At 51.6% G+C, this 114,970-nt stretch carries 111 protein-coding genes, 1 tRNA gene and 1 pseudogene (2 of these 113 only partly in view); 52 read left to right on the top strand and 61 right to left on the bottom strand.

The window, feature by feature from the left end; genetic code table 11:
• On the top strand, positions 1-156 hold the 3' end of the coding sequence (locus H3L98_RS06460) for a 3'-5' exonuclease (RefSeq protein ID WP_051531964.1). Its footprint begins 1,209 nt before the window's first position; the window shows 156 of its 1,365 coding nt (coding positions 1,210-1,365); its start codon lies off the left edge, out of view; its stop codon occupies positions 154-156.
• Positions 157-168: 12 nt separating this feature from the next.
• Entirely contained in the window at positions 169-795 is a 627-nt protein-coding gene (locus tag H3L98_RS06455; RefSeq protein ID WP_027021277.1) for a phosphoribosylanthranilate isomerase, read from the top strand.
• Here the strand turns inward: H3L98_RS06455 and yhbY are convergent.
• Positions 792-1,091, bottom strand: a complete 300-nt coding sequence (gene yhbY / locus H3L98_RS06450) for a ribosome assembly RNA-binding protein YhbY (RefSeq protein ID WP_027021276.1) — start codon at positions 1,089-1,091, stop codon at positions 792-794. The two genes, H3L98_RS06455 and yhbY, sit on opposite strands and share 4 nt — an antisense overlap.
• Before the next feature lie 163 nt (positions 1,092-1,254).
• Here yhbY and H3L98_RS06445 point away from each other — a divergent pair.
• Positions 1,255-1,330 (top strand) — tRNA-Arg (locus H3L98_RS06445).
• Positions 1,331-1,421: 91 nt separating this feature from the next.
• Here H3L98_RS06445 and H3L98_RS06440 read toward each other — a convergent pair.
• The 3 genes from H3L98_RS06440 to H3L98_RS06430 form a co-directional block, all read right to left on the bottom strand.
• Positions 1,422-1,907: a hypothetical protein gene (locus tag H3L98_RS06440; protein ID WP_156932200.1), complete on the bottom strand. Its 486-nt coding sequence runs from the start codon at positions 1,905-1,907 to the stop codon at positions 1,422-1,424.
• Positions 1,894-2,664: an exodeoxyribonuclease III gene (locus tag H3L98_RS06435; protein ID WP_034332997.1), complete on the bottom strand. Its 771-nt coding sequence runs from the start codon at positions 2,662-2,664 to the stop codon at positions 1,894-1,896. Before H3L98_RS06435 ends, H3L98_RS06440 begins: the two co-directional genes overlap by 14 nt.
• Before the next feature lie 105 nt (positions 2,665-2,769).
• Positions 2,770-4,263, bottom strand: coding sequence for an AmpG family muropeptide MFS transporter (locus tag H3L98_RS06430; protein ID WP_034333315.1), 1,494 nt, complete (start codon positions 4,261-4,263; stop codon positions 2,770-2,772).
• Between the two features lie 323 nt (positions 4,264-4,586).
• Between H3L98_RS06430 and H3L98_RS06425 the strand changes: the two genes are divergently transcribed.
• The gene (locus H3L98_RS06425; RefSeq protein WP_027021272.1) at positions 4,587-5,810 is read left to right on the top strand and encodes an aromatic amino acid transporter; all 1,224 of its coding nucleotides are present in this window, start codon (positions 4,587-4,589) and stop codon (positions 5,808-5,810) included.
• 142 nt (positions 5,811-5,952) lie between these two features.
• On the opposite strand, the gene H3L98_RS06420 is transcribed toward H3L98_RS06425, so the two are convergent.
• A complete protein-coding gene (locus H3L98_RS06420) occupies positions 5,953-6,759 on the bottom strand; it encodes an RNA methyltransferase (protein WP_027021271.1) in 807 nt (268 codons plus the stop codon).
• A 262-nt stretch (positions 6,760-7,021) separates the two neighbouring features.
• Between H3L98_RS06420 and ettA the strand changes: the two genes are divergently transcribed.
• On the top strand, positions 7,022-8,692 hold the full coding sequence (gene ettA / locus H3L98_RS06415; RefSeq protein ID WP_027021270.1) for an energy-dependent translational throttle protein EttA: 1,671 nt from the start codon (positions 7,022-7,024) through the stop codon (positions 8,690-8,692).
• 131 nt (positions 8,693-8,823) lie between these two features.
• Positions 8,824-10,494, top strand: coding sequence for a bifunctional UDP-sugar hydrolase/5'-nucleotidase UshA (gene ushA, locus H3L98_RS06410; protein WP_051531963.1), 1,671 nt, complete (start codon positions 8,824-8,826; stop codon positions 10,492-10,494).
• 100 nt (positions 10,495-10,594) lie between these two features.
• Here ushA and H3L98_RS06405 read toward each other — a convergent pair whose 3' ends face one another.
• Both H3L98_RS06405 and rsmG read right to left on the bottom strand, forming a co-directional pair.
• Complete coding sequence (locus H3L98_RS06405; protein WP_027021269.1) at positions 10,595-11,404, bottom strand: ParA family protein; 810 nt, start codon at positions 11,402-11,404, stop codon at positions 10,595-10,597.
• Positions 11,404-12,042 (bottom strand): 16S rRNA (guanine(527)-N(7))-methyltransferase RsmG, encoded by a 639-nt coding sequence (gene rsmG, locus H3L98_RS06400; protein WP_034333310.1) that lies wholly within the window; start codon positions 12,040-12,042, stop codon positions 11,404-11,406. The genes H3L98_RS06405 and rsmG overlap by 1 nt, the downstream gene beginning before the upstream one ends.
• Before the next feature lie 141 nt (positions 12,043-12,183).
• Between rsmG and H3L98_RS06395 the strand changes: the two genes are divergently transcribed.
• From H3L98_RS06395 to H3L98_RS06330, 14 genes are all read left to right on the top strand, one after another.
• Positions 12,184-13,431, top strand: coding sequence for a lipoprotein-releasing ABC transporter permease subunit (locus H3L98_RS06395; RefSeq protein ID WP_027021267.1), 1,248 nt, complete (start codon positions 12,184-12,186; stop codon positions 13,429-13,431).
• On the top strand, positions 13,424-14,104 hold the full coding sequence (lolD, locus tag H3L98_RS06390) for a lipoprotein-releasing ABC transporter ATP-binding protein LolD (protein ID WP_027021266.1): 681 nt from the start codon (positions 13,424-13,426) through the stop codon (positions 14,102-14,104). Before H3L98_RS06395 ends, lolD begins: the two co-directional genes overlap by 8 nt.
• A 118-nt stretch (positions 14,105-14,222) precedes the next feature.
• Positions 14,223-15,350, top strand: coding sequence for a polysaccharide export protein (locus tag H3L98_RS06385; RefSeq protein ID WP_027021265.1), 1,128 nt, complete (start codon positions 14,223-14,225; stop codon positions 15,348-15,350).
• A gap of 12 nt (positions 15,351-15,362) precedes the next feature.
• Complete coding sequence (locus tag H3L98_RS06380; RefSeq protein WP_027021264.1) at positions 15,363-15,806, top strand: arsenate reductase/protein-tyrosine-phosphatase family protein; 444 nt, start codon at positions 15,363-15,365, stop codon at positions 15,804-15,806.
• Between the two features lie 37 nt (positions 15,807-15,843).
• Positions 15,844-18,000 carry a polysaccharide biosynthesis tyrosine autokinase gene (locus tag H3L98_RS06375; RefSeq protein ID WP_051531962.1) on the top strand — a complete coding sequence of 719 codons (2,157 nt, stop codon included), beginning with the start codon at positions 15,844-15,846 and terminating at the stop codon, positions 17,998-18,000.
• Between the two features lie 108 nt (positions 18,001-18,108).
• Positions 18,109-18,420, top strand: a complete 312-nt coding sequence (locus tag H3L98_RS06370; RefSeq protein ID WP_027021262.1) for a hypothetical protein — start codon at positions 18,109-18,111, stop codon at positions 18,418-18,420.
• Positions 18,421-18,444: 24 nt separating this feature from the next.
• The gene (gene dut / locus H3L98_RS06365; protein WP_027021261.1) at positions 18,445-18,918 is read left to right on the top strand and encodes a dUTP diphosphatase; all 474 of its coding nucleotides are present in this window, start codon (positions 18,445-18,447) and stop codon (positions 18,916-18,918) included.
• A 113-nt stretch (positions 18,919-19,031) separates the two neighbouring features.
• Positions 19,032-20,465 carry a replicative DNA helicase gene (gene dnaB, locus H3L98_RS06360; protein WP_156932266.1) on the top strand — a complete coding sequence of 478 codons (1,434 nt, stop codon included), beginning with the start codon at positions 19,032-19,034 and terminating at the stop codon, positions 20,463-20,465.
• Positions 20,466-20,475: 10 nt separating this feature from the next.
• Positions 20,476-21,123, top strand: a complete 648-nt coding sequence (locus H3L98_RS10930) for a GspH/FimT family pseudopilin (protein ID WP_051531960.1) — start codon at positions 20,476-20,478, stop codon at positions 21,121-21,123.
• A gap of 36 nt (positions 21,124-21,159) precedes the next feature.
• Positions 21,160-21,795, top strand: a complete 636-nt coding sequence (pilV, locus tag H3L98_RS06350) for a type IV pilus modification protein PilV (RefSeq protein WP_051531959.1) — start codon at positions 21,160-21,162, stop codon at positions 21,793-21,795.
• Positions 21,796-21,861: 66 nt separating this feature from the next.
• Positions 21,862-23,001, top strand: coding sequence for a PilW family protein (locus H3L98_RS06345; RefSeq protein ID WP_027021259.1), 1,140 nt, complete (start codon positions 21,862-21,864; stop codon positions 22,999-23,001).
• A 23-nt stretch (positions 23,002-23,024) separates the two neighbouring features.
• Entirely contained in the window at positions 23,025-23,603 is a 579-nt protein-coding gene (locus H3L98_RS06340; RefSeq protein ID WP_027021258.1) for a pilus assembly PilX family protein, read from the top strand.
• Positions 23,600-24,064, top strand: coding sequence for a type IV pilin protein (locus H3L98_RS06335; RefSeq protein ID WP_034332994.1), 465 nt, complete (start codon positions 23,600-23,602; stop codon positions 24,062-24,064). The genes H3L98_RS06340 and H3L98_RS06335 overlap by 4 nt, the downstream gene beginning before the upstream one ends.
• 189 nt (positions 24,065-24,253) lie before the next feature.
• Positions 24,254-25,324, top strand: coding sequence for a zinc-dependent alcohol dehydrogenase family protein (locus tag H3L98_RS06330; RefSeq protein ID WP_027021257.1), 1,071 nt, complete (start codon positions 24,254-24,256; stop codon positions 25,322-25,324).
• Between the two features lie 74 nt (positions 25,325-25,398).
• Here H3L98_RS06330 and H3L98_RS06325 read toward each other — a convergent pair whose 3' ends face one another.
• Positions 25,399-27,213, bottom strand: a complete 1,815-nt coding sequence (locus H3L98_RS06325; protein ID WP_027021256.1) for an L-lactate permease — start codon at positions 27,211-27,213, stop codon at positions 25,399-25,401.
• Between the two features lie 534 nt (positions 27,214-27,747).
• On the bottom strand, positions 27,748-28,782 hold the full coding sequence (locus H3L98_RS06320) for an NAD(P)H-dependent flavin oxidoreductase (protein WP_027021255.1): 1,035 nt from the start codon (positions 28,780-28,782) through the stop codon (positions 27,748-27,750).
• A gap of 235 nt (positions 28,783-29,017) precedes the next feature.
• Between H3L98_RS06320 and H3L98_RS06315 the strand changes: the two genes are divergently transcribed.
• From H3L98_RS06315 to hpf, 6 genes are all read left to right on the top strand, one after another.
• Positions 29,018-29,557 carry a KdsC family phosphatase gene (locus tag H3L98_RS06315; protein WP_027021254.1) on the top strand — a complete coding sequence of 180 codons (540 nt, stop codon included), beginning with the start codon at positions 29,018-29,020 and terminating at the stop codon, positions 29,555-29,557.
• Entirely contained in the window at positions 29,554-30,129 is a 576-nt protein-coding gene (gene lptC / locus H3L98_RS06310; RefSeq protein WP_027021253.1) for an LPS export ABC transporter periplasmic protein LptC, read from the top strand. The genes H3L98_RS06315 and lptC overlap by 4 nt, the downstream gene beginning before the upstream one ends.
• Positions 30,119-30,658, top strand: a complete 540-nt coding sequence (lptA, locus tag H3L98_RS06305) for a lipopolysaccharide transport periplasmic protein LptA (RefSeq protein WP_246327794.1) — start codon at positions 30,119-30,121, stop codon at positions 30,656-30,658. Before lptC ends, lptA begins: the two co-directional genes overlap by 11 nt.
• A 21-nt stretch (positions 30,659-30,679) precedes the next feature.
• Positions 30,680-31,405, top strand: a complete 726-nt coding sequence (lptB, locus tag H3L98_RS06300; protein ID WP_027021251.1) for an LPS export ABC transporter ATP-binding protein — start codon at positions 30,680-30,682, stop codon at positions 31,403-31,405.
• An 8-nt stretch (positions 31,406-31,413) separates the two neighbouring features.
• Entirely contained in the window at positions 31,414-32,769 is a 1,356-nt protein-coding gene (gene rpoN, locus H3L98_RS06295) for an RNA polymerase factor sigma-54 (RefSeq protein WP_027021250.1), read from the top strand.
• 69 nt (positions 32,770-32,838) lie between these two features.
• Entirely contained in the window at positions 32,839-33,132 is a 294-nt protein-coding gene (gene hpf, locus H3L98_RS06290; RefSeq protein WP_027021249.1) for a ribosome hibernation-promoting factor, HPF/YfiA family, read from the top strand.
• A 67-nt stretch (positions 33,133-33,199) separates the two neighbouring features.
• Here the strand turns inward: hpf and H3L98_RS06285 are convergent, their stop codons facing one another.
• The 13 genes and pseudogenes from H3L98_RS06285 to H3L98_RS06225 form a co-directional block, all read right to left on the bottom strand.
• Positions 33,200-34,492, bottom strand: a complete 1,293-nt coding sequence (locus H3L98_RS06285) for a M23 family metallopeptidase (protein WP_027021248.1) — start codon at positions 34,490-34,492, stop codon at positions 33,200-33,202.
• Between the two features lie 226 nt (positions 34,493-34,718).
• The gene (locus tag H3L98_RS06280; RefSeq protein ID WP_027021247.1) at positions 34,719-35,606 is read right to left on the bottom strand and encodes an NAD(+)/NADH kinase; all 888 of its coding nucleotides are present in this window, start codon (positions 35,604-35,606) and stop codon (positions 34,719-34,721) included.
• A gap of 28 nt (positions 35,607-35,634) precedes the next feature.
• Complete coding sequence (locus tag H3L98_RS06275; protein WP_027021246.1) at positions 35,635-36,009, bottom strand: SirB2 family protein; 375 nt, start codon at positions 36,007-36,009, stop codon at positions 35,635-35,637.
• Between the two features lie 9 nt (positions 36,010-36,018).
• Positions 36,019-36,594, bottom strand: a complete 576-nt coding sequence (mnmM, locus tag H3L98_RS06270; RefSeq protein WP_027021245.1) for a tRNA 5-(aminomethyl)-2-thiouridylate-methyltransferase MnmM — start codon at positions 36,592-36,594, stop codon at positions 36,019-36,021.
• A gap of 9 nt (positions 36,595-36,603) precedes the next feature.
• Positions 36,604-37,062 (bottom strand): dihydroneopterin triphosphate diphosphatase, encoded by a 459-nt coding sequence (gene nudB / locus H3L98_RS06265; RefSeq protein WP_034332992.1) that lies wholly within the window; start codon positions 37,060-37,062, stop codon positions 36,604-36,606.
• A gap of 113 nt (positions 37,063-37,175) precedes the next feature.
• Positions 37,176-37,826 (bottom strand): thiamine phosphate synthase, encoded by a 651-nt coding sequence (gene thiE, locus H3L98_RS06260; RefSeq protein WP_027021243.1) that lies wholly within the window; start codon positions 37,824-37,826, stop codon positions 37,176-37,178.
• Between the two features lie 9 nt (positions 37,827-37,835).
• Positions 37,836-38,639, bottom strand: coding sequence for a bifunctional hydroxymethylpyrimidine kinase/phosphomethylpyrimidine kinase (thiD, locus tag H3L98_RS06255; RefSeq protein ID WP_027021242.1), 804 nt, complete (start codon positions 38,637-38,639; stop codon positions 37,836-37,838).
• On the bottom strand, positions 38,627-39,025 hold the full coding sequence (locus H3L98_RS06250) for a diacylglycerol kinase (protein WP_169733461.1): 399 nt from the start codon (positions 39,023-39,025) through the stop codon (positions 38,627-38,629). Before H3L98_RS06250 ends, thiD begins: the two co-directional genes overlap by 13 nt.
• A gap of 27 nt (positions 39,026-39,052) precedes the next feature.
• A pseudogene (locus H3L98_RS06245) lies at positions 39,053-40,144 on the bottom strand (anhydro-N-acetylmuramic acid kinase); the annotation flags it as partial.
• A 56-nt stretch (positions 40,145-40,200) separates the two neighbouring features.
• Positions 40,201-40,887, bottom strand: coding sequence for a DedA family protein (locus H3L98_RS06240; RefSeq protein WP_027021241.1), 687 nt, complete (start codon positions 40,885-40,887; stop codon positions 40,201-40,203).
• 50 nt (positions 40,888-40,937) lie between these two features.
• Positions 40,938-42,272: a phosphoglucosamine mutase gene (glmM, locus tag H3L98_RS06235; RefSeq protein WP_027021240.1), complete on the bottom strand. Its 1,335-nt coding sequence runs from the start codon at positions 42,270-42,272 to the stop codon at positions 40,938-40,940.
• 155 nt (positions 42,273-42,427) lie between these two features.
• Positions 42,428-44,113: a cation acetate symporter gene (locus tag H3L98_RS06230; protein WP_027021239.1), complete on the bottom strand. Its 1,686-nt coding sequence runs from the start codon at positions 44,111-44,113 to the stop codon at positions 42,428-42,430.
• Positions 44,114-44,119: 6 nt separating this feature from the next.
• A complete protein-coding gene (locus H3L98_RS06225) occupies positions 44,120-44,482 on the bottom strand; it encodes a DUF485 domain-containing protein (RefSeq protein WP_051531957.1) in 363 nt (120 codons plus the stop codon).
• 265 nt (positions 44,483-44,747) lie between these two features.
• Between H3L98_RS06225 and H3L98_RS06220 the strand changes: the two genes are divergently transcribed.
• The 3 genes from H3L98_RS06220 to H3L98_RS06210 are packed head-to-tail and all read left to right on the top strand — an operon-like array spanning position 44,748 to position 46,873.
• Entirely contained in the window at positions 44,748-45,629 is an 882-nt protein-coding gene (locus tag H3L98_RS06220; RefSeq protein WP_027021237.1) for a LysR family transcriptional regulator, read from the top strand.
• Between the two features lie 51 nt (positions 45,630-45,680).
• Positions 45,681-46,160, top strand: a complete 480-nt coding sequence (locus tag H3L98_RS06215; RefSeq protein WP_027021236.1) for an S-ribosylhomocysteine lyase — start codon at positions 45,681-45,683, stop codon at positions 46,158-46,160.
• Positions 46,157-46,873, top strand: coding sequence for a 5'-methylthioadenosine/adenosylhomocysteine nucleosidase (locus H3L98_RS06210; RefSeq protein WP_027021235.1), 717 nt, complete (start codon positions 46,157-46,159; stop codon positions 46,871-46,873). Before H3L98_RS06215 ends, H3L98_RS06210 begins: the two co-directional genes overlap by 4 nt.
• A 13-nt stretch (positions 46,874-46,886) precedes the next feature.
• Here H3L98_RS06210 and ribD read toward each other — a convergent pair whose 3' ends face one another.
• From ribD to prmA, 11 genes are all read right to left on the bottom strand, one after another.
• Complete coding sequence (ribD, locus tag H3L98_RS06205; protein WP_027021234.1) at positions 46,887-48,005, bottom strand: bifunctional diaminohydroxyphosphoribosylaminopyrimidine deaminase/5-amino-6-(5-phosphoribosylamino)uracil reductase RibD; 1,119 nt, start codon at positions 48,003-48,005, stop codon at positions 46,887-46,889.
• Between the two features lie 71 nt (positions 48,006-48,076).
• Positions 48,077-48,721, bottom strand: coding sequence for a hypothetical protein (locus H3L98_RS06200; protein WP_027021233.1), 645 nt, complete (start codon positions 48,719-48,721; stop codon positions 48,077-48,079).
• A 231-nt stretch (positions 48,722-48,952) separates the two neighbouring features.
• A complete protein-coding gene (locus H3L98_RS06195) occupies positions 48,953-49,408 on the bottom strand; it encodes a chemotaxis protein CheX (protein ID WP_027021232.1) in 456 nt (151 codons plus the stop codon).
• A gap of 14 nt (positions 49,409-49,422) precedes the next feature.
• Positions 49,423-49,785, bottom strand: coding sequence for a response regulator (locus H3L98_RS06190; protein WP_027021231.1), 363 nt, complete (start codon positions 49,783-49,785; stop codon positions 49,423-49,425).
• Positions 49,786-49,805: 20 nt separating this feature from the next.
• A complete protein-coding gene (locus tag H3L98_RS06185; protein WP_027021230.1) occupies positions 49,806-51,911 on the bottom strand; it encodes an ATP-binding protein in 2,106 nt (701 codons plus the stop codon).
• 223 nt (positions 51,912-52,134) lie between these two features.
• Entirely contained in the window at positions 52,135-53,544 is a 1,410-nt protein-coding gene (gene thrC, locus H3L98_RS06180) for a threonine synthase (RefSeq protein ID WP_027021229.1), read from the bottom strand.
• A gap of 25 nt (positions 53,545-53,569) precedes the next feature.
• Complete coding sequence (locus tag H3L98_RS06175; RefSeq protein ID WP_027021228.1) at positions 53,570-53,938, bottom strand: hypothetical protein; 369 nt, start codon at positions 53,936-53,938, stop codon at positions 53,570-53,572.
• 79 nt (positions 53,939-54,017) lie between these two features.
• Positions 54,018-54,857, bottom strand: coding sequence for a pantoate--beta-alanine ligase (gene panC, locus H3L98_RS06170; RefSeq protein ID WP_027021227.1), 840 nt, complete (start codon positions 54,855-54,857; stop codon positions 54,018-54,020).
• Positions 54,858-54,876: 19 nt separating this feature from the next.
• Positions 54,877-56,712 (bottom strand): SurA N-terminal domain-containing protein, encoded by a 1,836-nt coding sequence (locus tag H3L98_RS06165; protein ID WP_027021226.1) that lies wholly within the window; start codon positions 56,710-56,712, stop codon positions 54,877-54,879.
• A 180-nt stretch (positions 56,713-56,892) separates the two neighbouring features.
• Positions 56,893-57,654, bottom strand: coding sequence for a zinc ribbon domain-containing protein (locus H3L98_RS06160; RefSeq protein WP_027021225.1), 762 nt, complete (start codon positions 57,652-57,654; stop codon positions 56,893-56,895).
• Between the two features lie 20 nt (positions 57,655-57,674).
• Positions 57,675-58,565, bottom strand: coding sequence for a 50S ribosomal protein L11 methyltransferase (prmA, locus tag H3L98_RS06155; RefSeq protein ID WP_027021224.1), 891 nt, complete (start codon positions 58,563-58,565; stop codon positions 57,675-57,677).
• 196 nt (positions 58,566-58,761) lie between these two features.
• Here prmA and rpsT point away from each other — a divergent pair, with 196 nt between their 5' ends.
• Positions 58,762-59,025, top strand: coding sequence for a 30S ribosomal protein S20 (gene rpsT / locus H3L98_RS06150; RefSeq protein ID WP_027021223.1), 264 nt, complete (start codon positions 58,762-58,764; stop codon positions 59,023-59,025).
• Positions 59,026-59,075: 50 nt separating this feature from the next.
• On the opposite strand, the gene H3L98_RS06145 is transcribed toward rpsT, so the two are convergent.
• The 6 genes from H3L98_RS06145 to H3L98_RS06120 form a co-directional block, all read right to left on the bottom strand.
• Positions 59,076-59,903: an undecaprenyl-diphosphate phosphatase gene (locus H3L98_RS06145; RefSeq protein WP_027021222.1), complete on the bottom strand. Its 828-nt coding sequence runs from the start codon at positions 59,901-59,903 to the stop codon at positions 59,076-59,078.
• Between the two features lie 75 nt (positions 59,904-59,978).
• On the bottom strand, positions 59,979-60,686 hold the full coding sequence (locus tag H3L98_RS06140; protein ID WP_034332985.1) for a thiol:disulfide interchange protein DsbA/DsbL: 708 nt from the start codon (positions 60,684-60,686) through the stop codon (positions 59,979-59,981).
• Positions 60,687-60,812: 126 nt separating this feature from the next.
• The gene (locus H3L98_RS06135) at positions 60,813-61,949 is read right to left on the bottom strand and encodes an SPOR domain-containing protein (RefSeq protein ID WP_027021220.1); all 1,137 of its coding nucleotides are present in this window, start codon (positions 61,947-61,949) and stop codon (positions 60,813-60,815) included.
• 137 nt (positions 61,950-62,086) lie between these two features.
• Positions 62,087-63,580, bottom strand: a complete 1,494-nt coding sequence (locus H3L98_RS06130) for a YifB family Mg chelatase-like AAA ATPase (RefSeq protein WP_027021219.1) — start codon at positions 63,578-63,580, stop codon at positions 62,087-62,089.
• Positions 63,581-63,585: 5 nt separating this feature from the next.
• Positions 63,586-63,987 (bottom strand): accessory factor UbiK family protein, encoded by a 402-nt coding sequence (locus H3L98_RS06125; protein WP_051531955.1) that lies wholly within the window; start codon positions 63,985-63,987, stop codon positions 63,586-63,588.
• A gap of 108 nt (positions 63,988-64,095) precedes the next feature.
• Complete coding sequence (locus H3L98_RS06120) at positions 64,096-64,920, bottom strand: DsbC family protein (RefSeq protein ID WP_027021218.1); 825 nt, start codon at positions 64,918-64,920, stop codon at positions 64,096-64,098.
• A 186-nt stretch (positions 64,921-65,106) separates the two neighbouring features.
• Between H3L98_RS06120 and H3L98_RS06115 the strand changes: the two genes are divergently transcribed.
• On the top strand, positions 65,107-65,904 hold the full coding sequence (locus H3L98_RS06115; RefSeq protein WP_027021217.1) for a 3'-5' exonuclease: 798 nt from the start codon (positions 65,107-65,109) through the stop codon (positions 65,902-65,904).
• A gap of 53 nt (positions 65,905-65,957) precedes the next feature.
• Here the strand turns inward: H3L98_RS06115 and H3L98_RS06110 are convergent, their stop codons facing one another.
• From H3L98_RS06110 to mnmC1, 3 genes are read right to left on the bottom strand one after another with little or no spacing between them, the layout of a single operon-like run.
• Positions 65,958-68,486, bottom strand: a complete 2,529-nt coding sequence (locus H3L98_RS06110; RefSeq protein WP_169733445.1) for a DUF4132 domain-containing protein — start codon at positions 68,484-68,486, stop codon at positions 65,958-65,960.
• A gap of 19 nt (positions 68,487-68,505) precedes the next feature.
• Positions 68,506-69,357, bottom strand: a complete 852-nt coding sequence (gene folP / locus H3L98_RS06105) for a dihydropteroate synthase (RefSeq protein WP_034332983.1) — start codon at positions 69,355-69,357, stop codon at positions 68,506-68,508.
• Positions 69,358-69,381: 24 nt separating this feature from the next.
• The gene (mnmC1, locus tag H3L98_RS06100) at positions 69,382-70,953 is read right to left on the bottom strand and encodes an FAD-dependent 5-carboxymethylaminomethyl-2-thiouridine(34) oxidoreductase MnmC1 (protein ID WP_420838893.1); all 1,572 of its coding nucleotides are present in this window, start codon (positions 70,951-70,953) and stop codon (positions 69,382-69,384) included.
• Between the two features lie 93 nt (positions 70,954-71,046).
• Between mnmC1 and aroQ the strand changes: the two genes are divergently transcribed.
• Positions 71,047-71,484 carry a type II 3-dehydroquinate dehydratase gene (aroQ, locus tag H3L98_RS06095; protein WP_027021214.1) on the top strand — a complete coding sequence of 146 codons (438 nt, stop codon included), beginning with the start codon at positions 71,047-71,049 and terminating at the stop codon, positions 71,482-71,484.
• Between the two features lie 68 nt (positions 71,485-71,552).
• On the opposite strand, the gene ubiA is transcribed toward aroQ, so the two are convergent.
• On the bottom strand, positions 71,553-72,452 hold the full coding sequence (gene ubiA / locus H3L98_RS06090) for a 4-hydroxybenzoate octaprenyltransferase (protein WP_084481829.1): 900 nt from the start codon (positions 72,450-72,452) through the stop codon (positions 71,553-71,555).
• 143 nt (positions 72,453-72,595) lie between these two features.
• Here ubiA and pncB point away from each other — a divergent pair, with 143 nt between their 5' ends.
• The gene (pncB, locus tag H3L98_RS06085) at positions 72,596-73,789 is read left to right on the top strand and encodes a nicotinate phosphoribosyltransferase (protein ID WP_027021212.1); all 1,194 of its coding nucleotides are present in this window, start codon (positions 72,596-72,598) and stop codon (positions 73,787-73,789) included.
• Positions 73,790-73,846: 57 nt separating this feature from the next.
• Here pncB and icd read toward each other — a convergent pair whose 3' ends face one another.
• The 6 genes from icd to erpA form a co-directional block, all read right to left on the bottom strand.
• Positions 73,847-75,085, bottom strand: coding sequence for an NADP-dependent isocitrate dehydrogenase (gene icd / locus H3L98_RS06080; protein WP_027021211.1), 1,239 nt, complete (start codon positions 75,083-75,085; stop codon positions 73,847-73,849).
• Between the two features lie 212 nt (positions 75,086-75,297).
• Positions 75,298-76,278 (bottom strand): tetratricopeptide repeat protein, encoded by a 981-nt coding sequence (locus H3L98_RS06075; RefSeq protein ID WP_051531953.1) that lies wholly within the window; start codon positions 76,276-76,278, stop codon positions 75,298-75,300.
• A 157-nt stretch (positions 76,279-76,435) separates the two neighbouring features.
• On the bottom strand, positions 76,436-77,104 hold the full coding sequence (locus tag H3L98_RS06070) for a class I SAM-dependent methyltransferase (protein ID WP_027021210.1): 669 nt from the start codon (positions 77,102-77,104) through the stop codon (positions 76,436-76,438).
• 63 nt (positions 77,105-77,167) lie between these two features.
• Positions 77,168-77,353 carry a DUF3460 family protein gene (locus H3L98_RS06065; protein WP_027021209.1) on the bottom strand — a complete coding sequence of 62 codons (186 nt, stop codon included), beginning with the start codon at positions 77,351-77,353 and terminating at the stop codon, positions 77,168-77,170.
• A gap of 28 nt (positions 77,354-77,381) precedes the next feature.
• Positions 77,382-78,965, bottom strand: a complete 1,584-nt coding sequence (locus tag H3L98_RS06060; RefSeq protein WP_027021208.1) for a YdgA family protein — start codon at positions 78,963-78,965, stop codon at positions 77,382-77,384.
• 160 nt (positions 78,966-79,125) lie between these two features.
• Positions 79,126-79,464, bottom strand: a complete 339-nt coding sequence (gene erpA, locus H3L98_RS06055) for an iron-sulfur cluster insertion protein ErpA (protein ID WP_027021207.1) — start codon at positions 79,462-79,464, stop codon at positions 79,126-79,128.
• Between the two features lie 199 nt (positions 79,465-79,663).
• Here erpA and H3L98_RS06050 point away from each other — a divergent pair, with 199 nt between their 5' ends.
• Entirely contained in the window at positions 79,664-81,529 is a 1,866-nt protein-coding gene (locus H3L98_RS06050) for a tetratricopeptide repeat protein (protein WP_051531952.1), read from the top strand.
• A 64-nt stretch (positions 81,530-81,593) separates the two neighbouring features.
• On the opposite strand, the gene prmB is transcribed toward H3L98_RS06050, so the two are convergent.
• On the bottom strand, positions 81,594-82,544 hold the full coding sequence (gene prmB, locus H3L98_RS06045; protein WP_051531951.1) for a 50S ribosomal protein L3 N(5)-glutamine methyltransferase: 951 nt from the start codon (positions 82,542-82,544) through the stop codon (positions 81,594-81,596).
• Positions 82,545-82,667: 123 nt separating this feature from the next.
• Here prmB and H3L98_RS06040 point away from each other — a divergent pair, with 123 nt between their 5' ends.
• Positions 82,668-83,606, top strand: coding sequence for a BamJ family beta-barrel-assembly machinery protein (locus H3L98_RS06040; RefSeq protein ID WP_051531950.1), 939 nt, complete (start codon positions 82,668-82,670; stop codon positions 83,604-83,606).
• Between the two features lie 75 nt (positions 83,607-83,681).
• Positions 83,682-84,338 (top strand): adenylate kinase, encoded by a 657-nt coding sequence (gene adk / locus H3L98_RS06035; RefSeq protein ID WP_027021205.1) that lies wholly within the window; start codon positions 83,682-83,684, stop codon positions 84,336-84,338.
• Between the two features lie 41 nt (positions 84,339-84,379).
• Here the strand turns inward: adk and H3L98_RS06030 are convergent, their stop codons facing one another.
• On the bottom strand, positions 84,380-85,099 hold the full coding sequence (locus H3L98_RS06030; RefSeq protein ID WP_027021204.1) for a hypothetical protein: 720 nt from the start codon (positions 85,097-85,099) through the stop codon (positions 84,380-84,382).
• A 7-nt stretch (positions 85,100-85,106) separates the two neighbouring features.
• Complete coding sequence (locus H3L98_RS06025) at positions 85,107-86,381, bottom strand: hypothetical protein (protein WP_156932192.1); 1,275 nt, start codon at positions 86,379-86,381, stop codon at positions 85,107-85,109.
• A 132-nt stretch (positions 86,382-86,513) separates the two neighbouring features.
• On the opposite strand from H3L98_RS06025, the gene H3L98_RS06020 reads away from it, so the two are divergent.
• The gene (locus H3L98_RS06020) at positions 86,514-88,139 is read left to right on the top strand and encodes an ABC-F family ATPase (RefSeq protein ID WP_027021202.1); all 1,626 of its coding nucleotides are present in this window, start codon (positions 86,514-86,516) and stop codon (positions 88,137-88,139) included.
• An 82-nt stretch (positions 88,140-88,221) separates the two neighbouring features.
• The gene (gene nfsA, locus H3L98_RS06015) at positions 88,222-88,962 is read left to right on the top strand and encodes an oxygen-insensitive NADPH nitroreductase (RefSeq protein ID WP_027021201.1); all 741 of its coding nucleotides are present in this window, start codon (positions 88,222-88,224) and stop codon (positions 88,960-88,962) included.
• 58 nt (positions 88,963-89,020) lie between these two features.
• On the opposite strand, the gene H3L98_RS06010 is transcribed toward nfsA, so the two are convergent.
• Positions 89,021-89,812 carry an ADP-ribosylglycohydrolase family protein gene (locus H3L98_RS06010; RefSeq protein WP_246327793.1) on the bottom strand — a complete coding sequence of 264 codons (792 nt, stop codon included), beginning with the start codon at positions 89,810-89,812 and terminating at the stop codon, positions 89,021-89,023.
• Between the two features lie 123 nt (positions 89,813-89,935).
• Between H3L98_RS06010 and ccoG the strand changes: the two genes are divergently transcribed.
• The 3 genes from ccoG to recO are packed head-to-tail and all read left to right on the top strand — an operon-like array spanning position 89,936 to position 92,647.
• A complete protein-coding gene (gene ccoG, locus H3L98_RS06005) occupies positions 89,936-91,366 on the top strand; it encodes a cytochrome c oxidase accessory protein CcoG (RefSeq protein ID WP_027021199.1) in 1,431 nt (476 codons plus the stop codon).
• 3 nt (positions 91,367-91,369) lie between these two features.
• Positions 91,370-91,903, top strand: a complete 534-nt coding sequence (locus H3L98_RS06000) for a FixH family protein (RefSeq protein ID WP_027021198.1) — start codon at positions 91,370-91,372, stop codon at positions 91,901-91,903.
• 3 nt (positions 91,904-91,906) lie between these two features.
• Positions 91,907-92,647, top strand: a complete 741-nt coding sequence (gene recO, locus H3L98_RS05995; protein WP_027021197.1) for a DNA repair protein RecO — start codon at positions 91,907-91,909, stop codon at positions 92,645-92,647.
• Here the strand turns inward: recO and H3L98_RS05990 are convergent.
• The gene (locus tag H3L98_RS05990) at positions 92,616-93,341 is read right to left on the bottom strand and encodes a methyltransferase domain-containing protein (protein WP_051531949.1); all 726 of its coding nucleotides are present in this window, start codon (positions 93,339-93,341) and stop codon (positions 92,616-92,618) included. The genes recO and H3L98_RS05990 overlap by 32 nt on opposite strands.
• Before the next feature lie 179 nt (positions 93,342-93,520).
• On the opposite strand from H3L98_RS05990, the gene H3L98_RS05985 reads away from it, so the two are divergent.
• The gene (locus tag H3L98_RS05985) at positions 93,521-95,881 is read left to right on the top strand and encodes a LysM peptidoglycan-binding domain-containing protein (RefSeq protein WP_027021196.1); all 2,361 of its coding nucleotides are present in this window, start codon (positions 93,521-93,523) and stop codon (positions 95,879-95,881) included.
• A gap of 91 nt (positions 95,882-95,972) precedes the next feature.
• On the opposite strand, the gene rpoD is transcribed toward H3L98_RS05985, so the two are convergent.
• Positions 95,973-97,928 (bottom strand): RNA polymerase sigma factor RpoD, encoded by a 1,956-nt coding sequence (gene rpoD, locus H3L98_RS05980; RefSeq protein ID WP_027021195.1) that lies wholly within the window; start codon positions 97,926-97,928, stop codon positions 95,973-95,975.
• A 203-nt stretch (positions 97,929-98,131) separates the two neighbouring features.
• On the opposite strand from rpoD, the gene hemE reads away from it, so the two are divergent.
• The 10 genes from hemE (at position 98,132) to cysE (ending at position 106,065) form a co-directional block, all read left to right on the top strand.
• Positions 98,132-99,196: a uroporphyrinogen decarboxylase gene (hemE, locus tag H3L98_RS05975; protein WP_027021194.1), complete on the top strand. Its 1,065-nt coding sequence runs from the start codon at positions 98,132-98,134 to the stop codon at positions 99,194-99,196.
• Positions 99,197-99,226: 30 nt separating this feature from the next.
• On the top strand, positions 99,227-99,745 hold the full coding sequence (locus H3L98_RS05970; protein ID WP_027021193.1) for a hypothetical protein: 519 nt from the start codon (positions 99,227-99,229) through the stop codon (positions 99,743-99,745).
• A gap of 8 nt (positions 99,746-99,753) precedes the next feature.
• Entirely contained in the window at positions 99,754-100,323 is a 570-nt protein-coding gene (locus H3L98_RS05965; protein WP_027021192.1) for a hypothetical protein, read from the top strand.
• Positions 100,320-100,616: a hypothetical protein gene (locus H3L98_RS05960; protein ID WP_027021191.1), complete on the top strand. Its 297-nt coding sequence runs from the start codon at positions 100,320-100,322 to the stop codon at positions 100,614-100,616. Before H3L98_RS05965 ends, H3L98_RS05960 begins: the two co-directional genes overlap by 4 nt.
• 14 nt (positions 100,617-100,630) lie before the next feature.
• A complete protein-coding gene (locus H3L98_RS05955; RefSeq protein WP_027021190.1) occupies positions 100,631-100,858 on the top strand; it encodes a sulfurtransferase TusA family protein in 228 nt (75 codons plus the stop codon).
• A 40-nt stretch (positions 100,859-100,898) separates the two neighbouring features.
• Positions 100,899-101,939 carry a dihydroorotase gene (gene pyrC / locus H3L98_RS05950; RefSeq protein ID WP_027021189.1) on the top strand — a complete coding sequence of 347 codons (1,041 nt, stop codon included), beginning with the start codon at positions 100,899-100,901 and terminating at the stop codon, positions 101,937-101,939.
• Between the two features lie 7 nt (positions 101,940-101,946).
• Positions 101,947-102,555: a 5-formyltetrahydrofolate cyclo-ligase gene (locus H3L98_RS05945; protein ID WP_027021188.1), complete on the top strand. Its 609-nt coding sequence runs from the start codon at positions 101,947-101,949 to the stop codon at positions 102,553-102,555.
• 217 nt (positions 102,556-102,772) lie between these two features.
• Entirely contained in the window at positions 102,773-104,104 is a 1,332-nt protein-coding gene (ftsW, locus tag H3L98_RS05940) for a putative lipid II flippase FtsW (RefSeq protein ID WP_084481828.1), read from the top strand.
• Positions 104,101-105,180, top strand: a complete 1,080-nt coding sequence (gene murG / locus H3L98_RS05935) for an undecaprenyldiphospho-muramoylpentapeptide beta-N-acetylglucosaminyltransferase (protein ID WP_027021187.1) — start codon at positions 104,101-104,103, stop codon at positions 105,178-105,180. Before ftsW ends, murG begins: the two co-directional genes overlap by 4 nt.
• Before the next feature lie 84 nt (positions 105,181-105,264).
• On the top strand, positions 105,265-106,065 hold the full coding sequence (gene cysE, locus H3L98_RS05930; RefSeq protein ID WP_027021186.1) for a serine O-acetyltransferase: 801 nt from the start codon (positions 105,265-105,267) through the stop codon (positions 106,063-106,065).
• A 56-nt stretch (positions 106,066-106,121) separates the two neighbouring features.
• Here cysE and H3L98_RS05925 read toward each other — a convergent pair whose 3' ends face one another.
• The 6 genes from H3L98_RS05925 to H3L98_RS05900 form a co-directional block, all read right to left on the bottom strand.
• A complete protein-coding gene (locus H3L98_RS05925; RefSeq protein WP_027021185.1) occupies positions 106,122-111,368 on the bottom strand; it encodes a UvrD-helicase domain-containing protein in 5,247 nt (1,748 codons plus the stop codon).
• Between the two features lie 46 nt (positions 111,369-111,414).
• Positions 111,415-111,678, bottom strand: a complete 264-nt coding sequence (locus H3L98_RS05920) for a hypothetical protein (protein WP_211247089.1) — start codon at positions 111,676-111,678, stop codon at positions 111,415-111,417.
• Between the two features lie 20 nt (positions 111,679-111,698).
• A complete protein-coding gene (locus H3L98_RS05915) occupies positions 111,699-112,049 on the bottom strand; it encodes an SEL1-like repeat protein (protein ID WP_246327792.1) in 351 nt (116 codons plus the stop codon).
• Between the two features lie 73 nt (positions 112,050-112,122).
• A complete protein-coding gene (locus H3L98_RS05910) occupies positions 112,123-113,439 on the bottom strand; it encodes a valine--pyruvate transaminase (RefSeq protein ID WP_034332978.1) in 1,317 nt (438 codons plus the stop codon).
• A gap of 87 nt (positions 113,440-113,526) precedes the next feature.
• A complete protein-coding gene (locus H3L98_RS05905) occupies positions 113,527-114,072 on the bottom strand; it encodes a hypothetical protein (protein WP_027021182.1) in 546 nt (181 codons plus the stop codon).
• Positions 114,073-114,195: 123 nt separating this feature from the next.
• Positions 114,196-114,970, bottom strand: the end of a protein-coding gene (locus tag H3L98_RS05900) for a DUF3683 domain-containing protein (RefSeq protein ID WP_027021181.1). 3,053 nt of this gene lie beyond the right edge of the window; only the last 775 of its 3,828 coding nucleotides appear in the window; the start codon falls outside the window, past its right edge; its stop codon occupies positions 114,196-114,198.

The following is a 114,970-nucleotide window of genomic DNA, read 5'->3' as shown; positions in this document are numbered from 1 at the left end:
ATACAATTAGCAGATGAGTTGTGGTATGCTGATACGGCGGTGGCAGATGCGGTGCACGAGATGCAGAAACACGCTCCTCACCGTGTGCGCGAACGGCGTTATGTTTCGGCGTGGCAACAGGCTTTGGCAAGTGTGCCTAAAAAATCAAAATCTTAATTTTTTAATCAAATGAAAAAAGTACAAATCAAAATTTGCGGGATTACCCGTGCTGAAGATGCCCGTTTGGCAGCCGATTTGGGCGCAGATGCTTTGGGCTTGGTGTTTTTTCAAGGCAGTAAACGCCATGTTTCGCTGGAACAGGCGCAACAGATTGCCGCCGCTGTACCGCCATTTGTGCAACTGACGGGCTTGTTTGTGAACGCTCATGCCGATACCGTTTACGAGACATTGCAACAAGTGCCGTTAAATTTATTACAATTTCATGGCGATGAAACACCTGAATTCTGCCGACAGTTTCAGCGTCCTTATTTGAAAGCGGTGCGGGTGCGCACGGGCAGCGATATTGAACAGGCGTTTGCCGATTATGCCGATGCGCGGGGGATTTTGTTGGATGCGTGGGTGGAGGGTGCATACGGCGGCACAGGGCAAACCTTTGATTGGCAAGTGTTACCGCCGTCTCTGCGCGGGCATTGGATTTTAGCAGGCGGATTAAATCCCGACAACGTTGCCGCCGCGCTGGTGCAAACCAAGGCAAGGGCGGTAGATGTGTCGGGCGGGGTGGAAGCAGCGGCAGGCATCAAATGCCCGCACAAAATGGCGGATTTTATCGCTGCCTGCCGTGGCGTGACCGCTTAAACAGCTTCGTCTGTTTCAGGTTTTTCGCGGTACAACACCAGCAGTTTGCCGATGTGCTGCACCAATTGCGCATCGGTAGCGGCGCACAATTCGCGGCAAATCTGTTCGCGTTCATCGCGGTCATCGCCAAACACGCGCACTTTAATCAGCCCGTGGGCGCGTAATGCGGTATCGGTTTCCCGAATTACGGCATCGGTCAGCCCTTTCTGCCCCACCATCACCACGGGATTCAAACCGTGCGCCTGCGCCCGCAGTGCCACAATTTCCTGTTTGCTTAACAGCTTTTTATCAGCCATCGGATTCCTTCTTTCACGCCCACACTACCGTTGTGCGGAACACACACGGCATCAGGCAAAACATTTTAAAATAAAACACGGCATTATACCCAATCGCGCCCGCGCCGTGCCAAAAAATTTTGCCAAACTGCCTGTTTTCGGGTATCTTAACGCTCTTGCCCGCGTACCCGTAGCTCAGTTGGAAGAGCGTCAGTTTCCGAAGCTGAAGGTCGCCGGTTCGAACCCAGTCGGGTGCGCCACGGCAAGATTCTTCATTTTTATTCTCCTAAAAAGCTTTTGGCAGCCTCAACAGGCTGCCGTTTTTTTATTGAAACACCATTGCGATTTTAATCAACCATAGTCCAACATCTCTGCCAACAGCTGCATGCCCCAATGCCATTGCCCACGTGCTTGCGGTGCATCGGCAGGCGCGGGAATCAGTACACGCGCCCCTGCTGCTTCGGCATCGCTGCGCCATATTTCGGCATGGTCGGCACGACACACCCACGCCGTGCGGCAGGAAAAACGCACCGTTTGCAAACAGTGTTGATAATCATCAGGCGCACAAACAATCACGGCTTTTGTCCGCTGCTGGGTACGCCAATCTGCATTGTTCCACCAGCTGACAACTGCCGCCGCTGCCCCACCCTGCGCCACCACCGCTAAATCGCCGTGGCTTTTGGCACACGCTTCCTGCATACGCGCCAGCCCATCCGCCGCATCAACACACCCATACCATGTTTCGGGATACGCCCGCGCCCACAGCCGCATCCATTCCTGCGACTGCGCGGCATCGTCTAACAGCAATAAAGTCGCACCGTCATCAAACATCGGCATAATCCACCACCAAAGGCGCGTGGTCGGAAAATTTTTCTTCTTTATAAACGTGCGCCTGCTGCGCCCGCGCCGCCAAACCTGCAGTTGCCATCTGATAATCAATGCGCCAGCCCACGTCTTTGGCATAAGCCTGACCGCGGTTGCTCCACCAAGTATAACCCGCCACATCAGGATAAAGCTGCCGCCACACATCTGCCCATTTTAATTGATGAATCACTTTGCCAATCCATTCACGCTCTTCGGGTAGAAAGCCTGAATTTTTTAAATTGCCTTTCCAGTTTTTTAAATCAATGTTTTGATGGGCAATGTTCCAGTCGCCACACACCACCATATCGCGCCCTTCTGCTGCCATTTGTGCCAACATCGGATAAAACACGTCTAAAAAACGGAATTTTGCCTGCTGACGGGCTTCGGCACTGCTGCCCGAAGGCAGATACAGCGACACCACGCTCAAATTGCCGAAATCGGCGCGGACAAAACGTCCTTCGCGGTCAAATTCTTCCACGCCCATGCCGATTTGTACTGCATCGGGTTCGCGGCGGCTGTACACTGCCACGCCGCTGTAACCGCGTTTTTCGGCGCAATGCCACACGCCGTGCATACCGTGCGGGCGTTTCATTTCTTCCGACAAATCGGCTTCTTGTGCTTTTAATTCTTGCAGGCAGACAAAATCGGCATCAGCCCGCGCCAAATATTCATAAAAGCCTTTTTTATAGGCAGAACGGATGCCGTTTACATTGGCAGAAATCACGCGCATGGCGGTTGTTCCCAAAATCACAAAGCCGCGATTGTAACACGCAACACACCCGCAGCCGTTGCGGAAACGGTGCGGGTGTGTGTATGTTCAAGCCAATATTGAAACTTACTGTTTGGAAAAGATTTTTTTATTAACCAACCAAACCAGCAGCAGCACGGGCAAGGTTAATGCGGCGGTAAAGGCGAAAAAGCCTTCATAGCCCATGGCATCCACCATTCCGCCCGAATAACCACCCAATACTTTCGGGAACAAAGTCATCAGCGAACTGAACAGCGCGTATTGCACGGCACTGAAGCGGATATTGGTCAGCGCAGACAAAAACGCCACAAACACAGTAGAAGCCAAGCCTGCAGCAAAATTGTCAAAACCCACCACCCAATACAGCATCGCCACATTGCCGCCGTTTTGCGCCAGCAGGATAAACAGCAGATTGGTTGCCGCTGCCAGCACCGCGCCAAACATCATCATTTTCATTACGGGCAAACGTTGTGCCAACATACCGCCAGCCAATCCGCCCACAATAGACATAATCACGCCAAAACTTTTCACCGCTGCGCCAATCTGTTCTTTACTGAAACCCAAATCGGCATAAAACACCAGCGAAATCACGCCCGCAACAATATCGGAAATGCGGTACAAACCCACCAATGCCAACAGCAGCAAAGCGCGTTTGCCATAGCGTCTGAAAAAATCGGTTAGCGGGGTAATCCAAGTGCGTTTCGCCACTTGCGCAGGGACAATCCCCCAAGCCACGCCCGTATAACCCGCCACCACCGCAGCCGCAGCCGAAGCCGTTAAACGCAAGGCTTCCAAACCGAAGGCGGTTAACGCGTCTTTACTGGACGGCAGCCATGCGCCCATTTGACGGAACACCAGCACAAACGCCGTGACCGCCAAGGCAAACAACAGCACCAAACGCAGGTTGTCGCTGCCCTGATGGGCTTTTGTTTCTGCGCCTTGCGGACGTTCGGGCTCGCGCACGCACAAAGTGGTCAGCACGCCCACGCCCATCGCCGCCGCCATAATCATATAAGTGTATTGCCAAGCCGAATAAACGTATTCTTTGGCGGTTGAACCAAAATACGCCGCCAAAAACAGCGAACCGCCACCCGACAACACCATGCCCAAACGGTAGCCCGTTACATAGGTGGACGACATTACCGATTGCGCCGCCGCATCTGCGGGGGCACGTTCAATGCGGTAGGCATCAATCACAATATCCTGCGTAGCAGCCGAAAAACCCAACATCACCGCCGCCGCCGCCATCAGATTCAGCACCGCCGCATCAGCGGGGTTTAAAGACGACATCAGCAACAGCGCGGCAATCACCATGCTTTGCGCCAACAGCAGCCACGCCCGCCGCCGCCCCAACCATTTGGTCAGCACAGGCAAAGGCAGCGAATCAATCATTGGCGCCCAAATAAAGCGGAACGAATAACCCAAAGCCGCCCAACTAAACATGGTAACGGCTTTGCGTTCAATGCCCGCTTCGGTCAGCCACAGCGACAGCGTACCAAAAATCAATGCCAGCGGAATCCCCGAAGAAAAACCCAAAAACAGCATACTGACGGCACGGCGGTCGCCATAGGCGGACAACATTCGGGCAAACGCCGAAGCCTTATCCGCGTTGGGTTCGCGGGTGCGTGCAGCAGGTTTCGCGGGAAATGTGGTAACAGGCGTGGTAGTGGTGGAAGCGGAACGGGACATGATGCAATACCCATAAAATTTTAATCTCTGAATAGCGACAATTATAACGGCATTGTTGTGCCGTAATGCACCGCGCCCCAAGGGGCGCAGGTAAAAGTGTGGCATATTTGACGACAACTTTTGCAGGCTGTGCAAACAAATCTTGCCAAATGTGTTTTTATGTAAAAACAGGTTATAATACTTGTCTTTTGTTGCAAAATACAAACGGATTTTTTATGCAGAAACAGGCTTCTTTACTGGGTGGTGCGATGATTATCGCTGGCACCGTGATTGGCGCGGGCATGCTCGCCAACCCCACCGCCACATCAGGCGTGTGGTTTGTCGGCTCGCTGCTGGTGTTGGCATACACATGGTTTTCCATGCTCTCATCGGGGCTGATGATTTTGGAAGTAAACACCCATTACCCGCAGGGCGCGAATTTTGACACCATGGTAAACGACCTGCTCGGACGCGGTTGGAGTATTGTCAACGGTTTATCGGTGGCGTTTGTGCTGTATCTGCTCACTTATGCCTATATTTCTGCCGGCGGCGACCTGACCGCACAGGCTTTGGGCAATGCGCCGCTGCCTGTCGGGCAAATCGTGTTTTTCCTGATGTTTGCCGTGTGCGTGTGGTTGTCGGCGCGTTGGGTGGACAGGCTCACCACCGTGTTAATCGGCGGCATGGTCATTGCCTTTTTATGGGCGAACGGCGGTTTGCTGGCTTCTGCCAAACTGCCTGTTTTATTAGACAGCCACGCCCCTGCCGACAGCTCTTATTGGATTTATATAGGAACAGCTTTGCCCGTGTGTTTGGCATCGTTTGGTTTTCACGGCAATGTATCGGGCTTGTTCAAATATTTTGACGGCAATGCCCGCAAAGTGGCGCGCGCCCTGCAAATCGGCACACTGATTGCCTTGGCGGTGTATGTGCTGTGGCAAGCAGCGGTTCAGGGCAATTTGCCACGCTCGGCGTTTGCGCCCGTTATTGAGGCAGACGGCAACGTTAAAGTATTGGTACAGGAATTATCCAAATTTGCCAGCACAGGCAATATGGCGTGGATTTTAAATTTCTTTTCTTATATGGCGATTGCGTCGTCGTTTTTGGGCGTAACGCTTGGATTGTTTGACTACATCGCCGATTTGTTCGGTTTTGACGACAGCCGCAGTGGGCGCAGCAAAACCGCTGCCATTACCTTTCTACCGCCGTTAATTGCTTGCCTGTTGTTCCCTACAGGTTTTGTACACGCCATCAGCTATGTGGGCTTTGCCGCTACCGTGTGGACAGCATTAGTACCTGCCCTGCTGTTACGCGCATCACGCCAAAAATTTGGTGCGGGTACGCAATACCGCGTGTTTGGCGGCACTTGGCTGATGGTATGGGTGTTTGCCTTTGGCGTGATGAATATTTTGGCGCAATTATTAAGCAAGGGCGGTATTTTGCCTGTATTTACAGGTTAAACCTATAGTTGATAAAAATCGCAACGATACCGCGTTGCCAACGCCCTAATGTACTATGCGTACACGGCGGGCGTTGCCGCCTTGTCTCGTTTTTATGTTTATCAACTATATTTATTCCCACACAGTCCCGCACCCTGCGGGACTATTCTTTTTTTGCACCAATGCGGTTTTGCACAGTACGAAAAATCCCGCGTAATAAATCAATGTCTTCCGATTCGGGCGCGGCGCGTTGGAACAATACCTGCAAACGGCGCATCATGCGCTCTGCATTGCGCCGACCAAAAAAATCCATTTCCTGCAACATGGTTTCCAAATGCCCCACCATGCCCGCCACCTGTTCTGCTGTGGCAGGCGCGGCAGCAGGGGTCAAACGGCTTAAATCGGCATCGGTTTGACTGAACAGTTCGTAACACACCACCTGCACAGCCTGCGCCAAATTCAAGGAAAAATAATCGGGATTGCCGTTAATCGTTAATAAGCGGTTGCAGCAGCGCACTTCATCAATATCCAAACCAAAGGTTTCATTACCAAACACCAATGCCACCTGTTGCCCTGCCTGCGCTGCTGCCAATAATTCGGGAACCAATTGGCGCGGGGTATGCAAAGGCGCAGCCAATTCGCGGCGGCGGCTGGTTAAAGCGCATGCCAACGCCGTATCCGCCACCGCCGTTGCCACATCTGCCACAATCTGCGCCTGTTCCAATACATCTGCCGCGCCCGATGCCAAAGCAAAACTTTCTTCAGGCAAACGGAAAGCTTCGGGTTGCGCCGCATCAAAAACAGGCGGAACAGGCGTTTGCGGCGTTGCCATCAAATTGGGCGACACCAGCACCAAACGGCGCAAACCCATGGTTTTCATCGCCCGCGCCGCCGCGCCGATATTGGCGGGATGGCTGGTGCGCGACAGCACAATGCGGATATGGTCTAAATAAGCAGGAACGGCAGACATGGCAACACGCCTCAATCAAAAAAACCGCGTATTGTAACGCAAACAAGCGCATCGCAAAAATATGTTATCATTAAATACTTTATCAAGCACAATCCACACAAGCCGTGATAGCCGAAACCCCAATCGCTTATAGCGCATGGCGCAGCAGTGCGTTTGTCTTGCTTGACACAAGAATCGCGGCAAACCTTGTTACCAATGCATAAAGACGGTTAAAATGGGTAAATTTTAACCGCATTGTAACTTTTTTACCACAGGAAAGCCCATGTCCCAATACGTTTATTCCATGCTGCGCGTCAGCAAAACCGTTCCCCCGCAAAAAACCATTATTAAAGATATTTCCCTGTCGTTTTTCCCCGGTGCCAAAATCGGCTTGCTGGGCTTAAACGGCGCGGGCAAATCCACCGTATTACGCATTATGGCGGGCGTGGACAAAGAATTTGACGGCGAAGCCATACCGATGAGCGGCATTAAAATCGGCTACCTGCCGCAAGAACCCGAATTAGACCCCGAAAAAACCGTGCGCGAAGAAGTGGAAAGCGGTTTGGGCGAAGTGGTTGCCGCACAAAAACGCTTGGAAGAAGTGTATGCCGCCTACGCCGAACCCGATGCCGATTTTGATGCGTTGGCGGAAGAACAAGGACGTTTGGAAGCCATTATCGCCGCCGGTTCGTCCAGCGGCGGCGCGGAACACGAATTGGAAATCGCCGCCGATGCCTTGCGCCTGCCCGATTGGGACGCAAAAATCGCCCATTTGTCGGGTGGTGAAAAACGCCGCGTTGCCCTGTGCAAACTGCTGTTGTCCAAGCCCGATATGCTGCTGTTGGACGAACCCACCAACCACTTGGACGCGGAATCCGTTGAATGGTTGGAACAATTTTTGGTGCGTTTCCCCGGTACAGTGGTTGCCGTCACCCACGACCGCTATTTCTTGGACAACGCCGCCGAATGGATTTTAGAACTGGACCGCGGACACGGTATTCCGTGGAAAGGCAATTATTCGTCTTGGTTGGAACAAAAAGAACAGCGTTTAGCTAACGAAGCCAAATCCGAAGCGGCACGCATTAAAGCGATGAAACAAGAGCTGGAATGGGTACGCCAAAACGCCAAAGGTCGTCAAGCCAAATCCAAAGCGCGTTTGGCGCGTTTTGAGGAAATGTCCAATTACGAATACCAAAAACGCAATGAAACGCAGGAAATCTTTATTCCCGTTGCCGAGCGTTTAGGCAATGAAGTGATTGAATTTGTCAATGTTTCCAAATCGTTTGGCGACAAAGTGCTGATTGATGATTTGAGCTTTAAAGTGCCTGCGGGCGCGATTGTCGGCATTATCGGTCCGAATGGTGCGGGTAAATCCACGCTGTTTAAGATGATTGCGGGCAAAGAGCAGCCTGATTCGGGCGAAGTGAAAATCGGACAAACGGTAAAAATGAGCCTGATTGACCAAAGCCGCGAAGGTTTGGGCAACGACAAAACCGTGTTTGACGAGATTGCCGAAGGGCGCGATATTTTGCAGGTGGGGCAATTTGAGCTGCCTGCGCGTGCGTATTTGGGGCGTTTCAACTTTAAAGGCAGCGACCAAAGCAAGATTGTCGGCAAGCTGTCGGGCGGCGAGCGCGGACGTTTGCATTTGGCGAAAACCTTGATTGCAGGCGGAAATGTCTTGCTGTTGGACGAACCGTCTAATGATTTGGACGTGGAAACCTTACGCGCTTTGGAAGATGCCTTGCTGGAATTTGCTGGCAGCGTGATGGTAATTTCGCACGACCGCTGGTTCTTGGACCGCATCGCCACGCACATTTTGGCGTGTGAAGGCGATTCCAAATGGGTATTTTTTGACGGCAACTACCAAGAGTATGAAGCCGATAAAAAACGTCGTTTGGGCGAAGAAGGCGCGAAACCGAAACGGATTAAATACAAGCCTGTAACCCGTTAAAATTTTTGTTGTACTGGCGCATTTTCCGATTGGCGAGCAGTGCGCCGCTTGTTGTGCCATGTTGTAACGATGCTTTACCTTTCCTGCTTGACAAGCGTCAGGCGTTTATCCACTTAATCAGGAATAAAATAATGAAAAAATCCCCTAAAATCGGCATCTTTACCGCCGCTTTGCTGCTTAGTCAAGCGGCTTCGGCTTATACCCTTAACCAAACCTACCGTTTTACCGTATTGCACACCAACGACATTCACGGGCGTTTTTGGGCAAACGAACGCGGCGAATACGGCATGGCGGCGCACAAAACCGTTATCGACCGTGTAAAACAGGAAGTACAAGGACGCGGCGGATATGTTTTGGTATTGAACGCAGGCGACTACAATACCGGCGTACCCGAATCCGACATTCAAAACGCCCAACCCGATATTGAAGGCATGAACCTGCTCGGATACGAAGCACTGGCGCTGGGCAACCACGAATTTGACAAACCGCTGCATGTATTAAACACCCAGCAAAACCAAGCCCAATTTCCGTTTTTATCTGCCAATGTGTATGACAAAACAGGTCGTTACCTCGCCAAACCCTATACCCTTATCAATAAGGGCGGATTAAAAATCGCCGTGGTGGGGCTCACCACCGAAGACACCGCCAAACTCAGTGCCCAAACCGAAAACATTACCTTTGAACCCCCTGTAGAAGCTGCCCGCCGCGTATTGAAAGAACTGGGACAAACCCACCGTCCCGACGTACGCATCGCCCTCACCCACATGGGCTATTACCACAACGCCAAACACGGTTCCAACGCCCCCGGCGATGTTACCCTTGCCCGCAGCCTAGACAGCGACAAATTTGATTTGATTATCGGCGGACACTCGCACACCACCGTGTGCATCAATGCCGACGGCTCGTTTAACAGCCGCTTCAAACCGGGCGACGACTGCCGTCCCGACTACCAAAACGGCACATGGATTGTTCAGGCAGGCGAATGGGGCAAATACATCGGACGCGCCGATTTTGAATTCCGCAACGGCGTGACCAAGCTGGTGGGTTACCAACTGATTCCCATCAACCTGAAAGAAAAAATCAAAACTGCCGACGGCAAAACCACATACCGCTACTACACCGAAGCCATTCCCCAAGACCAAGAAGTATTGGCGCGCCTGAAACCCTATCAGGACAAAGGCGACCAATTATTGAGCGTCAAAATCGGACAGACACGCGGCGTGTTTGACGGCAGCCGCGACAACGTACGTTACCGTCCCACCAATCTCGGACGTTTGATTAACGAAGCGCAAAAAGCCCATCTGAAAGCCGATATCAGCCTGATTAACAGCGGCGGCATCCGCAATTCCCTGCCCGAAGGCGAACTGACCTACAAACACATCTTAAAAGTCCACCCCTTTGGCAACACCGTAGCGCAAATCCGCTTGAGCGGGCAAGAGCTGGAACAATACCTGAAAGCCGTTGCCCTGAAAAAACCGGGTTCGGGCGCATACGCCCAGTTTTCCGCCAATTTAAGCATGGATGTCAATCACGATGCCGGCACGGTAGACAACATCCGCATTGATAATCAGCCGATTGACCCCAATAGAACCTACACCATTGCCATGCCCAATTTTTGCGCCAACGGCGGCGACGGTTATCCCAAATTAAGCACCCACCCCAGCTATTTTGATTCGGGCTTTTTTGATGCACAAATCCTAAAAGACTTTATTGAATCCAAACAGGTGGTAGATGCTGCGGATTATGCCGTTGCGGGTACGGAAACGGCAGCCGAAGCCGCTTCTGCACCTGCCGCGCCCTAATGAATCCCCCACCCTAGCCCTCCCTTGCTTTAACGGGGGAGGGAATAATGTTCAGGTTGTCAAAAAAACCCGCTGCTTAAACAACAGCGGGTTTTATCAATTAAAACACCAACATACGTTTTAAATAACCCTGCATGGCAGGTTGTTCTTTCACTGCCAGCAATTCATCTGCCAATGCCAGATAGGCCTGTGTGCCTTTGGCTTTTTCGTCATAAGCCAGCGCAGGCATGCCGTGGCTGGGTGCTTCCGCCAAACGCACATTGCGCGGAATGGTGGTTTCCAACACCCGTTGTCCGAAATAATGGCGCAATTGGCTGCTTACTTCCAAAGACAAACGGTTTTGGCTGGTAAACATCACAAACACCACACCCGCAATATCCAGCTTGGGGTTAATGGTTTGACGGATACGGCGAATGGTTGCCAGCAAATCAGAAATGCCTTCCAAAGCATAGTATTCACACACCATCGGAATCAATACGCTGTCGGCAGCCGCCAAGCCGTTCAGCATCAGCAGCGACAAAGTCGGCGGACAGTCAATCAAAATATAATCGTATTGGTCTGCCACCGTTGCCAAGGCATTTTTCAAACACAATTCGCCTGCGGGAAAATCCATCAGCAGAATATCAATGCCCGTTAAATCGCGGTTGGATGCCAATACATCGTAATGCCCTGTTTCGCTGCGCAATATCGCGGTGCGGATGTCGCTTTCACCCAATAAAACATGGCGCGTGCCGGTGCGGAAAGTGTTTTTGTCCACGCCGCTGCCCATGGTGGCGTTGCCCTGCGGGTCCAAATCCACCAGTAAAACCCGTTTGCCACGGTGGGCGAACGATGCTGCCAAATTGACTGCGGTGGTGGTTTTGCCCACGCCGCCTTTTTGGTTACACACGGTAATGATTTTTTGTGTCATCAATTGCCCCTTTTCGGGCGCATCAGCACCATATGCCGTTCTGCTGCCAAACCGGGTACGTCCAAACGCTCAATTTGAAACACGTCCACATCGGCGGGAACATGCGCCAGTTCTTCATAAGGATACACGCCCTTCATTGCCGCCCAATAGCCGTTTTCGCCCAACAAGTGGCGCGTCAGCGCAATAAAGTCGTCCAACTGGGCAAAGGCGCGGCTGGTAACCACGTCCACTTTTTTGTCGTGCATGGTTTCCACTCGCCCCGATGCCACCGTTACATTGGGTAAACCCAATTCAATCACTGCCTGCTGCAAAAACGCGGTTTTTTTGGTATTGGAATCGAGCAGGGTAATGTGCAAGTCGGGACGACAAATGGCGGTAGGAATACCTGGCATACCGCCACCCGAACCCACGTCCATCAGCGTTTTTACCCCATTTATATAAGGCAGCAGCGTCAAGCTGTCGAGCAAATGGTGGTGTATCATCTGTTCGGGCGTGCGCAAAGCGGTTAAATTATAGGTGCTGTTCCACTTGGTCAGCAGCGCAACATATTCAAGCAGCAGCAATTGTTGCCCTGCATCAGGCGCAAGCCCCATTTGTTGCAAACCGTCTTTCAAACGGCTTTTCAAGTCTGCGTCCATACGCATTCCTTACCTACCAATCGTATCAATGGCGCAATGCTAACCAATTTGTCAAATCAGGTAAAGCCTTCTACTGTAAAACCAGTGCAGGCAAACTTTGATACAATAGCCCTTTACCCTGTTTTTCCCCTGCACAAACTTATGGCACATTTAGAAACTTGGATTGGTTTGCGCTACCTGCGCGCCAAAAAACGCAGCGGTTTCATGTCGTTTATCTCGATAATTTCCATACTGGGCATCGCCTTGGGCGTGATTGCGCTGATTTTGGTGTTGTCGGTGGTAAACGGTTTTCAAAAAGACATCCGCGGACAGCTGCTCAACATTGCCCCGCATGCCGAAGTGTTTTACACCGAAACAGGCAAAGGCACATGGCTAACCCTGCAAAAGCAGTTGGACGGACAAGCAGGCGTGGCAGCAACTGCGCCTTTTATCAGCAATCAAGCATTGCTTGCCAATTCAGGCGAAGTGCGCGGCGTGCAATTGCGCGGTATTTCGCCTGCCGATGAAAAAAAAGTGGTGGAATACGGCAACAATATGCCGCAGGGCTCGTTTGATACCCTAAAAGCAGACGAGTTCAATATTTTGCTGGGCGAAAAACTCGCCGAAGCCGTGGGCGCGGAAGCAGGCAATAAAGTCACCCTGATTACCCCCGAAGGCAATGTTACCCCCGCAGGCGTGGTACCGCGTTTGAAGCAGTTTAATGTAACGGGCATCATCAAAACAGGTTTTGACGAAGCCGATGCTTCACTGGCACTGATTCACTTGGCAGACGCGCAAAAACTCTATCGCGCCGATGAAAGCCAAATCGGTTTGCGCCTGCGCCTGAACGACCCGCAAAACGCCCCCGCCGTGATGGACAAACTGATTCCACAAAACCAGCGCGACGGTTTGGCGGTGCTCAATTGGACGGACAACAACCGCAGCTATTTTAATGCAGTGGAAATGGAAAAGCGTATGCTCACACTGTTGTTGACCTGTATTATCGTGGTGGCGGCGTTTAATTTGGTGTCGTCGCTGGTAATGGCGGTAACCGACAAACAAGCCGATATTGCCATTTTGCGGACTTTGGGGCTGTCGCCCAGCGGCGTGATGAAGATTTTTATCGTGCAAGGCATGGTGGCGGGTTTGTTGGGAACGTTTTTTGGTGTGCTGTTTGGCGTGCTGCTGGCGTGGAAAATCGGCGCGATTGTGGCGTTTGTGGAAGGATTGTTTGGTGTTAAATTGATTGCCGCACAAGTGTATTTCCTCAGCTATCTGCCCAGCGATATTCAATTAAGCGATGTGCTTGGCGTGGCACTGATTTCTTTGCTGTTATCTTTCCTTGCTACGCTCTACCCCAGCCTGAGTGCGGCACGTACCCAACCTGCGGAGGCTTTGCGTTATGAATAAATCCGTTTTATCCTGCCGCCAAGTCGGTAAAACCTATCAAGATGGCACACTGCATGTGGAAGTGTTGCGCGATTTGAATTTGGACATCGCCAGCGGACAAAGCGTCAGCATTATCGGCGCATCGGGCAGCGGCAAATCCACGCTGTTGCATATTTTGGGCGGATTGGATATGCCCAGCAGCGGCACGGTTACGCTGATGGGCGAAAATCTGCGCGCGCTCAGTCAAGCCAAATTGGGACAACTGCGTAATCAGTATTTGGGATTTGTCTATCAGTTTCATCATCTTTTGGGTGAATTCAGCGCCTTGGAAAACGTGATGATGCCGTTGTTGATTGGCAAAATGGCGCGACAGGAAGCCGAAGCCCAAGCCGCTGCCATGTTGGAAAAAGTGGGTTTGGGCCAACGCCTGCTGCACCGTCCCACCGAGCTTTCGGGTGGCGAACGCCAACGCGCCGCCATTGCCCGCGCCTTGGTTAAACGTCCGCAGTGCCTGCTGGCAGACGAACCCACGGGCAATCTTGACCGTAACAATGCTCGCAATATTTTGGACATGATGCTGGAACTCAAACAAGAATTGGGTACAGCTTTGATTGTCGTTACTCACGATGACGAGCTGGCACAGCGTTTTGAACGCACCCTGCACATGCGCGATGGCTGCTTATACGATTCCTGACAAAATGTAAGGTCTTTGCGCCCCCAGCCTTGAAAATGATACAATTGCGCCCCACAAGAACACTAACTATAAGGGGTTGCAAGCAACTGATGCTTTGAAATCCCGAAAAATAATGATTATGAAACAAAACTTCATCTTGCTTGGTTTAACCGTATGCGTTTTGAGCGCGTGCAGCCACCGCGGTTCGCTGATTCCAGGTAGCACCGTCAATACCCACAACAAAGACGTTGTTGTGGTAGGCAGTGCTGCCGAAGCCGATTTAAACCGTCAAACTGCTGTTTATCCCATCACTTTTGCGCTGCTGGAACAAATGCGCCAAAGCCGCGCCCGTCCCCGCAGCAATCCCGCTTTAGAAAACCTAAAAAAACAATATAGTTACAAAATCGGTAGCGGCGATGTATTGTCGGTAAAAGTATGGAACCAACCCGATTTAAACGCTTTCTCTGGCGGCAGTGCTTCAGGCAAACAAGCCACACAAGGCACTTGGGTAGATGAAAGCGGGCATATCTTTTACCCCTTGGCAGGCAAAATCCAAGTGCGCGGCAAAACCTTGGCACAAGTACGCCAATTGCTGACCGACAGACTGCAACGCTACATTAAAGAACCACAAGTTGATGTGAATATTGCCGAATTCCGTTCGCAAAATATTTCGGTAAGCGGCGCAGTGAAACAAAACGGCAATTTCCCGCTGACTAATGTGCCGCTGACTTTGGTTGATGCGGTGGCGCTGGCTGGCGGTTTTACCGACAAAGCCGACCCCGACCGCATTAAATGGACACATCGCGGGCGCGATTACACCGTTTCGCTGAACGATATTGTTGAACGCGGCGATTTGGCGCAAAACCGCCTGTTGGCAGACGGCGACATCATTCACGTTCCCACCCGCGACAATGTGCCTGTGTATGTAATGGGCGAGGTTGGCAAACAATCGGTGCTGACCATTGGCAGCAACGGTTTAAGCCTGACTGAAGCCTTGGCGCAATCTTCAGGCATGAACCAAAACATTGCCAATGCCACAGGCGTGTTTGTGATTCGCAATCAGCGCGGCGCGACAGACGGCAAAAATATTCACGTTTACCAATTAAATCTGCAAGATGCCACCGCTTACGCCATGGGTACGCAGTTTGCACTCAAACCGCAAGATGTGGTGTATGTCACCGCAGCGCCCGTTGCCCGCTGGAACCGCGTTTTGTCGCAAATTATACCTTCTGTAAACAGCGTGCTTTTGTTAAGAAATATTTTTTAAGGCATTCACAGCATGTTTAATAAGATTTTGGTGGTGTGTGTGGGCAATATCTGCCGTTCCCCTACAGGCGAATACCTGTTGAAAGCCCGTTTGCCCCATTTGGAGATTGCTTCGGCTGGCGTGGGTGCATTGGAAGATTATCCTGCCGATGCGCAAGCCGCTGCCGTTGCTGCCGCGCACGGTGTGGATTTGAGCCCCCACCGCGCCCGACAACTGACGGACGAACTGTGCCGCCAATACGACCTGATTTTGGCAATGGAACACAAACTGATTGATGCCGTAAGCGATATTTCCCCCAGCGCGCGCGGCAAAACCATGTTGTTCGGGCAATGGCTCGGCACAGGCAGCAAAGACATCGCCGACCCCTACCGCCAAAGCGACGATATGTTCCGCCTTATTTATCAGCAATTGGAACAAGCCGCCGATTTGTGGGCGAAAAAACTAAAAAAATCTTAAATTTCCACAATATCCCCTCCACAGCAAGAATAATATTATGTCCTCCACCAGCCATTCCGAACCGCAACGCCGTATTGAAGACGACGAAATTGACCTACGCGAATTATTCAGTGCCATTTGGTTTTACAAATGGCCCATTCTGCTGACAACCATTTTATTCGGCTTGGGCGGCGTGATTTACGCCCTTACCGCCACGCCCGTGTATCAGGCAGATGCCATGCTGGAAGTATCGGGCAATAAAAATCAGGTGTTGGGCGAACTTTCTGATTTATTGGCAGACAACCGCACCCCCGCCGATACCGAAATCGAACTTATCAAATCGCGTTTGGTGCTGGGTCAAACCATTAAGCAATTGGGCTTAAACATTCAAGTCAGCCCGAAAAATACCCTGCTTGACCGCATCATTCCCGGTGGCAGCAGCGGAACGGGGCGCGTGGAAATCGGCGAATTTACCCTGCAAGATGCCTGGCTAAACCGCAGCTTTACCCTGATTGCCCAAGGTCCGCACGAATATACCGTGATTACCCCCGAAGGCAGCCGTTACAGCGGACGAATCGGACAGCCTTTAACCGTCAATCATGCTTTTACCCTGCTGATTAAAAAAATAGAAGCCGATTTGGGACAAGAATTTTCCCTTACCCACTATTCCGACTTAAACGCCATTGAAAAACTGAAAAGCACCTTAAGCGTAGCCCCCAAAGGCAAAAACGTCCCCATTATCGGGCTGACCATTACCGGCACCCAGCCCACCCAAATGGTGCACACCCTTAACGGCATTATCGACAACTATTTGATACAAAACCGTGATAAAGACATTCAAGCCGCACGATACGGTTTGAAATTTATTGAAGAAGAACTGCCGCGCCTGCACACCGAACTGCAGGATGCCGAAGACAAACTCAACCAATACCGCACCCAAAACAAATCCTTGGACGTACCCAGTGAAGCCCGCGGCACTTTGGAAGGCTTGAATAAGCTGGAAATGCAGATTGTGGATTTAAAAACCGAAGAATCGGTATTGTCTGAAGTATATACCCCCGACCATCCCGCTTATAAAGCCTTGAAAGAAAAAATTCAAGTATTGGAAAACGCCAAAAAACGGCTGAACAAACAAATCACCGAAATGCCTGCCACCCAGCAGGAAATCGTGCGTTTAACCCGTAATGTTACCATCAGTCAAAACATTTACACCCAATTGCTGAACAAACAACAGGAATTGAGTATTTTGCAAGCCAGCTCGCAAGGCAGTGTGCGCGTGATTGACCGCGCTGCTGCAGCCGAACACCCCATCAAACCCAAAAAAGCCATTATTGTGGCATTGGCGACTATGGTCGGTTTGTTTTTGTCCGTGTTTGCCGCTTTGGTAAAAACCCTGTTAAAACAAGGTATTTCTTCACATGAAGACATTGAAGTATTGGGTATTGACGTGGTGGCAAACGTACCCCGTTCCATCTTGCAAAACCAAGCAGACGCAGCATTCAAAAAACTCAAAAAGAAGAGCAAAGATGCCCGTTCCAATTCACTGATTACCCTGAAAGACCCCACCGACCCCAGTGTGGAAGCCCTGCGGGCACTGCGTACCAACCTGTATTTCAGCACCATGGACAAATCCAATAAAACCATTATGATTTCCGGTTCAACCGAAGGGGTGGGCAAAACCTTTGTGGCTGCCAATCTGGCGGTGCTGATGGCGCAAACCAATCAAAAAGTGCTGATTATTGACGGTGATATGCGTAAAGGCTATGCCCATACCATTTTTGAAATGGAAAATGAAACGGGCTTTACCGATTTAATGACGGAAGCCCATACCAATTACAAAAAATTTATTCAATCCACCAAAACCAAAAATTTGAGCTTTATGCCGCGCGGCAGCGGCTCAAATGATGCGGCGGAATTGCTGCAATCGCCGCGTTTGCAGGAATTTTTGGTGTGGGCGCAAAAGCAGTATGATTACATCATCATTGATACGCCGCCGATTTTGGCGGTAACCGATGCTGCCATTATCGGACAACACATCGGCACATCACTGCTGGTTTGTCAATTCGGTAAAACGGAAATCAGCGATATGGAAGAAACCCTGTCGCGCTTCCGCCACAATAAAGTGGATATTCACGGCGTAGTACTGAACGGTATTGAGCGCACGGCAAAAAATGCCTACAAATATCAGTACGGAAAAAAATACGTTACCGAATAATCCACAGCCTGCCTGCCGTGCCGCCGTTTTCCAACGGCGGCATCGCGGTTTTTCCGTGTGCCGAATTAGGGCATATATGTTTATTTTTAGCCGATTGGAGCGGACACCATGCCCCAGCTTGACACCCTGTTGCGCGAGAAAATCGCCTTTGATGATTACAGCCGTTTGATTGCCCAACACAGCAGCCGTTTTTCCGCTGCCGAAACCGCTTTGCTGCAGGAAATTTTGCGCGACTTTACTTTTGATACCGCACAGGCACAGGCTTTGGCAAACGCCGTGTTGCAACAAAGCCGTTTTGACCCGAATGCCGCGCATATTTTTGATGATGATGAAGACTTTACCGGCGTTTGCCCCCATTGTCTGAATCCGCCCGTCCCGCCTTTGCGCGATTATCAAATGTGGCGCGAACAAAATGCTTAAACCATTTATTATTCAGGATAAAAAATGAATCCCGCTGTTGTTGAACTCAAAATCATCCGCCCCGAAGCCGCCGCTTACCTGCCCGCTTATGCAACCGAAGGTTCGGCAGGTTTGGATTTGCACGCCTGTATTGATGCACCGCTGACACTCGCCCCGCAGCAAACCGAGCTGATTCCCACCGGTTTGGCGGTACACCTGCGCGATGCGGGCTTGGCAGCCATGCTGCTGCCGCGTTCGGGATTGGGACATAAACACGGGATTGTATTGGGTAATTTGGTGGGTTTGATTGATTCCGATTATCAGGGCGAACTGATGGTGTCGCTGTGGAACAGAAGCCTTCAACCTTTTACCGTTCAACCGTTTGACCGCATTGCACAAATGATTATCGTGCCGGTGATACGGGCACAGTTTCGCCAAGTAGAACAGTTTGATGCCAGCAAACGCGGCAGCGGCGGTTTCGGCAGCACGGGCGTAAGCGGCGCAGCAACCGCTGCTTAACAAACACATACTTTTGCCGCTGTTTCACGCATTTACAACACAAAAACGCGCACAAGCCCGCAATCGCGCTTTGCCCGTTTGCACACGCCCGTCAAACCAGTAAAATAACCATGATGCCGCATTCCGAAGCCGTTTTAGCCGATTCCGAACCCCTAGCCGTGGGCGCACTACCCTATTCTGCCGAAGCCGAACAATCGGTTTTGGGCGGGCTGATACTTGACAATGCCTCGTGGGACAGAATCGCCGATGTGGTCAGCCACACCGATTTTTACCGGCACGAACACCGCCTGATTTTCCGCGCCGCCGCCACACTGATGAGCGACAACCTGCCTGCCGATGTGGTTACCGTGCAGGAATACCTGCAAAACCGTCAGGAACTGGAAGCGGCAGGCGGATTCAACTATCTGGTTACGCTGGTGCAGTCCACCCCGTCTGCCGCCAACATCCGCCGTTATGCCGAAATTGTGCGCGAACGTTCCGTTATCCGCCAATTGGCTGAAGTTGGAACGGAAATTGCTAGAAACGCCTACAACCCCCAAGGCAAAAGCGCCGACCAGCTTTTGGACGAAGCCGAAAATCAGGTTTTCCAAATCGCCGAAAGCACCGCCAAAGCCAAACGCGGATTTTTAGACATGGCAGAGCTGCTGCGCGAAACCGTCCAGCGCATTGATGTACTGTACCAGCGCGAAAACCCCAACGAAGTAACGGGTACAGCAACGGGTTTTGTGGATTTGGACCGCATGACTTCAGGCATGCAGCCGGGGGATTTGATTATTGTGGCGGGTCGTCCCTCTATGGGTAAAACCGCTTTCGCCATCAATATCGCCGAAAATGTGGCACTGGACAGCAAACTGCCTGTTGCGGTATTTTCTATGGAAATGGGCGGTTCGCAACTGGTGCTGCGTATGCTCAGCTCGGTGGGGCGGGTGGAACAAAACATTTTAAAAAACGGTAGCTTGAAAGACGAACATTGGGACAGGCTCAATGCGGCGGTGCTACAGCTTTCCGATGCACCCATTTTTATTGACGAAACACCGGGGCTAACCGCTTTGGAAGTCCGCGCCCGCTCGCGCAGGCTGGCACGCCGCTTTAACGGCAAACTCGGACTGATTGTGATTGACTACCTGCAATTGATGTCCGGCTCGGGGCGCAACGACAACCGCGCCGCCGAATTAGGGGAAATATCCCGTTCCATCAAAGCATTGGCAAAAGAATTACAAGTACCCATCATTGCCCTGTCGCAATTGTCGCGCACCGTGGAACAGCGCACCGACAAACGCCCGATGATGTCGGATTTGCGCGAATCGGGCGCAATCGAGCAAGATGCCGATTTGATTATGTTTATGTTCCGCGACGAATATTACACCAAAGAAAACAGCCAGTTTAAAGGCTTGGCCGAATGTATTATCGGCAAACACCGTAACGGCCCCACAGGGCGCGTGTTTTTAACCTTTTTAGGACAGTTTACCCGTTTTGAAAACGCCGCCAACGCCCCCGAACATGCGTTAGACGGCCCAGCACCTGCGGCAGGGTTGCCCGTTTTTTGAGAACACAATCATGAAAAATCCCAAATTCTCAGGCTTCACACTTATTGAATTATTGGTTACCGTTGCCATTATCGGCATTATGGCAGCCATAGCCTTTCCCAGCATGGCGGCACTGGTTAACAGCACCCGCATCAACAACCGCGCCGAGCAGGTTGCCAACCTGATGCGCTTTGCCAAAGCCGAAGCGGTGCGCCGCAATGTGCCGGTGGTGGTGTGCGGGGTGAAAATCCGCAGTGACGGCCGTCCGCTCAACCAATGCAATCCCAACGAGCTGGGCAGCGGCATGTTTGCTTTTGCCGACACCGACCGCGATGGACAATACAATGTAGGCAAAGGCGATATTGACCTGCGTACTGTCAATATCAACGGCAACAACAAATACCAAATTAATATGGGCGTTTCAGTGTTTGACCTGAACGGCGCACCCGTCAGCGGCAAAGACGCACAAAAAGCCTTTGTGTTTATGCCCGACGGCGCATTCGGTTTAAAAGTAAGCAGCGCTTTACACGATGCCGAATTAAGCCAATACTATATCCGTGTTGATGTGTCTGAAAACGAAAAATACAGCCGCAAAGTGGTGATGAATCCGGGCGGGAAAGTATCCATTTGCAGCCCCCAGCAAAAAGACGAATACGAATCGCCCAAAGTGTGCGCCTAATTTCCCCCACTGCCTGCCAACCCCAAAGGAACTGTGATGATGAAAGCCGTTTTTCCCCCCAGCCTGCCGCGCCAGCGCGGTTCTACTTTGATTGAAGTGATGGTGTCTGTGTTTTTGCTGACTTTCGGGGTTTTGGGGCTGATGGCCGCGCAAATCCGCTCGGTCGGCAGCATCAGCGAAGCCGAAAGCCGCAGCACCATTGCCCAAGCTGCTGAAAATCTGGCAGAAGCCATGCAAACCAATCCGCAAATCATCAAATCGGGCACCCGCGCCGTGCGTGCCTACAAACATTATTTAAGTGCCAACAACACCCCCAAAGAGCTGGATTTAAGTGCAGACCCTGGCACCATTCCCAATCCGCTGTGGGGCACTTGGGACGCCGCCGCCAAAGAAACCAAAAACAACATCAGCAAAGAAGCTCTTGCTGCTTCACAAATCCAGCTGTTTGAATACATGCTGCGGCAAACCCCCAATGCCCAAACCCTGTCGTATGTCATTTGTACCGATTCGGCATCGCCCAAAGAACCCACCATCAGCAGCGGCAGAATCAATTTCAATTGCGCCTCCAGCGGCTCTACCGTAATCAAAGTGGCATGGACCAACCGCCCTGCCGATGCCAAAACCCAATCCGAACCGGTTTATTACAGCTATCAGCTGCAGCTGGCAGAATAAGCCTGCGCCACACACCCACCTGTCGCGCCCGTATCGGCGGACGTTTGACCCCAAAAAGGAATTTTGATGAACAACCGTATCCGACACCTACCGTTTGCCGGCAAAAACCAAGGCTTTACGCTGATTGAATTTATTGTTGCCAGCGTATTGGCACTGATTGTGATTTTGGCGGCAGGCAGCACTTACTTCATCACCCGCAAACTTAACCAAGGCAGCTTGGAACGCTTGGATATTCAGCAAAACCTGCGCAGCGCCGCCGTTCACCTTACCCGCGATGCCCGTTTGGCAGGCACATTCGGCTGCTACAGCTTGGGCAACAACGTCAGCAATGTCAGCGGTTGGACAGCGCCTGATTTCACCACCCTGCCCAACACGCCCCAGCACGTTACCATCAACGTCAAACAAACCGACGGATTCGGCATCCGCGCCGACACCTACGACTACAACGGCAAAAAACTGCCTGCCCTGTTTTTCATTTATGGTCAGGGCGAAACCGGTTTTCGAGGAATCAATACCTTATCTGCCAAAGCCCCCAGCCAGATTACCCAAATTACCTTGGCAGACAACACCGCCGAAAGCACCAAATTAGATGTATTGCGTCAAACTCTGGCAAAAGGCGGACCGTTTGTATTAAGCAGCTGCCGTTCCGCCCTTGCCTTTGGCGGTATCCGCAGTCCCAACAACACCATCGCCCTCAATAGTCAAGTGCCTTTTGCCCTATCCGACAGCGGCGAACTGACCTTAAGCAAGCTGTATGCGGCAGCCTATATTTTTGACAAAGACAACAAACAACTGTTACGCAGCGATTTGGGACACGACGGCACATGGCAAAATCCCAAACTGGTCAGCCGCGGCATCAACGAAATGCAGTTCGGTTTCGGTTATACCAATAACTGTCCGCTGGGTTACACCCAACCTGCCGGCACGGCAGCCGCTGGTGGCGGCTCAGCAGGCGGCGGTGCAGCAGGCACAGCCCCCAGCGCGGGTGCGGTTGTAGATGCCCCCGAAACCTTTACTTTCAGCAACCGTTTAAGCGAATCCCAACTGCCCTCGCTGGTGCAAATCCGCTTAAACTATGATGTGGACGCACCTGCTATTGACGGTTCGGGCAAGCCTGTTGCCCCCACCACGCCCACCACTGCCGACTACATCATCAATGCCACCGTCCGCAGCGGCAACGCCTGCGCCAACCGCATGCCGCTCTAACCCCACACGGAGACAGTCAAACCATGATTCACCATCCCAAACAAAAGGGCTTTTCCCTGTTTATCGTCATGATTGTCATGCTGGTGATTGCCCTGTTGGTTGTGGTCAGCAGCCAGTCCAGCACCACCGAAATGCGCATCAGTGCCAACGAAGCCGACCGCAAATTCGCCTTATCGATGGCAGAAAGCGGTTTGCGCGATGCCGAATTAAAGATTCAGGATTTTTCCACCGCCGCAGTCGGTACTGTCTCGTTTGACTACAATTGCAGCAGCGGTTTGTGCCTGCCTGTTGAGCCCGTTAATATTGAAGACAAAAAACCCCGCTTTGTTGTAAAAGGTACTGTCGGACCCGAACCGAAGGAAGCATGGAAACGCGCTTCCGATAATGATGCCGACAAAAACCTGCTGGAAGACCCAAAAGCCAGAAACAGCATTGCCGGAAAAGCCGCCAACAGCAATGTGCGCTATATCATTGAATTTTTAGGAGAACGCAAAGATGGCAAACTCACCCGCTATCACTTCCGCGTAACCGCCCGCGCCAACGGACAAAACCCCAATACCGCCGTAACCCTTCAAAGCTATGTGGAGATGACCCCGCCATGAACACCCAAACTATCCGCCGCCAACACGGTTTTTCTTTAGTTGAAATGCTGGTCGTCCTGATTATTCTGGGCGTATTGGCAGCTTTTGCCCTACCCATGTATCAAGATTATGTAGAAAAAGGGAAATTGGCAGATGCCAAAACCGCTGCCATCAAACTGCGCCAAGAGTTTGAAGCCGCACGTTTGGCACGCCCCCGCGCCTTTGCCAGCCGCGCCCAATTCCAAACCGAATACAACAACGCCAAAACCGCTGCCGTTACCGGAAAAGTGAAAACCCAATACCGTTTTAGCGAAACCATTCTGCCTACAGGTCAAAATGCCCGTCCCAGCGGCTTCAGCATTGCCATTACCCCCATTAAATCAGGCAAATACGGTTTACGCATGAATATGGGCGGTGATGTATTGTTGTGCGATTATAAAAACAACAGCTTGGCAAACGAATCGTCCTGCAGCAAATTTTAACCATTTATTCCCACACACCAACCGTTCCGTTCGGAACGGTTTTTTATTGCACGTTATAACATAACATATTGACTTCTATTGGTAATTTGACTTAGTCCCAGCATTTCGGCATAATGGGAAAACCAACCCCAAGCCAAATCAAATCAGATTTCTTTTGGCATTTTCCACTTAACTATAAAGGACAATACTATGAAAGCAATGGTTTACCACGGTGAAGGCGACATCCGTTTTGAAGAAAAACCCAAACCTCAAATTATTGATGCCACCGATGCCGTTGTCCGCATTGTCAAAACCACCATTTGCGGTACCGATTTGGGTATTTGGAAAGGCAAAAACCCCGAAATTGAAGCCGTTGCCCGCGAAAAAACCGGCGAGTGGAACGGTCGTATTCTCGGACACGAAGGTGTCGGCATTGTAGAAAGTGTGGGCGATGCCGTGAAAAACATCAAAGTGGGCGACAAAGTGATTATTTCCTGCGTGAGCAAATGCTGTTCATGCGACAACTGCAAACAGCAGCTTTACTCTCACTGCCGCAACGGCGGTTGGATTTTGGGCTATATGATTGACGGCACCCAAGCCGAATTCGTCCGCACCCCGTTTGCCGATAACAGCCTGATTAAATTGCCTGAAAATGTAAATGATGAAGTGGCACTGCTGCTTTCTGACGCGCTGCCTACTTCACACGAAATCGGCGTACAATACGGCGATGTTTCCCCCGGCGACACCGTGTTTATCGCGGGCGCAGGTCCTGTGGGCATGGGTGCGCTGCTGACCGCGCAACTGTACAGCCCCGCCACCATTATCATGTGCGATATGGACGAAAACCGCCTGAAAATGGCAAAAGCCATGGGCGCAACCCACACCATCAACCCCGCTTCAGGCGATGTTGCCAAGCAAGTATTTGATATTGTGGGCGCAGACGGTGTGGATGTTGCCATTGAAGCCGTAGGCATTCCCGCCACTTGGGATATGTGCCAAAACATTGTAAAAGCAGGCGGCAATGTTGCCGTAGTGGGTGTACACGGTAAATCCGTTGATTTCAAACTGGAAAAACTGTGGATTAAAAACCTGAAAATCACCACTGGTTTGGTTAATACCAACACTACTGAAATGCTGTTGAAAGCCATTGCTTCCAGCCCCGTGGATTACACTCAAATGCTGACCCACCACTTTAAATTCAGCGAGTTAGAGCAAGCGTATGATGTGTTTAAACACGCAGCAGAAAACGGCGCGATGAAAGTGGTTTTGACAGCGGAATAAGCCATTTAAATCCATAAAAAACCAAAGCGGCATCTGTGTATCAGATGCCGCTTATCTTCTAATCATTCAAGCCATTACTGCTGTGTGGTTTTATCCGAAAATTTGGACATGGCAAAGAAGAATGCCACAGGTGCAGCAATCGCCACCGCCCACCAAATCACGCTGCCCGTAATCAGTGCCTGACCGATAAAACCAGCCTGAATCACATAATACAACATCGGAATCAGTGTTTTACGGATAATATCGCCTTCACGGTTTACCAAGCCTACCGCCGCAGCCGCAGCCACAATATTGTGTACGGAAATCATATTGCCTGCCGCACCACCTACCGCTTGCAAAGCAATCACCAGCGAAGCCGATTCAAAACCCAAACCGATTTGTTGCGCGGTAGAGAATTGGAAGAACGAAAACATCATATTAGAAATGGTGTTAGAACCCGCAATAAACGCACCCAAAGAACCAATCCACGGTGCCACATTGGGCCACATACCGCTAAAGGTGTCCGCCGCGCCCGCCGCCAATACTTTAGGCATAGACTGCAACGCACCCACTGCAGTCATATCGGCAGATTGGGAGTTAATAAACACCTGCACCATCGGAATGGACAACATCAGCGCAGGGGCAGCGGCAATCAGGGTTTTACCTGCATCCATCCAGCCACGGCGGAAGTTTTTCATGTCCATTTTAAAAATGGGAATACAAGCAATCGCCGCAATAATCAGCACCGTACCAGGTGAATACATGCCTTCAAATTTCAGGTTGATGCCCGAACCGAGCAGGTTTTGCCAAATAAAGGTATTCCAACCAAAAATAATTTGTGAGCCTTCTTCACCCCAACGCAATGCCAAATCGGGTTTGGCAATAAAGGATTTAATCGCGGGAATAGTGCGCGTGATAATCAGCAACGCAATCACAATCACATAGGGCGAAAATGCACGGAATACGGAAAAAGTAGGCGTGTTATTTTGATGTTCCTGCTGGGCAATCGAACCCATCCAGCTGGCGTCCCATTTGCTACGTTCGGGGAAATCAAAGATTTCTTTAGGCATCAAAAAGCCGCGTTTTGCCAAAGGCACGACAATCAGCAAGCCGACAAACGCGCCCACAATAGACGGGAATTCAGGTCCGAAAAAGTGTGCCGTCAAAGCATAAGGCAAGGTAAACGCCACGCCTGCAAACAGGGCAAACTTCCACACTTTCAAACCTTCGGCAAAAGAACGTTTTTCGCCAAAAAAGCGGGTCAGCAAGCCGCACAAAATCAAGGGAATCAGCGTACCGACAATACCGTGTACCAAGCCCACACTGGCGCCCACCTGATGCAGGTAGGCTTCAGTGGTTTGGAAAGAAGACGTGGCAACCATGTCGTTAAACACGGGGTTGTCCAAACCGGTTTTCACGCCCACCAAAATCGGCGTACCCACTGCGCCGTAAGATACTGGCGTGGATTGAATCACCAGCATGGACATCACCGCGCCCATGGCAGGGAAACCCAATGCCAACAGCAGCGGCGCACCCACCGCCGAGGGCGTACCCCAGCCGGAAGAGCCTTCAATCAAACAACCGAACAACCACGCTACAATAATCACTTGTACGCGGCGGTCGGGGGAAATATCCATAAAACCTTGACGAATAGAGCGAATCGCACCACTTTCTTTTAAGGTATTCAGCAGCAAAATTGCACCAAACACGATATACAGCACGGTTAGCGCGGTAAATACGCCGTTGGCAGCGGCAGCAGCCACCACATTGGGCGCGGTTTTCCAAACGGTAAGCGACAGCGCGGCGGTAACGGCAAGGGCAACGGCCATCGCCGCTTTTGCCGACCAGCGCAGCACCACCAGCAGTAAAAACACCACCAAAATCGGTGATAGGGCAAGCAGGGTGTACATGAAAAAACTCCGATAAGAGAATCAACTGGGTTTAAAAAATGATTTTAATTTTGATTAGCCAAAAACGGGCTACTGTACAAAACTTGCCATATTCGGTCAATAGCACCTTAAAAACAGGGATTTTGCGACTGTTTATGTAGTTTACATGTAATCTTTTGTTTTGATTTTTATAAAGAAAAATTAAAAATACCGCCATCAGGCAAGCTGATTGGTGCCATCATAAAATATGAGTACGCCCGCATCCGACAAAATTTCCCCAAGAACAGGAAATTGAATTATTATTCAAACCTATCAATTACTTAATCAAGACAATCACTCAAGATGGGATAAGCTTGATTTGTATCAATAAGCCGTTTTGCCAACACGCTATAATCGTGTGTAATAAAAGAAGCAAAAGGAATACAAACCCTTTTTAGATTGTTTAGCCAAACTCTATTTTAGATAAGCTTCTCATTCTCATTACAATAAAATTAAAAACTGCTTTCCTCTTGATGTGTGTGTGTTTGGGTGTGGATTTTTTCCACACCTCTTTTTTTATTGCTCCATCAAACGGGCAATAATGTGTGCAGCGCTGCCACTTTGTGCCAAACGGGCGTTTTGTCCTGCCCACATCGGCGTAAAATCAAAGTTTTCCTGCACTTCGGCAACACGGCGCAGGGCATTCACCGCTGCGGCAGCATGGGGAAACGGTGGCGCATCATCGTGCCACACGCCCAAGTCGCGCATCAGTCCATTTACGACACCACGCGCCCCACCGCCGCTCAATACATTGCTGACTGCCGTGTATTCGGCGGCGGAACTTTGTAAAGCGGCACGGTGCGCAGGAGAAGTTTGTGCTTCGTCTGCCAATAAAAATGCTGTACCTACCTGAACCGCACTCGCACCCAAGGCAAAGGCAGCGCGAACGGTTGCTGCATCGCTTATTCCACCCGCAGCCACCACAGGCACAGATACCGCACGGACGATATTCGGCAATAAAGCAAACGTACCACTTTGATGATGTGGATGTTTATCCAAAAACCAACCGCGATGTCCACCCGCTTCCCAACCTTGTGCAATCACCGCATCCACGCCGTTTTGCACCAAAAAACGTGCTTCCGCGACTGTGGTTGCCGTTGCCATAATTTTCGCGCCCGTTTCGCGCACCGCTGCCAACAAAGGCGCAGCAGGTACGCCAAAATGAAAGCTCACCACCGCAGGATGGTAACGGCGCAACAAAGGCAACACACTTTCATCAAACGGACGGCGCGACGGCGCAGACGGAACGGTATCGGGATTCACGCCCCAACGCGCAAAATAAGGCTCTAGCACACGATGCCAAGCTGCGGTTTGCGTCTCGGAAACCGTTTCAGGCACATGGGCGAAAAAATTGACGTTGTACGGACGACCACCGCTTTGCGCCTGCAAACGTGCCAATGCCTGATGCAAATCTTCATGGCTCAACATTGCAGCAGGCAAAGACCCCAACGCCCCCGCCGAACACACTGCAAGCGCCAAATCTTCGTTTTGCACACCCGCCATCGGTGCTTGAATCAGCCGATGGCTTAATTGTGCCAATATTTTTTGCATGATGCTTCCTTTTACAAACGCGGATAGTGCGCCCATCATATCATTATGCTGCAAGCGCGATAAAGCCCGACTTTTTTCCCATGAAACCGCATTTGTTGCAAGTATGCACACACCCACGCAATGGTGCATGGCACTGGTTTTCCCTAAAAAAACCAAACCGATAATCATCTTAACATATCTGTCAGGCACAAAATCTGTTAAAATTGCGTTTGTGATTGACCACCCGATAAACGCCATGTCCCCCACCCTGTCCGACCACCTTGCCCAACGTGCTGCCGCTGTCCGTTTGCTGATTTTAGATGTAGATGGTGTGTTAACTGACGGCAGACTGCTGATGGGCGCGAACGGCGAAGTGTTCAAAGCCTTTCATACTTTAGACGGACACGGTATCAAAATGTTGCAGCAAAGCGGCGTGGCGGTTGCCGTGATTACGGCGCGTAACGACAGCGCCGTTGCCGCACGGGTGCAACAATTGGGTATCCAACATTATTTTCACGGCGTACACGATAAACGCGCCGCTTATACCCAATTGCGCGAACAAACGGGTTTGGCGGAACATCAATGTGCTTTTGCGGGCGACGATGTGATTGATTTGCCTGTGCTGGTGCGTTGCGGTTTGCCTGTTGCCGTTGCCAATGCCCATGATTTTGTGAAACAACACGCGGTTTATACCACGCAGGCTGTAGGCGGTGCGGGCGCGGTGCGCGAAGTGTGCGACCTGCTGATGCGTTCGCAAGGCACATTGGACGCGCTGTTGCAGGAATACCTGAAATGATGTTACGCAGCAACTGGCTGTTTCCTTTGGCTTTAGCAGTAATTTTAGGCGGATTGTCGGCGTGGTTGGAACGCATCAGCACCATTCACACCGAAACCGTGCGTTTAAATCCGAAACTGCCGCAATACGAAATGACGGGCATGGCGGGCAGGCGTTTTGACGAACAGGGCAAGTTACGCGAAAAACTGGACGCACAACGCGCATGGCAATTGCCTGACGGTAAAGATGTGTTTTTACAGGGCGCAGATTTGCAGGCATTGGACGCAGACGGACAGCATTACAGCGTGTACAGCGAGTTGGCACGTTATCATTTGGCATCCAAACAAATTGATTTTGAGCAAGGCGTGTTGCTGCGCCGACACCATCGCCAAGCAGAAGATACAGAAATCCGCACCGATACGCTAACGGTGGACACCGTTGCCCGTACTGCACGCACCGATGCGCCTGTGCATTTTCGCCAAGGGCGTTCTGAAGGTTCGGCATTGGGCATGTTTTACGACCACAACAGCGGCAAACTGGATTTGCCCGCACAAGTGAAAGCCTTGATTTATGACCCTAAATATGAAGAATAAATTTACCGCCGTTTTATTGGGCGTGGTGTGTGTTCAGGCACACGCGTTGGAAAGCGACCGCCGCCAACCGATTGCCATTCAAGCCGACCAAGGTTCTTTAGACCAAAAAAACCAAATTACCGTGTTTAGCGGCAATGTGGTGATTCAGCAGGGCAGTTTGCATATCCGCGCCGAAAACGTGCGGGTGGCACAAGACAAAAGCGGCAACCAAATCATGCAGGCACAGGGCAATCCTGTGAAATTCGGACAGCAGTTGGACAATAAAGGTCAGGTAGAAGGTCAAGGCAAACGCGTGGAATACAGTTCCGCCACGGGCGTGGTCAAACTTAACGGTAACGCGCAAGTTCGGCGCGGTGGCGACATCGCTAAAGGCGAAACCATTACCTACAATATGCGTACCGAAGTTTATACTGTGTTAGGCGGTAAAGCGGCAGGCACGAAAAACGGCGGGCGCGTGAGCGTGATTATCCAGCCCAACGGCAGCATTCAAGAAGCCAAACCCGCTACCAAAGACAAAAAAGCAAAATAAAAAATACCTTACCCACACATCATGACCTCACACCTTCACGTTAACGGTTTACAAAAAACCTTTAAAAAACGCCAAGTGGTTAAAAACTTTTCGCTGGATATTCACAGCGGCGAAGTGATAGGCTTACTGGGACCCAACGGCGCAGGCAAAACCACCAGTTTTTACATGATTGTCGGGCTGATTGCCGCCGATGCAGGCACCATCCGCTTGGACGGCATGGAATTGCGCCATCGTCCAATTCACGAACGCGCCCGCGCAGGCATCGGCTATCTGCCACAGGAAGCCTCGATTTTCCGCAAAATGACGGTGGAACAAAACATCCGCGCCATTTTGGAAATCCGCTTTCGCAGTCGTGCCGAGATTGACGAACAATTGGAAAAACTGCTTGCCGACCTCAATATCGCACGTCTGCGCCACAGCCCTGCGCCCGCTTTATCAGGCGGCGAGCGGCGGCGCGTGGAAATTGCCCGCGTGCTGGCAATGCAACCGCGCTTTATCCTGCTGGACGAACCCTTTGCGGGCGTAGACCCCATCGCCGTAATTGATATTCAAAAAATCATTGAATTTTTAAAACAGCGCGGCATTGGCGTATTGATTACCGACCACAATGTACGCGAAACCCTGCGTATTTGCGACCGCGCCTATATTATCAGCGATGGCACCGTACTGGCATCGGGCAAACCTGATGATTTGGTGCGTGATGAGCAGGTACGCGCCGTTTATTTGGGCGAAAATTTCAACTACTAAAAACACTTATGAGTGCAAACCACCTACACCTCAAGCTAAAGCAAACCCAACAGCTCAGTCAGGGTTTGCAGCATTCTTTGCGGGTATTACAGATGTCCGGGCAGGAATTGGAGCGTGAAGTAGAAGATTGGTTGGCCGACAATCCCCTGCTCGAACGCGCCGACGAGCCGGATATCCCCCTTGAGCCCACACGCCTGTCTGCCGCAGTCGGGCAACGCGTATCGCAGCTTGGCGGCGACGATGCCGAAAACGCATGGGAAAACATCGCCAAAGAAGACAACCTGTACAGCTATTTGCACGCACAGGTTTGCGAACACCCGCTAGGCAAACTGGAAGCCGCGCACGTCCACATCTTAATTGATTTTTTAGACGAAAACGGCTATCTAACCGAAAGCCTTGAAGAAATTGTTGAAAACACCCCGCTGGAATGGATGCTCAGCGAAAGCGATTTAGAAAATGCCCTTGAGCAACTGCAAACCTTTGACCCACCCGGTATTGCCACCGGCAATTTAAGTGAATCGCTGCTGCACCAGCTTTCGCGCCTGCCCGCTTCCCCCGCACGGCGTTGTGCCGTGCAGATTGTTGGCAAACATTTGGAACGCCTCAAACACGGCGTTCACCAAAACTGCACCCATTTGGCAAAACACCTGCCCGAGTTTGATGCCGACACCATCAAGTCCGCCTTGGAAATGATTAGCAGCCTTAACCCCTTTCCCGCCTACGGCTTCACCACCGACACCCCCACCGCCTATGTTCAACCCGAAGTCTTGATTAAAGCCAACGACCAAGGCTGGTATGCCGTCAGCAACGAAACCACTTGGCCCCGCGTCAAAATCAACAGCGAACTGATGCAAGCCTTACAGGAAGCCGATTCGGTAGATAGTGTATGGAAAGAAAAAGCTGCGGAAGCCCGCCAAAAACTGGATATGCTCAGTCAGCGTAAATCCACCGTGATGCGGATTGCCGATTATATTGTCGAAAAGCAACAGGATTTTTTTGATTTTGGCGAAATCGGACTCGTGCCGATGCTGATTAAAGACTGCGCCCAACATTTGGAATTGGCAGAAAGCACCATTTCCCGCGCTGTTAATCAAAAATATTTGTCTTGCCCGCGCGGCGTATTTCCCTTACGATACTTCTTTACCCAAACCGCCGTGACCGGCGAAGACGAAGAAGGCATCAGCCAAAGCGTGATTAAAGCCTTATTGGTACAGATTATCGACAGCGAAAATAAACACAAACCCTATAGCGACAACGACCTAATGAAGCTGTTGCAACAACAGGGCATCAATATTTCCCGCCGCACCGTAGCAAAATACCGCGATTTGCTGCATATTCCGTCTGCCGGACGCCGCCGCGTGTAAACATTTGATTAAACTTTCGTGTATGCCAATGGGCATATTTTCTGCCAACACTCAACAAGGAGTGAAACCATGAACCTGCACATTAACGGCTTAAACATTGATGTCAGCGACGCGCTGCGCGAACGCATCACCACCAAGCTGGAACGGGTAAACCGCCACAGCAGCGGCAGCATCATCAGTGTCAATTTTACCCTGTCGTCCGACAAACACCAGCACAAAGCCGCCGCCCATCTGCATTTGGCTGGAAAAGACCTGCACGTTGAAGCAGTGGAAAGCGAAATGCAGGCTGCCATTGATGTGTTGATGGATAAAATTGACCGCGCCGTATTGCAGCACAAAGAAAAAAGCCACAACGTGCGTTAAACCTGTTTGACTGATTAATACACCCCGATTGAATACAATTCAATCGGGGTGTTCCAACATGATTTTATTAGTCTTTTTGCGACACCATTACCGGCAAGCCGCGTACCGCTGCCAATGTTTCATCGGTTTTTTTCTGGTATTTTTTCAACGCCGCCAAATCTTCCGCTTTCAGCTTGGGCGTAGGCAATGCCACCGTAGCAGGATTGACGTGCTGTCCGTTGATGCGTACTTCATAATGCAAGTGCGGACCCGTAGAACGTCCCGTACTCCCCACCAAACCAATCACATCACCCGCACTCACGCGCGTACCCACATCTACACCACTCACAAATGCACTCATGTGGGCGTACAGCGTTTCCATGCCATCAGCATGCGTTACCATCACCGTATTGCCATAACCGCCTTTCCAACCACGGAAACTCACCACACCATCACTGGGCGCGAGAATTTTCGTGCCTGTGGGCGCAGCATAGTCAATACCCGTGTGCATTTTAATGGTTTTTAATACGGGGTGCAGACGAATACCATAGGGCGAGGAAATACGGCTGAAAAACTCAATCGGCTGACCGTCAAAGCCTTTTTTCAGGGCTTCGCCTTTTTCGTCATAAAAATTACCGCCCGAATCGCCATGCTCAAAATAATAACCGTGATACGTGCGCCCACCCGTACTGACTTCCGCCGCCAAAATATTACCTGTGGCGATTTCCTGACCGCGGAAATACAGGCTTTCATACAATACACGGATGCTGTCGCCTGCTTTCAAATCATTTAAATCAAATTTATCGCTAAAGATTTCGCGCAAAGACGTGCGGATTTCCACTGGTACGCCTGCGCGTGATAATGCACCTGTCGCAGAGGTACTGACCACCACCGAACGCAAGGAAGGCATGGTTTCGGTATCTACCTCGCCCACATGCAGCTGCCATTTGCCGTTGATTTTTTCAATGGCAACCAAATTGCGTTCGCCGTTGTCGTCGTCGTTAAAAAACTGCACATCGGTTACTTCGCCCACGGAATCCACCCGCGCCGAAATAATCTGCCCTGCACGCAATTGCAGCATTTTGGTGTCTACAGGGCTGTTTTTCAGAAAGTTTTGAATGCTGTTTTCAGTCACACCCAAACGGGTCAGAATCAGGCTTAAATTGTCGCCTGTTTGCACTTCTTCGTCATACCAGTAGCTGGTGCCTGTTTTGCTGGTGCCTACCACGGCAGGCATGGGCAGTTCCTGCACCACACGTTCAATTTTATATTGTTCTCGGGGTGCAGACGGCTGGGGTTTGCCCACCGTTGCACCGGTAATGCCCGACACGAACAGTGCCGCAATGACGGAAAAACGCCAAGGAAAATTCGTTTTTTTCATTGCCATTTTGATTGTTTTGGGTTGTTGTAGGGAAATTAGGGGAAAACAGCCGTGCATCTTAACAGCTTTTGGAGTTGTTTTGCTTCAGTTTTTACGGAAAAATACATTTTTTGCCCGATTAAACGGCGCATTTAGCCAAATCAAACTTTTGTTATAGAATAATAATTATTATTTACATGATTTAAATTGTAAAGTTTTGTAAATGTTATAATATAACGGTTTGCGCTCACACCAGCTGCTCGCCCCAATGCAGTTTTTGGCGCAAGGTGCGGTAATACTGATAATTCACGGGATTGATGACTTTCACGGCATGATGATAGCGGCGCAGGGAAATGCTGTCCATGCTGCGGATGTCGGTAAACGACTGCCCATCGTAATGCACCCGCGCATCATCGGCTTTGGTGACCAAAATATCAATTTGGGCGGTGTCGGAAATCACAATCGGACGGTTGGTCAGCGATTGCGGACAAACAGGTACAAGGGTAAAGGCGTTCAGCCCTGCTTGCAAAATCGCGCCGCCCGCTGCCAGTGCGTAAGCGGTAGAACCTGTGGGCGTGGACACAATCAGTCCGTCCGAACGCTGGGTATAAACAAATTGTTCGTTGATAAATACTTCAAACTCAATCATTTTCCCTGCCGAACCACGCGACAACACCACATCGTTCAAAGCAAGGTTGCGGTAGATTTCTTCACCGTTGCGGCGCACATCTGCCTGAAGCAAAATGCAATTTTCGGTAAGGTATTGACCAGAAAGGATACGCGCCAATTCTTCTAACATCTGTTCGCGCGGCACTTGCGCCAAAAAGCCTAAAGTCCCCAAGTTTACACCCACCACAGGCACACGGTAGGGCGCAACTTTACGCGCCGCAGATAAAAATGTGCCATCGCCCCCCAAAACCACTATCAGGTTGCACAAACGTCCCCAATCTTCGCCATCATCGTATAGCTGGCAATGGCTGCGGGAAGGCTCGTCCAACAATTGACAGGCACATTCGGCTTCCATTAAAACCTGTGCGCCACGCCCGTGCAGAAATTGCACCAATTCGCGCACATCGGGGGCAATGGCGGGCGTGTCGGGGCGGGTAACAATGCCGATGCGGTTGAAGGGAATCATGGCTGCATTTCCAAGAAACAGGGGCATATCAGGGCTTAACCCGCGCCAGCCACACCACGGCGGCAATCACCAGCAGGCACGCGCCATAGGCAAACACGGCACGACGGCTGCGCGGTTCGCTTTTCAAACAAACGAATCCGCCACCGATATAGGCACACACCAGCACCAGCTTGAAGCCCAGCCACGAAGCTGCGCCGAAAATTTGCCACTTGCCCAAATGCAGCAGGGCAAGCCCTGTGAGCAGCAGCAGGGTATCGTTGATGTGGGGAACAATTTTTAAGACACGCGGCAAGGCTTGCTGCGGGCGGGAAAATCTTAACCAAAAACGCAGGTTAAACAAGATAATACTAATACACACCAATAAGATATGGCTGTGTTTAAACGGCAGGTAAGCAGCTTGCATCGGGTGTTCCTAGGGCGCATCGGCGCTGTTTTTTTCAATTGCCAACAAAAACGGGGGATAGCCGTTACGGTTGGTAAATCCGTAATATAAAACGTTAAACATGGGAAAAGGCAGGGTTTTGGCATAGCGGTTGAGCAAATCGGCTTCGGTTTTGCCTGCATCGTGTCCGGGATAGAGTACCGCAACCAGCAAACCGCCTTCCGCCAGCAGCGACAATGCGGCACTGACCGCCGCCAAGCTGGTGTCGGCGCGGGTGGTGATGTTTTTGTCGCCCCCTGGCAGATAACCAAAATTAAACACGGCGGCGCGTATGCCCGCAGGCACATGATGTGCCATGTGTTCGTGTCCGGTTTGAATCAGCTCGGCACGGTGGCGCACACCTGCCTGATGCAGACGCTCGGCGGTAGCAGTCAGCGCGGCACTTTGAATATCAAAGGCAAACACGCGCCCTTCATCGCCCACACAACGGGCAAGCATTAAGGTATCGTAGCCGTTGCCCATGGTGCCGTCCACCACCAAATCGCCAGCACGCACACGCTGTTGAACCAAAGCATGTGCAAAAGGAATAACGCTCTGTAAAACCATAACTTCCTATCAAAACGACTTTTCGTCCGCCAAACACAACAGGGCTTGCCGGTTAGACGGCGAAAATGCCAAAGCTGCTGCTTCACGCAAATTCAGCCAGCGCAATGCGGTATGCTCACTTAATACGACAGCACTTTGGCGGGGAATGCGGGCAGAAAACCAATGTTCGGTATTACGGGTCACACCGGGGGCATAACGATGCCGCCAATGCGGATAAATTTCGTATTCGGTGGCATACTGCCAATCGCGCAACTGCGCTGCTGTCAGCACAATGCCCGTTTCTTCGGCGGTTTCGCGCAAAGCGGCTTCAAACGGGGTTTCGCCCGCTTCCACGCTGCCCGTTACCGATTGCCAAAAACCCGCACGGTCGGCACGTTCCAGCATCAATGCCTGTCCTGCGCCATCGTGCAACAGCACCAGCACCGATACGGGTTGTTTCCAAATTTTGCCCACGCCGTGCGCCTGCATCACAAATAAAAACTTGATTATAGCGTTTCATTTTGCAGCGGCAAACAAAAAATAATGCGCCTTTCCTGTTATGCTGGAATGGCGCATGATGCAATCTGATTTATCCAATTGTTTTATAAAAGCTGCCGCACGGCAAGTGCCACATCGTCTGCCGCTGCAATGGCGGAAATCACCGCAATACCGTCTGCCCCCGCACGGCGCAGCAGCGACGCGGTATCGGCTTTAATTCCGCCAATCGCCACCACAGGCGCATTGATGCCTGCAGCGCGTACCTGCTCCACCAAAGCCACGCCCACAGGCGCTTTGGCATCGGGTTTGGATTGGGTGGGGAAAATCGGTCCGACTGCCAAATAATCGGCACAAGCAGCATGAAAACTGCTTTGGGCATTGGCAAACGAATTATTGGAAATTCCCAAGAAAATTTTGCCGCGACACAATGCCGCCGCTTCCTGCAAAGGCATATCCTGCTGACCGATATGCACCCCGTCTGCGCCCCACGCCAACGCAGCGTGTACATCGTTATTCAACACAAACGGCACGGCATAACGGTGGCACAATTCACGACACGCGCCCGCCAAACGGCGAATACGGGCTTCGTCCTGCAAAGCGTGTTGCCCTTTTTCGCGCAATTGGTAACAGCTGATGCCGTTTTGCAATGCCGTTTCCAACACACTCAATAGGTTTTGTTCGGGACTACCCGACAAATGGCGGCAATCCTGCGTACCCGCCACAAAATACAAATTCAAAATCTCTCGTGAAAACATGAATTTTTCCTAATCCTGCAATACCCAATGGTTTAACGGTCCTTGCCCTGCCCCGATGCCTAAAGTTTCGGCGAGGGCGCGGTAAACGCCGTTTTTGGCAATACGGACAGCTGCTGCCACGCTTTGTCCTTTTGCCAACTCTGCGGCGATACAGGCAGCGAAAGTGCAACCTGTGCCGTGGCTGTGGCGGGTGGCGACACGCGGGCGTGTTAGGCTGAAACGGCTGCCGTCTGCCAAAAATATCCAGTCGCAACATTCATCTGTATTGGCGTGTCCGCCTTTGATGACAACATTTTTTGCACCTTTTTCTTGAAAAAATGCGGCGGCGCGGTGGGCGTGGTCTGCGTTTTCCACCCGAATACCGCATAGGGCTTCGGTTTCGGGCAGATTGGGGGTAAACACATCGGTTTGCGGCAGCAGCCGTGCCAACAGCACGGCACGGGCAGAATCGTCCAGCAGCGACACACCGTCTTTGGCTTTCATCACGGGGTCAAGCACCACCTGCCCCATGTCGTGTTGTGCCAAAGCATCGGCAACCGCTTCAATAATCTGTGCCGAAGCCAGCATACCGATTTTGACGGCACGAATGGCAAAATCAGCTGCCACGGCATCGATTTGCGCGGTAACAAACGCTGCATCAACGGGATAAACGGCGTGTACACCCAAGCTGTTTTGCGCGGTTAAAGCGGTAATTGCGCTGGTGCCAAACACGCCGCGCATTTGAAAAGTTTTCAAATCAGCCTGAATACCTGCCCCACCGCCGCTGTCCGAACCCGCAACCGTGAGTGCCTGCGGCGGATTTAAGCCCACCATGCCATCAGCCACAATAATGCCACCATAGTGGTTGCCAGCAATTGCGCGGCAGAACCTGCGTCTTTGGCGCGTTTTGCCAAGGGGTGTTTTTCTAAAGAAATATAATCCACCACCGCTTCAATAGCAGTATTCAGCAATTCCACCGCCAAAGACACAAACGATGCGGCAATCAGCAGCATGCGCACGGGCGTGTCAAAATCAAAGCACCACACCGCCACAAACAACACACTGTGTAATGCCAATAATTGACGGAACGCCGCTTCATGGCGGAACGCTGCCGCCAAACCGTCTTTGGAATACTGCCACGCACCCGCAATCCGCGCGATGCCGCCGCTGCTTTTGAATTCACTAACGGCTTGTTCAGGGGTTTGGGAAGGTTCAGACATGCTTACTTCTACTTTTTTGACAACAGGATACATCGCACCCAACAGCGCGGGCGCACGCGCACCCGTGGCACGGGTTAAATCAATCGCCACGCCTTGGCAATGGCACGCTGCCAGCCACGCAAAAGCGGCGGCTTCCATCTGCTGCGGCAGCAGTTGCAACACATCAGTACGGTGCAAGGCGATTCCCCGTGCCGACAATGCCGCTGCCAACAGGCGCATCAATTCACTGTTTTCCACCCCGCCGCCGCAGGCATACACCGCTTCGGCATCGGGCGCGTAACGGCACACCGCATCGGTAACGGTTTGTGCGGTAAAGTGCAACAGCGTGTGCAATACGTCAAACGGATTTTCGTTGCCGTGCAAATGGCTTTGCAGCCACGCTAGAGAAAACAGTTCGCGCCCCGTGCTTTTGGGCGCAGCTTGTCCAAAATAAGGATGGGCGCACAAGGCTTGCAATAATTCGGGCAACAGCTTGCCTTGCTTGGCTTTTTCGCCGTTGCGGTCGTACGGTTCGCCCCAAATATGCTGCGTCCACGCATCGGCGAGCATATTGCCTGCACCCGTATCAAAACCAAAAGGCGCGGCATCGGGCGCAATGATGCTGATGTTGGCAATACCGCCGATATTCAATAATACGCGGGTGCGTTCCGCCGCAAACAGGGCGTGATGAAACGCAGGCACCAAAGGCGCACCCTGTCCGCCTGCCGCCAAATCTGCGCTGCGTAAATCGCCCACCGTATCGATGCCGCTCAACTGCGCCACCAACGCCCAATCCGCCAACTGCACGCTGTAACCGTGTTCGGGGGCATGGCGCACAGTCTGACCGTGGCAACCCAAAGCGCGAATCTGCTGCGGATGCAAACCGTTTTCGCACAACAGCTTTTCTGCCACTCGTGCATACAGCAATGCCAATTCCCGCGCCAAAACGCGGCTGCGATGCAGTTCGTGTTCTCCGCTGTTTTGCAAATCCAGCAAACGCTGTTTTAAATCATTCGGATAGGCTTCAAAGGTGTGGGCGTGTACGCCACACCAGCGCATACCGTCCATCTGCACCAGTACCGCATCTGCGCCGTCCATGCTGGTGCCAGACATAATGCCGATATAATATTGTTTTGCCATTATCTTTTCCCAAAACAAAAAAGCCGCCGCCACACAGGTGGACGGCAGCCGCTATTTTATTCGGTTTTCATGGCGGAAGTCTTGTCGCTGCGGCGCATTTGGCGGCGCTGACGGCGTTTTTCCAACAAAGCCTGTTTACGCGCCAGCAGGCTGCTGCGTTTGCGCCACCAAAACCACGCCACCGCCGCCACCAGCAATACAATCAACACCATCAGCACGTTTTGAAAACGGTGCACCTGCAACATCAGCCAATCGCGGTTTTCTGCACCAAAATTGCCCAAATACACCCAAATCGGCACGGAAATCAAGGCAGCGATGCCGTCCATTACCAGCCAACGCCAAAACGACACTTTGCCGCTCATGCCCGCCGTTAAAAAAATCGGGCTGCGCAAACCCGGTAAAAAACGGGCGACAAACAAAACATAATTGCCGTATTTATCAAATTTTTCTTGCACTTGGGCATAACGCTTGGGCGGCATCAGCTTGCGTACGGGTTTAAAGCGCAAAATCTGCTCGCCAAAATGCCTGCCCAGCAAAAACATAATGCCGTCGCCCACCAGCACCCCCGCCATGCCCACCACAAACATCAGATGCACATTGGCATAGCCCAAGCCCGAAATCACGCCACCTGCTACCAACGTGATGTCTTCGGGAATCGGCACGCCAAAACCACACACCACCAGCACAAAAAACACGGCGGCATAACCAAAATTTTGAAAAAACGTTTCCAATAAAGCCAGCATAACACTTCACACTTTTCGGCAGACCGCAGCCGCAGTGTCTGCCGTATTTTTTAACAAACCTGCTTGATGGCAGCGGCGATTTTTTCGGCAGCTTGCGCGGCGGCGGCGGCATCGTCGGCTTCCGTCATCACACGCACCACGGGTTCTGTACCCGATTTGCGCAACACCACGCGCCCGCGCCCTTGCAATTCGGCTTCGGCTTCCGCCAATGCTGCCGCAGAGGCCTTTTCCCAATCGGTATCGGGGGCGATACGCACATTAATCAGCGTTTGCGGATAAGGCTGCCAATCCACTGCTTGCGCCAAATCCTGTCCCAATACCCGCAACGCCGCCAATACCTGCAAAGCGGAAATCGTACCGTCGCCAGTATTGTGTTTGTCCATGCACAAAATATGCCCCGAAGCTTCACCGCCCAACAGCCAGCCGCGTTGTTGCAACTGTTCCAACACATAGCGGTCGCCCACTTTGGCGCGGGCAAAGGCAATGCCTTGTTCTTTTAAGGCGTGTTCCATCGCCAGATTGCTCATCACCGTACCCACCACGCCGCCAAAGGGCAAACCTTGTTTGGCACGGGCTTTTGCCAGCACATACACCAGCTTGTCGCCGTCATAAACCACGCCGTTTTTATCCACCATCATCAGGCGGTCGCCATCGCCGTCCAAGGCAATGCCGTAATCGGCATCGTGATTCAACACCGCCGCTTGCAGGGTTTTGGTGTGGGTAGCACCCACTTTGTCATTAATATTAAAGCCGTTGGGCTCGTCGCCGATTTTAACCACTTCCGCACCCAATTCGCGGAACACTTCGGGGGCGCTGTGATAACCTGCACCGTTGGCAGTATCCACCACCAGCTTCAAGCCGTATAAGTCCAAATCGTTGGGAAAAGTGGATTTGCAGAATTCAATATAGCGGTCTTGTGCGCCGTCAATGCGTTTGGCGCGACCGAGACGGTCGGATTCCACCGTGAGCATGGGTTTGTCCATTTCCGCTTCAATGGCGGCTTCCATTTCATCGCTAAGTTTCACGCCGCCTTCGGCAAAAAATTTAATGCCGTTGTCGTGATAGGGATTGTGTGAAGCAGACAGCATCACACCGCCGTCCAAACGGAAAGCGCGGGTCAGATAAGCAATGGCAGGCGTGGGCAGCGGACCTGTTTGAATCACATCCACACCCGCAGCGGTAAAACCCGACACCAGCGCGGTTTCCAGCATATAGCCCGATACGCGGGTGTCTTTGCCGATAATCACTTTGGGTTTGTGGTTTTGGTCGTGGCGAATCAGAGCGCGACCGAAAGCACACGCCAGTTTCATCACAAAATCGGGGGTAATCGGATATTGTCCGACCGTGCCGCGCACGCCGTCCGTACCAAAATATTTTCTGCCCATTGCGCTGTTCCTTGCGGGTGTTACAAACCTGCTATTGTACGGAAAACACAGGGTTTGGACTAGGCAAGGCAACAGAACTTTACATTAAGCCTGCTATCAGGCGCAAAAACGGCGTTGCGGTTACCCGAAACGCCGTTGTCTGTTCAAACTGCCGATTAGTGGTCAGATGCTTCTGCCGCACCAATACCCGTCATCGAACGCACATATTGCGCGTCAAAACCGGCTTTATCCAATTTCGCCTGTTCGGAATTGTCGGTTACCGACACAATCCAAGACACGATAAACGCCAAAGGAATGGTGAAAATGGCAGGGTTTTTGTAGGGGAAGATGGCTTCTTCGTTGTGCAGTACGCTTACCCATACGGTAGGACCCAACACAATCAGCAGCAGCGCACCAATCAAGCCCGCAAAACCGCCCACTACCACACCGCGTGTGGTTAAACCTTTCCAGAACATGCTCAACATCAGCACGGGGAAGTTGGCAGAAGCCGCCACGGCAAACGCCAAGCCCACCATAAACGCCACGTTTTGGTTTTCAAACGCCAAGCCCAACACGATGGACAACACGCCCAATGCCAAAGTTGCCATTTTAGATACGCGCATTTCTTCTTCTTGCGAAGCCTGACCTTTGCGGATAATGGAAGAGTAAATATCGTGGCTCACGGCAGACGCGCCCGACAGGGTCAAACCTGCTACCACCGCCAAAATGGTGGCAAACGCTACGGCGGAAATAAAGCCCAGCAGGAAGTCGCCGCCTACGGCTTTAGACAAATGCACCGCCGCCATATTGGTACCGCCAATCATTTCGTAAACGGTTTTGCCGTCTTTCACAATGGCGTTGAAAAATTCGGGGTTTTTGGTCAGGAAAATAATCGCGCCAAAGCCGATAATAAAGGTCAGCAGGTAGAAGTAGCCGATAAAGCCTGTGGCAACCACCACAGATTTACGCGCTTCGCGGGCATCGGGTACGGTAAAGAAACGCATCAGAATGTGCGGCAAACCCGCCGTACCAAACATCAGTGCCAAGCCCAAAGACAGCGCATCAATCGGATTTTTTACCAATCCACCAGGTGCCATAATGGCTTCGCCTTTTTCATGCACTTGAACAGCCGCTTGGAACATGCCTTCAAAGCTGAAACCATAGGCTTTCAGAATCATAAACGACATAAACGTGGCACCGCCCAACAGCAGCACGGCTTTAATCATTTGTACCCAAGTGGTTGCCAGCATACCGCCAAACAGCACATACGCCACCATCAGCACGCCCACAATCACCACTGCCCACAGGTAATCCATACCAAACAGCAATTGAATCAGCTTGCCTGCGCCCACCACCTGTGCAATCAGGTACAGCATCACTACCAGCAGCGAACCTGTCGCAGCAAACAGGCGCACAGGGGTTTGTTTCAGGCGGTAAGCCGCCACGTCCGAGAAAGTAAACTTACCCAGATTACGCAAACGCTCTGCCACCAAAAACAGTACAATCGGCCAACCTACCAAAAAGCCAGTGGAATAAATCAAACCGTCGTAGCCGCTGGTAAACACCATTGCCGAAATGCCCAAAAACGAAGCTGCAGACATAAAGTCGCCCGCAATCGCCAAGCCGTTTTGAAAGCCTGAAATTCCGCCGCCGGCGGTGTAAAAATCCTTGGCGGATTTATTTTGTGAAGCCGCCCACTTGGTAATCCACAGCGTTGCGCCCACAAAAATAAAAAACATAATAATGGCAGTCCAGTTGGTCGCCTGTTTTTGTACTTCGCCCGTAAAGGCATCGGCATGCGCCGCACCTGCCGCCACTGCCGCTACCGCAGCAAACAGCCCTTGTTTCCATGCTTGAGACATTTCGCCTTACTCCTTTTCGCTGCCGTTACGCATCACTTCCGAAACCACTTCTTGGGTTGCTTTTTCAAACTTGCCGTTGGCAATCGACACATACACCAAAGTAATCACGAAAGAAAACACAATCACAAAAATGCCCGCATAAATGCCCAGCGTGGTCACCCCGCTTTCCGACATTTTTTGTGCAAACAGCTGCGGATTAGTGCCGATAATCCAGATATAGCCCACATACACGGCAAAAATCACCGCCGAAAAGCCCCAGCCCACCAAAGCCTTCTGCTTTGCCATGTTTTGGAATTTCGAGTGTGCCAACACCTGCGCCGCCACACGGGCTTCTTCGCCCGCTTGCGGATTTTGGGTTTGCTGTACCATAAAAAACCTCCTGTCAATTGTTTTTCTGATGTATGCCACACTCTCACAACAGGGAATGTGCCAAGCGCAGGAATGTACAAACATCAGGCTACATTTGCCTAATCTTATTTTTCAATGATTTCTATCAAAAAATCCGATACCTAACACCTGCATAATTGATTTTTATTGGTTTTTTACCATAAAAAACCTTTCCCAAAACATCAAAATATGTTAAAAATACCACCAATTTTCTTTACAAAAACCTTACGCTACGGAGCGTCCCGTCATGGACATGAACCAATTGCGCGCCTTTATTACAGTGGCACACACACAAAACCTTACCCAAGCCGCCGAAAAACTGTTTTTGTCGCAACCTGCCGTTTCCGCACAAATCAAAGCCATCGAAAACGATGTCGGCACGCCCTTGTTCAAACGGGTAAGCAACGGCATGGTGCTTACCCGCGCAGGCGAAGTGCTGCTGCCTGAAGCCGAAGCCCTGCTGCAACACAAACACAAGCTGGAAGCCTTTGCCTGTACCCTGTCGGAAGATTATGTACAAAATGCCCAATTGGGACTGATACACCCCATTGATGCCAACAAAGTTACCGAACTCACCCGCCTGATGATGCACGAACACCCCAATGTGCAACTGCACATCCAATACGGCATGAGCGGCGAAATCCTCAGCCGTATTTTGGCAAAAAAACTGCACGGCGGTTTTTTTCTCGGCACGATTAACCAGCGCAACCTGCAAAGCATTTTTTTGGAAAACATTGCCTATTCATTGATTTGCCCGCAACAGGACGCGCCCCGACTGCTGGCAGACCTACCCAAAAGCCTCAACGATTTCACTTGGGTGGAAATGTCTCACGTTTCAGGCAGTTATAAAAACCTGCAACAGTTCTGGCACCGCCACAAACTGTCGCCGAAAAAACAGATTATTTGCGATTATCCGCAAACCATTATTGATTTGGTGGCAGCAGGCACGGGCTTGGCAATCGTTCCCAAGCACAAAGCGCAAACCGCGCTGGCACAAAAGCGCACCATCGCCATTATTGACGAATTTGAACAACAGCTGCCCTTGAGCTTTATTTATTTGGACGAATACGGGCAAGACCCTTCATTGGTCATGATGCGCCAAAGCATTGAGCGCATTTGGCGCAGCTGATGCCTATCCGCTATAATATTGGTTTTTCCGCTTATTTTTCGGGAGTATCCCATGAACGACATTATCCGCGACAAACGCATGAATGTAGAAAGTTTTAATTTGGACCACACCAAAGTGAAAGCACCCTATGTGCGTTTGGCGTGCGTAACCGACGGCGAACACGGCGACAAAATCTACAAATACGATTTGCGCGTGTGCCAGCCCAACCAAGAACACATGCAAATGCCCGCGCTGCATTCTTTGGAACACCTGATGGCGGAATTGTCGCGCAACCATTCCGACAAAGTGGTGGACATCAGCCCAATGGGTTGCCAAACAGGTTTTTATATCGCGCTGCTGAACCTGCCCGAATACCAAGATGCTTTGGATTTGATTGAAAAAACCTTGCAAGACGTGGTGGCAGCCACGGAAGTGCCTGCCTGCAATGAAGTGCAATGCGGTTGGGCAGCCAGTCACAGCTTGGAAGGCGCACAGGAAATCGCCCGCGGTTTGCTTGCCAAACGTGCGGAATGGACGGAGATTTTTGCATGAGCGCCCTGCCCTTTTCGCCGCAAAGCTTCGGCATTATCGGCGCGATGGAACCCGAAATCCGCCTACTGCAGCAGGCAATGACGCAGGTACACACCCACACCATCGGCAAAACCACGATTTATCAAGGTATGTTAGATGGAAAAAATGTGGCATTGTGTTTGAGCGGCATCGGTAAGGTAAACGCTGCCATCGCCACCACGCTGCTGTGCGAACATTTCACCCCCGACTGCATCATCAACACGGGCAGCGCAGGTGGAATCGGTGCGGGTTTGAGCGTGGGTGATGTGATTATCGGCACGGAAGTGGCGTATCACGATGTGGACGTTACCGCATTTGGTTACGCACACGGTCAAGTGCCGCGTCTGCCTGCACGTTATGCCAGCGAACATGCTTTGATTTACGCCGCCGAAGAAGCGGCACGCCGGCAAAAATCCCTGCATTGCCAACACGGTTTGATTATCAGCGGCGACCAATTTATTCACAGCGATGATACTTTACAAACCATCCGTTCGCATTTTCCGGGTGCAGCCGCATTGGAAATGGAAGCCGCCGCCATCGCCCAAACCTGCTGGCGTTTTGAAAAACCGTTTGTGATTATCCGCTCGATTTCCGATAGCGCCGACGACGGTTCCGAAATCAGTTTTGAAACCTTTTTGGAAACCGCCGCCACCCATTCCGCGCAGTTGGTTCGGCATATTCTCGCCACTTTTTAAGTGATGCAAAACATCAGACACACGGCTGTTCATCAGCCGTGTTTTTACGCAATACCCATTTGATGTCTTTATCCAAAACCTGCACCGACACCGTTTGCCATTCCGCTTCCCGCGTTAGCACATCGGGATTTTGTGCCAGCGTAAACGCGCCGCGTGCCGCGTCGCCCAACAGTTTGGGCGATTGATACACCACCATCTCGTCCACCCAACCGCCTTGCAAAAACGCGGTATTCACCGCCGCGCCCGCTTCCACCAGCAGCTCGCCCACACCACGCGCCGCCAGTTCTGCCAACAATGCACCAATATCCACACACCCTTGATTATCTTTGGCTATTTTAATTATGGAAACATGGGAATAGGCAGCAAAGCGTTCCACATCATCAGACAATGTCGTCACCCAAGTCGGCAAACCGTCTTGCACCAACACACTGTTTTCAGGCAAACGCAAACCGCTGTCCAGCACCACACGCACGGGTTGGCGCAGGGTGTCAAAATCGCGCACGGTCAAACGTGGATTGTCCGCCAACACCGTACCGATGCCCGTCAGCACCGCACAGCTTTCCGCCCGCAATATCTGCACGTCTGCCCGCGCCGCCGCGCCCGTAATCCATTGGCTGCGCCCGTCTGCCAAAGCGGTTTTGCCGTCTAAACTGATGGCGGTTTTGAGACGTACAAACGGGCGTTGGCGTTCCATGCGCGATAAAAAACCACGGTTTAATGCGCGCGCTTCGTCTTCCAGTAAACCAAACGCGGTTTCAATACCCGCTGCCTGCAACATCATCAAGCCCTTACCCGCCACCAAAGGATTGGGGTCGCGCATCGCCGCTACCACCCGCGCCACACCTGCATCCACCAAAGCTTGCGTACACGGCGGAGTACGTCCGTAATGGGCGCAGGGTTCAAGGGTAACATAAGCCGTAGCGCCACGCGCCGCCGCGCCCGCCTGCCGCAAAGCGTGCACTTCGGCATGCGCTTCGCCTGCCCGAACATGAAAGCCCTGTCCCACTACCTGTCCGCCGCGCACCACCACACAACCCACACGCGGATTGGGCGCAGTGGAAAACCGTCCCTGCCACGCCAAATCCAATGCCTGCCGCATATACGCCACATCTGCCTTATTCCAATCAGCCATATTTTATCCCAAAAAATCAAGGCAATCCGAACACTCGTCCGAATTGCCTGTTTATATCAATGAAAAATTATTTAGCTTGCAGAAGCTGCCGAAGCCGCATCAGAAGCCGCTGCTTCTTCCACCACACGCACACTGATGTCGTTCAACACCGCTGCCAAAGCATCGGTAGAAATTTCAGGGCTGGACGCACACACACCATACACCTGCCCGCCTGCCACCAGTGCCGCACAGCTTTCGTTTAAAGGCAGCGCATCGCTGCCGCCGTCCTGACTGAAACGGTAATCCAAACGCGCTTCCGAAACCTGATTAATCTGCAAATCTTTCAAATCTTTATTATTTTCCAAAGCCTTTTTCAGCTTGGCAAAATAATCGGCGGCAGAATGTTTGGACTGTCCGAAATCAGCAGCATACACGGTAATATTATCCGATTCATTGTGTTGCAGCAAAATCAACTGTTCCGCACTCACACCGTCGGGGTGCATATCTTTATCCGCCAATTTATCGGTAAACTCACCTGCGGTTTTCACCGTCAGAGCTTGGTTATTGCTTTTTAATTCCGCCACAGCAGCCTGTTGTGGCGCAGCATCGGTTTGTGAAGCCGCTGCCGCCTGTGAAGCAGGATTATCTTGAGCCTGCCCGCTAGTAGCGGGTTGCTCCCCACATGCCGACAAAGCCAATACGCTTGCCAGCAGTAACACCGTTTTATTCAAATTCATCTTATTCCTTTTCGGTTTGCGAAACCCCGCCCCACGGCGGTCAAATGATATTTTATTCGGCAGCGGCATCATCCCGATGCCCATCAGAGCAGCACACTTACTGATATTGGAGATTATACCCTGATGTATTAAAACATTATCCGATCTGATTATAACAAATCTGCCCTGTTCATACAGCCTTTCCCTGCCGCAGCACACACAGCTGCACGGAAAAACCACAGGTTTCAAAAATTAAGGCTTGCGTAAAGACACCACAATCGCCGCGCTGCGCCCCTTCCAAGTAATCGGAATCACAAACGAACGGTCTTTACGCGGCAGCAGGATTTCATCGGGCGCACCACGCAACACAATCGGCACGGAAATTTCAAATTCCTCGCCAAACTCGCTGCGGGCATTACCGGCAATGGTATTGGCAACTTCACCCACCAAATCAATCATAAACGCTTCACTAACGTCTTTTTCGCCCATCAGCACCAGCAGGCGCTCCAGCAGCTCTTTGGGCGCAGTAAAGTACACAATGCCCTTATTCCGTCCCGAAACGGCAATCACACCGGTAAAATCTTTAGCAGAAGGCACACTGTTTTCAACCAGATACGGCGTTCCCACCACCAATTCTTCCGGATCCATCATCTGATGGAAGTACTTTTGCACACCATCCAGAAAAACCTGTAATTTTTCCTCTTTCATAAATCAACCTTCCATCATTCCATCATCTCGATTAAGGCCTGAACCAATTCGTCATCAGAAAAAGGCTTGCAGATAAAACCGCGCGCGCCAAACTCCAAGGCTTTGATTCCTGTTGCCTTATCCGACAATGCGGAAATCACCAAAATATTTGCTTCTTCATCGGTGGCGCAAATTTGGCGGATACACTCCAAACCGTCCATTTTCGGCATGGTCAAATCCATGGTAACCAAATCAGGGCGGTTACGGCGGTACAACTCCACCGCTTCCGCACCATTATTCGCCATGGCAACCACTTCAAATTCCACTTCTTTGGAACTGCGACCGATACGGTTGCGGATAACATTGGAGTCATCCACAATCATAATGGTTCTAACCATTGTTTATACTCCGAAATTCCTCAAGCGGCTTTTTTGGGAAACGTAAAAGTAAAGCGCGTATAAGCTCCCGCCGAAGTGGAAATATTGATTTTACCGCCAATGGCATTCACACGGTCTTTAATCACATCCAAACCTACACCGCGTCCCGCATCGCCTGTGGCTTTTGCCACAGTAGAAAAACCCGAACTGAACATCAGCATCAGCAATTCTTTGGTGCTTAACGAAGCGGCACGCTCGGCAGAATATTTACCCAATTCCACCGCTTTGGCACGAATGGCATCATAATCAATACCGTTACCGTCATCTTCCAAACTCAAGACAAAGTTACTTTCGGTTTCGCGCAAACTCATGCGCACATGCCCCGCTTCCAGCTTGCGTTTGGCTTGGCGCACCGCAGGCACTTCAATACCGTGCACCACCGCATTGCGTAACAGCTGCACCGCAATTTCGTGAATGGTAGTGCGTAATTGCTCGTCTTCCACTTCAGGAATACCCGAATAAACAAAATCCACCAGTTTGTTATTGCGCTCTGCCACATCAGAAGCCAAACGCCCGTAATAATCTGACATTTTAGACTTGCACGCTGCTTGCGGAACAGGAATCGGCTCACTGTTACCCAAACGATTAACCAAATCTTCAATGGTTTGGGTCAGGTTCATCAATTCTTCCAAATGCACCGCCAAGCCCAAAAAGTTCTCACCTGAAAGCGAACTTTGCGCCTGCAGTTTTTTCAATTCATTTTCAATATTTTCTGCAATTACGGTAAAACCGTGCAAATTCAAAGCATAGGCTTCACCTTTTAAACTGTGCGCTTCGCGGAAAATATGGTCAATTTTGTTACGCAGCTCTGCCTGACGTTCGCCTGGTGTTTTTAAGGTATTGTTGATACTAATATTATGTTTTTGTGTATTGCGGATAAAATCGTCAATCATCTGACGGTCGGAACGCAAAATGGTACTCAACATTTCCAGTTGCAAATCATTTTGTTCGCGCTCTTCCTCAATTTTGCGTTCCAGCAATACCGCATCGGTTACATCGGATACGTTTACCAAAATCCGCGAAATTTCACCATCATGATATACACGGTTGAATTTAAAATCCAAATAACGCTCAATGGTATTATTGTTGCGGTCGGTAACGGTCATTGCCTGACGGGTAAGCGGATTCAAGCTGCCAATCAAACGTTCTTTTACACGCGGATTATACAACTGTCCGATAAAACCGTGAGTGGTGTTCAAATCTTCTTGGGAAATCATATTACCCAATACTTCCACCAAGTTACGCCCTGCCAACTGGCTTTGACCAATCAGGTTTTCCAGTTCTCTGGAATATTGCGAACCGATGTTTAAGTCTTTGTCCAACAGGAACAAACCCGTGCTGACGGTATTCATGATTTCATCGGTTTCCTTACGCGCAGCATTTACCCGCGCATCGGAATCACGCAAACGGTTCAAAAAGTAAAATACGAATACCAAGAAATAGCCCAAGGCAATCACTACACCTGCGGTTTGAATCCAACCCAACCATGCGGTACGGCTGGAAATTTTATTGTTTAGTGAAGTGAGTACACCGTTAATATTGGTTTGCAGCTTTTCATTGATGTTTTGCGCACTCATTACCGACAAGTCCAAGCTGGACGAATCCGCCAGCGGGGAAGTGGCTTCTGCCAAATACGTATCTATTTGACGTGCTAAAGGTTCCCAATCGCTTTTAAACTGCTGCAAACGCTGACTGTTGCCGTCTTCGGTAAGCGGCGAGAGGGCGTATTTTCCGCCTTCATTCTCAATGTCCCCACCTTCCAGCAAAGCATTCAGATGGTTGGTCAAATCGTTTTTGTTTTCTTTAACCAGTTTTAAGGCATGCTGAATATGCGGGCTATTCGGGTCTTCGCCATAGCTCAATTTCAGGTTAAACAGGTTTTGGGTAATGGTTTGTATATCGCGGTTTACATGCTCGGCAGTCAGTTGTGCCAAGGTGTAGCTGCGGATTTTTGCAGACAGCCAAATAGAACCCACCATCAGCATGGCAATCAATGTTAAAAACACTGCCACCGACCAAATCAGACCCCGATAGCGCGAAGAAGTGTTTTTTCCTTGCAGCACCGATATGTTTTTTATAGAAGCCATCAGCAAATTTCCCCCAGCTTGAATAATTAAATAAGCAATCACGTTGCCATGCAACCATGCAACCAATCCACCAACACAAAACCCGTCAATTTTTGCCGAATTTTGCCATAACGAATCTTAATGCCAAATGCCGCAATTGTAAATCTGCCACATCATATTTTCCTACGGGAACAAAAACGCCGATATACCGTTATATCAGCGTTTTTCCCATATAAAACAGCAATCAAGATGCCTTTTCGCGGATAATTTTTTTCACTTCGGCGGCATCGCAGGCAATATCGCGCACGGTTTGCGGACGCGATTCCAAATCCGCCAAGCCTTGCGGACGCGGCACATTTACCTGCCCTACCGCTTCAGCAATGGTTTCCTCAAACTTGGCAGCCAACGCGGTTTCCAAGCACACCACGGTTTCGCCCGCTTCGCGCAAGGCGCGCGCCACTTTTACCCCGTCTGCCGTGTGCGGGTCCAATAATTCGCCGTCTTGTTCATATACGGCACGAATGGTTGCCAAACGGTCGGCGTGCAGGCTTTTGCCCGACACAAAACCGTATTTTTCGCGGATTTGCGGCAGTTTATTGCTTAAATCGAAACCTTGTGCCGAATTCAGCTCTCCCCACAAACCACGCACCGCTTCCGCATCGCGCCCCAACAGGTCAAACACAAAACGTTCAAAATTAGACGCTTTGGAAATATCCATAGACGGGCTGGAAGTGATATAAGTGTTTGCCGTAGTGCGCGGACGGTATTCGCCGCTGCGGAAAAACTGGTCCAACACATCGTTTTCGTTGGTTGCCACCATCAAACGCTGAATCGGCAAACCCATTTGCTTGGCAACGTGTCCCGCACAAATATTGCCGAAATTACCGCTGGGTACACAAAAGCTCACCTGTTCGCCATTGTGTTCCGTAGCACGGAAATAGCCGTAAAAATAATATACTACCTGCGCGACAATCCGTCCCCAGTTAATGCTGTTTACCGTGCTGATGGCATATTGCTGCTTAAACGACGCATCGTTTTGTACCGCTTTTACCAAGTCCTGACAATCGTCAAACGAACCTTCCACGGCAATATTGACAATGTTTTCATCTTGCAGGCTGTACATCTGCGCCCGCTGAAACGCGCTCATGCGTCCTTTGGGGGAAAGCATAAACACATTAATGCCTTTTTTACCGCGCAAAGCGTATTCCGCCGCTGAACCCGTGTCGCCGCTGGTTGCACCCAAAATATTAATTTTTTGGTTCTTTTTCGCCAACACATATTCAAAAGCATTGCCCAAAAACTGCATCGCCATGTCTTTAAACGCCAAAGTCGGACCATTGGACAAGGCTTGAATTTTGATGCCGTCGCTCAAAGTACGCACAGGCGTGATTTCAGGCGTGGCAAAGGTTTCGGCGTGGTAGGTGCGCTTGAGCAAATCGTGCAAATCTTCGGCAGGAATATCATCGGCAAACAGGCTGATGATTTCAAAAGCCAAATTGTGATAACTCAAATTACGCCAGTTGCCCAGCTGGATAGGGCTGATTTGCGGATAATGTTCGGGCATCATCAAACCGCCGTCTGGTGCCAAACCCATTAACAGCACATCGCTGAACGCTTGCGGCGCAACACCGCCACGGGTGCTGATATACTTCATGCTTTTTCCTTCTTAACAGCCAATATTATTTTGAATACAAACGCTTAAAGCAGGCACTCACGGTTTTGGCGGTCACGTCTGCCGCCACTTGGGTGCGCCCTTCTTCGGTCAGCAAGCGGGGGAAATCGGCGGCGGAAATCTGTTTCGGCACTTCTTCGCTGGCGCAACCGCAGATTTTGTTTTCCCATTCCTGCTGGGTTTGCGCCGACATCGCCAAGGCAATCAAACGCCATTCATTGCGCTGTTGAAGCTCTGCAACACATTGGTTCTGTACAAACATTTTTACCAATCCCATGCCTGTACCGCCCACATCCACACCACCTGCATTCATGCCCGCGCCGCTGCAGCCGCCCAATGCCAACGCCGCTGCCAAAACACACATTGTTTTTTTCATTGCTTTTTCCTTAAGGGATAAATAGTTACATTTTTGCTGATTTTGCCGTTACCGGTTCAACACCGAAACAGCAGGCAAGCTAAACCGCGATTTCCAATTCAATATTGTCAATCAAACGGGTATTGCCCAAACGCGCCGCTGCCAACACCACCAAACGTGGTGTGCCAACACGGGCAATGTTTAAGGTATCGGCTTCACGGATTTCCACATAATCCACCGTCCAACCGTGTTGCTGCAATTGCGCGGCGGCTTCGCGTTCCAAAGCAGCATAATCCCGCGCACCCTCACGCAGCGCAGCGGCAGTTTCGCTCAACACGCGATACAGGCGCGGCGCTTCGGCACGTTCGCTGCTGCTTAAATAGCGGTTGCGGCTGGACAACGCCAAACCGTCTTCGGCGCGACCCGTGTCCACGCGCACCACTTGCACGGGCATATTCAAATCGCGCACCATGCCTTCAATAATCATCAGTTGCTGATAATCTTTTTTGCCAAAGCACGCTACATCGGGCATCACAATGTGAAACAGCTTTGCCACCACCGTTGCCACGCCGCGAAAATGCCCAGGGCGAAACGCACCGCATAATTCATTTTGCAGATTGGGCGGTTCTACCTGATATTGCTGGGAAACCTGCGGATAGAGTTCGCTTTCGTCAGGCGCAAACAACACCGTTACGCCCGCATCGCGTAACTTGGCAGCGTCTTCTTCCAAAGTGCGCGGATAACGGTCAAAATCTTCGCCCTGCCCAAACTGCAAACGGTTGACAAAAATACTGACCACCACATTCGGGGCTTCCTGCGCGGCACGTTCTACCAATGCCAAATGCCCTTCGTGCAGATTGCCCATGGTTGGCACAAACGCCGTTTTTCCCGCTTGTTCACGCCATTCGCGCAAACGGGCAATGGTACGGATAATTTCCATATTATTGTTTATCCTAAACTTATTCGCTATCAGACAGCTTTTCCGCACCCTGACGACTTTTCACGGTGCTGTTCAAGCTATTGATATACGCCTGCAAACGCGCTTCGCCCTGTGCCTGCATCAACACATTGCGCACCATTGCCGACATATCGGGGCTTAATTTGGGCGCGGTAATACTTTGAACTTCCACAATTTCAGGCACACCTGCACGTTCAATCAGCGCATAAGCGGATTTGCCCTGACGCGGTATCGCGCTCATCAACTCGCGGTAAGCTTGCGGCGGCAGCTGCTGCGCCAATTGTGCCGGCTCAACGGTTTGCACGGGCGACCACACCATTTCAGCAGATTTGCCTGCCTGCAATTGTGCCAACAGCTTTTTGGCTTCTTCTTTCGCCAAACGCACCGCTTCGGAACGCACCCAATCTTCTTTAACTTGTTCTTTTACCGTATCAAAACTTTGCGCGGTTTCGGCACGGGTTTCTACTGCACGCACCACCCACGCTTCGCCGTTGGCGCTGATGACTTCAGAATTCATTTTTTTATCAAACACATCGCCCACAAACAAGGCTTCCACCACCGCAGCGGGCACACCTGCGCCGTTGGCATCAGCACGGGTAAACCATTGTTCGCGCTTCTGAATATTTAAGCCCAATTTATCGGCAGCGGTTTTCAGCTCGTTGGGATGCGCGAACGCCAATTCGCCCAATTCTTCGCGCATTTTGGCAAAGGCTTGTTGGGCTTTGCGTTCTTTAACGGATTTTTCGGCAGCAGCACGGCGGGCATCATCATTGCCTTCTTCGCTTAAATCGGTAACTTTAACAATATGATAGCCAAATTTGCTTTCCAACACGCCGCTGACTTCGCCTTTTGCCAAGGCAAACGCGGCATCTTCCACCGCTTTACTGTCTTCGCCCAAGCCGTTACGCGCCACTTCGCCCAAATCGCCACCTTGTGCGGCAGTGCCTTCATCTTGCGAATGTTTTTTCGCCAATTCCGCAAAATTATCTGGGTTTGCTTTGGCTTCAGCAGCGATTTTTTCGGCTTCCGCTTTGGCTTGTGCTTTGTCTTTGCCTTCGGTGCTAATCAGAATATGCGACAAACGCCGTTTGGGAATGCTTTGGGTTTCGCTTTGCACGAGGGCTTGTTTTAATTCGCTTTCTTCTACTTTTTGCTTTTCTGCCAAATCTTTGGGCGACAACACCACATATTCAAACTTAACTGCTTGTGCCAGCATATAGTTTTTCTTGTTGGCATCGTAAAACTTTTTCAAAGCGGCATCATCGGTTTTTACGCGCTGGGCAAAAGCGGCGGGATTCATGCCTGCGCTGCGCAGGGTGCGCGTGGCGGCTTGGGTGTTCAACAGCGTTTGCACCTGTGCATCTGACACGGGGTAATTATTCAATACCGCCATCATATTGAGTACAGTCAGGTTATCGCGCTGCTCGCTCATAAATTGCTCTTCGCTAATGTGGCGACCTGCCAAATAGCTTTGAAACAGTGCGGGGTCAAATTTTTTGTCGGCATTGTGAAATTCGGGATTATCGACAATCATTTGTTTGATTTGGCTGTCGGATGCAGTTAAACCCAAGCTGCGCGCGCCTTCCAACAGATAAGCGCGGGAAACCAAGGTTTGAAAAACGGTTTCGCGTGCTGCGCCGTTGCCGCCTGCTTGGGCGGTCATCTGCACGGCTTCGTCCACTTGGCGGCGGGTAATGGCTTGGTCGCCGATTTGGACGATGTATTGGTCGTTGCGCGGGGTTTCAAAACCCACCAGTCCGAATCCGACAAATGAAATACCGATTGCGCCCAGCAAAATTTGCGCGGGCAGACGGTATTTGTCCATTGCTTTAAACATGTATGTGTCCGTAAAAATAATCTGAAAACAAACGCGGTATTGTAACCTGTTTTGCTGCGGCATTGGCAGGCAAAGCGAAAAAACCGCTGCGACAGCAGGCTGGCGCAACGGTGTGGAATCTTGCCAAGGCTTGGGGGCGCGTGTCCGCCGCATCTGCCGATTGGCAAGGGGTCTAACGGTTTACAAGAACATCAGGTTCACATAAACCAATTGCAAAATCAGCACCAAAAACGCCACCATGGTTGCCACCACCCAGTTCAGTTCCGTGCCGGGCGACACGGAAGCGGGCATTTGTACTGCCATTTGTGGGGGCGCAGCGGGGCTGTTTTCGGGGGCTGTCAGCGTGGTACTGCTGTTTTGCCCGTCGCCCACCAGCGTAAACACCAAACTGCCTGTATGAATGGTGATGTTGTTTTGCTGCTGCTCGCCATTGCTGGGGCGCAAAGCAGGCGGATTTGCTGTGCCTTCTTCAGCAGGGGGATTGACCGATACCTGCGGAATTTGGATATTGGCGTTTTGCGGGTCTAACAAATTAAAGGCAAACGGCTGCTGTCCCACATCGGCAAACGGCGGACGTGGCGGTTTGTCTTGGGCTTTGGGTATACGGTAGTTGGGACGCTGCTGCGCGGATTTTTTCTTTTTCGGCTGCGGTGCGACCTCTTTGGCAGCAGGACGCTCGGCGCTGGGCCAGTCGTCGTTGGGCCAAACGGGGTCGGCATGGGGCGCAGGCGGAACATCGCTCATGCTGCCCACTTCGCTAAACACAGGGCGCGGCGGCACTTCGGTGCGTGGTTTAGTGGCTTGGTTTTTGCTTTTTTTCACCAATCGGAAAATATGCTGGCATTCGCGGCACACCACCCGCCCTTGCGTTTCGCGCAGCTTGGGTTCGGGAATCTGCAAAGGCGATTTGCAGCTGGGACAATTAACTTTAATTATGCTCATAATGTGTTTGCTCGGGTTAATCAGGCACGCTTGGTGCCGCTGAGACAAGCCCAGCCTTGTTCGTAAACGGGGGCATTCATATCAAACCATTGCGCGTACAATGCGCTCAGTTCTTCAACCTGCCCTTCTAAAATTCCAGATAAAACAATACGCCCGCCGCTGCGGGTACGCGCTGCCAACATCTGCGCCAGCATCCGCAGCGTGTTGGACAGAATATTTGCCAATACCACATCAAACTGACCGCCTTCAGGCAAATCGGCATCGGCACAAAACAGGGCATCAACCTGATTTTGTTCGGCATTTGCCTGAGCTGCTGCGACTGCCTGCGGGTCAATATCCACGCCTGTGGCAGCGCCTGCGCCCAATTTCAGCGCGGCAATCGCCAAAATGCCCGAACCGCAACCGTAATCCAGCACCGTTTCGCCATCGCGCAAATGGTCGTCCAGCCAGCGCAGGCACAATTGTGTGGTGGGGTGACTGCCCGTGCCAAATGCGACCCCAGGGTCCAAACGCAATTCCGCCACTGCCCCACCCTGTGCCTCGTGCCAAGTGGGGGTAATCCGCAATCGTGGCGAAATCTCAATCGGCTCAAACTGAGCCTGTGTCAGCCGCACCCAGTCTTGGTCTGCCACGCTGGTCAACTCAAAATCCAAATCCGCTGCACCGACAGACTGCGCCGCCGCCGCCACTGCCGCTTTTACATCATCATGTTCGGCAAACAGCACGGTCAGCACACTTTGCTGCCACACCCGCTGCTGCATACCGGGTTCGCCAAAAATCGGCTCTTCGGCATCCGTGCCTGCGGCGGCATCTTCAATAGAAACAGACAAAGCCCCCTGTTCCATCAGCGCGTCCGACAACACTTCCGCCAAACGCTCTTCAACGGGGATACTGGCTTGCAGATAAGGCATAATCTTCTGAAAAACGGCATCATTACAAACCCAAGCAGTTTAACATTATTCTGCGCAAGATTAAAACGGATTCTGCCCGCAGGGCGCATATTGTGGCGAATACGGTGTTTTTGCCCTGTAAAACTTGCCTTTCTCGCCCATCGTGATTAAAATGGCGCGTTTTACGAATCTGAATTATCCTTTAGGAGTTTTCTTTATGGCCAACAGCGCACAAGCGCGCAAACGCGCCCGCCAATCCGTTAAAAACCGCGCACACAACGCCAGTTTGCGTACCAGCTTCCGCACTGCTGTAAAAAAAGTGCTTAAAGCCGTTGAAGCAGGCGACCAAGCCGCCGCTCAAGAAGTGTACCGCCAATCGGTTAAAATTATTGACCGCATTGCCGACAAAGGCGTGTTCCACAAAAACAAAGCAGCCCGTCACAAAAGCCGTTTGGCTGCCAAAATCAAAGCAATGGCTTAATTTAAACCGTCAAAAAACCTGTTGCCCGAAACGGCAACAGGTTTTTTGTATTACTGCGTTGCCCAGTTTACCCAACCCATATAATAAGTCAGCAAAATCAAACCGCCAAAGACAATGCGGTAATAGGCAAACGGCACATAGTTTTTGCTGGAAACAAATTTCAGCAAAGCGCGTACCGCCAGCAAACCTGCCGCAAACGCCGCCACAAAGCCCACCGCAATCAAGCCCACATCTGCCCAAGTAAACAACTGATAATTTTTATAAATATCGTAAAAAGTCGCCGCCACCATCATCGGCACCGCCAAGAAAAACGAAAATTCGGTTGCGGCTTTGCGGTCCAAACCCCACCACATTCCGCCCATAATGGTGCTGCCCGAACGCGATGTACCCGGAATCAGCGCACACACCTGCGCCACGCCCACCATTAAAGCATCTTTCGCTGTCATTTCATCTACTTCGCGCACACGCGGGGTGATGGTTTGGGCGCGTTTTTCCACCCACAAAATAATCAGTCCGCCCACCACCAGTGCCACCGCCACGCTAATCGGATTAAACAAGAACTGTTTGATTTCCTTGCGGAACAGCAAACCCATCACCGCCGCAGGCACAAACGCCACCGCCAAATTCAGCACAAAACGGTTTACCGCCGCATCGCGCCCGATAAAACGCGCCACATGGCTAAAACGGCTGCGGTACTCAAACACCACAGCCAGCACCGCACCCAATTGAATCGCAATTTCAAACACTTTGCCCTTGCTGTGAAAACCGAGTAAATCGCCCACCACAATCAAATGCCCCGTGCTGGAAATCGGCAAAAATTCGGTTAGCCCTTCAATAATCCCCATGATTAGGGCTTTAAACATCAATACAATATCCATTTGATTTTCCAAATTAAATAAAAAAGCGCAGGAAACGCCCTTAAACGCCTCCTACGCGCACAAAAATTTTACCGATTAACGGTTTACCGAACCAGCAATACCCATGCCTTTACTTTTGGGCGCAGCGGCTTGAGGCTTGGGCGCAGGTTTTTTCATACCGCGCTCATCACGCACTTTTTGCACCAGCTCGTCCACGGTTTTCATGCCTTCCACAAAGCCTTTGGGGAACAGCACGCGGTATTTTCCGCCCACAATCACGGTGGGGGTGCTGTTGATGCCGTATTCGGCGGTACGCACCATCATTTGCTTGGCTTGTGCCTGATTGCTAAAGGAATTATACGCAGTCAGCAGTTTTTTGCCGTCAAACGCTTTTTGCGACTTCATCCATTCAATGGTTTTGCCGGGGTCGTTAAAATCGCGTTTTTCTTCAAAAATAGCTTTGTAAATTTCGGGATTGGCTTTGTCTTTCAAATTGGTTTGATTCACAGCCGCCGCCAAACGGGCAAAACCGAAATGTCCCGATTCGTCCCAAACCACATGGTCGGTTTGAAAATAGGTATCGGAAGCAAAGGTTTTGACGTGTTTACGGATAACGGGGTCAAGATTTTTACAGTGAATGCAAAAATAACCAAAGAATTCCAATACTTCAATTTTGTCTTTTTGGGTTTGGGGCATGGCTTTGGGCAACACTTCGTAATCGGTGCCTTCGGTCAGCGCGGCGGCGTTGCCCGCCAAACCCAAGCCAATCACAGCGGAAACCAGAACTTTTTTAAACAAAGTCATTAACTTGTCCTTTCTTGTAAAATATTTTGACACGCTGGCGAAACAACGGTTCGGAAAGGGTGTGTGCGCCCTTCCCGAACCATTATACCGCTGCACAGGGCAGACTTTCAAATCGGAAATGCCAAATTATTGCCCTGAACGCTCGTAAACATTTACGCCGTTTTTATTGAGGGTGTTACGGGTGTTGCCGGCGCGTTCGCCGCTCATGGGTGCGGTTTGTACGCGGTAAACCGATTTGCCGTCAATTTTGGCTTCGGAAATTTTGGTTTGCACGCCCATCATCGCCAAACGGGCACGTTGGGCATCGGCTGCGCGGGCGCTGGCAAACGAACCGGTTTGAAATACCACCGTGCCGCCTTTATTGGCAGAAGCCTGTGCTTTGGGCTTGCTTTCGGGTTTGGCAGCCGCTGTGGTTTTGGGGGCTGACTTGGTGTTTGCCTGACGTTTGGCGGCTTCACGCGCTTTGTCGATATTGCCCGTTTCCAAAATCATTTGCGGAGTGGGTTTTGGGTCTTTGGCAGGCTGCTGTTTGGCAACGGCTGCGGGCTTGGGTGTGGGTTTGATGGGTTCAACCGCTTTGGGCGCAGCAGGCTTGGGACGGTTGTTTGCCAAATTATTATTACGCTCGGGACGCGGCGCGGGAGCGGGACGGTAACGGGCAGTATTGTTTTCATGCGGACGGAAAACGCTGGTACCGCGTACTTCGGCTTTGGGCTTGGGGCGTGCGGCAGGCGCAGTATTAGCAGCTTGCGGACGCACAGGTTTGGGTGCAACAGCGACAGGCGGCGGCGACACGGGAACGGGTTTGCGCTGCGGCTGATTCAGATTGCTGCTGTTGTCGGCAGATTGCTGGGCGGCTTTTGCACCTGCCAATGCGCCTGCTGCCGCTGCTGCGGTTTCGGCACTGACGGCGGGGGCGGTTTCGGCAGCAGGGGCTGCGGGTTTACTTTCTGCAACAGCGGCTGCGTTGTCGGCAGGCGTGGTTTGAGCAGTTTGCGCGGGCGCGGTTTCGGCAGGCAGAGTGGGCTGCTGAACCGCTACGGCTTCGCTGCCTTGTTCGGGCAAGGCATCAGAAGCGGGGGTTTGCGCCACCGCACCCGATGCACCGCCGCCCAAAGCGGGGTCGTTACGGAAATCGCGTTTGCTGTTGCTGTTGAGCATCAGCAAAACGGCAATAATAATCATGGTTGCCAAAACCAAGCCGGCCAAGAAGCCGACCAAGCCTTTGCCTTTTTGCAAAAAATGGTTTTTTTGAGAAGACATACTGCTATCCGATGGGAAAAAGGGTCAAAAGGAAAAATAATTACTTGTCGCGCATTCTAACACGATTTGCCCGCGGGCATTCCAGCACACACGGGCAAACAGGGTTTTGGCGCATCTTTGTTGCAACAGTTGCACCACTACAGGGCGCGGCGCAAGCCAATGGCGCGTAATACATGGGCACGGGATACGGTGGTTTCGCCGCTTAAATCGGCAACGGTACGCGCCACACGCAAAATACGGTGGAAACTACGCGCCGATAAGGATAATTTTTCCAACATCTGCGCCAAACTGTTGCGGGCTTCGGCACTGATGTCGGCGATGCCGTCTAATTCGGACGGCGACAACGCGGCATTGGTTTTACCTTGACGGTTGTGCTGGCGCAAACGCGCCGCTGCCACGCGCTCTGCCACCGCCGCGCTGCTTTCGCCTGCTTGGGCGTGGGTTAAATCGGCAGCGGGCAAGGCAGGCACTTCAATGGTTAAATCAATGCGGTCCAATAAAGGTCCTGAAATTTTGTCGCGGTAACGGCGCACCGCTTCAGGCGTACAGCGGCAGGGTTTGGACGGATGCCCCAAATAACCGCACGGACAGGGATTCATGGCAGCAACCAACTGAAAATTCGCAGGAAACTGTGCCTGACGACTGGCGCGGGAAATGTGAATCACGCCCGTTTCCAAAGGCTCGCGCAACATTTCCAATACACGGCGGTCAAATTCGGGCAATTCGTCTAAAAACAATATCCCCCTGTGCGCCAAGGAAATTTCGCCAGGGCGCGGGTCGGAACCCCCACCCACCAAGGCAGCAGCACTGGCGCTGTGATGCGGGCTGCGGAAGGGTCGTCCCTGCGGCAAAACATGGTCGTGGCGCGGCAGCAGCGAACGCACTGTCCACACTTCAATGCGTTCGGCATCGCTTAAAGGCGGCAAAATACTGGGCAAACGTTGTGCCAACATGGATTTTCCCGTCCCTGGGGGTCCCATCATCAGCAGGCTGTGTGCGCCCGCTGCCGCCACTTCCAGAGCAAAACGCGCCGTGTGTTGCCCTTTGACTTCTCGCAAATCCGCCAAGGGCGCAAGCTGTACCACATCATCGCGCACCGCACAGGCGCGGGATAAGGGCGTTTGTCCGTTTAAATGTGCCACGACTGCGCGTAAATCCGCCGCACCGTACACGCTTACCGCGTCCATTAACGCAGCTTCTTCGGCGTTTTCGGCGGGTAACACAAACGCCCGTCCCGCCAAATGCCCCTGCCACACCATTGCCAACGCCCCGCGCACCGCCCGCAGCCGTCCCGACAACGCCAACTCGCCCGCAAATTCGTAATCTGCCAATGCCGCTGCGTTTACCTGCCCCGAAGCCGCCAAAATCCCCAACGCCACAGGCAGGTCAAAACGCCCCGATTCTTTCGGCAAATCGGCAGGCGCAAGGTTGACCGTGATTTTTTTGGCAGGAAAATCAAAGCCGCTTTGCACAATCGCCGCCCGCACCCTGTCGCGGCTTTCCTTCACTTCCGTATCGGGCAAGCCCACGATATTGAACTGCGGCAAACCGTTTGCCAAATGCGTTTCCACTTCCACCAAAGGCGCGTGCGTACCGCATAAGGCGCGGCTGTTTACCAGCGCAAACGACATGATAATTAAGCGGATTGTTCGGGCTGACCGCCGCTGCGTACACCATCGTGCAAGGCTTCGGGTTCGGCAACGGCGGCGTTTTCCCCGTTTTCATTTTCCGCAGACGGCGCAGCAGCAGATGTTTGCGCTTCCGCAGCAGGCACTTCGGGCTTGGGTGCAGGGGCAGAAGTGGCAAACACCGCCGCTTCCAAAGCCGCCAAACGCGCTTCTGCCTCGCTTAATTTGGTGCGGGTTTTAATTAAAATTTGTTGTTGGATATCAAATTCTTCGCGCGTAACCAAATCCATTTTGGCAAACGCGCCACCCAACATCGCTTTGGCGTTTTTTTCCAAATCTTTGGCGGGGCTGTTTGCCACGGTTTCACTGATTTTGGCGGCAAGGTCTTCAAAAAGCTGCTTGGCAAGCATGGTGGTTCTCCCAATCGGAACAGTTATTCATACGGTCTATTGTAGCGGCAAACGCCAACGCCCGCCAAAAAAGAAAATCAAGGCGGGCGTAAGCATCGGTAATGTTATTTATTTTTTCTGGTTTGCCTGAATCAGCGTTTCCAACTGCGGCATCGGCGCGTAACCGCCTTGTACTTTGCCGTTGGGGAACACCATGGTGGGCGTACCGTTAAAGCCGTATTGCAAACCCAAATTGATGGCGTCTTCCACAGGGTTTTTACAATCTGCCACTTTGGGGGGATTTTTGCCCTGACGCATCCAGTCAATCCATGCCTGCGTGCGGTTGGGCTGACACCAAATCTGTACCGATTTTTGATAGGCTTTCGGGTGCAGTGTGGGAATCGGCATCAAGAAAGTGTAAATGGTTACATTGCTCATTTTGTCAAATTCGCGTTCCAAGCGTTTGCAGAACGGGCAATCGGGGTCGGAAAACACGGCTACTTTGTATTTGCCGTTACCGCGCACTTCGCGGATGGCTTTGTTTAAGGGCAAGCTGTCAAAATCAATCGCGCTTAATTCGGCACGGCGTTCTTCGGTAAGGCTGGTGCCGTCTTGGGTGCGGATTAAGTCGCCCACAATCATGTATTGCCCTGTGGCATCGGTATAAACAATTTGGCGGTTGTCGGTTTGCACTTCATACACGCCCGCCATTGGCGTGCTTGCCACATTTTGAATTTTCAAACCTTGGTCGGCGTAATTTTTTTCCAAAGTGGCGGCAATGGTTTTGGCAACATCGGCAGGTACGCCCTCGCCCGCGCTAACGGCTGCTTTTTTCGCGGCGGCAGCAACAGGCGACGAAGCGGCTTTTCCCGATGCGGCAGGCACTTCGCCGCAAGCGGTCATCGCCAAAATCAAAGCGGGAATCAGTGTGCGTAAAGAAGTTTTGGTTTTCATGAATATTCCTTATGGCTTGTTCGGTTAGGGCGTATTCCCAAACACATCAGCAACAAAATATTAAAAACCGCCTATTATGCCGCAAAGCCGCCTGCCGCACTCGCACCTTAACACAATTTATTATTTAACCCCGCCGCACATCACGTTACAATAGCCGCACAACTCACTGTTCCCGCCTTTACTGCCATGAATACCCCCATACTCGCCTTTGATATTGAAACCATTCCCGATACCCATGCCATCCGTCTGCTCTACCAATTGCCCGACACCTTAAGCGATGCCGAAACCGCCGAATACGCCCTACAAAAACGCCGCGCCCAAAACGGCAGCGACTTTCTGCCCCTACATCTGCACCGCATTATCGCCATCGCCTGCTGTTTGCGCTGGCAGGACAAAATCCGCATTGCTGCCATCGGCACGCCCGAAGACAACGAAGCCCAAATCATTACCACCTTTTATTCCCTGCTGGATAAATACACCCCGCAGCTTGTCAGCTGGAACGGCGGCGGTTTTGACCTGCCCGTTTTGCACTATCGCGCCCTGATGCACGGCACACCCGCCCCCCGCTATTGGGACAACGGCGACGGCGGTTTTCCCGACAGCCGCGACTTCAAATGGAATAACTACACCAACCGCTACCACACCCGCCATTGCGACTTAATGGACGTACTGTCCCTATTTAATGCCCGCGCCGCCGTTCCCTTGGACGACATCGCCAAATTATGCGGCTTCCCTGGTAAACAAGGCATGGACGGCAGCCAAGTTTGGCACGCCTACCAAGCAGGCGCATTAAACGACATCCGCCACTACTGCGAAACCGATGCCGCCAATACCTACCTGATGTACCTGCGCTTTTGCCTGATAAACGGCAGCATGAACCCCAGCACCTACCACAGCGAAGTAGAGAAACTGCGCCATACCGTCCAAAGCCAAGCCGCCGAATTCCCCCATTGGGCAGAATTTTTAGCCGCATGGCAACCTTAATCCACAAAAAACAGGCTTCCGAATCCGAAGCCTGTTTTTTTTATTCCTAATGATTACTGCCCGATTTGCAACAAAATCGTCGGGTCGGTAATTTTGCTTTCATCAGCCAACAACATCGCTTTAGACAACACCAGCGACAACATCGCATCGCCCTCAAACGGCACAAACAAACCCTGTGTCGGGTCTTTTTTACTGCGGTCTGGCACAATACACAAATATTGGTCATTCGGCGACATCAAAATATTACCGCTGCCAATATGAATTTTATAAGTGCGGATTTTGCCCTGCACTACCAAGAAATTATCTTCAATATGCGCCACTTTACTGATTTTTAAACGCGGTAACAGCGTTTCCAATACTTCTTTGCGGCTTTTTGCCACTTCGCCAACCAAAGCACCAAACGAATAGCTTTGCCAATAATCGCGGTACTGCGGCAAACCGCCGTTATCCTGCCAATGCGGGTCGTTACCCACACTGGCAACCCCCACAAACAAATCCACATCGCGCATCACTTCCGAAAACACCCGCACAGGCACATCAATCAAATTTATCGGCGCATCGTTTTCCCCCTCGTGGTAAAAGCGCACTTGGTCGGTGGCAGTGTATAAAAACATTCCCGAATCCGAATATTCTTCGCCCACACCATCTGTCCAAAACTCAGCACGCAAACCATATTCAGGCAATGCCAAAGCAGTAATCTGACCATTGCCATAGTCCCAACTACTCTGCACACTGCCCTGCCAACCACGCCCCCTTGCCAAGTTAATGTATTGATGTTGTTTTAAAATATGCGCAGCAAAACGGTTGCTGTAGGTGCGCGTTTTTAATTCCGCATCGGTAATTAAGTAAATTTCGCGGTATGCCTGTTTAAACGGCTGCTGGATTTGCTTTTCTGCCAACAATTTGCGCCATGCTAACACTTCCGCAGCTTCGGCAGTAACGGGATGCCACAGCATCACTTGCGAATACGCCACCACATCCACACTTTCGCCTGCATGGTTTACCCACTCGCCATCTACATAAAACGCCGCTACGCCCTGCGTATCGTTTTCATCTTGAAAAAACCGCCAAATCAGCCCACGCGCCAGCCAGCCCATTACACCGTGGTGCCAATAATATTCCTGAAAATAATCCCACGCCATGCGCTGCTCGCCGCGCATCATGCGGTCTAAACGGTCGCGCTGGGTCGTTAAAGTCATATTCAGGTTTTTTTGCTGAAGTTTTAAGGCTTTTAATTGTTCGGCGTGCTGTTCTTTTACCACAGCAGGCACGGTTTTTTGCGGCGAACCGTCTGCTTTAAACCATTCCAAGCTGCTTTTGCCAACACCTGTAATCTGCAAACGGCAGCTATGCCCGCTGGCAAACATTTCTATATAAACACCATTTTCATCCAAACCAAAACCTTCCACCCCCATATCTTCAATGGTTTGGCGCGATACGCCGTGGCGTTCCGCTGCTTCGTTAATATATTTATCAATGATTTTACGGATATTGTTTGCTTTTACGCGCAACAGCAAACGCGATAAATACTTCATGCCGCTTAAACCCGATTGCGCAAAAACATACAAACAAGCATTACCGATATTGGTCAACGGCGACATGCCCACCCCCTTTACTTTTGCATAGCAGCGTAATGCCAAGGCATTAAGCGTAGCCAATAAGGCTTCATCGGCACACAGCGCACAACTCCATACCAAACATTTGATAAGATAAAGATTATCCTCTGCCACAGGCTCGCCCTTCGTACACATCCAATAACCCCACCAATCATCCCTTGTCCTATCAATATCATGGCACGAGAGACCCTTAGTATAACAAATCCATGTAAACCAATCTGTTACCTGCTGTTTAAATACTGCTTCGCCCAATTCGTCAATATAAGTGCGCATGGTTTTTAAAAACACCGCAGAAGGCTTGCTGGCTTTTTTCACACCCACAGCATGAGTAAAAATTTTGCCCCACACCACCTGCTGCTGTATGGGCAAAGCTGCCAATGCTTCGCTATGTGCTTGCGCAAAATCATCATTATAAAAAAACGCTACCTTATCCACCTGAATACCCAGCAATTGTTGCAGTTTTTGCTCCAATACAGTTACTTCTGAACCCCTTATATTTGAAGTGGATACACGCTGATACGCCAACTGCAAGACATCACGCAGTTCATCGTCTGTTACGGTACCGATATGTTTTTCAATTTGTTTGAGCAATGCCATTACAGGATAGGAATACCAAACTGTCCGCCCACCTTCAGACGCATCTGCAAATACTGTACTTAACAGCCAAACCGCTTCACGGCTGCTGACAGGCAGGTTTTTACGCAACAATGCCACCGTAAGCGCACTCTCGGGGCTACGCCAATAACTATTCTTAATTTTAAACATTTCTTGGGCGCAATACACCAGCAAGCACACCCGTTCGGACGAGGGCAAACGGCTCAAAACGGTTTGATAAATTTCGGTTTGCGCAGCTTGTATATCCTTATACCCAGAAGATTGCATGGCTCCCCAATCTTGTTGAAGCTGGTTTAACCATTGTTTATATTGCTGGATTTGTTCGGGAGTAAGTTCAGGAAAGGCTGACATGTTTTTTTCCTTTAAAAAATCATTGCTTAAAAAACGGCTGCGATAAAGCATACCATACTTTTAAGGCATCGGCGGTTTCGCGCACATCGTGAACACGTAGCACTTTTGCGCCGCGTTCTGCGGCAAACAGCGCAGCAGCCACGCTGCCGCTAACCCGTTCGGCAGGCACGCTGCGCCCGCTTAATTCGCCAATCATGCGTTTGCGCGACACGCCAGCCAGTACAGGCACACCGCACACCCGCGCCAATTCGGGCAATCCACGCAATAAATCCACGTTATGCGCCAAGGTCTTACCGAATCCAATGCCCATATCTACGGTTAAACGCTGGGGGGCAATCCCCGCTGCGGTACAGGCTTGCACGCGCCCGCGCAAATAGTCGCCCACTTCGCGCACCACATCGTCATATTGGGGCTGCTGCTGCATGGTTTGCGGTTGCCCGCGCATGTGCATCAGGCAAATGCCTGTATTGGTGCTTTGCGCCAGCAGTTCCAATGCGCCTGTGTCTTCAAGTGCTTGCACATCATTGATAATATCGGCGCAGCCGTGTGCCAATACCAAACGCATGACGCTGCTGCGGCGCGTGTCCACGCTAATCGGCACATTCCAGCGCAAAACTTCTGCCAATACGGGGGCAATGCGCTGCCATTCTTGTTCGGGCGGAACAGGTAAGGCATCGGGACGGGTGGATTCGCCGCCGATGTCTAAAATATCTGCGCCGTCTTTCAGCAGGGTTTCGGCATGGCGCAGGGCAGCGCTTACGCTGGTAGAATAGGTGCCGCCGTCTGAAAAGGAATCGGGGGTTAAATTCACAATACCCATGATTTTGGGTTGGGATAAATCCAGTTGAAAACGGGTGGTTTGCCAAATCATAATCAATCCTTTAAGTTTAAATGCTTAATCTTTTTCGCCACGCACCAAGCGGGCGATGGGTAGGCGGTTGGGGTGTAGGGCGTGGCGCAGGCTGTGTGATAACACGGCGGGCAAGCCCAAAATTTGCGCGGCAATTTCGGCGGCGCACAGGGGTGCAGTTACCAAACCACGGCTGCCGTGTGCGGTATTCGCCCACACATTCGGCAAATAGGGGCAAGGGCTGTGAATGCGGTAGTTTTTGTCTTTGGCTAAAGCAGCATAAGTCTGTAACATGGCATCAACATCGCCCAATGCGCCGACTAGGGGCAAATGGTCGCGGCTGTCGCAACGCACGGCGGCGTGTCCGCGTAAAAATGGGGCTGGGGCATTGAGTTCTGCGGCTAAATCGGGGTGCAGTTGCTGCAACATCAAACAGTTGTCGTGTTGTTCGGCATCGCGCCAAGTGCTGTCGCCATCGTTGGCAATAAAGCTCGCGCCAAAGGTGTGGGCATCACGCCAAGCAGGGGCAAGATAGCTTTCGCCCGATAAGGCAACACGCAAACGGCGGCTATGGGGCGTGGCAGCAGCAACGGCGGTTTGCCCGCGTATCAAGCGCACGGGAAAACCGTTCAGCAAATCCATTTCTGCGCTTTGCGCCCCGCAGCACAGTACAAGATGGCTGGCACGGAAACTGCCTTGCGTGGTGTGTAATTGCCAATATGTGCCGTCGTGTTGGGCAGATTGCAGGGCGCAGCGGGTGTGCAAGCTGATGTTTTCATGGACAAGCAGGGCATTAACCAAAGCGGGCGGATGCAGCCACGCGCCCTGTTGCCAATACAGCGCGTCTTGCGTTACAGGCACACCCGCAATCGCCGAGGCTTTGGCTGCTGTAACAGCGCGATACAAATGGGCGTGATGTGCGCCCTGCTCTGCCAATTGGCGGTGGCGACGGGTTTCCGCATCGTTAAAATTCAGATGCAAAATACCGCCGCTGCCCCACGCTTCACGTTCGGGCAACAGGGTTTCCAACAACAGGCGTGTATAGCCGTAACCTGCCAACAATAATTGGGTTTGTGCGGTGGCATGGGCGGAAATTTTGGCATACAGCAAACCCTGACGGTTGCCCGAAGCGGCGCGGGCAGGTGCATCTGCCGCTTCCAATACACGCACAGGCACGCCGTGCCGTGCCAGCTCAAACGCCGTTGCTGCGCCCGCAATGCCCGCACCAATAACCGCTACACTTTCCACAGCGGCAACGCTTGGCACGGTCAGCCACGGTTTTTCAGGCGGTAAGGGCTGTTGCGGCAGGGCTTCGGTTTGCCATTGCAGATGATGTGCTTGAGCGTAAGCGTGGATATAAGGGGTTTCGTGATGCGGAATCAGGCGCAAATCCACCTGTGGCAACAAAGGCAGCGGTGGCGACAGCGTGGCAGCTTGGGCGCAACGAGTGGCGCGGTGCAGGGCATGAGCCAGTGGTGGCGCAGAATGTGTGGGAAGCGGATAACGCGGCGGCGCCCCCTGAAAACACAACAACAATTGCACAGGGCGCATGGGATATTGTTGTAATGCTGCATCTAATTCAGCGACAGTAGGCGGATTATTCCATACCAAAATCATTATCATGGTTTTTACAGCAAAATCGGATTACAATCATATCATGCCTTTAGACAGTAACGGCATAACCCGTCTATTTACACAAGGAACGCACACATGGCACATATTGCAGTATTGAATGGTCCCAATCTCAACCTATTGGGTTTACGCGAACCCCATCTTTACGGTTCGCAAAGTTTGGAAGACATCGTCACCCATTTAAATGGCTTGGCAGAAGCATCTGGATTTTCACTGTCGCACGCCCAGCACAACGGCGAAGGCGATTTGGTCAGCGCAGTACAGGCATTACGTGGTCGTGCCGATATGATTATTTTAAACGCTGGTGCTTACACCCACACCAGCATTGCCCTGCGCGATGCACTAACGGCAGTGTGCATTCCCTTTGTGGAAGTGCATATTTCCAATGTGTATGCCCGCGAGCCGTTCCGCCATCATTCTTATTTGTCCGACAAAGCCTTGGGCGTGATTGCGGGCTTGGGGACGTTTGGTTATGAAGCTGCGCTACGGTTTTGTATGGATTATTTGAAACGCTGAATCGGTAGGCAAAACGGCAGCGGTATGTTAAACATACGCGCCGCCGTTTTGGTGTCAAAAATTATCTGTTAAATATAAGCATAGTGCATCACAATGCCCAAAAACCACAACAAACCGATTTTATTGTTTTGCAAAAAGGTATCAAAACAGGCTTGAGGTTCGCGGGTTTGGATATTCAGGTAAAAACGCCACTGCCAGCACACCACCGCCACCAGCATCAGCCAATACAGCCACACGGCGTTAATCATCAATCCCACTTGCATCATCAGCAAATCAAATATGGCGTAACACAACATTGCACCTTCGGCATCAAAACGTCCGAGGGTAATCGCGGAAGTTTGTACCGACAGTTTTAAATCATCGGCTTTGTCTGCTATGGCGTAAATGGTGTCGTATGCCAGCGTCCAAAACACATTGGCGGCAAACAACCACCATGCCAAAGCGGGAATTTCGCCCAAAGTTGCCATAAACACCATGGGAATGCCAAACGAAAACGCCAAGCCCAAATACAGCTGCGGCACGGGAAAAAACCGTTTGGTATAAGGATAGGTAAACGCCAAAAACAAGGCAGGCACTGCCAGCAGCCATGTTTTAAAATCAAAGGGAATCAGGCATAAAGCTGCCAATCCGCACAGCACCAGCGTAAGTTTGACCACTTCGCTTTTGCTGACCAAACCTTGTGCAGCGGGGCGGGAAGCGGTGCGGGCAACATGACCGTCAATATCGCGGTCTGCCCAGTCGTTTACCACGCAACCTGCACTACGCATCAAAAACGTACCCACTGCAAACGCCGCCAACACGGTAAAATCGGGACGGCCGTCTGATGCCAGCCACACCGCCCACAATGTGGGCCACAGCAGCAGCAGCGTACCGATAGGGCGGTCCAGCCGCATCAAACGCGCATACACCGCAAAACGCGCCAGCATATTCGGATGCAGAAGTTTGGAAAAAACAGAAAGGGCTTTCATCGTATTTACCTTTATGGGTTTGGAAGCCGCAGGGCAAAAAGAACGCCGATTTTAACACAAATTTAAAATTGCCAACGCGATTGCCGCCCGTTGCCCGCAATCCGCTATATAATGAACTTTTTCCACCCCACCTGCCCTGCGCCATGCCGATTATCCCTTCCCTGCTCGATACCGACTTATACAAATTCACCATGCTGCAAGTGGTGTTGCACCAGTTTCCCGAAACCCACAGCGTTTACGAATTCCGCTGCCGCAACGCCAGCACCGTTTACCCGCTTGCCGACATTCAATCCGATTTGGAACAAGAACTGGATGCCCTGTGTACCCTGCGTTTCCACGCTGATGAATTGGATTATCTGCGTTCGCTGCGCTTTATCAAAAGCGATTTTGTGGATTATTTGGAACTGTTTCAGCTCAAACGCCGTTTTGTCAGCGTGCGCGGCGGCGAAGACGGACGTTTGCACATCCGTGTGGAAGGTCCGATGATTCAGGCAATGTTCTTTGAAATCTACATTTTGGCGATGGTAAACGAACTGTATTTCCGCCGCTTGGAAACCCCTGAAGTTTTAGCAGAAGGCGAACGCCGTTTACAGGCGAAAGCGGCACTGTTGCGCGACTATACTGCCCGCCAGCACCCTGCTGACCCACCGTTTCTAATTTCCGATTTCGGCACGCGCCGCCGTTATACCTTTGCTTGGCAACAGCATGTTGTGGAAACCCTGTTTCGCGCCGCGCCCGAATCCTTTCGCGGCACCAGCAATGTGTATCTTGCCAAAAAACTGGGTTTGACCCCCATCGGCACGATGGCACACGAATTTTTACAGGCATTTCAAGCCCTAAAAGTGCGTTTGCGCGATTTTCAAAAAGCCGCTTTGGAAGCATGGGTGCATGAATACCGTGGCGACTTGGGCATTGCCCTGACTGATGTGGTGGGCATGGACGCGTTTTTGCGCGATTTTGACCTGTATTTTGCCAAGCTGTTTGACGGACTGCGCCACGACAGCGGCGACCCCTACGAATGGGGCGACAAAGCCCATGCCCACTACCGCCGCTTAAAAATCGACAGCCGCACCAAAATGCTCACCTTTTCAGATGGTTTAACCTTGGAAAAAGCATGGGATTTGCACCAGTATTTTAAAGGACGTTTTAAAACCAGCTTCGGCATCGGCACGAACTTTACCAACGACTTGGGACACGAAACACTGAACATCGTACTCAAGCTGGTGGAATGCAACGGTCAATCGGTTGCCAAGATTTCCGACACCCCCGGTAAAACCGTTACCGATAACGACACCTTTTTGGCGTATTTAAGACAGGTTTTTGAAATTAAAGAATAAACAAAAAACGGTTTGCCCGAAAAAGGCAAACCGTTTGTTTTATCAAGTAATGATTGATTACATGCGTTCAATCATGGCTTTACCAAATGCCGAGCAGGAAATTTCGTTCGCACCGTCCATCAAACGGGCAAAATCGTAAGTTACCTGTTTGTCGCCAATGGCTTTTTCCATCGCGCTAATCACCAAATCAGCAGCTTCTTTCCAACCCAGATGACGCAGCATCATTTCGGCAGACAGAATCAGCGAACCGGGGTTTACTTTGTCTTGACCTGCGTATTTGGGCGCGGTGCCGTGGGTGGCTTCAAAAATAGCGTATTGGTCGGAAATATTGGCACCGGGGGCAATGCCGATACCGCCAACTTGTGCCGCCAAAGCATCGGAAATATAGTCGCCGTTCAGATTCAGGGTGGCAATCACGCTGTATTCGGCAGGGCGCAACAGGATTTGTTGCAAGAAAGCATCGGCAATCGCGTCTTTCACAATGATTTGTTTGCCTGTTTTCGGATTGGTAAACTCACACCACGGACCGCCGTCAATCGGTTTTGCGCCGAATTCGGTTTGCGCCAGCTCGTAGCCCCAATCGCGGAAACCGCCTTCGGTAAACTTCATGATGTTGCCTTTGTGTACCAAGGTTACGCTGGGCTTGTCGTTGTCAATCGCGTATTGAATGGCGGCGCGTACCAAACGTTGTGTGCCTTGTTTGGAAACGGGTTTGATGCCGATGCCTGACGTTTCGGGGAAACGGATTTTGTTTACGCCCATTTCGTTTTGCAGGAAGTTCACGACTTTTTTGCAGTTGTCGCTTTCGGCTTCCCACTCAATACCCGCGTAAATATCTTCGGTGTTTTCACGGAAAATTACCATATCGGTTTTGCTGGGGTCTTTCAGGGGCGAAGGCACGCCGTTGAAATAACGCACGGGACGCACGCATTGGTACAAATCCAATTCTTGGCGCAGGGCAACGTTCAGGGAACGGATACCGCCACCAACGGGCGTGGTCATCGGACCTTTGATGGAAACGGCGTATTCTTTCAGGGCTTCCAAAGTTTCTTCAGGCAGCCATACGTTGTCGCCATATACTTTGGTGGCTTTTTCGCCGGCATACACTTCCATCCAATGGATTTTTTTCTCGCCGCCGTAGGCTTTGGCGACTGCCGCGTCAATCACGTCAATCATCACGGGGGTAATATCTACACCGATGCCGTCGCCCTCGATAAAGGGGATAATGGGATTATTGGGAACGGCTTGGCCGGCAACGATTTTTTGACCCTGTGCGGGCACTTTGATGTGGCTCATAAGGCTCTCCTGTCAAACGGAAAAAATAAAGATGGTCATAAACGACACGCGGACAACGGCAGTTTGCCGCTGCATTAAAAATATTAAAAATGGGGATTGCACACCTTGCAATCCGTGCCGATTTTACGGCAAAGCACCCGAAAAGTGTTAATCTTTTTTAACAGAGTAAAGCAATGCCCGTTTGCCGTACAGCGACAAACGGGCATCAAAGCCTAGATTTTTAACAAGGAACGGGCGCGGCGGGCGGCGGGGCTATTCGGATAGCTGGAAATCAGCTTGCGCCATGTGTCGCGGGCAATATCCTGTTGTTGGATACCGCGCTGGCATTCGCCCACGGTGTACAGGGCTTCGGCGGCTTCGGGGCTGTTGGCATAGCGCGATGCCAAACGTTGTCCGATTTGAATCACCGATTGGCAATGGTTCAGGCGCAAATTGGTTTGCAGCAACAAATACATGCTGTGGCGGGCTGCGGTGCTGCCGTTACCGCCGCCGTCAATGCCGCGCAAGGTGTGCAACACGCCTTTGTAATCGCCACGGCGGAACTGCTGACGTGCCAGCTTCAGGTTTTCCTCGGTGGGGTCGGTCATTTTGCTGCGGTAGGCACTCATATCGGGCGTAATGTTTTCGGGGGGGATACGCACTACTTGTTGGGTTTTGCGGACAGGCGGCGGCGTTTTTTTCTTGTTGGGACGCTGCGGCACAAGGGCAACCGGCGCACGGTGGCGCTCAATCTGCTCCAAACGCTGGCTCAAATAATCTACCTGCTGGCGCAATTGGATGTTTTGGGTGGTCAGCAGGTGGATTTGTTTTTGCTGTTCCAAATACACGGGGTCGCCCGCATAAACGGCAGGAACAGTGGCAGTGAGCGGTACAGGTTGCGGCAAAACGGCAACAGGCTGCTGTACCACCGCCACAGGCTGGGGCTGTACCGCCACAGGGCGCACATTAGCGGGTACGACAGCGGTTTGTGCTGCAGGTAAGGGCTGCAAACGGTAAGGCGCTTGGGCAGCAGTATAAGCAGCATTAGCCTGCGGCGACACCGCCACGGGCTGTAAAGGACGTTCGTTCAGCCGTTCGGCAACAGGATTTCGGATGGGTGCGGGATAAGAAGACACGCCCATGGGTGCCACGCCGACACAGGCGGTCAGCGGGCTTAAGGCGCACAAAGTCAGCAGACGGTTGGTCTTTTTCATAATGATTATGGGGTAATATCAAACGGGTTGGTCAATGCAGCGGGCAAACAATCGGTGCGCTTCGGGGCGCGCCCGTCTGCGGTGCGGATAAAACGTCCGGCACGGATGCGGGGCAAAATCAAAATCGGGCAAACCACGCCATATCAAATCGATACGGCTATTTTTTCAGCAACAAAGTCAGCCCGTCGCCCAAGGGCAAAGCCAGCGGTATCACACGTTTATCGGCGGGCAGTGCCGCGTTAAACGCGCGTAAGCGGGCATGTCCCGGCGGCGCATCGGGGGCATCGGGTTGTGCAGTGCGCCCATGCGACAAAATATTGTCGATGGCAATCACACCACCCGAACGCACCAATTGCAGGCAGGCCTCGTAATACTCAGGGATAAACTGCTTATCGGCATCAATCAGTGCCAAATCATAACTGCCGCCCTCCCCTGCTTCGGCCAATTCGCGCAAAGTAATCAGAGCCGGTTGAAGATACAGGCTTATTTTATGTTCAACCCCTGCTTTTTGCCAATTTTGCCGCGCCATTTCGGTAAAAGTGATGCTGATATCGCAACAACTGATTTGAGCGTGTTCGGGCAATGCCAACGCCATTGCCGTGCTGCTGTAGCCCGTAAACACCCCGATTTCCAAATAACGCTGCACCCCCATCAGCCGCGCCAGCCACGCCAGCAAAGCCGCCTGTTCGGGTGCAACCGCCATATTGCCCAAACGGTGCGAAGCCGTTTGGGCGCGGATTTCGGCAAGAATGGGGGATTCAGGTTCGCTGATTTGGCGCAGGTAACCGCGCAAAGGCGCGGTAAGCTCAACAGATTCAACAGTCATCTGACACACTGCCGCAGCAAGGCACAAACGCGCCCCGCCGTCGTTTTAAACACACAAAAATACTTAATCGGGCTGATAAGCATAAGGTTTTTTAGGCAATTTCGCCGCCGCAAAACCCGCCTGCTCTTCCTCGTCCAGCGTTACATCCCACAACAAGCCACGGTTATCCAAACGGCGCTGCGCCTCTTCAGGGTTTTGTTGCAAATAATCATTTAAAAACTGTGTGGTTTCAGATTGGTATTGGTACATAATCGTATCCTGTACTTATCGTTTATTATCAATTGGCAGACGACGGCGTATCGCTGTCGGGTTCCACGTCTTTCAACACATCTTCGTCTGCCTGCATCACAAACGGCTTACCGTTCATTTTTACCTTACCGTTTTCCAGCAAAACATCGGTTTTAACCGTATTGTCGGCAAGCGTGATGTAACCTTCGCGGCTCAAATTATCCAGCATAGATGTCATAATCAAACGCACCGTTTCATCTACATCCTGCTGTTCTTTATCGTTTAAATTCGCCTGCTCGCCGCCTTCTTCGGGCGCATCGGTGGCAAACAGACTACGCGCCTGTGTTACCGCAAACGATTCAAACACTTTTTGCGATACGTCCAGCTTGATATCGGCATTCATTTTGGCAACCAAATTGGTAAAATTATCCAAATCAGCCACTTGCAAACCGTTAAAACGCAAACCGCCATTGATTTTAATATGCCCCGCAGGCAGTGCCAGCTCAAATTTGTTTACTTTTACCACAGGGTCGTTGGTAAATAAGCCCGCACCTTCATTACGCAGCGAAGCCAACATTTCATCTTGAAACTTATCGGGGTCAATTTTGCTGGTGCTCATTTTCTGCCAACGCGCTTTTAAGGCGGTCAGGCTTTTTGCGTCCAAATGTTCGGCAGCCACATCAATATCCAAAGGTCCGTATTCGGCATCGCCATACATCAGTTTTTCAAACGAAAAACGTCCTTTAGCATCAATAAAGCCTTTGTTTTCGTCCGTTTGGCTTTGATACGCCAATTTGTGTACCGAAATTTTAGACGGTGGAATCGTACCTGTGGGATTGATAAACGCGCCAATTTGCAAATCGGTTACTGCGTTTACCAAATCATTTAAACGCAGGTTGTAATCAATGCTTTCTTTCCACGCAATATCAAAACGTCCCAGCTTGGTATCAGACGAACCCAATGCCATGCCGTTGCTGCCCTCGCGGGTTTCGGTTTGCATGGTAACGTCTTCAATCACGATTTCGCCCATATCGGCAAGCTTGGCTTTCAAGCCCGGAATGGTGAAATTGGTGGTATAACGTTTAAAACCGTTTTGATAATCCACGCGGGCTTTCATGCCTTTCCAATCCAGCTTGATACCGGAAAGTTCTTCGTAATCAAAAGCGGCTACGCCCACATCCAATTTACCACCACCGCTTAAATAAATGGTATTGGTGGCGGTAAACGGGGTTTTTCCGTTAAAAAAACGGGTCAGGATTTTTTGTACTTCGGGGTCAAAACGAAATTCGGTACGCACGCTGGCACGCACAGGCGTTAAACCATCGGCAAACAAGCCGTGTTTAACGTGATTGACCATGGTAACGGGTTTGTCCAATACGGTGCGGATGTTGTCGGGCAACTGCTTGGACATATTGGACAGCAGGTTGGGATGGAAGCGCACCACTGTGGTTTCGGTGGAACTGAACCAGCCTTGGTCGTATTGGTGCGACACCACGTCAAAAAAGAAGGTATCTGCCAACACGCGGTGCTGTTCGGTTAGGGTTTCGCGGGCCTTGCTGCCCAAATAATAGGGTGCGCCTAGAAAAACCGCCAAAAAAACAGGCACAACGGTAGCCAGTAATATTTTTTTCATTTGTTTACCTATTTATTATCGTTTGTACAATCGTAATGGAAGTGATGATGCCCTGACACAGCGGCGCGGGCTGACAAAACAAAATTAAGCTGCCATCATACCACAAAATAACCGCCCGACAGCCATGCTGGGGGCGGTTTTGTGCCATTTATGGGCAGTTTTATACAGAAAACGATGAGCCGCAGCCGCAAGTGGTGGTGGCGTTGGGATTACGGATGACAAACTGCGAACCGTGCAGGCTTTCGGTGTAGTCGATTTCTGCGCCGATTAAGTATTGATAGCTCATCGGGTCCACCAAAAATTTCAAGCCGTTTTTTTCAATTTCAAAATCGTCGTCGTTTTTGATTTCGTCAAAGGTAAAACCGTATTGGAAGCCCGAACAGCCGCCGCCGTTGACAAACACCCGCAGCATCAAATCGGGGTTGTTTTCTTCGGCAATCAAATCGGCTACTTTGGTGCAGCAGGCATCGGTAAAAATAATCGGGGTTTCTTCAGACATGGTGTGCGCTCCTAAAAAGGCGGAAAACGGGCGCATTATACCCGATGTGTGCCAAATCCGCACCTGCTCCGCCGCTGCGGGCAGGCGTATGGTATAATGGGGAATTTTGGGCGTAATTTGTTCTGTGATGCCCGTGTAGAACGGTTGTTGTTTGTGTGCAACCGCACCTTTCCCACCCTATTGCAAGGAAATGCCACCGATGCCTTATCCGACCATACGAACCGGCCGCCCTGTGGCGGCGGCTTTGCTGCTGGCAATCGCCTCAAGCCTCCATGCCTACACGCCGCAAGCCGAAAAAACCTTCCGTCCTTCTGCCAAAACGCGTCCGATGAGCGAAGCGGAACGCACCGCCGACCTGCACCGCCGCCGTCAGATTTTGGAAAACACCCAAAACCTGTTTGCCCTGCTGGGCGCAGAAATCGCCGCCGAACGCGGACAATCGCGTTTGGCACTGAATACCTATATGGCGGTTTTGCAAAAAAGCAAAGACCCCGAAGTGGCAGAGCGCACCATTGAATTGGCAGCGAGTATGCGCGACCACGCCACCGCCGACCTAGCCTATGCGCTGTGGCGGCAGGTAGAGCCCAAACCCAGTCCAGCACAAAGACGCATCACATGGACACGCGCATTGGCAATGGGCGATACCGAACAAGTGTCGCGCGATTTGGAAAATGTGATTACCGAAGCCACCGAAGAACAGGCAAAACGTATTTTTCTGCTGCTGGCACATGTCGGCTCGGACAACCACGCCGTTGCCGCCAAAATTTTAAAACCGCTGCGCCGCGCTGCCAACCGTTACCCCGATATGACCGAAGCCGTGATTGCTTCGGCATTGTTTGACTCGATAACAGGCAACCACAAACAAGCCGTACGCGATTTGCAAAAACTCGCCGACCTGACCGACAACGACAACGAACTGCCCGACCCCACCCGTTTGGCATTGGGTTTGATTGTTCGCGACAACCCTAAACTGCTGCCCGAATTTTTCCGACAGACCGACAGTGCCAAACTGCCCCTTATCTGGCAGGCATTGGAAGTGGAAAGCCTGATTCAGGAACAAAAATACGAAGCCGCTTACGAGCGTTTGCAAAAACTGCTGACCCGTCAAAACAACAACGCCGATTTGTATATTCAAGCCGCCATTTTGTCGTACCAGCACCAAAAAGACCTCAACACCACCCTTTCCTATTTGGAAAAAGCCCACCACTACGGCACGCCCCTGCAAAAATCCCGTGCAGCGGTGCTGGCAGCCATCCGCCTGCTGGCAGAACACCGTTTTAGCGAAGGCGAACAATGGATTAAACGCATTACCGCCGCCGAAACCGCCCTTGACAAACTGGTTTTGCAAGTATCGCTGGCAGCCGAGCAAAAACAATGGCGGCAAGCCCTGCAATTTGCCGCCAAACACAAAACGGGCGACAACCGTCAAGGCCTGTTTTTCAATCATGGCGACTTAATTGAGCTGGAACTGTTTTCCCTGCACGAAGACAGCACTTCACCGCATAAAAAACTCAGCCATCTCAACCGTCTAATCCGCAAACTCGGCACCCACCCCGATGATATCCCGCATTTGGCGCTGGCTGTGTACCAGCGCGGCATCCTGTATGCCGACAGCCTGAAACGCAAACAAGACGCCATTGCCGATTTCCGCCACTATCTGCGCCTTAAACCCAATAATGCCCAAGGGCTGAACGCCTTGGGTTATACCCTGTTGGAAACAGGCGACAAACACATTGAAGAAGCCTTTACGCTGATTCGCGAAGCCTACCGCCTTGAGCCCAACAGCCCCGAAATTAACGACAGCATCGGTTGGGTGTATTTCAAAAAAGGCGACCCCAAAACCGCACTGCCCTATCTGCAATATGCTTACGAACAAGCCCCCACTGCCGAAGTGGCAGCACATTTGGGTGAAACCTATTGGGCGATGGGCGAGCAGGAAAAAGCCCGCAACGTGTGGCAGGAAAGTTGGCAGCAAAACCGCGACAACCGTTTGTTAAAACAGACTTTACACAAATACGGCATCCGTTTTAGCGATACAGCGACACAGCAGCACGCCGCGCCTTAAAAACCATTGGGGCAAGATGCTTTCAAACGGCATCTTGCCCCAAAGTTTTTCCAAAAATAAACAATCAGCTTTCAGCGCGTGCTGCGTCCAAATGCTCTTTGGTCAGCAAAAACACAAAACCGTCGCCGCCGCTGGTGGGCAACCACACAAACGGCAATTGCGGGAATGCCTGTTCTAACACATCGCGGTTATGCCCGATTTCTACTACCAGTACGCCGTGCGGGTTCAATAAATCAGGCGCACGCGCCAAAATTTCGCGCACCGCATCCAAGCCGTCTTCGCCGCTGCCAAGGGCGATTTCGGGTTCGTGCAGGTATTCGTCAGGCAAAGCGGCAACCGATTCGGCATCCACATAAGGCGGATTGGACACAATCAAATCATACGTTCCGTCCAAACCTTCAAACATATCGGTATGAATCAGATTGATGCGTTCTTCCAAACCGTAATGTTCCACATTGATAGCTGCCACTTCCAAAGCATCCAAACTGATGTCCACCGCATCTACCGCAGCATCGGGATAATGATGCGCCATCTGTATCGCCAAGGCACTGCTGCCCGTACACAAATCCAAAGCACTGTGTACCAACTCATCATATTCAATCCATGGGCGCAAGGGTTCACCCAATACTTCGGCAATAAACGAACGCGGCACAATTACCCGTTCATCTACATAAAACTCAAATCCGCCCTGATAGGCGCGATGGGTTAAATACGCGGCGGGAATGCGTTCATTCACACGTCGCGCCAACACAGCGGCAATATCGCTTTTTTCGCCGTCCAACAAACGGGCGTCCCAATAGCTGTCGATATCGTCTAAAGGCAGGTTTAAGGTATGCAAGACCAAATAAACGGCTTCGTCGCGGGCGTTGTCGCTGCCGTGTCCGAAAAACAATTCGGCTTCGTTAAAACGGCTGACGGCAAAACGGACAAAATCGCGCACAGTGTGCAGCTGTTGTACCGCCTGTTCAAAATAATCGGCAGCTTCGGCGGGGGTGTCTTCAGAAACGGAAAACATAATGATGCGACTTTCGGGCAAAAAGCGACATTATACGCGCAAGCACTTTGTACGGCGACGGCAAAACGTTATAATGGCGTTTCCGCTTTTTTTAAGCCCAATCCATAAACGAGAGACAAATTCATGAAACGACACACCCTTTTTCCGCTTGCCGTATTAAGCGCCTGCATTCTTGCCGCCTGTAACCCGCCGCCTGCCGGCAACGCCGCTTCTGGCACGGCTGCTGCCGCTTCGGGCGCATCTTCTTCTTCCGCCTCTGCACCCGCAGGCTTGGAAAGCGATGCCAAACAAATCAGCTATGTTTTGGGTTCGCAATTTGGCAAACAGCTGCTGGAAGTAAAAGACAGCGGCGGCGAATTGGACATCAAAGTGCTGCTGGAAGCCGTACAAGACCGCTTTGACGGCAAAGAGCCAAAAATCAAAGATGAACAAGTTCCTGAAATCATGCAGAAATTTGTTAAAAACATGGAAGAAGCCACTGCCAAGAAAGCCGAAGAGAACTTGGAAAAAGGCGAAAAATTCCTTTCTGAGAACAAAGACAAAGCAGGCGTAAAAACCACCGAATCAGGCTTGCAGTACAAAATCATCAAAGAAGGTACGGGCGACAGCCCCGTGATGGGTGACGGCGTAATGGTCGAATACACTGGCAAGCTGATTGACGGCACCGAATTTGACAGCACCAAACAACACGGCGGCGAACCCTTCCCCGTACCGTTGGCAAAAGACAATGGCTTGATTGCAGGCTGGAATGAAGCCCTGCAGCTGATGAAAGAAGGCGGCGAATACACCATTTACATCCCCGCCAAACTGGCTTATGGCAAAGACTCGCCCACGCCCAAAATCCCCGCCAATTCCGTATTGGTATTTGACATGAAAATTGTCAAAGTAGAAAAAGGCGCAGCCAAAGCAGGTGCAGGCAGCAAAGCCAAAGACAGCAAACCCGCCAAAGCAGACGACAAGCCCGCCAAAGGCGAGGACAAAGCCGCTGCCAAAGAAGCAGACCAACCCGCTAAAGAAAGCAAAGAAGACGCCGTAAAAGAAGACGGCGACAAGAAAAAATAAACCATAGGCGGCGGCGCAGCATCCTGCCCGCCGCCGTATCGTTTTTTTCAGCAGCAACTTATAAGGAACACCCCCGTGAAAGTTTTACTTTTGGGCGCACCAGGCGCGGGCAAAGGCACACAGGCACAATTCATTACCCAAGCCTTTAATATTCCCCAAATTTCCACAGGCGACATGCTGCGTGCCAACATCAAAGCAGGCACCGCATTGGGCATGGAAGCCAAAGCCATTATGGACGCAGGCGCACTGGTACGCGACGATTTGATTATCGCCATGGTCAAAGAACGCATCTCCCAAGACGACTGCGCCAACGGCTTTTTGTTTGACGGCTTCCCGCGCACCCTTGCCCAAGCCCAAGCCCTACAAGAAGCAGGCATTGCCCTAGATGCCGTTGTAGAAATTGATGTACCCGATGAAGCCATTGTCGAGCGCATCAGCGGACGCCGCGTTCATCCCGCATCAGGTCGCAGCTACCACATCGTCCACAATCCCCCCAAAGTGGCAGGCAAAGACGACGAAACAGGCGAAGACTTGGTACAGCGCGACGACGACAAAGCCGAAACCGTACAAAAACGCCTTGCCGTCTATCACGAACAAACCGCCGTATTGGTGGGCTTTTACGGCAATTTTGACGGCGAACGTCCCCCGCGTTACATTAAAGTAAACGGCTTACAAAGCGTAGATACCGTTAAAAACGAAATTTTAAGCCAATTGCAACAAAGCATTGCTTAACACCACCTGCCCCGCTGCTTCATTCAATACAGCGGGGCAAATTATTTGCGCCGAATAATGTATTTGCCTTTTGGCGCAGAAGAGCAGGGTTCAGGCGACAATGCCATAGAGACAAAACCCACCCAAGGCAATAACATCATCACCAAACAACATATATCCACCAGCCACGCCCCACCATAACGCAATACAGGTACAGCAAAATCAGTCGCAGTACGGATACTGTCTGCCTCTAACCAATGATGCAATCCACTTCGCCAAAAATACATTGTCGCCAAAAACTCACCGTAAATCTTTCCCCAAGACGGAATATGCGCCAACGCCCCCAACAATATTGCCACCACCATTGCCCCCGCCAGCCACAACCAGCACCGCCAAGCCCGCACCAAATAAATATTTGTTGCAACAATACGCCTGCGTTGCCACAACAACGGCAATAAAGGCAAATTCGCCCACACCAGCGCCGTCCAAAACAAAGCAGAATATAATGTCCGCAAAGCCAGCACATCATGATTGGCACGCACACTGGCACCCAATACGGCAATATCCGCCGCCACCGCACCAAACAGCTCATACGCACCCACAGCCGCATAAATATCCCATCCGCGCGAAAGCACAGGTTTGCGGATACGGTAAAAACTTGACAGATAGAAAAATACACGGCTGATTATCCATAATCCTGCCACACCATAAAAACCAATTGCAGCAGCAAAATATATCAAAATAATCACCACAATAATCATGGCTACCAAGAACGCTTCCATATCTATCTCAATCCTTTCCTTTTGGCTGCAACACCCAAAAATCAGACCAACGGATTAATCCGATTTGATGCAAAATATCTGCCGGCAGGGCAATATCCAACCAATATTCGCGGATACGTTCCTCATGCGTATCATAAGAAGGCTTACCAGTATATTGAGGGATTTCCTGCATACCAAAAAAACTCTTGCAATCTTCATAGCGGTAGTGGTTTCCCTGTGGATGGGTACATGCGACACGGATATGTTGGCTTATCTGTGGGGCAATTTCCCTTTGTGCTTCACTGTTTACCGAGTGAACACGGTAATAATACACCCGATATTGCCTATCCCTACCAACTTCCACTGGTTGAGTAAGCCCATCCACAATCGAGGTATGATGGTTGGTCAGTACAATATTTTTTGTTTTTTCGCTTCCCTGTGCCTGTGCATATTTCAATAAACGCGCCAAAATGGTTTGCCAATGCCCTTGTATGGGCATGGGACAGCTTTTTTGCACATGAGCAACAGTCATCACAGGCGCAGAACGGTCGGCAATATGATAGATCACGGCACTACCCGTACCCGAAATAACAATCTGCCCAATGGAATCGCGATACTGATGATATAAATCCTGAATATACCATTCGGTATGCGGATGGTCGGAATGCAAAATCAAAACATCTGCACCACTAGATACGCCGATATCCACCCAAACTTTATCAGCATGTTGATTTTCTAAGCGATACACCCCACTCAAATTATCCCAATCGGATAGCCATTGCTCAAAATCACCACAACGGTTGCTGTTTACATAAGCTGTTTCATGTTCCGATTTATTGAGTTTTGCCACGATATCACGGTCGTTGCACAGATTGCTACTTACCTTGCCTGTTACCCCCGCCCAACAACGCCAACGCCCGTTTTCCGCTTGAAACCATAGGCTGCGCCGCTCTAAAGGTTCAGGTATATAGCGCTCTGTCGAACCGATTGTCACTTTGTTAAAACGGGAAACTTCTCCATTACCGCTATATTGGTAACGTGGTAAAAAGGTGTATTTATAGGCATCGCGCTGCGGATAATAGCGGTAGCCCTCACGCAAGAAAGCATGGGCATTTTTCGGCATGGCATCGCCGTTAATCGGATGGTGCGGCGGGGGCAGTTCTGCCAACACATTTTGTATGGTTTTGCGTAACAGCCGTTTGGCTTCTACCCGTTGTGCATGAAAATTCATCAAAGGCGATACCGCTGCCCATACCCCCAGCACAATAGCCGTTACCAAAACCGTCCTTGCCAACCACTTCATCACCAAACCCTTCATGATTTTCTAACACATTGTCATTATACTATTTTCATTTTCGTACAGCCTAAAAACCGACCGCAAGCGTTTCATGCTACAATCCGCGCCGTTTGATAGATTGATTTTTGGCAATACACCATGATTTCCACCAACAACATTACCATGCAGTTTGGCGCAAAGCCATTGTTTGAAAACGTATCCGTTAAATTTGGCGAGGGCAACCGCTACGGCTTAATCGGTGCCAACGGTTCGGGCAAATCCACCTTTATGAAAATTCTCGGCGGCGATTTGGAGCAGACTTCGGGCGAAGTGGCGATTGAACACGGCGTGCGCTTGGGCAAGCTGCGCCAAGACCAGTTTGCGTATGAAGACATGCGCGTTTTGGACGTGGTGCTGATGGGGCATACCGAAATGTGGGCGGCGATGACCGAGCGCGATGCCATTTACGCCAATTTGGAAGCCACTGAAGACGACTATATGCGTGCGGCGGAACTGGAAGCCAAGTTTGCCGAATACGACGGCTACACCGCCGAAGCGCGTGCGGCGGAACTGTTAAGCGGCGTGGGCATTGAAGAATCGCTGCACAACGCCACCATGAGCGAAGTCGCGCCTGGATTTAAGTTGCGTGTGTTGCTGGCGCAGGCCTTGTTTTCCAAACCCGATGTTCTGCTGCTGGACGAACCGACCAACAACTTGGACATCAACACCATCCGTTGGCTGGAAGGCGTATTAAATCAATACGATTCCACCATGATTATTATTTCCCACGACCGCCACTTTTTAAATGAAGTCTGCACCCACATGGCGGATTTGGACTACAACACCATCACCATTTACCCCGGCAATTACGACGACTATATGCTGGCTTCGGCACAGGCGCGTGAACGCACCATGAAAGACAATGCCAAAGCCAAAGAAAAATTGCAGGAATTACAAGAATTTGTGGCGCGTTTTTCGGCGAACAAATCCAAAGCCCGTCAAGCCACTTCGCGCTTGAAACAGGCAGACAAAATCAAGGCGGAAATGGTGGAAGTGAAACCTTCCACCCGTCAAAATCCGTATATCCGTTTTGAAATGGACGAAAAATCCAAGCTGCACCGTCAGGCGGTGGAAGTGGACGGTTTGTCCAAATCGTTTGAAAATAAATTGTTTGAAAAATTGAACTTTATTTTGGAAGCGGGCGAGCGTTTGGCGGTGATTGGTCCGAACGGCGCGGGTAAATCCACTTTGTTGAAATTATTGGCAGGCGCGTTTGATGAAAAACTGGCAGACGTGCAAGCCGATTCAGGCAGCATCAAATGGGCGGAAAAAGCCACCATCGGCTATTATCCGCAAGACCACGAAAATGATTTTGACGTAGCCATGGATTTGACCGAATGGATGCGCCAATGGGGTCAGGAAGGCGACGACGAACAAGTGATTCGCGGCACGTTGGGGCGTTTGCTGTTTGGCAGCAATGATGTGGTCAAGCAGGTTAAAGTGTTGTCGGGCGGCGAAAAAGGTCGGATGCTGTACGGCAAACTGCTGCTGCTCAAGCCCAATGTGCTGATTATGGACGAACCCACCAACCACATGGACATGGAAAGCATCGAGTCGCTGAATATGGCATTGGAAAAATACAAAGGCACGCTGATTTTTGTGTCGCACGACCGTCAGTTTGTGTCGTCTTTAGCCACGCAGATTATTGAGTTGGACGGCAAAGGCGGTTTTGAACACTATTTGGGCGACTACGAAAGCTATTTGGCGAAAAAAGGTTTGGCGTAAACACGCTGCGCCCATCGTTTTGCCCTGCTGCCGATTGGCGATATAATCGCCCTTCCCCCAACCCACACACAAAGGCACTGCTATGCTTAACAGCCAAGCCGCACTTGCTACGGCATTAAACCACCGTTCTATCCGCAAATTCAGCGAAGAGCCGATTTCAGCAGAAATGTTTGACGCAATTATCCAAGCGGGACAAATGGCGTCCACGTCCAGCTTTTTGCAAAGCGTGAGCGTGATTCGCGTTACCGACCGCGAAAAACGCAAACAAATCCGCGAAGTGGCGGCAGGTGGTGTGCCGAAAGGTCATCACTATGTGGAAAACTGCGCCGAATTTTTGGTATTTTGTATTGACGCGCACCGCCACCATCATTTTGCCCCGCACGCGCAAACCGATTGGATTGAAGTGCTGATGGTGGGCGCGGTGGATGTGGGCTTGTTTGCCCAAAACGTGCTGCTGACTGCCGAATCACTCGGTTTGGGCGGCGTGTATATCGGTGGCGTACGCAACGATATTCAGCGCGTTTCCGATATTTTGAATATCCCCGAACACGTGATTCCGCTGGTAGGTATGTGCTTGGGTCATCCCGCGCACGAACCCGACCAACGTCCGCGTTTGCCTGTGCAGGCGGTACTTTCCGAAAACGAATACCGCGCCGCCGATGCCGAAACCCTGCAGTCTTACAATCAAACCGTGGGCGAATATTATCAAAACCTGCGCGGTTTGGATTTGGATTGGAACAAGCAGATTAACGACACCTTTAAAGGCGAAATCCGTCCCGATATGCTGGCGTATTTGAACAAACAAGGCTTTGCCAAACGTTAAAAATCTGTACCGTCAAATAAAAAACGGTTAGCGCAATTTATGTGCTAACCGTTTTATTTTATGCAGGAATACGCGCCAACACACGCACCATTTCATCAGGCAAACGCGTCAATGCCGCATTGACCATATTTTTCGGCAAAGCGCGGTAATAGGCTTCGGCAATGCTGCAGGCAATCGCCGCCAAAGTGTCGCTGTCGCCACCCAACGATATGGACAAACGCAGGGTATCTTCAAAACTTTCGCCGTCAAAAAACGCGGCAAATGCCTGTGGTACCGTGCCTTGGCAGCTGTGGTCAAAACGGTAATGCGGACGGATTTGCTCGCAGTTGCGGGACAGGTCGTAACCAAATAAATCGCTGATATTTTGGCGGATAAAATGTTTGCTTTCGCCATTACGCGCCCAATACACCGCAGCGGCAACGGCTTGCGCCCCTTTGATGCCTTCGGGGTGATTGTGGGTAATCACAGCGCTGTCGCAAGCGGCGTTCAGCGTATCGGATAACGAATCAAACACCCACCCCACCGCCGACACCCGCATCGCCGAACCGTTGCCCCAGCTGTTGTAAGCAGGCGCATCATCACGTTGTACCCACTCAGCAAAGCGCACACCGTATCCGCCGGGGACGACAGGATAACGGCAGCACCACTGGCGCATTATTTGCGCCAAATCGCCCCGACAGCCATCTGCCGCCCATTCTGCCACCGCCACCGTACACACCGTATCATCGGTAAAATCCGATTGTTCGGTAAACAACTCAAAATCGGTTGCCTTATAGTTGCCAAACTCAAAACGAGAACCGACTATATCACCGATAGCTGCACCCAATAACATAATTAACTGACCTTTCATTTGATATTGTTCAAAGCACCGCCACATTATAATGCCTATTGCCGACACAGGCGCAACGGCTGACTGAAAAAGCGTATAATTCCCGCCCTAATAAAACCATCAAAAACCTTTTGGAACCCAACCATGAGCGAACCGAACAAACCCGCTGCCAAACAGAAAAAAGTTTTTGACATCCACCCCGAAGGACAGCGCATTCACCCCAAAAAAGCCACAGGGCGTTTTGCCAATTTGCGGATTTTTGTGCTGCTTGCCACGCAAATATTTTTTTACGGCGTGCCTTGGCTGATGTGGAACAACCGCCAAGCCGTGTGGTTTGACATCAGCGGAAGGCATTTTTATTTGTTTGACATCGTATTGGTTCCCAGCGATTTGTTTTTATTAAGCGGATTGCTGATGGTATGTGCGTTCGGGCTGTTTTGGTGGACAACCATTGCAGGTAGGCTGTGGTGTGGTTACGCCTGTCCGCAAACCGTTTATACCGAAATCATGTTGTGGATTGACCATTTGGTAGAAGGCGACCGCAACAAACGTTTGAAACTGCAAAAAGAACCGTGGCACGCCCGCAAAATCGCCATTAAGCTGACCAAATACCTGCTGATTATTGCCGTTTCCGCGTGGACGGGCATTACGTTTGCAGGCTGGTTTGTGCCGATTCGTGAATTTGTTCCCGCCCTGTTTACAGGCAACGCCGCCAGTGGTGCGATAACGGCTGCTGCCATATACGGCACATTTACTTGGCTGCTGGGGCATATTATGCGCGAAAAAGTGTGTTTGCATATGTGTCCGTATGCCCGCTTCCAAAGCGCCATGTTTGACCACGACACGCTGATTATTTCCTACGATGCCGAACGCGGCGAACCGCGCGGCGCACGCAAAAAAAACGCCAATCCCCAAGACGAAAAACTGGGCGACTGCATCAACTGCACCATGTGTGTGCAAGTGTGCCCCGTGGGCATTGATATCCGCGACGGTTTGCAATACCAATGCATCGGTTGCGCTGCCTGTATTGATGCTTGCGATGAAATCATGGACAAAATGCAGTATCCGCGTGGCTTAATCCGTTACACCACCGAAGCCGTCCTCAAACACGAATACAGCGATGCAGACATTAAAAAACGGCTGTTGCGTCCCAAAGTTGCCTTATACGGCGGATTCTTGGCACTTGCTGCCAGTGCGGTGATTGCAGGGCTGATTACCCGTCAAACCCTGCATATTGATATTTTTAAAGACCGCGGCGTGATGGTGCGCGAAAACAAACAGGGTTTGTTGGAAAACGCCTACAGCCTGAAAATCAACAACGCCAGCGAAAAACCGCAAACCGTGTGGGCGAGTGTGCGCGGGTTTGACGATATTTATTTAACCGGCATTCCCGAACAGGGTTTGGAAGTGCCTGCGGGTACGCTGATTACCGTACCCGTGCAGGTTGCCACCCAGCCCGAATACGCCGACAAAGGTAGCCACCCCATTGAATTTGAATTCCGCTACCGCTACAGCGATGCGCCCGAAAGCGACACCCGCACCCTGAAAGAAAAAGCCAGTTTTATCGGAGAATAACGCATGACACACCCACCCGCCGCCGACCGCCAACCGTGGTTTAAACAAAAAATCTTCTGGCTGCTGATGGCAGGACCGATTTTGGTGATTCTTGCCGCTGCTGCCACCGTGTATATTTCTGCCCGCGCAGGCAGCAACGATATGGTCAGCGACGACTATTACAAAGACGGCAAATACATCAATATGCAGATTGAACGCGATGCCGAAGCCCTCAAACGCCACATCCGCGCCCAATTGCTGTTTAATCCCGAACACACCGCTGCCAAAGTGTTCGTGTCGGGCGATTTTGAGCGCGAACGCCCCTTACAGCTGGTGTTGTTACACCCTGCCAAGCAAGAGTTTGACACCACCATCGCCCTAAAAGCCACAGGCACATCGGGCGACAAAAGCGAATACATTGCCGAATTAAGCAACCTGCCTGCCGCCGTGCATTGGTATGTGCGTTTGGAAGATGCGGCAGGCGCGTGGCGCGTGGGCAACAAATGGCTGCCCAAACAAGGCGCGACCTTGGATTTACCGTCTGCCGACACCCCTTAATCCATGCCCCCGCCCCACCGCATCGACAAACAACCCGTTTTTTTACTGAACAGCAAGCCGTGGCGCGAAAACAGCCTGCGTTTGGACGTGTTCAGCCGCGACCACGGGCGCATCGCCCTACTCGCCCGCAGTGCGCGGACACGCGGTTCGGAATTACGCGGTGTGATTGTGCCGTTTGTGCCGTTTTCCGCTTCGTGGTATGGCAAAGACGAATTGAAAACCCTGCACCGCGCCGAATGGTTGGGCGGTTGGGCGCAACCGCAATCGCGGCTGCTGTTTAGCGGATTGTACGCGCACGAGCTGGTTTTGCGTTTAACTGCGCCCGAAGACCCCAATCCCGCCGTGTTCGCCGCCTTGGAACGGCTGTTGCGCGAACTGTGTACCCGTCAAGCCCACACCGCGGCTTTGCGCCGTTTTGAATGGGCGTTGTTAGATGCCTTGGGTTTGTGTCCCGATTTGCGCCGCGACCACCACGGCGATGCCATTCACCCCGAAGCCCTGTACCGCATCCGTCCTGAAGCCCCACCCGAACGCATCACTCAAGCACAAACACAAGATATTGCCGTTTCTGGTGCCGTGCTGCTGGCATTGCCCGAAGGCAATCTGCATCATGCCCATGCCCTGCAAGCCGCTTCACAAATGATGAAAATGCTGATTGCCTTTCGTCTGCCCCAGTTGCACACGCGCAATGTATTGGAACAATTACAACAATTCAAACACCGTTTGGCGCATTCTGCCCCGTAAACGGCTGTTTTGCCGCGCCCAATACCACCGCTTCAGGCGCAAAACCGCAAGGTTGCGCGTCTGCCTGCCAACGCATTCCCGCCCGTTGTTTGCGTAATACCAAACCATACACCGCCGCGCCATGCGGCCACCAGCGGTTGCCCGCCAATTCCATAAAACGCATTCTGTGCAGCCATTTGGCAGAATCCACAGGCGGCAGGTAGTGCATAAAACGCCCTTGCGCCACCTGCCAGCCTGCTTGTGCCACACAGTGTTTAAATTGGGTAAACGGCAGCGACTGCGCCACCTGCGGCACATTGCCGCCGATGCGCCATAAAGAATAAGGGTTAAACCCCGTCAGCACCACACACCCAAACGGACGCACCACGCGATACAGTTCCGCAAGCCACGTTGCCACCGACACACCAAAATCGCCCGCGTGTGCCGTCAATACCACATCAAACACATTGTCGCGCCAAGGCAAAACCGTTTCTTCTGCCAACACATCGGCAGGAAGTGTGACACATTGCCACAACGCGCCCTGTGTTGCCATTTGCGCTGCCGATTGCTCGGTAAACGCCCCCGTCAATAGCGTTCGCCGCCCCGCCAAACTGCCTGCCGCCTGTTGGAAAAAATCCCATTCTTGAGCATAAACATATTGACCCAATTCACTTTTTCCCCACCACTGGCGCAAATCCGATACGGTTTGAATCATCTTATTTTCCTTTTGTGTGCGTATGTTCCCAACCCCAGCCGCGCACGCCGTATGTGCTTACGTCTGAAGCCTTGCAATGATTTTACTTGTCCAGCCATTGACACATCAACTTGAAAACTTTACGATAGGTTTATCAGCCAAATTTATCTCAACCCAAGCGATTGAGTCATCATACCATTATGAAACCACTAAAATCCCTAGCCATTGCCGTAGGCGGTTTGTGCGCCCTACCCGCTGCCGCACACGGTAAAGACAACAGCGTTCCCAATACCGACGCTTCGGGCATGGCAATGATGCGCCTGAACGCATCGGTTTTACAAGAGAACACCGCCGCTGCCAAACACACCGCCAAAGCCGACACTACCGCCCAACGCATTTACGGCGGCAGCGTATGGAAACAGCTTGCCCACGATTTCCGTTTAAACGAAGTCAATTCGGGCTTGGTACGCAGCCACGAAAACAAATTTGCCGCCAACAGCGCGTATTTCAAACGTACGCTTGACCGCAGCAAACCGTATATGTTCCACATCACCAACGAAGTGAAAAAACGCGGCATGCCCGCCGAAATCGCTTTGCTGCCCTTTATTGAAAGCGCCTATGTAACCAAAGCGCGTTCGCATGTGGGCGCATCGGGTTTGTGGCAATTTATGCCTGCCACAGGTCGCCACTATGGTTTGGAACAAACCCCGCTGTATGACGGTCGCCACGACGTGTACGCTTCCACCAACGCCGCTTTGAATTACCTGCAATACCTGCACGGATTGTTTGGCGATTGGTCTTTGGCACTGGCTGCCTACAACTGGGGTGAAGGTAACCTTACCCGCGCCATCCGCCGCGCCCAATCCGCAGGCTTGCCGCCCACTTACGAAAACCTGCGCATGCCCAGCGAAACCCGCAACTACGTTCCCAAGCTGCTGGCGGTGCGTAATTTGGTAATGAATCCGCAAAATTACGGGCTGCAACTGCCCGAAATCCAGCACAGCCCCTATTTTAAAGCCGTAAGCGTAGATACGCCCATGGATATTATGGCGGCGGCGCACTTGGCAAATATTCCCGAAAACGAATTTTTGGCATTGAACCCCGGTTTCAAAACCCCTGTATTTATTCCCAAAAACGGACGCAAAATGCTGCTGCCCGTGACTGCTGTCAATACCTTTGAAAGCAATTACCGCAACAGCGATGCCCGCTCACTGCTGTCTTGGGACGTGTACACCCCCGACTACACCACCACTTTGAGCGACATCGCCGCCAAAACCAATACCCCCGTGGGCGAATTGCGCCGCTTAAACGGCATTAACGGCAACCGCGTTTCTGCCGGTAAAAGCATTTTGGTAAGTCGTAACAACACCTTAAATAATCAGCAAAACATCAACTTCAATTTTGCCAAAGCCGATAACGACCCTGTTCCCGATACCTATGTGGAACAAGCCCCCGTGCTGACTGCTGCCGATACCGCGCCGCCTGCCGCTCCCGCCGTAGCCGCCGCCACACCCGCACCGCAACCGCAGCAGCAAAAACAAGCCAATTTCATCAATTTTGTTGAAAACGGCGCAGTAAACGAAGCCGCTGCCGAAACCGCGTTTGCCCAAGCCGCAGCTTCCGAGCCTGCTGTGGGACGCAGTTTTGAAGCCGCAGTGGAAGCCGTTAACCGCTTTGAAGACCCCATCCGCGCCTTCAGTGCCAAAGAACCGTCTTCCCCCACCCATAACGTCAGCGCGAAAAACTTTGCCGATAAAGCCGTTCAAGCTGCCAGCGAACACTTGGCTTTTGCCGATGTTACCCGTGGTGCATCCGAAGCCGCTGCGCCTGTAAGCGACAACATCACGGCGTCCGCGCCTGCCGCCGCTGCTGACGACCCGTTGATGAACTTGGCGAAACAACGCGCCCAAGCCTTGCAAGCCGCCCGCAGTACCGTTGCACAGGCAAATGCCCAAGCCGAACGTGCTGAAGCCGCCCGCATTGCCAAAGAAGTCGCCCGTGCCAAAGCCCGCGCCGCCGCCGAACGCGCTGCCAAAGTTGCCGAAGCCAAAGAAGCCAAACGCCGCGAACAAGAACGTTTACGCGCCGAGCGTTTGCAACAGGCAAAACAACTGGCACACGTCCGCCAAGCACGCGAAGCTGGACAATCCGTTCCGCAGGCCATCCGCGCTTCAGCCCAAATTCAGGCATACAGCGGCACACATAAAGTCAGCGAAGGCGACACTCTGTACAATATCGCCAAGCGTTACAATATGAACGTGGCAGATTTGGCAAGTGCGAACGGCATCCGCAACAACAGCATCCGCATCGGTCAGGTATTGCGCATCAACGGCACCAAAAAACCCGCTACCCAGCGCAGCAATCCGTTGAGCAAGGTTTCGGGCAACAGCCACGACTACGCCGCACCGCGCAGCACGCCCGCATCCCACACCGTGCGTAAAGGCGATACCTTGTACAGCATCGCTGCCCGTTACAAAATGAACGTTAATGATATCAAACGTTTGAACAAAGGCGTATCCAATCTGAAAACAGGTCAGACCATCAAACTGATTTCCAGCTGATGCCCTACAGCTTGCCGCTCAATTGTTCACAGCGGCAGCCAAATCAAAAAACACACCGTGATGATTCACGGTGTGTTCTGTTTTTAAAGCATTATTTCGCGTCTTCGCTATCCAAAAAGCTCTTCAGCTTATCGCTGCGGGTGGGGTGGCGCAACTTCCGCAACGCCTTCGCCTCAATCTGGCGGATGCGCTCGCGCGTTACATCAAACTGTTTGCCAACTTCTTCTAAAGTGTGGTCAGTATTCATATCAATACCAAAACGCATGCGTAACACCTTCGCTTCACGCGGGGTCAGGCTTTCCAACACGTCTTTGGTTACTTCGCGCAGGCTGGAATACATCGCCGCATCGGCAGGGGCAACATTATTGATATCTTCAATAAAATCACCCAGATGTGAATCATCGTCATCGCCAATCGGCGTTTCCATAGAAATCGGTTCTTTGGCGATTTTCATGATTTTGCGGATTTTGTCTTCAGGCATTTCCATCAGTTCCGCCAGTTTTGCCGAATCAGGTTCTTCCCCTGTTTCTTGCAGGTATTGGCGCGAAATCCGATTCATTTTGTTAATGGTTTCAATCATATGCACGGGAATACGAATCGTACGCGCTTGGTCGGCGATAGAACGGGTAATCGCCTGACGAATCCACCAAGTGGCATAAGTGGAGAATTTGTAACCACGGCGGTATTCAAACTTATCCACCGCTTTCATCAAACCAATATTACCCTCTTGAATCAAATCAAGGAATTGTAAACCGCGATTGGTGTATTTTTTGGCAATGGAAATCACAAGGCGCAAGTTTGCCTGAATCATTTCCTGCTTGGCGGCAGCGGTTTCTTTTTCGCTCAACACCATGTTTTTGCTGATGTCTTTTAATTCACCGATGGAAATGCGGGCGTGCTGTTCCAATTCTGCCATTTCGGTTTGTTTTTCCAAAATGGCGTGTTGGAAACGCTCCAATGCGCTGCTCCACACGCGGTCTTTGGCGATTTCTTCCGCCAGCCAATTCAAATTGGTGGCATTGGGCAAAAAGCTCTGCAAGAAGTATTCGCGCTCCATATTCACGCGCTCCAAGCAGATGTCGCGGATTTCGCGCTCCAATTTGCGGATTCGGTCCACTTTGCCGCGCAGGTTTTCGCTCAGGCTTTCAATTTGACGGGTGGCAAAACGCACTTCCAACAGTTTGGATGCAATCGCGCTGCGGTGTTCCAAGTATTTTTCGTGCTTGCTGTCGTGTTTTTCCAGCGCAGCCAACATTTTGTCGTAACTTTTTTGGATGTGCTTAAAGTGTTCAATCACTTGCTCTTTCAGCTCTTCCAAATTGGTTTCCATACCGCCGCCAACATCGCCGTCTTCTTCTTCGTCTCCGTCGTCTTCGCTGTCGCTGTCTTCATCGGCAGATTCGGCAGACACGGCAGCAGGGGCGTTGTTTTCCAAATGCCCCAAACCCAATTCGTTTAACAGCACTTCATTGGGGTCGATAATGGCTTCCACCACTTCATCTACGCGGATTTCGTTTTTCTTGATTTTTTCAATCAATTCCAAAATTTCGCCTACCGAACCAGGGCAGGCAGAAATCGCCTGAATCATGTTTTTTAAGGCGTTTTCAATTTTTTTGGCAATGATGATTTCGTCTTCGCGGGTCAGCAAATCCACCTGCCCCATTTCGCGCATATACATACGCACAGGGTCGGTGGTGCGCCCGAATTCGGAATCGGCTTGCGATAAGGCGGCTTCGGCTTCGGCAACGGCATCTTCGTCAGTAATGGCGGCGCTGTTGTCGCTCATCAGCAGGGTTTCGGCATCGGGTGCTTCTTCGGTAACCTGTATGCCCAAGCCTTGTATCATATTGACGATATTGTCAATCTGTTCGGCATCCGACATATCGTCGGGCAGCGCGTCGTTGATTTCGGCATAGGTGATGTAACCACGTTCTTTACCGAAAATAATCAGACGGCGCAGACGCTCGCGCTGTTCTTCGGGCGTGAGCGGGCGGTTGTCGTCGTTGTTTTGTTCTTCGTTTTCGTTGAGGTAGGGATGTTGGGACATGATTTTTGCTGCTTTCGTAATGCGGATGGCGTGGGCGCGGCAGTCGCGCGGCGTAATTGGGGGTCAATATAGTGGCATCGCCGCCAAATACAAGTGAAATAGCGGCAAATTATAACAAAAATTGCCCTATTGCCCCATGATGCGCCCGCGCTGACGTTTTCGCTATATAATCGCCGCGTCAACCTTATTTTACCCAAACGATTATGGCCACTTTAAAAAACGACACCTTTTTACGCGCCCTATTGCGCCAACCTGTTGAATATACACCCGTATGGATGATGCGCCAAGCAGGGCGCTACCTGCCCGAATACCGCGCCACCCGCGCACAAGCAGGCGATTTTTTGTCTTTGTGCCAAAATGTTGAGCTGGCAACCGAAGTCACTTTACAACCTTTGGAACGCTTTGATTTAGACGCAGCGATTTTGTTTTCCGACATTTTAACCGTGCCCGATGCCATGGGCTTGGAACTGTATTTCAGCACGGGCGAAGGTCCTAAATTCGCCAAACCCGTGCAAAACGAAGTCGATGTTGCTGCGCTTACCGTTCCCGATATGGAAAAACTGCGCTATGTGTTTGATGCGGTAACTTCTATCCGCCGCGCTTTAGACGGGCGTGTGCCGCTGATTGGTTTTTCGGGCAGTCCGTTTACGCTGGCGTGCTATATGGTGGAAGGCGGCGGCAGCAAAGATTTCCGCAACATCAAAACCATGATGTACGCCCGACCCGATTTGCTGCACCGTATTTTAGACGTCAACGCCCGCGCCGTTACCGAATACCTGAACACCCAAATCGCCCACGGCGCACAAGCAGTGCAGATTTTTGATACTTGGGGCGGAGTACTGTCGCACAATGCCTTCCGCGAATTCAGTTTGGCGTATATCCGCCAGATTATTCAAGGCTTAACCCGCGAACACGAAGGACGGCGCGTGCCTGTTATCGTGTTTGCCAAAGGCGGCGGGCTGTGGCTGGAAGACATGGCAGAGTGCGGCGCAGACGCTTTAGGCTTGGATTGGACCTGCAACATCGCCCAAGCCCGCGCCCGTGTAGGCGAACAAGTTGCCCTGCAAGGCAATTTAGACCCCTTTGTGCTGTTTGGCACGCCCGAACGCATCCGCAGCGAAGTCGCACATATTTTGGCAGATTACGGCACAGGCAGTGGTCATGTGTTTAATTTGGGACACGGCATCAACCAGTTTACCCCACCCGAACACGCCGAAGTTTTGGTAGAAGCGGTACACGAACTGTCGCGCCCGTATCACAGTGCCTAACACCTTCAACCCAAAACAGAAAGGCATAATATGTTTACCAAACTTTCCTTGTGCGCCGTGCTAACCGCACTGATGTTCGCCCCGATTGCCGCGCAAGCCCAAAAACCTGCTGATGCAGAAAAATCCGTTGAACATCAGACCTTTCTAAAAGGTTTCAATCAATTAAGCGATGCAGAAAAAATGCTGATGCGCACAATGGTAGTTAATTTTGCTGACAAACAAATACAACAGGAAGTTGCGAATAATCCCGCACTTAAAGAATTTTTCCAATCTATCCACATTGTTTTACAACAAGAAAACACCATCGCCTATCAAATGGAATTACAAGATGATGTATCGAATATGATGCAACACAATGGTCAAGCTGCGGATACATTTGCCCAAATGTTTACCAAGCTGACCGAAAACACCATGTGCCAAAAAACCCAACATTTACACACCTTAAAAACCCTTGGTTTTTCACATTTTGCCGTTCAACTGACCCACCAAGGCAAAACCCTTGGACAATCGCGCCACGCCTTGCCCGATTGCGCCACGCCTGCACAGTAAACAAACAAATGATTAAAAAGCTACTTTACCCAATCGGTATTGGTTTTGCGTTGGTGACTGCAACTGTGTTTGCTCAAACGCCCACAGCTGAAACTCAGCCCCATTCCCAAGCACCAACAAGCGCTCATCTCAAAACATTACGGGAACTGGCAGAAGGCGTAGAACAATTGTCGCCATGGGAACGCCAGCAGTTGCGCGAATATATGCTGCGCGAAACCAAGCGACAATTGACCAATGGTTCGTTTTTTAAAACCTATCAGCGTGTCGTTTCGCCCCATTCCGATTTGGCAAAATCAATCCAACACACTGATGTTGAAATAGAAAATGAAACCACATTGGTGATAAACATACAGTTCACCCCAACAGGCATGGCAAACGTCCAACCCGAACGATTGAAGCAGCTCCCAAACCCCCAATTGCACTGCCAAACCAGCCAATTTTTTGCTTATACAGTGAAATTGATGGGATTGAACGATATGATTTTCCGTGCGTATGCTCCAGATGGAAAAATTTTGGCGCAAACCCATACCCATTGGTGGAAACACCCTTGTTTAGAAAAGGAAACGATAAAACCATGAGTACGCTGGATTGGATTGCCGCAGGCTATGTATTCGGTATTCCACTGATTGCGCTTGCCGCCGTGTGGCAAATGTATGTGGTGCTGAACGAAAGCCATGCGCTGAACCGCTTTGAAGGCACACCCAAAATGCTGTGGGTTGCCATTTCGCTGTTTTTTAGTTTTAGTCTGTCGCTGTATTGGTTTTGCCCGAATGCGCGTAAAAAAGGCATCGTGTTTGTGCTGTTGGGCGGCGCGGGCGTGGCGTTGTACGGTATGGCATCTTATTTGAAAATGCGTTTGACTACCCCTTAAAAATAGGAAAAACAATGAGCGATTTAACATTGGATTTAAAAGGTTTGAAATGCCCGCTGCCGATTTTACGCACCAAAAAAGCCTTGGCGCAGGCACAAAGCGGCGATGTGTTTACCGTACTCGCCACCGATGCGGGCGCACCCGATGATTTTGCGGCGTTTTGCCGCCACACAGGGCATACGCTGCTGCAATCGGAAAGCGGAGCAGACGGCGTGTTTACGCTGATGATTCGCTGCAAATAATGCCTGTCCCCATTATTCCTCGCCTTTTTAAGGAACTGCCATGCAAACCCTAACCATTATCCAACCCGATGATTTTCATGTTCATGTGCGCGATGGCGACGGCTTACGCGCCGTTGTGCCGCATACTGCCCGCCAAATGGGTCGCGCCCTGATGATGCCGAATCTGAAACCACCCGTTACCACAGTGGCACAGGCATTGGCGTATAAAGAAAAAATCCTCGCCGCCGTGCCGCAGGGCAATCCGTTTGAACCGCTGATGTCGCTGTATTTAACCGACCACACCACCCCCGCCACCGTGCGCGAAGCCAAAGCAGCGGGCATTGTGGCGTTTAAGCTGTATCCCGCAGGCGCAACCACCAATTCGGATTCGGGCGTAACCGATTTATTTAAGCTGTTGCCCGTGTTGGAAGAAATCGCGGCGCAGGATATGCGCTTTTTGGTGCATGGCGAAGTGACTGACCCCGAAATTGATATTTTTGACCGCGAAGCCGTGTTTATTGAGCGCGTGTTGTTGCCCGTTTTGGCAAAAGTGCCTGATTTAAAAGTGGTGTTTGAGCACATTACCACTGCCGATGCCGCCGAATTGGTGTGTGGTGCGGGCGATAATGTTGCTGCTACCGTTACGCCGCAGCATTTGATGTTTAACCGCAATCATTTATTGGTGGGCGGGGTGCGTCCGCATTTTTACTGCTTACCCATTCTCAAGCGCGAACGCCACCGCCGCGCCCTGCTGGATGCCGTTACCGGCGCACAGGCGCACAAATTCTTTTTGGGAACGGATTCCGCGCCGCATCCGCGCCACGCCAAAGAAAATGCCTGCGGTTGTGCGGGCGTGTTCAGCGCGGCAACGGCGATTGAGTTGTACGCGCAAATCTTTGAACAAGCAGGCGCATTGGATAAATTACAGGCGTTTGCTTCGCAAAACGGGGCGCGTTTTTACGGTTTGCCCGAAAACCCGCGCACCATCACGCTGGTAAAACAGCCGCAGCGCGTGCCTGAACGGTTTGATTTTGGTGCAGACGAAGTGATTCCGATGTGCGCGGGCGAAGAGCTGGCGTGGCGAATTCAGTCAGACAGCTAATCGGTTGATGGAAAGCAAAACCGAGTTGCGCCGCCGTTTGCGCCGCGCCCGTGCCGCGCTTGACCCTGTGCAACGCCGCCACGCACAAAAACGGGCGAATCAGGCACTCAAACCGCTGATTAAACGCGGCAAACGCATTGGCGCGTATTGGGCTGCGGGCAGCGAATTAGATGTACACGATTTTATCGTAACGGCGCAACAACGCGGCGCACGGGTTTACCTGCCCTATATCGCGCCGCGTGGCAAACGTTTGTGGTTTACCCCCTATCCGCAGGCAAACGCCCGTCCCGAACGCACACGCGCCCGTTTGCCGCGCATTCCCCAGTTTGCAGGGCGCAAAATCCGTGCCGAGCGTTTGCAACTGCTGTTGTTGCCTTTGGTGGGGATTGACCGCAACGGCACACGCTTGGGACAAGGTGGCGGTTTTTACGATGCCACTTTAAGCACGTTTGCCCGCAGCGGCTGTGTCCCCCGCAGCGTGGGCGTGGGTTTTGCCTGTCAAATCTGCCCGCCCATGCCTGCACAAACCCACGACCAAGGCGTACAGGGTTTTGTCTGCGAACACGGTTACACGCGCTTGGGTTCAGGTAAAAATCCATCTTATCCCTTTCCGTAAAACAGGTTTATGTGTAGAATAAAAAATCTGTATCATCGGCGCAACATCCGCTATCGTGCGTTTGTGCGCCGTTTTTGTTAAAATCCTACCTGATTGCCTCCATCATATTTTCAGAAGCGCACCTTACGCACACATTAGCGTTAAAATGTTTTATTTTTCATGTTGTATTGCCAAAATAAACCGTTTTAACCCCAGCTGCCAATAATAAAGAACAGACATGAAATTTTCATCACTATTCCCAAAGTCCAAACCGTTTGCCCGCCCCGACCTGCCCGGTTATCGGCAAATGCAGATGCGCCAGCCCCAATACGATAAAACCCTGTTGTGGGTATTGCTGTGCCTACTGGGTTTCGGATTGGTAATGGTGTATTCGGCTTCGGTGGCACAGGCAGGGCTGCATAATTATGCCAACCGTGCGGTTTTCTTTATCAAACAATGCCAGTTTGCGGTAATTGGCATACTGTTGGCGGCATTGCTGTGCCGTGTCCCGATGTGGCGTTGGCTGCGCTGGATTAAATTACTGCTGCCGTTTTCGCTGTTTGTGCTGGCAGTCGTGCCGCTGATTGGTGAAGAAATTAACGGTGCCAAACGTTGGATGCCGCTGCCGGGCGGATTAAAAATCCAACCCAGCGAAATTTTTAAGCTGATGACCATTTTATACATGGCAGGCTTTTTCAAACGGCGCATGGAAATCCTGCACGATTTCGGCAAAGTCAAATGGGTTGCCGTTCCCATCGGTTTGGGCATCGGTTTTATTTTGCTGACCCGCGATTTGGGTTCGGCGATGGTGGTGTTTGCCATTGCGCTGGTAATGCTGTTTCTCGCCAATCTGCCCGGAAAATGGTTTGCCATGGTGGTGGGTATTGGCGTATCGGTGGCAGCAACGGTGATTGCCACATCTGATTTCCGTATGCGCCGCGTGAGCGTGATGTGGCAGCCGTGGAAAGACCCTACAGGTACAGGCTATCAAAGCATGGGTTCGCTGATGTCGATGGAACGCGGCGGCTGGTTTGGCGAAGGCTTGGGTAACGGCGTGTTTAAACGTGGTTTTCTGCCCGAAGCGCACACCGATTTTATTTTGGCGGTGATTGCTGAAGAGCTGGGTCTGATTACCGTTACCCTGCTGATTTTCTGCTATGCGTGGATTGTGTGGCGTGCCTTTTCCATCGGGCGCAACGCGCGGGATTTGGATTTACACTTTAATTCCTTTGTCGCCATTGGCATCGGCGTGTGGATTGCCGCGCAAAGTTTTATCAATATCGGCGTAAACATCAGTCTGTTACCCAATAAAGGCTTAACCCTGCCGCTGATTTCTTACGGCGGTTCGTCTTTGGTGATTATTATTGTCGCGCTCACAATTCTGCTGCGCGTAGATTATGAAAACCGAATGAAAATCAAAGGCATCAGCTTTGACGACCCCAATTGGAAAACCGCCGAAGCCCCTGCCGAAACAGCAGACGGCGAAGCGGATACCGAAGAAAATGCCGAAACGACCGCCGAAGACGAAGCCCCTGTACACCCCACACATCCCTATCGGACAACACGATGAATCCCAAAACCTTTTTACTGATGTCCGGCGGCACGGGCGGACATATTTTCCCCGCGCTTGCCGTTGCCGAAACCTTACGCGCCCAAGGGCATCAGGTGGTGTGGCTGGGCAGCCGCGACAGCATGGAAGAACGCATCGTCCCGCAACATGGCATTCCTTTGGAAACCGTTGCCATGAAAGGCGTGCGCGGCAACGGTTGGCAACGCAAACTGATGTTGCCGTTTACCCTGCTGCGTACCGTTCGCGCTGCCCGTGCTGTGATGCTGAAACACCAAATTGATGCTGCCATCGGTTTTGGCGGATTTGTGACCTTTCCTGGTGGGGTAGCCGCCAAATTATGCGGTATTCCGCTGATTATTCACGAACAAAATGCCGTAGCGGGTTTGTCCAACAAAATTTTGGCAAAACACGCCGCTGCCGTTTTGTCTGCCTTTCCGCAAGCCTTTCCCGACCACCCGCAAGGCTTGGTGGGCAATCCCGTCCGCGCCGACATTACCGCCTTGCCCGCCCCCGCCGAACGTTTCGCCACCCGCAGCGGCAAACTGCATATTTGCGTGGTAGGCGGCAGCTTGGGCGCACAAATGCTCAACGACACCGTTCCTGCTGCCGTGGCGCAACTGCCCGAATCCGCACGTCCGCGCATCACCCATCAGGCAGGACGCGGTAAACTGTCTGCCTTGCAACAAGCTTACGCCCACGCAGGCGTAGAAGCCGAATGCGTGGAATTTATTGACGATATGACCGCCTTATACCGTCAAGCCGATTTACTGATTTGCCGTGCAGGTGCGCTAACCATTGCCGAGCTGACCGCCGCAGGTGTCGGCGCATTACTCGTCCCCTATCCCCACGCCGTAGATGACCACCAAACCGCCAACGCCCGTTTTATGGTGTCTGCCGAAGCAGGGCTGCTGCTGCCGCAATCCCAGCTTACCGCCGCCAAACTCGCCGAAGTGCTGGCAGGACTAGACCGCAGCCAATGTCTGCGTTGGGCGGAAAACGCCCGTACCCTCGCCCTGCCCGACAGCGCCGCCGCCGTTGCTCAAGCCGCTCTCAACACCCTATCCCCTCAAACTTAACTTTGCCCGTGCAGGTGGTACTTGCTTTGTTAAAAAACGTCAAATGCGGTATAGTTACGTCAAAGCACACATCAAGGAACCACCATGCACCCGCAAGACCTCTGGCTCGCCATACGCGAAGAAACCACCCTCGCCGCTGCCGAAGAACCCATGCTCGCCAGCTTTCTGCATTTAACCGTGCTGCGCCATCGCAGCTTGGCAAACGTCTTGGCGTTTCAGCTTTCCAGCAAACTCAGCAACAGCGTGATGGACGCACGCACCCTGTTTGAAGTGTTTGCCGACGTACTGAACAACGATAAAAGCATTACCGATGCCGTGCAAGCCGATATCCGCGCCTGTTACGAACGCGACCCCGCTTGCGACCAATACACTTTACCCTTATTGTATTTTAAAGGTTTTCACGCCATTCAAGCGCACCGCATCAATCATTGCCTATGGCAAAACGGGCGCAAAACGCTGGCATATTTTCTGCAAAACCGCGCTTCGGAAGTGTTTGGCGTGGATATTCACCCCGGCGCGGTTTTCGGACAAGGCATTATGATTGACCACGGCACGGGCGTGGTGGTGGGCGAAACCGCCATACTGGGCAACGATATTTCCATTTTGCACGGCGTCACTTTGGGCGGTTCGGGCAAAGAAAGCGGCGACCGCCACCCCAAAGTGGGCGACGGCGTGATGATTGGCGCGAATGCTTCGGTATTGGGCAATATCCGCATCGGCGATTGCGCCAAAATCGGCGCGGGCAGCGTGGTGGTGCGCGATGTGGAAGCCCATACCACGGTTGTGGGCGTGCCTGCCAAAGCCGTGGGCGTATCCGCCAACAAACCCGCCGCCGAAATGGACCAAGGCTTTGCAGGCATGGAAAATTGGCAGTTTGTGATTTAAAAGCCATTAAACAATGGAAACAGTGGTTTGAGATAAAATCAAACCACTGTTTTTATTTATAAACTTACTTCAAAACGCACATAAGGCACCAGCACAAAATGTGCGGTTTCCGTGCCGAAATAGCCGCTTTCCCGATACCATTTCCTATCATTTTGAACAAAATACAAAGTGGTAAATCCAATCATGTTCAATACTGCCTGTTGTTCGCGTATATCGTCTGCAAATTTATTGGAAAAATAAGCCAACATATAATTTTGATTATCCTTTTTAAACACAAAACCCTGATACCGTTTTTTTTCCAACTGATAACCCTGTCCCGATTTTTTGTCATAAAAACGGTTTTCGTATTTAAATTCCATAGGTACAGACCATTCACCCGAATCACCAAACGGGTGCGTATCACCCTGACAGCAATGGGCTAAAAAAATACGTCCTTCGTCCCGAACCAAATCCGCAGGTGTCAGTTGAATTTCATCTAAAGCCAAAAAGCGGTGAAAATACAGTTTGCTTGGCACAGACACAGCACCAATATCAAAAACTTCGCCCATTTGCTGCAACAGCACGTGCAGTGTTTTATCGCAGCGGTAACGGTGTTGCAGCACCGTCAAACGGCTTTTGGCGCGGGTGAGTGCCACATACATTTGGCGCACCGTATCTTGATTGGCTTGAAAATCCGATTGTTCGTCAATTATATAAACGGCATCAAATTCCATGCCTTTTGCGCTGTGATAGGTTAGCAGTACCACGGGGTTCTGACGGTCGTAAACGGCTTGTTCCAATGCGTCTATCAGGGTTTGTCCGCTCACATCGCGCAGGTTTAATACGCTGTGCAACAGTGCAGACCATGCTTTGTCTAATTGGTTAAAGCCGTGTTCTTTGCGCCATTGTTTTAAGTAATCAACGGCTTTTCCTTCAATTAACTGATGCGCCAATCCGCCCAAATGTGCCAGCAGGGCGCGTCCGACCATGCTGTGTAAGGGGTGCTGTGTTTCGCTTTGGTTGCGGCACTGGCAGCGGATGCCTTGTTGTTCCAAATAATGCTGGACGGCATCAAAGTCGCGCCAACGCCGTGCCAATACGGCAATGCTGTGCTGCGGGTGCAGCTGACGCAGCTTGTGAATGTCTTGCGCCAGCCATGCCGCCATGTCAATGCCGCGCACTTGGGCAAACAAGCCGTAACGGACGGGCGCGGCGTTATCCGTGCGGTGGGCGGTAATGGCGTGTCGGGCGGATTTCAAACGCTCGGCAGCGGGCAATGCTGTTTGAATATAAGCATTTGCCAAATCAACAATATTCGGGCAACTGCGGTAATTGGTGGTTAAAAAATACTGCTGTTGTCCGCCGATGTGGTAATTGTCGGCGAACTGTTGAATATAGCGGATGCTGGCACCGCGGAAGGCATACAGGTTTTGGTCGTCGTCGCCCACTGCCATCAAATAGCCTTGTTGTTCGTATAGGCTTTCGCTGTCTTCCTGTTCCTGCAAATTGGCAAGCTGGGCAATCAAATCATATTGAACGGCATCAATATCTTGAAATTCATCTACCATAATATATTGGTAGAACAGGAGGTTTTCTTGGTTTTTTAGGCGGGCGACGGCTTGTTCCAACAGCCATTGGTAACGGGCGTTTTCTGTTTTTCCGTCCAAATGGGGATATTGCTGCAACAGGCGTTCCACTTCGGCGGCGGGGGCGTCGTTTTCGTCTGCTTGGGTGATGTGTCGCGCCAAGCCGTGAAAGGTGCTGACGGTCACACCGCGGGCATAGTCGCCAATCAGGGCATACAGGCGGCGGCGCAGCTCTGCCACCGCCAAGCGGTTATACGCCAAAATCAGGATTTTTTCGGGCAGGATATCCTGTTTCATCAGTAAATAAGCCACCCGATGCACCACCACGGCGGTTTTGCCTGCGCCCGGTCCTGCCAGCACCAAGGCGGCGCGTCCTGCTTCACACACAATGGCTTTTTGGGTGCTGCTGAAATGGTCGGGCAAAATGGCGCGGTCGTAATTTTTCAAACGCGGCTGTTTGGCGGCTTCGGGGTCGGGACAGTGTTCGTGTACGACTGTTGCCAAATTTTTCTTGAAATAGTCTTCCAATAATTGATGTTGCAAACGGCGGCAGTCGGCAGCAGACAGGTTTTGATTGACGGGGTCGTGTTCGTCGCTGTATTGCAGCCAGCGGTACAGCAGGTGCAGGCGTTGGCAGCGTTCCTGATAATGGGTTTTGAGGTATTGGTAGGCGTTTTCGTGATAGTTTTTGCGCTGCGTGGCAGATGCGCCGATAAAAAACAGGCTGCCGTCGTTGCCGTCGGTACGGGTTAAATCAATCAGGGCGAGTTTTTGCAGGATTTCCAAACGCTGCAAAACGACTTCGGGGGATTGTGCCAAAGTGTCTGCCAATCCGCTTAACACAAATACGCGGGGGCTGTCGGCATCGGCGTACTGCATCAGATAATCCAGCAGCTGCGCCAGTTCCACCAAACAGTGTTCCGCCACTTCCAGCCAGCCTTGCCAGTGTGCGCCTGCCGCTGCCGCCGCTTCTGTAGGCAATACCGACACTTCGTGTGCATTGATGCTGCGGTAACGTATCGCGCCCAAAGCCGACAGCAGCGGCAGAATATCTTTTCGTGCATCGGTTTTGACGGTGCTGTGTTGCGCCAAAGCATGATTTAACACGTCCAAACACAATAATACATCGCCTTCGCCGTGCTGCTGCCAAGCATATCGGGCAAACACTTCGCGCAATGCGGTCAGATATTTTTGATAACGCGCCATCTGCTGCTTTAAAAAATGGTTTTTATAACGCAGACGGATACCCAATTCCACCCGCCATTGCGCGTATCCCGACTGCACCAGCGTGTGTAGGGCAGAGAGCAGCTTTTTCACAGGCTGACCCAGTGCCAGCGACAGTTCGGGCAGGTGAAACTGCACAAATTCGCGTTCGCAATCCTGTCCCGCCAAAATCTGCTGCAATTGGCGGTACACGGCGGCAACAGGCGCGGGCAGGTCTGTTGCGGCGTGTTCGGGCAACAGCTTCAAACCGATGCGGGCAGGCTGCTGTTCTTTTTCCACCAGCAGCCCGTAACGTTCCAATGCCAGCAATGCCACGCGGATTTGGGTCAGCAGCATGTCGTTTTCCTGCTGCAGCACGCCCGCCAAATCGGTATCGGCAAACCATTGGTCGTTGGCGGGGCGTTTTAAAATCGGACGGATAATGTGCCAGCAGTCGTGCAGGGTTTTGCTGTTGTGAATGCGGTTTTCGCGTTCCAAACGGAATAATTGCTCAATATCAGATTGCGACCACAGCAGGTAGGCGCGTCCGTGTTCGCCGCTTTTGCGGGCGGCACGTCCGCTTTCCTGTATATACGATTCCAAATTGGCAGGCGGGGCGTAATGAACCACGGTATGCACGCCTGCTTTGTCTATGCCCATGCCGAAAGCATTGGTACACACCACCACTTCAAAGCGGTTGTCTTTAAATTGTTCGATGATTTCGCTGCGTTGGTTTTCGGGCAAACCGGCGTGATAGGCAACGGCAGCCAAGCCTTGACTTTGGCACAGTTTGGCAAAATCTTCGCAGTGTTTGCGGTGGCGGATATACACCAGCGCCACGCCTGCTTGTGCATCGGCACGGGCAGCGGCGTATTCGGCGCGGCGTTGCTGCAAAATCTGTAAAACGCGGCTGTCGCGCTGGGCAGGCGGGATATTTTGAAACACGCGCTCAATATTGCTGCGCTGTACGGTCAGCTCTTCCAGCGGCGTGCCGTATGGCTGCAAACGGCTGTGGCGGGTAAGTTTGGCGAGTTTGTCGGTCAATTCGCGCTGCAAATCGTCTTTTACCCGTGCCGACGCGGTCGCCGTAACCAAACCCACTGCGGGAACGGCACGGCTGTTATCGTCAAATAATCCCTCGGCTGCCGACGGGTCGGGCGGGTCGTAACACGCGGCAATGTGTTCGGCAATCCGCAAAAAATCGGGGCGGAAATCCGTTCCCCACTGGCTGAGCGTGTGCGCTTCGTCCAATACCCACAAGGCAGGCGGACGGTTTTTCAGCAGCACGCGGATGCTGCGGCTGCGCAAACGTTCGGGACTGAGGTACAGCACATCAATACTGCCGCGCCACACCCCGTCCAAAATATCGCGCTGCACCGTTTCCGTCTGCCCCGATACCAAACCCGCCACCCGTTCCGCATAAATCCCCGCGTTGGCGCGTAAATTATCCACTTGGTCGATAATCAGGGCTTTTAAGGGCGACACCACCACCGTCAGTCCGCGCCGGTATTTGCTCAACAGCAGCGCAGGCAGTTGGAACGCCAAACTTTTGCCCCCGCCGGTAGGCAGAATCCCCAAGGGCATATCGCGGTTGGCTAAAATACCCTGCGCGATGGACAACTGCCCTGCCCGCAAGCCCTGAAAATCCGCCAAACCGCTAAAAATTTCCCGACAGGCTTGGTTTAAAGATGCCTCGTTCCATTCACCCCAACGGAAAAACGCCTCTTCCGCTTCCCGAAAACGCGCCCCGTGCTGCGGGTGTTTGTTCAGCCACACGGGACGACGCGCCTGCGGGCGTTCAAAATGGCGCAGCCAATGCACCAGCACCGCCAAAGCAAAATGCCGCCAAGACGGTGTTCCCGCCACCGCCGCCGCCACCCGCGCACACAAATCCCCACGGTTGCCCGCTGCGGGCAACTGTTCATATAGCTGCTGTTCGTCAAACGGCAACGCCGCCGCTTTGGGAAACCACCGCACCACAGGCAGCAAACGCACAAACAAAGCCTGCAACCCTTGCGGCAAACCCTGCCAACTGCTGCAACAGCTTTGCCATAAAGCACGGCTTTCCACACAATCCTGCACGGGATTATTGTGTCCGGTATCGGCGCGGTAGAGTTTTGCCAAAGCATAACGCGGCTGATGCGGCATCAGCAAAGTGGTCCAATACAGCGTATCCACCGCTTTTTCGCGCCACGCTGCCAATCTTTCCGCATTGCCGCCGCTGCCGTGCAGCAGCTTATCCAAAGCAGGCAAATCAAATTCCACCAAATTGTGTCCGCCCAAAGCTGCTGCCTGTTCCAAATATTGCGCTGCAAGCTGCCGCTGCTGCTCAAACTGCTGCCCGTCAAAACGCCACACCTTACCGCCAACCAGCCATGCCCCTTCCAGCAAACGCCCGCTTTTCGGGTCTAATTCCAAATCCAGCCACAGAATGTCGTCTGCCGCCAACACCAGCCCGTTCAGTTGTTCCACATAATCGGGAACGGAAAGCACCGCATCATCCATCACTTTACCCGCATAAAATTCAACCCGCATACGCAGCGGAAGCCTCCGCCCCGCATACGGGCATCTTTACCAAAAATCAAACGCCGTCTTCTTCGCGCGAAACAGACGGTTCAGGCTCAATCTGCTCGCGCACCCGTATCGGCAAACCTTCCGCCAAACGACGCACATCGCGCGAAAAATTCAAAAACGCACGGTAATCGCTGGGCGTAGCGGGAATCGCCACCCGCTGACCGCTGGGCGCAATCAGGATTTTGTGTTTTTTCCCCTTGCGCACCTGCCAGCCCCCGCGCACTTTTTCTGCCACCAAACCATTGATTTTATCGTTTTTACTGAATAACATGGCTTGCATCCTGATAAAATTTAGGGCAGTTGTGCCAAGGCTTCTTTTGCCAGCTGTGCCACGGCGGGATTGCTGTTTTGCGCCGCAGCCTGATACCAGTGCCGCGCCTGTGCGCTGTCGACGGGCGTGCCTTCGCCGTCGTGATACAGCGTGGCAACAATATATTGTGCTTCGGCAAAGCCTTTTTGTGCCATTGCCAGCACTTGCGGAAAGGCAGCCGCAGCGTTGCCCGCTTCCAATGCCTTGCCTGCGGCAGACAGGGTTTCGCGGTATTGGTGGATTTCAGCTTCGCTGATGGGGGGATTGGCGGCAGACAGCGCAGCACTGCAATACAAAGCGGCAGCCGCCGCCATCAAGGGTTTGACAAACATTTTTGACTCCTTTGCTATATCGGTGTTTGCGTGATGCCAACGTTATCACTGTGTCTGCGCCAATGCAAGCAACTTATGCGGCTTTTCCATCCCGATACAAAGCGCGTACTGCCGCCGCAATCGCCGCAATACCCCGCGCCAACACTGCTTCATCTTGAGCAATGCTGATGCGGATGCACTCGCGGGCATGGGGATAATCCGCCGTATCCATGCCGACAAAAAACGGCTCACCAGGTAACACCAGCGTGCCTTGCGCCTTTAAGCGGCGGTACAGTTCGCCCGTACCTTGCGGCAGTCCTTCAAACCACAGCCACAGAAAAATCGCCCCTTCAGGCACATGCACGCGCAAAGGCACATCGGGCATGGCTTCACGCAACAGGCGCAAAGCGGTTTCGGTTTGGGCGCGGTAAAACGGGCGGATATGCTGTTCGGATAAGGTTTTTAAGCGGTCTTCTGCCAGCAAAGGCGCAGCCACCGCCGCACCAAAACGGGTAGGCGCAAGATTCACCACCGCATTCAACGCCGCCAAAGCGCGGACAATCTGCGGATGTGCCACCACAATACCGCAGCGCACCCCCGGCAGTCCCACTTTAGACAGGCTGAAACACAAAATAATGTTTTCATGCCAATTTAATTGTGCTTGCGTGTGAATAATATTCGGAAACGGCATGCCGTAAGCATTGTCAATAATCAGCGGTACGCTGCGACTTTGCGCCAATGCGTCCAAACGCGCCATTTCCGCATCGGTCAGCACATTGCCTGTGGGGTTGGTTGGACGCGAGCAGCACACTGCACCAATGCTGCCGTCTGCCCACTGCGGCAGCCGTTCCAAGGCATCAAAATCCACACGGTATTTGAAAAAACCGCCCTGCCCCTGAAAAGTAGCCGTTTCAATGCGCGGCGGCACGGCAATAAATCCACCCCCACCCACAGGCGTATCGGCATAACCCACGTATTCGGGCGCAAGCGGCAGCAACACCGATTTATGCTGCGTTTGTCCGTTTGCATCAGTAAACGCCCCGCCAAACAGGTTAAACAAATAAAAAAAGGCATTTTGCGAACCGTTAGTTAAAGCGATATTGTCGGCAGACACATCCCAACCATAATGCCGCCGCAAAAACGCCGCCACCGTTTGCAAAAAAGCGCGGTCGCCCTGCGGTTCGGAATAATTACCGATGTTTTCCACCATTGCCGCCGCGCCGTCTGCCTGCGCCAAATCGCGCAACACTTCGGCAAACACCGCGTTCACAGCAGGAATACGCGCAGGATTGCCGCCACCGAGCATATTTACCCCGTCCCGCCCCAAAGCCTGACCCAAATCGTCCATCAGCTGCAAAATCGCGCTTTCGCGGGTAAATTTTTGTCCGAAATCAGAAAGATTAAATTTCATTATTGACTCATTGTTTGTTTTTGATTTTTAATAGAATGCTGGTTTACATATTTGTGTCAAGACACATGATGTTCCCAATATCGGCATCTATATTCCCCGATACCGCCACCACACATAAAACGCCGCTACAGGCGGCAGCGTGAGCCACGCCAAACGCCACCACATCTGCTTCACACTGATACGGGGATAACACACCCCCATCGTTAGCGCGACAAACGATAAAAACCACAGCAGCGCACCTATGCCCAAATGAGACCACTGCCACTTAATCAGAGCAATATACATCACGGTTCCCCCCACAGCCACCCACCACGCCAGCCCTAACAATACCTTAACGGGCGTATGCTTGCCTGCAAACAGCAGCAGCCACGCCACCCAATAAAACAGATTGGCAAACGGTGTCCAACCCACAATCGGGATAAAAACCAAGAACCACATGGATTTTATGATTTGAATACCCGATGCTATCGGCACACCGTTTTCTTCCACAAGAACAGGCAGAAAAAAAGACACCAGCATCAGCAGCGCAGAATAAACCGCTGCCCGTACCGATGCTGCCGTACGCAGCGGGGGTTCGGGTTGGCTGGTGTCCAGCTGGCTCCGTTGGATTGTGATTTTGGTGCGCTGCTGCATAAGCACTGCTCCCGTTTAATTAACGTTATACAGTTGATTAAAAACGCAACGATAAAGCGTTGCCAACGCCCTGATGTACGATTCGTACACGGCGGGCGTTGTCGCTTTTCTCATTTTTATCAACTATAACAACACCCGTTCAATCCCGCCGTTTTGGGTGTGGGCGACAAATTCGTCCTGCCAGTTTTCGCCCAAAATATATTTCGCCATTTCCACCACAATATAATCGGCAGGCAGGTTGTTGTCGTCGGTATAGCGGCTCAAACCCTGCAAACAAGCGGGGCAAGACGTCAGCATTTTCACATCGCCGCGTTCGTTTTCAGGCAGCGCGGCAAGGTTTTTGGCGATTTCTTCCTGCTTGCGGAATTTGACTTGGCTGGCAATATCGGGACGTTTAACGGCAAACATGCCGCTTTCGCCGCAGCAACGGTCGCTGGCAATCACGTTTTTGCCCATCAGCTCGCCTGCCAGTTGGGTCGCATCCATGGTTTTGATGGGGGAATGGCAGGGGTTGTGGTACAGGTATTGCCGTCCTTGTACGCCGTCCAGCTTGATGCCTTTTTCCAGCAAAAATTCGTGAATATCCACAATGCGGCAGTCGGGGAAAATGTCTTCAAAACGGTATTCCGCCAGTGAGTCGTAACACGTTCCGCAGCTGACGACCACGGTTTTAATATCCAGATAATTCAGGGTGTTTGCCATGCGGTGAAACAAGACGCGGTTGTCGGTAACGATTTGTTCGGCACGGGCTTTGTCGCCGCCTGCGTTCTGCGGATAACCGCAGCACAAATAACCGGGGGGCAACACGGTTTGCACGCCTGCATGGTAGAGCATGGCTTGCGTTGCCAATCCGACTTGACTGAACAGCCGTTCCGAACCGCAACCGGGGAAGTAAAAC

Origin of the sequence: Conchiformibius steedae (assembly GCF_014054725.1) — a bacterium.
GTDB classification, from domain to species: Bacteria; Pseudomonadota; Gammaproteobacteria; order Burkholderiales; family Neisseriaceae; genus Conchiformibius; species Conchiformibius steedae.
The sequence above is the reverse complement of the archived record's forward strand: the minus strand, read 5'-3'. Positions and strand labels throughout refer to the sequence as shown.

Bases quoted from the DNA above. Each gene is read 5' to 3' on its own strand.
- H3L98_RS06215 (WP_027021236.1), top strand. From the start codon at position 45,681: ATGAACGACATTATCCGCGACAAACGCATGAATGTAGAAAGTTTTAAT.
- H3L98_RS06060 (WP_027021208.1), bottom strand. From the start codon at position 78,965: ATGAAAAAAATATTACTGGCTACCGTTGTGCCTGTTTTTTTGGCGGTT.
- H3L98_RS05970 (WP_027021193.1), top strand. From the start codon at position 99,227: ATGTTTACCAAACTTTCCTTGTGCGCCGTGCTAACCGCACTGATGTTC.
- H3L98_RS06125 (WP_051531955.1), bottom strand. From the start codon at position 63,987: ATGCTTGCCAAGCAGCTTTTTGAAGACCTTGCCGCCAAAATCAGTGAA.
- H3L98_RS06435 (WP_034332997.1), bottom strand. From the start codon at position 2,664: ATGCGCGTGATTTCTGCCAATGTAAACGGCATCCGTTCTGCCTATAAA.
- H3L98_RS06420 (WP_027021271.1), bottom strand. From the start codon at position 6,759: ATGTCTGCCGTTCCTGCTTATTTAGACCATATCCGCATTGTGCTGTCG.
- folP (WP_034332983.1), bottom strand. From the start codon at position 69,357: ATGATTTGGCAAACCACCCGTTTTCAACTGGATTTATCCCAACCCAAA.
- H3L98_RS06210 (WP_027021235.1), top strand. From the start codon at position 46,157: ATGAGCGCCCTGCCCTTTTCGCCGCAAAGCTTCGGCATTATCGGCGCG.
- H3L98_RS05990 (WP_051531949.1), bottom strand. From the start codon at position 93,341: ATGATTCAAACCGTATCGGATTTGCGCCAGTGGTGGGGAAAAAGTGAA.
- H3L98_RS06220 (WP_027021237.1), top strand. From the start codon at position 44,748: ATGGACATGAACCAATTGCGCGCCTTTATTACAGTGGCACACACACAA.
- H3L98_RS06130 (WP_027021219.1), bottom strand. From the start codon at position 63,580: ATGTCGTTTGCGCTGGTAAACAGCCGCGCCTTATGCGGTACGCACGCG.
- nfsA (WP_027021201.1), top strand. From the start codon at position 88,222: ATGCTTAACAGCCAAGCCGCACTTGCTACGGCATTAAACCACCGTTCT.
- glmM (WP_027021240.1), bottom strand. From the start codon at position 42,272: ATGGGCAGAAAATATTTTGGTACGGACGGCGTGCGCGGCACGGTCGGA.
- H3L98_RS05985 (WP_027021196.1), top strand. From the start codon at position 93,521: ATGAAACCACTAAAATCCCTAGCCATTGCCGTAGGCGGTTTGTGCGCC.
- lolD (WP_027021266.1), top strand. From the start codon at position 13,424: ATGAATAAATCCGTTTTATCCTGCCGCCAAGTCGGTAAAACCTATCAA.
- H3L98_RS06145 (WP_027021222.1), bottom strand. From the start codon at position 59,903: ATGGATATTGTATTGATGTTTAAAGCCCTAATCATGGGGATTATTGAA.
- H3L98_RS06275 (WP_027021246.1), bottom strand. From the start codon at position 36,009: ATGCAAGCTGCTTACCTGCCGTTTAAACACAGCCATATCTTATTGGTG.
- H3L98_RS05945 (WP_027021188.1), top strand. From the start codon at position 101,947: ATGGAAAGCAAAACCGAGTTGCGCCGCCGTTTGCGCCGCGCCCGTGCC.
- H3L98_RS06230 (WP_027021239.1), bottom strand. From the start codon at position 44,113: ATGTCTCAAGCATGGAAACAAGGGCTGTTTGCTGCGGTAGCGGCAGTG.
- H3L98_RS06160 (WP_027021225.1), bottom strand. From the start codon at position 57,654: ATGAGCATAATTAAAGTTAATTGTCCCAGCTGCAAATCGCCTTTGCAG.
- recO (WP_027021197.1), top strand. From the start codon at position 91,907: ATGCCCCCGCCCCACCGCATCGACAAACAACCCGTTTTTTTACTGAAC.
- H3L98_RS06325 (WP_027021256.1), bottom strand. From the start codon at position 27,213: ATGTACACCCTGCTTGCCCTATCACCGATTTTGGTGGTGTTTTTACTG.
- rpoD (WP_027021195.1), bottom strand. From the start codon at position 97,928: ATGTCCCAACATCCCTACCTCAACGAAAACGAAGAACAAAACAACGAC.
- H3L98_RS06000 (WP_027021198.1), top strand. From the start codon at position 91,370: ATGACACACCCACCCGCCGCCGACCGCCAACCGTGGTTTAAACAAAAA.
- lptB (WP_027021251.1), top strand. From the start codon at position 30,680: ATGACCTCACACCTTCACGTTAACGGTTTACAAAAAACCTTTAAAAAA.
- ubiA (WP_084481829.1), bottom strand. From the start codon at position 72,452: ATGAAAGCCCTTTCTGTTTTTTCCAAACTTCTGCATCCGAATATGCTG.
- H3L98_RS06195 (WP_027021232.1), bottom strand. From the start codon at position 49,408: ATGAAAGAGGAAAAATTACAGGTTTTTCTGGATGGTGTGCAAAAGTAC.
- H3L98_RS05925 (WP_027021185.1), bottom strand. From the start codon at position 111,368: ATGCGGGTTGAATTTTATGCGGGTAAAGTGATGGATGATGCGGTGCTT.
- H3L98_RS06425 (WP_027021272.1), top strand. From the start codon at position 4,587: ATGCAGAAACAGGCTTCTTTACTGGGTGGTGCGATGATTATCGCTGGC.
- H3L98_RS06070 (WP_027021210.1), bottom strand. From the start codon at position 77,104: ATGACTGTTGAATCTGTTGAGCTTACCGCGCCTTTGCGCGGTTACCTG.
- H3L98_RS06020 (WP_027021202.1), top strand. From the start codon at position 86,514: ATGATTTCCACCAACAACATTACCATGCAGTTTGGCGCAAAGCCATTG.
- H3L98_RS06335 (WP_034332994.1), top strand. From the start codon at position 23,600: ATGAACACCCAAACTATCCGCCGCCAACACGGTTTTTCTTTAGTTGAA.
- erpA (WP_027021207.1), bottom strand. From the start codon at position 79,464: ATGTCTGAAGAAACCCCGATTATTTTTACCGATGCCTGCTGCACCAAA.
- H3L98_RS06250 (WP_169733461.1), bottom strand. From the start codon at position 39,025: ATGTCTGAACCTTCCCAAACCCCTGAACAAGCCGTTAGTGAATTCAAA.
- H3L98_RS06030 (WP_027021204.1), bottom strand. From the start codon at position 85,099: ATGGAAGCGTTCTTGGTAGCCATGATTATTGTGGTGATTATTTTGATA.
- rpoN (WP_027021250.1), top strand. From the start codon at position 31,414: ATGAGTGCAAACCACCTACACCTCAAGCTAAAGCAAACCCAACAGCTC.
- H3L98_RS06185 (WP_027021230.1), bottom strand. From the start codon at position 51,911: ATGGCTTCTATAAAAAACATATCGGTGCTGCAAGGAAAAAACACTTCT.
- pyrC (WP_027021189.1), top strand. From the start codon at position 100,899: ATGCAAACCCTAACCATTATCCAACCCGATGATTTTCATGTTCATGTG.
- H3L98_RS06340 (WP_027021258.1), top strand. From the start codon at position 23,025: ATGATTCACCATCCCAAACAAAAGGGCTTTTCCCTGTTTATCGTCATG.
- lptC (WP_027021253.1), top strand. From the start codon at position 29,554: ATGATGTTACGCAGCAACTGGCTGTTTCCTTTGGCTTTAGCAGTAATT.
- H3L98_RS06430 (WP_034333315.1), bottom strand. From the start codon at position 4,263: ATGTTGTCCGCCTATGGCGACCGCCGTGCCGTCAGTATGCTGTTTTTG.
- H3L98_RS10930 (WP_051531960.1), top strand. From the start codon at position 20,476: ATGAAAAATCCCAAATTCTCAGGCTTCACACTTATTGAATTATTGGTT.
- ftsW (WP_084481828.1), top strand. From the start codon at position 102,773: ATGAAATTTTCATCACTATTCCCAAAGTCCAAACCGTTTGCCCGCCCC.
- pilV (WP_051531959.1), top strand. From the start codon at position 21,160: ATGATGAAAGCCGTTTTTCCCCCCAGCCTGCCGCGCCAGCGCGGTTCT.
- H3L98_RS06315 (WP_027021254.1), top strand. From the start codon at position 29,018: ATGTCCCCCACCCTGTCCGACCACCTTGCCCAACGTGCTGCCGCTGTC.
- H3L98_RS06405 (WP_027021269.1), bottom strand. From the start codon at position 11,404: ATGACACAAAAAATCATTACCGTGTGTAACCAAAAAGGCGGCGTGGGC.
- H3L98_RS06380 (WP_027021264.1), top strand. From the start codon at position 15,363: ATGTTTAATAAGATTTTGGTGGTGTGTGTGGGCAATATCTGCCGTTCC.
- prmA (WP_027021224.1), bottom strand. From the start codon at position 58,565: ATGCCTTATCTGCAAGCCAGTATCCCCGTTGAAGAGCGTTTGGCGGAA.
- H3L98_RS06200 (WP_027021233.1), bottom strand. From the start codon at position 48,721: ATGAATTTGAATAAAACGGTGTTACTGCTGGCAAGCGTATTGGCTTTG.
- H3L98_RS05915 (WP_246327792.1), bottom strand. From the start codon at position 112,049: ATGTTTGTCAAACCCTTGATGGCGGCGGCTGCCGCTTTGTATTGCAGT.
- icd (WP_027021211.1), bottom strand. From the start codon at position 75,085: ATGAGCCACATCAAAGTGCCCGCACAGGGTCAAAAAATCGTTGCCGGC.
- H3L98_RS06385 (WP_027021265.1), top strand. From the start codon at position 14,223: ATGAAACAAAACTTCATCTTGCTTGGTTTAACCGTATGCGTTTTGAGC.
- rsmG (WP_034333310.1), bottom strand. From the start codon at position 12,042: ATGGACGCAGACTTGAAAAGCCGTTTGAAAGACGGTTTGCAACAAATG.
- H3L98_RS05955 (WP_027021190.1), top strand. From the start codon at position 100,631: ATGAGCGATTTAACATTGGATTTAAAAGGTTTGAAATGCCCGCTGCCG.
- H3L98_RS06190 (WP_027021231.1), bottom strand. From the start codon at position 49,785: ATGGTTAGAACCATTATGATTGTGGATGACTCCAATGTTATCCGCAAC.
- H3L98_RS06285 (WP_027021248.1), bottom strand. From the start codon at position 34,492: ATGAAAAAAACGAATTTTCCTTGGCGTTTTTCCGTCATTGCGGCACTG.
- H3L98_RS06225 (WP_051531957.1), bottom strand. From the start codon at position 44,482: ATGGTACAGCAAACCCAAAATCCGCAAGCGGGCGAAGAAGCCCGTGTG.
- H3L98_RS06075 (WP_051531953.1), bottom strand. From the start codon at position 76,278: ATGAAAAAGACCAACCGTCTGCTGACTTTGTGCGCCTTAAGCCCGCTG.
- ushA (WP_051531963.1), top strand. From the start codon at position 8,824: ATGAAAAAATCCCCTAAAATCGGCATCTTTACCGCCGCTTTGCTGCTT.
- yhbY (WP_027021276.1), bottom strand. From the start codon at position 1,091: ATGGCTGATAAAAAGCTGTTAAGCAAACAGGAAATTGTGGCACTGCGG.
- H3L98_RS06010 (WP_246327793.1), bottom strand. From the start codon at position 89,812: ATGAAAGGTCAGTTAATTATGTTATTGGGTGCAGCTATCGGTGATATA.
- H3L98_RS06345 (WP_027021259.1), top strand. From the start codon at position 21,862: ATGAACAACCGTATCCGACACCTACCGTTTGCCGGCAAAAACCAAGGC.
- rpsT (WP_027021223.1), top strand. From the start codon at position 58,762: ATGGCCAACAGCGCACAAGCGCGCAAACGCGCCCGCCAATCCGTTAAA.
- H3L98_RS06395 (WP_027021267.1), top strand. From the start codon at position 12,184: ATGGCACATTTAGAAACTTGGATTGGTTTGCGCTACCTGCGCGCCAAA.
- nudB (WP_034332992.1), bottom strand. From the start codon at position 37,062: ATGCAGGCGCACGGCGTGGGCAAAATTTGGAAACAACCCGTATCGGTG.
- H3L98_RS05960 (WP_027021191.1), top strand. From the start codon at position 100,320: ATGAGTACGCTGGATTGGATTGCCGCAGGCTATGTATTCGGTATTCCA.
- H3L98_RS06280 (WP_027021247.1), bottom strand. From the start codon at position 35,606: ATGATTCCCTTCAACCGCATCGGCATTGTTACCCGCCCCGACACGCCC.
- H3L98_RS05920 (WP_211247089.1), bottom strand. From the start codon at position 111,678: ATGTTATTCAGTAAAAACGATAAAATCAATGGTTTGGTGGCAGAAAAA.
- H3L98_RS06050 (WP_051531952.1), top strand. From the start codon at position 79,664: ATGCCTTATCCGACCATACGAACCGGCCGCCCTGTGGCGGCGGCTTTG.
- H3L98_RS06240 (WP_027021241.1), bottom strand. From the start codon at position 40,887: ATGCTGGCTTTATTGGAAACGTTTTTTCAAAATTTTGGTTATGCCGCC.
- ccoG (WP_027021199.1), top strand. From the start codon at position 89,936: ATGAGCGAACCGAACAAACCCGCTGCCAAACAGAAAAAAGTTTTTGAC.
- ribD (WP_027021234.1), bottom strand. From the start codon at position 48,005: ATGGCTGATTGGAATAAGGCAGATGTGGCGTATATGCGGCAGGCATTG.
- H3L98_RS06330 (WP_027021257.1), top strand. From the start codon at position 24,254: ATGAAAGCAATGGTTTACCACGGTGAAGGCGACATCCGTTTTGAAGAA.
- dut (WP_027021261.1), top strand. From the start codon at position 18,445: ATGAATCCCGCTGTTGTTGAACTCAAAATCATCCGCCCCGAAGCCGCC.
- H3L98_RS06320 (WP_027021255.1), bottom strand. From the start codon at position 28,782: ATGCAAAAAATATTGGCACAATTAAGCCATCGGCTGATTCAAGCACCG.
- H3L98_RS06455 (WP_027021277.1), top strand. From the start codon at position 169: ATGAAAAAAGTACAAATCAAAATTTGCGGGATTACCCGTGCTGAAGAT.
- H3L98_RS06370 (WP_027021262.1), top strand. From the start codon at position 18,109: ATGCCCCAGCTTGACACCCTGTTGCGCGAGAAAATCGCCTTTGATGAT.
- H3L98_RS06110 (WP_169733445.1), bottom strand. From the start codon at position 68,486: ATGTCAGCCTTTCCTGAACTTACTCCCGAACAAATCCAGCAATATAAA.
- H3L98_RS06120 (WP_027021218.1), bottom strand. From the start codon at position 64,920: ATGAAAACCAAAACTTCTTTACGCACACTGATTCCCGCTTTGATTTTG.
- hpf (WP_027021249.1), top strand. From the start codon at position 32,839: ATGAACCTGCACATTAACGGCTTAAACATTGATGTCAGCGACGCGCTG.
- pncB (WP_027021212.1), top strand. From the start codon at position 72,596: ATGCCGATTATCCCTTCCCTGCTCGATACCGACTTATACAAATTCACC.
- ettA (WP_027021270.1), top strand. From the start codon at position 7,022: ATGTCCCAATACGTTTATTCCATGCTGCGCGTCAGCAAAACCGTTCCC.
- H3L98_RS06140 (WP_034332985.1), bottom strand. From the start codon at position 60,686: ATGACTTTGTTTAAAAAAGTTCTGGTTTCCGCTGTGATTGGCTTGGGT.
- aroQ (WP_027021214.1), top strand. From the start codon at position 71,047: ATGGCACATATTGCAGTATTGAATGGTCCCAATCTCAACCTATTGGGT.
- H3L98_RS06040 (WP_051531950.1), top strand. From the start codon at position 82,668: ATGAAACGACACACCCTTTTTCCGCTTGCCGTATTAAGCGCCTGCATT.
- thrC (WP_027021229.1), bottom strand. From the start codon at position 53,544: ATGAAGTATATCAGCACCCGTGGCGGTGTTGCGCCGCAAGCGTTCAGC.
- H3L98_RS06065 (WP_027021209.1), bottom strand. From the start codon at position 77,353: ATGTACCAATACCAATCTGAAACCACACAGTTTTTAAATGATTATTTG.
- hemE (WP_027021194.1), top strand. From the start codon at position 98,132: ATGGCCACTTTAAAAAACGACACCTTTTTACGCGCCCTATTGCGCCAA.
- mnmM (WP_027021245.1), bottom strand. From the start codon at position 36,594: ATGGTTTTACAGAGCGTTATTCCTTTTGCACATGCTTTGGTTCAACAG.
- H3L98_RS05905 (WP_027021182.1), bottom strand. From the start codon at position 114,072: ATGCAGCAGCGCACCAAAATCACAATCCAACGGAGCCAGCTGGACACC.
- H3L98_RS06375 (WP_051531962.1), top strand. From the start codon at position 15,844: ATGTCCTCCACCAGCCATTCCGAACCGCAACGCCGTATTGAAGACGAC.
- cysE (WP_027021186.1), top strand. From the start codon at position 105,265: ATGCACCCGCAAGACCTCTGGCTCGCCATACGCGAAGAAACCACCCTC.
- thiE (WP_027021243.1), bottom strand. From the start codon at position 37,826: ATGTTTTCACGAGAGATTTTGAATTTGTATTTTGTGGCGGGTACGCAG.
- H3L98_RS06165 (WP_027021226.1), bottom strand. From the start codon at position 56,712: ATGTTTAAAGCAATGGACAAATACCGTCTGCCCGCGCAAATTTTGCTG.
- thiD (WP_027021242.1), bottom strand. From the start codon at position 38,639: ATGGTGGGCTTAAATCCGCCGCAGGCACTCACGGTTGCGGGTTCGGAC.
- H3L98_RS06025 (WP_156932192.1), bottom strand. From the start codon at position 86,381: ATGAAGTGGTTGGCAAGGACGGTTTTGGTAACGGCTATTGTGCTGGGG.
- H3L98_RS06440 (WP_156932200.1), bottom strand. From the start codon at position 1,907: ATGCCGATGTTTGATGACGGTGCGACTTTATTGCTGTTAGACGATGCC.
- mnmC1 (WP_420838893.1), bottom strand. From the start codon at position 70,953: ATGATTTTGGTATGGAATAATCCGCCTACTGTCGCTGAATTAGATGCA.
- H3L98_RS05910 (WP_034332978.1), bottom strand. From the start codon at position 113,439: ATGAAATTTAATCTTTCTGATTTCGGACAAAAATTTACCCGCGAAAGC.
- H3L98_RS05965 (WP_027021192.1), top strand. From the start codon at position 99,754: ATGATTAAAAAGCTACTTTACCCAATCGGTATTGGTTTTGCGTTGGTG.
- H3L98_RS06175 (WP_027021228.1), bottom strand. From the start codon at position 53,938: ATGAAAAAAACAATGTGTGTTTTGGCAGCGGCGTTGGCATTGGGCGGC.
- H3L98_RS06115 (WP_027021217.1), top strand. From the start codon at position 65,107: ATGAATACCCCCATACTCGCCTTTGATATTGAAACCATTCCCGATACC.
- dnaB (WP_156932266.1), top strand. From the start codon at position 19,032: ATGCCGCATTCCGAAGCCGTTTTAGCCGATTCCGAACCCCTAGCCGTG.
- panC (WP_027021227.1), bottom strand. From the start codon at position 54,857: ATGGAAATTATCCGTACCATTGCCCGTTTGCGCGAATGGCGTGAACAA.
- lptA (WP_246327794.1), top strand. From the start codon at position 30,119: ATGAAGAATAAATTTACCGCCGTTTTATTGGGCGTGGTGTGTGTTCAG.
- H3L98_RS06135 (WP_027021220.1), bottom strand. From the start codon at position 61,949: ATGTCTTCTCAAAAAAACCATTTTTTGCAAAAAGGCAAAGGCTTGGTC.
- prmB (WP_051531951.1), bottom strand. From the start codon at position 82,544: ATGTTTTCCGTTTCTGAAGACACCCCCGCCGAAGCTGCCGATTATTTT.
- murG (WP_027021187.1), top strand. From the start codon at position 104,101: ATGAATCCCAAAACCTTTTTACTGATGTCCGGCGGCACGGGCGGACAT.